Genomic DNA, 115,343 nt, shown 5'->3' with positions numbered 1-115,343 from the left:
GACCAACACGGTGCACCAACTGCGGCCAGCTTATTAGCCGATGTAACCGCACATGCGATTCGTCAGGTTTTACAGACCGAATCAGTTGCCAAATCAAAATCCTGCGATCTATATGGCACCTACCATTTGGTCGCAGGTGGAAGCACCACGTGGCATGGTTATGCGCAAAGCGTTGTTGAGCAGGCAAAATCTGCGGGCGTAGCGGTTAAAGCCGCACAAATTCTGCCTATCCCGACTAAAGCCTACCCCTTGCCCGCAGCAAGGCCTGCAAATTCGCAGCTAAGTACAGAAAAGCTACAAGCCGCATTTGGGCTTTGTCTGCCGGATTGGCAGACTGGAGTTATGCAGGTCATGGCTCTGCTGAGCAACAAATAGTACAGCCTTAGCGCCTGCAAAATGCAGGCCACTAAAGTGTGAAATAACAGATTGTTTAGCGGTGCAACCGCCAGATAAAGACAAGCGAGATCAAGATGACAGCTTCTAATCCCTCCGCATCAAGCCGCAAAGGCATTATCCTGGCAGGTGGCAGCGGTACACGCCTTTATCCTGCCACACTGGCAGTCAGTAAGCAGTTGTTGCCTATCTACGATAAGCCAATGATCTATTACCCACTCTGTACCTTGCTGCTGGCGGGGATTAAAGAGATTCTGATTATCTCCACCCCGCAGGACACCCCGCGCTTTGAGCAATTGCTTGGCGATGGCAGCCAGTGGGGCATTCAGTTGCAATATGCCGTGCAAGCTTCACCAGATGGCCTTGCTCAAGCCTTTATCATTGGTGAAGAATTTATTGGCAAAGATAATTGCGCCCTGGTGCTGGGTGACAATATCTATTACGGACACGATTTTGCCGGCTTACTGCAAGCTGCTTCAGCTAAAACCAGCGGTGCCAGCGTATTCGCCTATCGTGTTACAGATCCTGAGCGCTACGGTGTAGTAGAGTTTGATGAGCAGGGAAATGCCGTCAGCCTTGAAGAAAAACCAGTAAGACCCAAATCAAACTATGCCGTAACAGGTCTTTATTTCTACGACAACCGCGTAGTAGAAATTGCCAAAGCCATTAAACCGTCCCCTCGGGGGGAGCTGGAAATCACAGATGTGAATGCCGCTTACTTAGCCTTGGGCGAGCTGGACGTACAAACCATGGGCCGTGGCTACGCCTGGCTGGATACCGGCACCCATGAGTCATTGCTGGAAGCCAGCCAGTTTATCCAGACCATTGAATCGCGCCAGGGCTTAAAAGTATGCTGCCCTGAAGAAATCGCCTATCGCTCTGGCTGGATTGATGCCTCTCAAATAGAAAAACTGGCCCAGCCTTTAAAGAAAAACGCTTATGGCCAGTACTTATTGAACATGCTAAAAGACAAAACATTCTGATGATTTTTTTTAGCAAGCGTGCTTTACTTGCCAGCCGCTTGTACTGATCGCTTTTTTATCGATAAAGAAAATCATTCTTACATAGGAATAAAAGCCGAAAGGGGCTACGCCCACCTTTGGCTCGAAAAGTGCAATATGAAAATCATTGATACCGAAATTAGCGACGTAAAGATTATCGAGCCGAAAGTCTTCGGAGACGAGCGCGGCTTCTTTTATGAAAGCTTTAACCACGCCAAATTTGAAGCAGCAATCGGCCGCAAAGTGGAATTTGTGCAAGACAACCACTCCCGCTCCGTAAAAGGGGTATTGCGTGGTTTGCATTATCAAATTCAACACCCGCAGGGCAAACTTGTGCGCTGTACGGTGGGCGAGGTCTACGATGTGGCGGTAGATATTCGCAAATCCTCACCAACTTTTGGGCAGTGGATAGGGGCTACGCTAAGCGCTGAAAATAAACGCCAAATGTGGATTCCAGAAGGCTTTGCCCATGGTTTTGTTGTCGTTTCTGATGTGGCAGAGTTCTTGTATAAAACGACAGATTATTGGTTTCCGGAATTTGAGCGATCAATGTTATGGAATGATCCGGAGCTTAATATTGATTGGCCTTATTCAGATCAAGTGCAATTATCTGCCAAAGATAAATCAGCTAAGGTATTGGCTGAAGCAGAATATTTTAATAATCATAGTGTGGTGATGGAATGAAAGCAGTTATTTTAGCGGGTGGTTTAGGTACTCGAATTAGCGAAGAAACATCAACACGCCCCAAACCAATGGTTGAAATTGGTGGTAAGCCAATTCTATGGCATATCATGAAAATTTATTCTCATTATGGGATTAATGATTTCGTGATTTGCTGTGGCTACAAAGGCTATGTCATTAAAGAATATTTTGCGAATTATTTTTTGCATACCTCTGATGTTACTTTTGATATGAGCAACAACACCATGGAAGTGCATCATCGCTATGCAGAACCATGGAAGGTAACCTTGGTAGACACAGGTGAAAGCACCCTTACTGGTGGCCGTTTGGCGCGGGTTAAAGACTATGTGAAAGATGAAGAAGCATTTTGCTTTACCTATGGTGATGGAGTAAGCAATGTTGATATTGCCCGGCTGATTGATTTTCATAAAGAGCAGGGGGTGGATGCTACATTAACAGCAACTTATCCGCCAGGCCGCTTTGGGGCCCTGGATATTCAATCCAATAAAGTGCTTAATTTTAAAGAAAAGCCTAAAGGTGATGGTGGCATGATTAATGGCGGCTTTTTTGTGTTGTCTCCAAAAGTCATCGATTTAATTAGCGGTGATCAATGTACTTGGGAGCGCGAGCCATTAGAAATTTTGGCAGAAAAAGGTCAGCTAGCAGCATTCCCGCACGATGGTTTCTGGCAGCCTATGGATACCCTCAGAGATAAAGTTTATCTGGAAGAGCTGTGGGAATCGGGTAAGGCTCCTTGGAAAGTTTGGTAAAGGCCACGTGATGAATAAAGCATTTTGGCAGGGAAAAAAGGTTTTCCTCACTGGGCACACCGGTTTTAAAGGCAGCTGGCTATCTTTATGGCTGCAGCAGCTGGGTGCAGAGGTGACGGGCTTTGCGCTTGCGCCAACTACTTCCCCAAGCCTGTTTGAAGAGGCTAATGTTGCTGCAGGCATGAAATCAATTATTGGCGATATTCGGGATTTTGCTGCGGTGCAAGCCGCACTCAAGAAATCCGCTGCTGAAATTGTGATTCATATGGCAGCCCAGCCCCTGGTGAGATATTCCTATGCCAATCCTATTGAAACTTATGCCACCAATGTAATGGGCACAGTACATTTACTGGAGGCAATTCGCCAGACTGAGGGTATTAAAGCGGTGGTCAATGTGACCAGCGATAAATGCTATGAAAATCAGGAATGGGTATGGGGCTACCGGGAAAATGAGCCCATGGGCGGGCATGACCCATATAGCAACAGCAAAGGCTGCTCTGAGTTAGTTACTCGCGCCTATCGTGATTCCTATTTTGGCTCACAGCAAGGGGTGGCATTAGCATCTGGCCGCGCAGGTAATGTGATTGGTGGTGGGGATTGGGCGGGGGATAGGTTAATCCCTGATATGATTCGCGCCATTGAAAACAACACCGAGGTTGTGATCCGCAGCCCGCATTCAATTCGTCCGTGGCAGCATGTTTTAGAGCCTTTGAGCGGTTATTTAACTTTGGCCGAGCAGCTCTATACCCAAGGCCAGGCAGTTGCAGGCGGTTGGAATTTTGGCCCTCACGATCATGATGCCAAGCCGGTAGGCTGGATTATCGAGCAGCTAACTGGCATCTGGGGGGATGGTGCGGCTTATCGCATTGATACCTCTGCGGCAACCTTGCATGAAGCACATTATTTAAAGCTGGACTGCTCTAAGGCGCATATGCAGTTGAATTGGCAGCCCAGATGGTCTTTAAGCCACACCTTGCAAAAAATCTGCGAGTGGCACAAGACGCAATTGCAAGGAGCTGATATGCAGCAGATGACCTTGCAACAAATTAAAGAATATGAAAACAGTTTATTTTCTGTTTAATAAAAACTAACACCATTAAGTATTGGAATAAATCGTGGAAAAATCTCAAGAAATTCGTTTGCAAATTGCTAAGTTGGTAGAAGAATTTGCTGCTATTACACTAGCCCCGCGTGAATTTACCGCAGGTACTTCGGTTGTTCCACCATCGGGCAAAGTATTGGATGCGGCTGAGCTTAAAAATATGGTCGAAGCATCTCTGGATGGCTGGCTGACTACAGGTCGTTTTAACGATGCTTTTGAACAGCGCCTTAGCGAATATCTGGGGGTTAAATATGTATTAACCACTAACTCCGGATCATCTGCTAATTTGCTGGCTTTTTCGGCGCTTACTTCGCACAAATTAGGCGCGCGTGCTATTCAGCCCGGTGATGAAGTAATCGGCGTAGCCGCAGGCTTTCCGACTTCAGTGAACCCAATTTTACAATTTGGGGCTGTGCCCGTATTTGTAGATGTGGATATCCCAACCTACAATATTGACCCGGCTAAAATTGAAGCGGCAATTAGCCCAAAAACTAAAGCCATTATGTTAGCCCATACTTTGGGTAACCCATACAATTTGGAAGTGATTCGTGAGATTTGTACCCGCCATAAACTGTGGTTAATTGAAGATTGTTGTGATGCGCTTGGCACCACTTACAATGGTCAATTAGTAGGCACTTTTGGTGATATTAGCACACTGAGCTTTTACCCTGCCCACCATATCACCATGGGTGAAGGCGGCGCGGTATTTACCAATAATTATGAATTAAAACAAATTATTGAATCATTCCGTGATTGGGGACGTGATTGCTATTGCGGGCCAGGTAAAGACAATACCTGTAATAAACGTTTTTGCCAGAAACTGGGCAATTTGCCAGAAGGCTACGATCATAAATACACCTATTCACATCTGGGCTACAACTTAAAAATCAGCGATATGCAAGCCGCGTGTGCCCTCGCACAAATGGATAAATTAGAAGGCTTTATTGCTGCACGCCAGGCTAATTTTGAATACCTGAAAGAAAAATTAGCAACATGTGCAGAGTTTCTTATTCTGCCAGAAGCTACAGCAAACAGCACGCCATCATGGTTTGGTTTCCCAATTACTATTCGTGAAGAGGCCGGCATCAATCGTGTCGATTTACTGAATTACCTGGACCAAAACAAAATTGGCACACGCTTATTATTTGCCGGTAATTTAACCCGCCAGCCATATATGATTGGCCGAAATTTCCGTATTAGTGGCGAATTAACCAATACCGATCGTGTCATGCACAATACTTTCTGGATCGGTGTTTACCCCGGCCTAACTACAGAAATGCTTGATTTTGTAGTTGAGAAAATTGAGACATTTGTTGGTGTGAATTTCTAAGTCCACTATGAAAATTTTATTGACAGGTGCCACTGGCTATCTTGGCAGCAAACTGGTTCATGCATTCCTGCAAGATGGCCATCAGGTGGCCGTCTTGAAAAGACCTGCATCACGCCTGGATCGCTTACAGGATATTGCTGATCAAATCACTATGTTTGATATTGAGCCGGATAATATGTCTGCCCCCTTTCTGGAAATGGAAGGGGCAGATGTTGTTATTCATGTGGCAACTTGTTATGGAAGAAACGGTGAAAGTGATACTGATATCTTTCAGGCCAATACCCTGTTTCCACTGCAACTATTGCAGGCTGCGGCAGATTTTAAAGTCAGAGCATTTATTAATACAGACAGCGCACTAAATGCAGATGTTAATGCTTATGCATTATCTAAGAGCCAGTTTTCTGCTTGGGGTAAGAAATTTGCTAATAGCGGCCTAATTGATTTTTATAATATTCGCCTAGAGCATTTTTATGGCCCAGCAGACGATGACAGCAAATTTGTATCCTGGTTATTTAAGCAATGTAATCAAAATACACCGGAGATCGAGCTGACTTCTGGTTTGCAGCAGCGTAATTTTATTTATATCGATGATGTGGTTTCAGCCTATCAGCAGTTAGTTAATAAGTGCATGGATCTTGATTCTGGCTGGTACGAAGCAGCTCTTGGCAGTGGTGAAATGATCCGCATCAGGGATCTGGTAGAAATGATTCATGCCATTACCGGGTCATCTTCTCGCTTAATGTTTGGTAAAAAAGCGGATCGTGTAAATGAGGTACAGCCTGCCTGCCCTGAACTGGCATTTTTTAACCAGCTGGGCTGGAATTGCACAACGAATTTAATCACAGGATTAAAAAAGATCAAGGAAAGTACCAAATGAAGTTATTGATTACAGGTGGATGTGGTTTTCTGGGTAGCAATTTAGCTTCTGATGCGCTTGCCCGTGGTGATGAGCTGGTTATCTTTGATAATCTTTACCGCAATGGCTCTCGTGATAATTTGCTTTGGCTGCAGGGGCAGGGTGATTTTGTCTTTGAACATGGAGATATACGTAATTACAACGATATTAGTCGCATTATTCAAAATTTTAAACCCGATGTGATTTTTCATTTGGCAGGGCAAGTGGCAATGACCACTTCGATTGCTAATTCACGGATGGATTTTGAGATTAATGTTCTTGGTTCATATAACTTACTCGAAGCAGTCAGAAGTTTCTCGGCAGATGCTATTGTCGTTTATTCTTCAACTAATAAAGTTTATGGTGATTTAGAGCAGTTTACTTATAAAGAATCTGAGACTCGATTTGAATGTATTGAAAAACCAAATGGTTTTGATGAAAAAACGCCACTTGAATTCCATTCTCCATATGGATGCTCAAAAGGTGCCGCTGACCAATATATGCTTGATTACGCACGGATTTTTGGTCTGAAAACGGTCGTATTCCGCCATTCATCAATGTATGGTGGCAGGCAGTTTGCTACTTATGATCAGGGCTGGATTGGTTGGTTTTGTCAAAAAGCTGTTGAAACAAGTAAGGGAATTGCTAAAGAGCCATTTACTATTTCAGGTTCAGGTAAACAAGTTCGCGATGTTTTACATGCTGATGATATGAAGCGTCTTTATATGGCAGCCGTAACCCATATTGATAAGGCAAAAGGACAGGCATTTAATATTGGGGGAGGGATTGCAAATAGTCTTTCTTTATTAGAGTTATTTTCAATACTTGAAAAAGAATGTGCAGTGGAATTGAAGTATAAACAACTACCTGTAAGAGAAAGTGATCAGCGGGTATTTGTGGCTGAAATAAAAAAAGCAGAACAATTACTTCAGTGGCGGCCAATGGTTTCTGCTCAAGAAGGTGTTAAACGGATGGTTCAGTGGGTACGTGAAGCATAATGGTAAACGATGTATCCCAAGAACGAACAAGGAATTACTTTGTTCAAATTAAGGGGACGGTTATATTTAAGGGGGTAGCGATGTTGTCGTCGTTTTTTGCTATTCCTTTAATGATACGTTATTTGGGGCAAGTACAATTTGGCGTTTGGTCAACATTACTTACTGTCATGTCATGGATTGTTTTCTTTGATCTAGGGGTTGGGAACGGATTAAGAAATAAAGTCACTGAGGCATTAGCAAAAAGCGATCGAGTACTTGCTGCAGGCTATATATCCTCTGGATATACACTTATTGGTATAATTGCTTTTTTTATCTATTTGCTTATCTTTTTTGCATCATTTTTTATTTCTTGGCAGTCAGTATTTAATGTAACGTCTGTTTCGGAGCATATCTTACGAGCCACAATACAAATTGCAGCCTTATTTGTTGTCTTTAACTTTTGGCTGGGTTTGATAGCCGCGTTACTTAGCGCAGTGCAAAGAACATCGCTGGTTTCTTTTGGCCAGTTGATTTCAAGTTTATTGGCACTTTTATTTATTGGTATTCTTTTGTATAAAGCTGAAGGCAATATCAGTTATCTCGCATTATCTTATGGATTATCACTTGTTTCTGCAAACTTAATTTTGAGTGTTATCTTTTTTAAAGATAATGCTGATTTCCGCCCCTCTTTTTTGTTGAAGCGCGAACATGTTCATCCTTTACTTTCAATTGGGATGAAGTTTTTTTTAATTCAGCTTGCAGTTCTTGTTATCTTTACTACAGATAAAATGCTGATTACTCAATTATTCGGCCCTCAATATGTTACTCAGTATGAAGTAGTCTTCAAGCTTTTTAGTATTATTACATTTTTTCATACTTTAATTTCAGCTCCGCTATGGTCTGCATATACCGACGCTTATCATCGCGGTGACATGAAATGGGTGAAAAATATGTTGAAAAAACAAGTCTATGTATATCTTGCGATTGTCGCTGCAGTGATTGTTGCTGTTATATTGGCTCAGTCTATAATTAAAGTGTGGATCGGCGGTGAATTTGTTGTTTCGTTGCCATTGGTCATTACAATGGGGGGCTTTATTCTGATATCAACCTGGAATAATATATTTGCTATGTTTTTAAATGGCATTGAGGCTATCCAGGTTCAACTTTATACTGCAGTTCTTGCTATGTTCTTAAATATACCAATTGCTTTAATTCTCGTGAAGTATTTTGGATTCGGCTTAAGTGGAGTTGTGATCGGTACTTGTATTAGTTTATCAATCGCAAGCGTAGTTCTTCCTATTCAGGTGTTGGGAATTCTTCGTGGGAAAATGAAAAAGGTTAATGGATGAATTCTCTGAGAAAAAAGGATAAAGTTAGTATACTAATTCCAGTTTTTAACCGGGAGACTTATATAGCAGAGTGTATTCAGTCTGCACTATTTCAAACTTACACAGATTTTGAAGTGGTTATTGTTGATAATGCAAGTACAGATCAGACATGGGCAATATGTCAAAAGTTTGCCGAAAGGGATCATCGGGTAAGAATATTTCGTAATGAAGAAAATGTCGGCCCTGTACGAAACTGGATACGCTGTGTCGAAGAGGCAACAGGCGAATATAGTAAAATATTATTTAGTGATGATTGTTTGGCGCCAGAATGCATTAGTGAAATGCTCCCTGCGTTAGAAAACAGGGACGTTGCTTTTGTTTACTGTTCTGCACTTGTTGGGGAAAGTAAGGAGTCAGCATGTGTTGAGTATAATAGTGGAAAATCAACTCTACTTTCTTTTTCTCAATATTTAAATTTATTATTGCAATTTAAAGCCCCCGTCAGCCCTGGAGCAATATTAATACGCGCGGTTGATTTAATAAATAACTTGCATACGAATTTTCCTACGGCTACACCTCGACCATTCGATCGGCATGGGGCAGGGCCTGATGTCATGATTTCGCTGCTAACGGCAGAAAAATATAAGGCTGTTGCGTACATAGGAAAGCCTTTGGTTTATTTCAGGGCTCATTCAGGCTCTTTTTCAATTGGACATTTAAAGCTGCAGGTAATGGAGGGGTATTTATCTGCAATCAGTTTTTTCTTAAAGAAAAAATGCAGCCAAAACGTCTGGAGCAAATACTTAACATATAGTTGGTTGTTACGGATTAGACAAAGGAAAAAGTGGTTAAACCCCGTGGCATTTTTAAAAGAATACGAAGGGAATGGATCTATTTTAGAGTTGGTATTAATGGCGTATCAGTCTATTTGTATTATTTCAAGTAAATTCATTTTTAAACGTTTTAATTTATTGAAATGAATGTTGGAGTTGGTTATATATGGTTAAGAAAGCTCTCATTACAGGTATTACTGGCCAAGACGGTTCCTACCTCGCTGAATTTTTATTAGAAAAAGGCTATGAAGTCCATGGCATTAAGCGCCGTGCATCGTCTTTTAATACTCAACGTGTTGATCATATTTATCAAGATCCACATATTGAGAATAGCAATTTCAAACTACATTATGGCGATTTAACAGATTCATCTAATTTAACCCGCATTTTAAAAGAAGTGCAGCCGGATGAGGTTTACAACCTAGCCGCTCAATCCCACGTGGCCGTAAGTTTTGAGGCTCCCGAATATACTGCTGACGTTGTTGCAATGGGAACTTTGCGTCTACTGGAAGCGATTCGTTTTCTGGGTATGGAAAAGAAAACGCGTTTTTATCAAGCATCTACATCTGAGTTGTTTGGTTTAGTGCAAGAAATTCCACAGAAAGAAACAACGCCATTTCACCCCCGTAGCCCTTATGCTGTAGCAAAAATGTATGCATATTGGATTGTGGTGAATTATCGCGAAGCTTATGGCATGTATGCTTGTAACGGCATCTTGTTTAATCATGAAAGCCCGCGTCGTGGTGAAACTTTTGTTACACGTAAAATTACTCGTGGCTTAGCGAATATTGCTCAAGGGCTTGAGAAGTGCTTGTTTATGGGCAATATCGATTCTTTACGTGATTGGGGCCATGCCCGTGACTACGTTAAAATGCAATGGATGATGTTGCAAAATGATGTGGCTGATGATTTTGTAATTGCAACTGGTGTGCAATACAGTGTTCGAGAGTTTATTACTCTTGCAGCTGCTGAGCTTGGCCTAACTTTAGCATTTGAAGGTAAAGGTGCAGAGGAAAAAGCCGTAGTTGTTAAAATTGAAGGCGATAAGGCTCCGGCATTAAAAGTGGGTGATATTATTATGCAAGTCGACCCACGCTATTTCCGCCCAGCAGAAGTTGAAACATTATTGGGCGATCCAAACAAAGCTAAAGAGAAATTAGGCTGGGTGCCAGAAACCACATTGCAAGAAATGGTTCAAGAAATGGTTGAGTATGATTTGGTACAAGCCCGTCAGCATGCATTACTAAAAACACATGGTTACTCGGTTGCTGTTTCAACTGAACAATAAAAATAAAACCGGGCACAGTGTGCCCGGTTTTTTTCTCTATTAAATTGAATAAATAAAATGTCCTATATTCTGCTTGAACATAAAATCTATATTGCGGGTCACCGAGGAATGGTTGGTTCTGCAATTCTTCGTGAACTAAATAAGCAGGGGCTGACAAATATTGTAACCCGTACTCATGCTGAATTAGATCTAACTAATCAGGCTGCAGTGAATGCATTCTTTGCAGAAGAAAAGCCAGATTTTGTATTTTTGGCCGCTGCAAAAGTCGGCGGTATTCATGCAAACAATGTCTATCGCGGTGATTTTATTTATCAAAATTTAATGATACAAAATAACGTAATCCATGCTGCTTATCAGCATGGCGTTAATCGGCTGATGTTTTTAGGCTCTAGCTGTATTTATCCTAAAGATTGTCCGCAGCCAATTAAAGAGGAGTATTTATTAACAGGCCCTTTAGAGCAGACTAATCAGCCTTACGCCTTAGCTAAAATTGCCGGTATTGAAATGTGTTGGAGCTATAACCGCCAGTATGGCACTCAATATATTGCTGTGATGCCAACCAATCTTTATGGCCCGGGGGACAATTACCACCCTGAAAATAGCCATGTCATTCCAGCGCTTATTCGTAAAGCCCATGATGCAAAGATAAGTGGTGTTAAAGAGATGGTTGTTTGGGGAAGTGGTACTCCTCAGCGTGAATTTCTTTATTGCGAGGATATGGCTGAGGCTTGTGTTCATTTATTAAACTTACCTGATGCTGAATATAGAAAGCAATTAAATGATCAACATCCGCCGCTGGTAAATATTGGCACGGGTGAGGATATGACGATTAGAGAATTAGCTATAATTATATGTGACGTTGTTGGGTTTAAAGGTGAGTTAGTTTTTGATGCGAGTAAGCCAGATGGTACGATGAAGAAACTTCTGGACGTGTCAAAATTAAGTAATATGGGATGGCGTTCAACCACTGATTTTAGACGTGGGTTGTTAAACGCATATAATTCAGCATTTTAGTGTTTTTATACCCATTCATGTAAATAAGGTTAATTGTTAGATGGTCAATAATAAAGAGCAGCCTTTGGTTTCGGTAATTACCGTTGTTTATAATGACGAAGCCAATATTGAAAAAACAATGAAGTGTATTAAAAACCAGACGTATAAAAATATTGAATATATTGTTATTGATGGTGGATCTAAAGATAGGACGGTCGAGTTAATAAGAAAAAATGAAGCATTAGTTAGTTATTGGGTTTCTGAGCCGGACAATGGAATTGGAGATGCTTGGAATAAGGGGGTTGCCAAAGCTTCAGGAGACTACATTTGCATTTTAAATTGTGGCGATCTCTATGAGAGTGCATTTATTGAAAAGAACGTAAGTAATTTACGTCGTGACCAGCTCGATATTTTATATGGAAAAACATACTTAACAGCAAATAATAAAGTATCTTATATTGTTGATGATGTTTTTAATGAAAGTGACATAGTAAATGGTTTTCATTTTATGCATACTAGCTGTTTTACAACGAAAGCAGTATATGATTTAGTCGGCTGCTTTGATCAAAATATATCAATTGCCGTTGATACAGATTGGTTATTGAGAGCGTTAAAATTAAAAGTAAACTTTATGAAGGTTAATACAGAAAATTACATGGAGTTAGGTGGAGTAAGTGACAGAAAGTGGAAGGAGGCAAGTTTGCAATATTTATCTTGCTTAGTCCGGCATGGCTTTATTAAAGAATCTGAATTGACACTTAATAAGTTACTTATTACGGTTAAGAATATATATCGTGTATCTGGTTTGGTAAGTCTGAAAAGAAAAATTAAAAATTTGATTTAATTGAACGGGCTGACGTATGAGAAGTTATATAAAATTGAATTTCATATATATAATTATATGGGTTGTAAATGTTTTATTAAAATATATTCCAACGTTTATCCTAAGGCGATGGTTGTTGATTTTCTTTGGAGCACAAGTAACTACTTCAGCGAGCATACATCGAAATGTTAGAGTATTCTCTAGAGGTAGGTTACATATTGGATCAGGAAGTGTTGTTAATAATGGATGTTATTTAGATAATCGGTCTGGAATACATATTGGTGATAACGTCTCTATTGCCCATGACGTAAAAATATACACAATGGGGCATGATATTAATTCAAGCTCTTTTGCTGCTATAGGTGCACCTGTGAGAATTAATAATTATGCGGTTATATTTTCTAACGTATTAATTATGCCTGGTGTAACTATTGGTGAGGGGGCTGTTATTTATGCTGGAGCTGTTGTTAGTAGGGATATTCCTCGCTTAGGTGTTGCGGCAGGTAATCCAGCCAGAGTTATTAAGTACAGATCCGAAGATTGTTTGGTTTACAAATTAAAATATGATTTTTGGCAAGCGCCATAATAAATTAACAATTTTAATAAATAGGTTTTATTTTGAGAAAATTATTCATTTCATGCGCGCCATTGTTTCCTACTAATTCTGGTTATAAACAGTCTGTGCTTGGTCGTATTTACGAAGCAAAATTAGAAGGGCATGAAGTATTTGTGATCGGATTGAGTAATGAGTCAGCTGTTGATGAGCAAAATAGTCTGCCATATTTTATTGAAAATGATAGTGTCGTCGATTTAAGAAATACCTATGCTAGATCATGGTTTTTTGAATTATCTAATTTAATTTCATTAAAGCCAAGATATGCTTCATTGTTTGGAGTGAAACAGTTTAAGCAGAAGGTAAGTGCAATCATTGATGAGTTCAATCCTGAAGAAATTATTGCTGAATCACTTTGGGCTATTGAAGCTGTTCCTAGTGCTTCGTTAAGTAAAACAACGTTAGTTTCGCATGATGTCGTAAGTGAATTTTTATCTGAGATGCAGGGGACAACCAAAGATTGGAAGCGTAAGTTTTTATTTTGGTTGGATAGGTGTAAATTACCATTTTATGAAAAAAAGATCTTTAATCAAAGAATTAAAGGGTACTTATTTTTGACAATAGAGGATATGAATTGGTATAGAGGAAGATTCGAATTAGATAAAGTGAATGTTACATCGAATCATCTTTTTGTTAATCCAGTAATTCGTAATGTTAACTTTGAGGTGCCATTTTTATTGTTCCCTGGTAGCGTCGAGTTTTCGCAAAATAAGCAGGCATTAACGTGGTATGTTGAGCAAGTACTTCCTTTATTATGCGAGGCAGGAACCAGCCCATTAAAGGTTATTGTTACTGGAAAAGTTAGTTCTAAGAACGAGCAGTTTTTTTCTGGATATCAGAATATTTCATTTTCAAATGAAATTAGTAGGGATGAGTTAGACCAACTTTACGCAAGCTGCCTATGTGTTTTATCGCCAATCATTTCAGGAACTGGGATTAAAATTAAAATTCTTGAGGCTACACAAAGGGGTATACCTGTGGTGGCGACCAAAATGTCTTCTAAAGGCATTTTTTCTGAGAATTGCTTTGTTGCAGACGATAATACACCGGAGCAATTTGCAAAAGTTTTATATGCATGTATATCTAAACAATACATGCATGAGGTCCAATAAATGCTTTGGCTTTTTTTTGTGCCATTTATATATTTATGTGTATTAGCTTGCCTCGTAAATTTAGATAAGAAGTATACGAATTTTTACCTTGCCCTTATTTTTCTGCTACTATCTTTTTTTGCAGGTTTAAGGAGCGTAGACGCAGATTATGCTGTGTACGCAGATATTTTTAATGAAATACCTTATATAAATACTTTTTCGTTATCTACCACAACAGATATTCATGGAGAGATTGGCTTTTTATTTTTTGGCTCTATTGTTAAAAGCTTAGGCCTAGGGTTTGAGTCATTTGTCTTTCTATGTGCTTTAGTTTCTGTTTCTTTAGTTGTTTTATCTGCTAAAAAATTAAGTTATAACCCTGTGCTTTCTCTGCTTTTTTACTTTAGCCACGTTTTCTTATTAAGGGAAATGATTCAGATTAGAGCTGCTTTGGCGGTTGCTATTGTTTTATTTTCTTTTTCAATATCAATTTCCGTGTGGAAAAGGGTTGTATTTATTTTATTTTCAACTTTGTTTCATAGCGGGGCTATTATTATTATTCCATTTTATCTCTTGTTAAGAAAGACGGTGTTTAAATGGGATGTATTTTTATTAATCTTTGGTGTCTCTTTACTTGCAAGTAATGTTGGAGTAGCTAAACCTCTGATTCACCTTTTGACAAATGTTGGTTTATTACCACAAGCTGTTGCAAATTATGTTGAATGGGATTTGTATAATTATCATTTGTCTACATTTACAAATCCTGTGGTATGGAAAGCGGTTATTGTTTTATATTTTTTGAGGAATTTTGATCGAACCCAGCTTGGTGATTCTTTGTATGTGATTCGTAATATCTATGCTAGTGGCCTCATTTTTATGTTGCTATTTAGTGATTTTGCCATTATTGCAGGAAGAATTTCAACATTTCTATTTTTTGGGGAAATTATGTTGATTTCCTGGGCGTTCCTGTATAAAAATAGAAAATTTTCAGCAGTTTTGTTAGTTGTATTGCTGTCATTAATGCAGTTAACTTTAAATTTGTATGTTAATGAGTCTCATCAGGGCTATCAGCTTATTTTGTTGAAAGGATGATCTGTGATAAAAGTCGGGGTGGTTGTTTCTGCGCTGGAGAACAGAGGTCCCGTGAATGTTATTCGCGCTCAATTCTCTTGTAAGCACAGCGATGTGTCTTTTTTTGTTTTTTGTTTGTCGAATAAAATTGATAAAAATATTGTTGATGAATTTTTGGAGTTTGGGGTTAAGGTTATTATTCTCGATGGTGAGAGTTTAATAACTAAGGCTTATTCATTGAGGCAGTATATTAATAAAATGGGAGTTAATATAATTCACTCTCACGGCACTCCAGCTGATTTATGCTCGGCATTTAGCTTTAGTAAAGTTAAAAAATTTACTACCGTACATAACTGTTTGCTGGCAGATTTTATACCTTTGTTTGGGCCTCTTAAAGGCGGGTTGGTTTTTATATTACAAATGATTGCGTTTGCTTTTATTAAAAATAGAGTTGCTTGCTCAAAGTCCGTTGGAAATGTTCTTGATAGTTGGCATATTAAAAATACTGTTATCTCAAATGGCGTTAATCAGAAAGTCTATACTTCTGCTAGCCCTGAAGAAAAAATTTTAATCAAGAGTAAGTATCATATTAAGAATAGTGGCTTAGTTTATTTGTATTGTGGTAGCTTTATTAGACGGAAAAATGTTGACTTTTTATTAAGAAGTGTTCAGTTGAACGAAAATGATGTTTTTATCTTTGTTGGGGATGGCCCTTTATTAAATGAGTGCAAAAAAATTGTATTAAATGATGCGAGATATGTTTTTTTGGGTCAACTTGATTCATGTTTGGATTTATATAAAGTTGCTGATTATTTTGCCTCAGCATCCTTCTCTGAGGGACTTCCTTTGGCTGTAATGGAGGCTTATTCTTGTGGTGCCAAATTGATATTAAGTGATATACCGCCACATAAGGAAATTTTAGAGATGGCATCAAAAGGTTCCGTTGCTATATTTTCAAATGATGTGCTTATTAAATTAAATGTTAGCAACCTTTTTTTAGATAACCATGTTGTTCTTAATTCTTGTGTGTTCTCAGCTGCTGAAATGTCGAAAAAATATAGTGATTTATATTTAAGAGCTTGATTTATATAGTAGGATTAATAAATTGCATAAAAAAACACATGGTTTCACTAATAATCTTCCTCGTTTTGCTGTTTTGTTGGCTTCCTTTAATGGGATGAAGTACATTGAAAATCAAATTGATTCAATTGTTAAGCAGGTATGTGTCGATGTAACAATTTTTGTTAGTGATGATTTTTCGATAGATGGAACTTGGGAGTGGTTACAAAATAACCGGTCACAAAATATAAAATTGCTGTCACGAACTACAAAGTTTGGAAGTGCTGGTGCTAATTTTTTTAGATTGATTAATGATGTTTCATTAGAAAAATTCGATTATGTAGCTTTTTGTGATCAGGATGATATTTGGTTTGAAGACAAGTTGATACGTGCAGTAAATGCAATTGAAGAGTATAGCTGCAATGCATATTCTAGTAATGTAACGGCTTTTTGGCCTGATGGAAATGAAGTATTAATTAATAAAGCCCAGCCTCTAAAGAAATGGGATTATTTCTTTGAGGCAGCAGGGCCTGGATGTACATATGTTCTCCAATCTAATGTAGTTAAGATGTTAGCTCAAGCAATCAATAAAAACTTAGCGGCAGTAAAAAGAATTGAACTTCATGATTGGCTTATCTATGCTTGGATACGTAGTCATAACTTGAAATGGTTTATTGACCCTGTGCCGAGTATGAATTATAGGCAGCACTCTAATAATGTTGTTGGTGTAAATAACGGGGTTGCAGCTGCAAAAGTAAGGCTTGCAAAAATGTTAAATGGTTGGTATTCAAAGCAAATTTTATTAATTGCATCTGTTATTGATATGGCTGATTCCCAACCCGCTTGTTGGATTCGTAATCCAACTTTTATGAATAAAATTAAATTATTAAAAAGTACCTCATCATGTAGACGACGATTTCGTGATCAATTAGCTTTTTTAGTATATGTTATTGCTCTTTAGAGTTTGAAATTTTTAAATCGTTCTCACTAGGTCCCCCATGCTCTATCTCATCCTCGCATTCCTCACCTCTGTCATCGTCACCATGCTCGTGATCCGTTTTGATCACTTGCATAGCCATATCTCAGGTGACCATGATTTAGGTGGGGTGCAGAAGTTTCATGCGCATTCTGTGCCGCGGATTGGTGGGCTTTCTATCATGATGGGGATGCTGGCGGTTTTATTGGCTGGGGCGGTTAAGGAAACACAGTGGTTTACGCAATTTGCTTTGCTGATTGTGGCTAGTTTACCTGCTTTTTTAGGTGGATTAATTGAGGATTTGACTAAAAAGGTAGGGGTGTTAATGCGGCTGGGCTTAACCATGCTGGCGGCATTATTAGGGTATTTTCTATTGGGCGCGGGAATTGTTCGTTTAGATGTGCCTTATATTGATCTGATTATGCAGTTTACTGTTGTTTCATTGTTTTTTACCATGTTTGCAGTGGCGGGCGTGGCAAATGCTTTTAATATTATTGATGGTTTTAATGGCCTGTCTGCCGTTGTGGCGATGATGATTTTTGCTGGTCTGGGCTATGTTTCTTTTGCTTTAAATGACTGGTTTTTAGTGATTGCCAATATGGGCATGATTGGCGCCTGTCTTGGGTTTTTGCTCTGGAATTACCCACGGGGTTTAATCTTTTTGGGGGATGGCGGGGCGTATTTTGTTGGCTTTATGATTGCTGAGTTGTCAGTGTTGTTAATGGCACGGCATCCTAATGTTTCTATCTGGTTTCCATTTTTGCTCTGTATTTATCCGGTATTTGAAACGCTGTTCACTATTTATCGTCGTAAATTTGTGAAGGGTGTTTCACCTGGCCTGCCGGATGGTATTCATTTGCATACGCTGATTTATAAACGTGTAGTGCGTTTGCAATTGGGTGAGGATGTGGCGCGGTATAAGGTGCAACGCAATGCTTTAACGGCACCTTATTTATGGGCTCTATCATCTTTTGCAGCTATTCCAGCCGTTGTTTTTTGGGAAAGTCCATATATATTATTAGGTTTTGTTTTGTTGTTTATTGCCAGTTATATTTTGCTGTATAAAATGATTGTTAATTTTAAAATCCCACAATGGATGGTCATTAACAAAGACAGCTAGTATAGCAAGCTTGATATTGGAAGGGGAGGGGAAGGCAAGATGCTTTCCTCTTTGGTTTTTATTACGTGCATACCTTTTGTAATTTCTTTTTTGTAGTTTTTAGCCAAGCTTTGCCAGCATAGTTCGTTTTTTATATATTCAGCAGTCTTTCTTGTTATTTGATCTAATTTTATATCTTCTATATTTAGTGTATTTTTTATTGTTTCAGTCAAATTTGTTGTTTTTATATAATGCACCCCCGCCTCAAATCTCGTTCCCCTCACGCCAAATTCTGTACTGATAATTGGCAGGCCGGCTGCTGCATATTCAATTAGTTTTAAATTGGATCCGGATCCATTTAGCATTGGGTTTAATGCAGTCGAGGCAATTTTAAGCCAGAGTTGTTTTTCTGCCTGGCTTACCACTCCTAAAAATCTTACATTTTCCGGGATGTTTTTTTTCTTAAAAGCATCTGCTACGCTGCCCAGAATAATATATTGCAGCGATAAATCCTGCTCTGCGGCGATCAGTATTTGCTCTGCTGCTTCTATATTAGGGCCGTGATTGCTGCCCATAAAAAGCGATATATTATTTTTGGGCTCCAGCCCCATTTGTATGCGTATTTCTTTGCGGCCAGCCTGGTCCAGGTACTTAATATTTTGGGTGTCAGCGCCATTGGCAATGATGCTGAACTGATGATCAGGGATTTGATACAGGGCTTGCATACGCAGGCTGTCTTCATTGCTGCAGCAAATTATATGCTGTGCGCCTATGGCGCATTGGGATTCTAATTCTTTGATTTTTTGCGCTTCATTAGGGTGCTGCTGATATATTTGCGCTTTAAGGTCGGCTTCTACATTATGTGCTTCATAGAGCCATTGCTTCACGCCAGCCTGTATCATTGCCGGATATGCATAAGGATGGCTGCAGATCACAAGGCTAGCCCATGGGGCACGGCGTTTAATCTCGGCTTGCCATTCTGGTAATAACTCAGGATGTGCGGCGGCCAGCCAATCAACGCAGGATATATTTAATCTTTTTTCTTCAGTGCTTAATTTCTTTCTAAACTCATCACCTACCGGTATTAAGACTTCAACAAAGTGCTCATTTAAGTTTCTGCTTTTAATGACTTTGGTATTGAAGTCTAAATTAAGTATTTCTACCGAATAGCCAAGCATTGATAGCTCTGAATACAGATGATAAAGCCTTGCCTGCCCGCCACTGACAACGGGATAGATGGGGTAGGTATTCAGTACCAATATTCTGGGCTGATATTGTGTGTTTTTATTTAAAAGCTCTTTTACTAATGCAGGCCAGTTTATATCTTTTACAGTGTTATATGCTTGCTGGCCAAGCTGATAGCTAAGTGAAGGATTATCGCAGAGTTGTTTAATTGCTTTTGCTATCTCATCACAGTCTGGTTTTATAATAAAGCCATTTTCCATGTGCCTGATTAATTCTGTGGCACCTCCGCTATCTGTGCAGCTTAATACCGCTTTGCCTGCAATCATGGCCTCATAGCTGATCAGGCCAAAGTCTTCGTGCTCGGGAATAAAAGGCACAAAAAGTGCATTGGCATATTCTTGTGCTAATTGCTGCTCGGATATATGCCCAAGCAGGGTAATTGCAGCATCGGGGGGGATCAGTTTTTGTAATTCATTGCTTTGTGGGCCTGTGCCTGCAATTCTTAAAGGCGTTTTAACTCCTGATTTGCAATAGGCTTTAATCAGCAGATCAATTCGCTTGGGTGCATCAAGGCGGCTGGCGGTAAAAATGGCTGGTGGGATGTGCGCATCGGCTATGACACCAGCCTGGGGCAATGAGCTTGGATGGTAAAGCACATCAGGTTTAATACCTTCAGGAAAATATTCTTTGCGATTAGCAACTTCATTGGCAATCGCTGTATAGCGAAGAATTTGTCCGGGAGCCAAGGCGACAGCATCAAAAAAATGAATAATCGCACGTAACAGCGGGCCGGGCAGAGCAATATCTTGCAGGCTTAGTATTTGTAATTCTTTGATGCGTTTTAATTCTGCAAAGCATTCGGCAAGATGGGTTCTGCTTGGTTTATTTATACTTAGCAGTTGGCATAGAGCAGGTAATTTTTGTGCTAAATGGTCAATATTTTTTGTTAAATGTGCGGGATAAGTATCGTATAAACCGCGCAGTGTATGCTGCATAAATAGAATATGCCGGGGGTGGGAAACCATCCATGCCGGGTATTTAGTGCTGATGACTAAATCAAAATGATTCAGATCCAGCTCAGCAAAGTTCTGATAGCTTTGAATAATGGCCCAAAAGTCATGCTCCGGGCTGGGCAATTTAATCAGCTCTGCCGTTATGTTTTCCTGCTGGTTTAATGTCAGCCACAGGCCTTTCCAGATGTTTTCTGCGCCGCCCCAAATAAAGGGTACTCCGCTGGGTGCAATAATCACAACTTTCAATTAGGTCTCCAATAATTGGCTGACTACCTTATCCCAGCTTATTCCAAATTTGGGCCATGCTGCTTTTGCTGCCTTGCCCATTTCTTCTGCTTTATTGGGATATTGGCTGATCCAGTTTAATACTGTGGCAATGCTTTCGGGTGAGGGCGGAATAATCCAACCTGTATGCTCATGCTCAATAAATTCTAAAGGGCCGCCTGAATCTGTACAACTGATAACCGGCTTGCCGGAGAGCATGGCTTCGTGGGTGATATAGCCATAGTCTTCATCAAATGGAGCAAAGAAAACAGCACTACAGTGGGCGTAATAGGCTATTTTTTGTGCTTCACTGATTGCTCCCAGCATTCTTACTCTTTCATTTAAACCCAGCTGATTAATTAATTGTTTTAACGATTCTGATTGCCCGCCAGCACCTGCAATCACAACAGGTAAAGATTTGGGAGCCAGTGCAAGTGCTTTGATTAATAAATCCTGGCGCTTTAGTGTTTCAATCCGGCTAGGGCAAAAAATATAGCCCAGATTTTCAGCCGGATGAAAAGCCTGATATGCGGGCGGAGGATGGTAAAGAGCGCTGGCATTTAAATCATTATATTGATAAAGCCGCTCTGCCACGCGTTTGGAATTAGCAAAAAGCTGGTGGCATTGTTTTAACGATTCCTGATCAAACTGCCCGATTGCATATTTAAAAGGCGCTGAAGCGGTTTTGTTTTCTTCATATAACTCATATACGGCCCTGTGCTGATGCATAATCCAGGCGGTGTGCTTATTATGCTGTATGCCATAACATGGAAATTGCAGGCTGATCAGCCGGTCAATCCGGTAGCCATTGGGCTGATTTAAATCTAATTTTTTGCACCACTGCATTAAATCCAGAATGGATTGTTCTGGAGTAAAGGTAAAAGGCAGCCTGAGTATTTCTACATGGCAGCCTGCTGCAACTAATGCATTTGCTGTGCCCTGGATATGGTAATCAGCACCGCCATGCAAAAACGGGGTTATATTTGCAGCAAGCATTACACGCATTGAATACTCCTTGCAGCTGATTTAATTTGATTTCACTCTGTATTCCATTTGCTTATCGTTTTGCGATCAGTGCGTAATCCTGGGGGCCACAAAGATGCCCGTTAACACGTTCTGTTAATAAATCATGGCCAGGTACTTTGGCTGATTCAGGATAAGGGTTTAATCTTAAAATCTCACAATCTTTAAAACCATGATATTCAGCCAGAAATTGCAGGCTGCTTGGGGTAACAGGGTTTTTGTGGCTGAAGTCATGGTAGAAGGTGTGGCTGCCTACCAGTGCGTTTTCTGGATTGGGTGTTTCTAAAATCAAAAGACCACCGGGCAGCAGTGCACGATATGATTCTTTTATCAGCTTAAATAAAATATCAAAAGGCAGATGTTCAACCACGTGAAATGAACTGATTGCCCCTAGTGATTGCTCCGGCAGGCTGCATAAATAATCCAGTGCATCAGCATGAACTACGCTCAGCCCCATATCCCGGCAATGGCGTATCATTTCTTCGCTCTGATCTACTCCCTGCGCTTTTAAGCCTTTATGGCTAATCAGATTAATCCACTCCCCTCTGCCCATCCCAATATCCAACAGGGGAGCCTGGCTGGTTTTAAGAAATGGTTCTACATAGGGAATATATTTTTCCAGCTTTGCTTTAATTTCATCTTCTGGCCCTCTGAATTTTGATTCAAATGCCAGGTAATATGCATCAATAGCGGGGTCTGCAGCCAGTGTGAGTGGGGTAATTATTTGAGCTGTGGCAGGTTTATCTGCTGCATTACTGCTTTTTAAATGCTGCAGCATCTGCTCTTGTATATAAAGCATGGCCTGGCTGTTGCTGCTGTTTGTATTGGCCATGATTGCAATTTTTTCAGCACTATTAGCCAATGATTTTTGAGCAAGTTCAGTATTTCGGTCTAATGCTTCTTGTATGAGATGGGTATTTTTTTCCTGCTGCTGATGAATATAATCAATTTTTTCAGTCAGTTCATGGCTGATTGTGAAAAGCTGCTGATTAATAAAATCTGAATAATGAGCAAATCGCTGCTCAAGCTGTTGGCTGCTATGGGCCCTGATATCATCGCTGCTTATTGCCAGCTGCTGGCTCAGGTTAATCTGTTGGGTTTTTAGTGTGGATAAAATAACTGCTTGCCGCATTTCAAAATCATAGCTGTGTTTTGCAAGAAATGCGTTTTGTTGAATTTTATTTGAATTTATACTGCTTAATCTAATAAACGTATCATGGATTCGCCCAATTAATCCTGCGCCGCGCTTACCACTCCATATGGATAGTATTTTATTCTCTAATGCAATAAAGTAGCGGTCTATTTTATTTATTTTAATAGAATAATTTGAATGTATTGATTCGGTACTGGATAACAATTGCAAAGCAAATTTTCTAAGGCTTAAGCGGCCTGATGAAAGTAATTCATAATAATGGCCTGCGCCATCCTGATCAGGGGCCCGGCCTAAAATAGCCTGATACGAGAAAAAAATAAATAAATTGGGATTACGAATAGAGATAAGCTCTCTGAATGACTGGGGAAGCCAGAGCAGCTGACTGGATGCTGCTGTGGGTTCTATTTTATAAACAACAGGTGCTGCGGCCTGATTCAGAGCATAAGATTGAACACAGGCAATAATATCGTCTAATGTTTTCATATTAACTCACAGTATTGGGTATCAAGCCGAACAACACCTGCAAATACATGCTCAGAAATGACTGTAATTGTGGCAGCATGATCCCACCAATCATAGTTATCAGATAAATGATGGTAAGAGGAGTGCAATGCCACACTAATATTATAGCTGCCCGCAGCAAGCCTGAAATCTGGCAATTCAAAGACTACCTGATATTGGCCGCCCTGTACAAATGGCGGGGTTTTTTGTAATAAATAGGTGTTTGATCCAAATACTTCATTACCGACCCGGTCTTTAATTAAAAATCCAATAGTCAGATCGCTTATTTTTTCTAATACTTTATAGCTGACAATGATTTTTACCGGGCTGCCAGATAGCACAACTTGGGCGGCTTCATTGTGATGAAACACTTCAACAGCTATTAATTTTGCTTCGCCACTGCCAGAGCGTACGCCTTCATTAAGGCTTATTTTATTATTAGCGGTATTAGCAATCAGTGCATTATAGTAATCCAGAATTGCGGCGGGATGATCATCCGAAAGCATGATGCCCTGATCAATTAAGATAGCTCTGTCGCATAATGTTTTAACGGCTAGCGGATCATGAGAAACAAAAAGTAATGATGTGCCCTGTGCTTGAAAGTCTTTTATTCTGTCAAAGCATTTATGCTGAAAATAGGCGTCTCCTACTGACAGGGCTTCATCTACAATCAATATTTCTGGCCTGATGGCCGTTGCCACGCTAAAGGCCAGCCGCATTTGCATTCCGCTGGAATACTTTTTTAATTGCACGTCGATATATTCTCTCAGCTCAGAGAAATTAATAATTTCTTCAATTCTGTCATCTATTTCATGCCGGCTCATGCCAAGTAATTGGCCCGAAATATATACATTTTCTCTGCCGCTTAATTCTTCATGAAAGCCAATGCCAAGCTCTAAAAGTGCACCAATCCGGCCATTAACTGTTATCTCACCTTCGGTAGGGCGTAATGTCTGGCAGATCAGCTTTAATAACGTACTTTTTCCTGAGCCATTTCGGCCAACAATGGCGACAGACTCGCCGGGTTCAATTGAAAAAGAGATGTTATTCAGCGCCCATTTCTGCAGGCAATGGCTATCCATACCAAATAATGCAGCCAGTTTTTGAAGGCGGGAGGAGTACATTCGAAAACACTTGGACAGATTTTCTACTTTAATCAGCGCCATAATTACAGGTCATCCATTATTTTTTGAATATTTTTAGCATAAAAAATATAAAAAATTAAAAATAGCGCAATAGATAAAAGCAGGGCATTGAGTAACCAATTCCAGGCAAGCGGCCAATCCAGCACAACTTGCTGGCCCAGCTGGGATACCCAATAAACGGGGTTTAGGTAAATATATTGAGCCGCCCACTGGGGCAATATCTGTGGCGCGTAAACAATGGGTGTGGCCCAAAATAAAATCTGCATAAAGGCATCTACAAATTGCCCAACATCTCTGAAATAAGCATGGGCAAGCGCCAGTAAGCCAGCAATACTGAATGAAAAAAGGCTAATAACCAATATTTGTAATAAATATACGGCCAATATTTGAAAGCTAAATAAGTTTAAAGTGATTAAAAATATAAAATAAAAACCCGCTAAAACCAGACTGTTGACTAAGGCTATCGTGACGACTGAAATAAGTGGGATAATTTTTGATATATTGTTTTTTCTGAGCAAGCCAGCATTTTCTACAAGAAATAATTTTCCTCTGCCCACGATTTCTGCAAAGTATTGCCACACCAGCATGCCGCTGGTCAGGTACATGGTATAGGCATAATGGCTGTTCACTCCTGGTAATCTTGATTTCATTAAGTCTGCAAATACCAAACTGTAGGTGAGGATCATTAAAATGGGGGCAAAAAAAAGCCAGAATATACCAAGCACAGATCCACTGTATCTTGATTTAATCTCACGGCTGACCATGGCATGCAAAAGCCAGCGCCCTGCAAATATTCTTTTAATGATTTCCAAAAAAGAATCCCCAAAGATGGATTAACAGGATAGAAGAAATAATCCCTGAGGTATTGGCTAATTGATCATAGACACAACATTTTCTGCCTGCTAATGGCTGAATGACTTCGATGCTTCCTCCCATAATGAACAGCAATATAAAAATATTTATGCTGCTGATATAAGGAGTTAATAAAGAGCTCAGAATAAAATAGGCAAAAAAGTGGATAACTTTATCATTTTGTATGGGGATATATTTCTGCAGATTATAAAAAGACCCTGCAATAATAAGCAGAACAGTACTTGCAATCAGCAGGCAGATTAATAATGATTGGTCCATACATCCCTATAAGTGCTTAATGTTCTGGATGCACATCTGTCCCATGTAAAATAACTCGATCTGATTAAACCCTCGGTAATATGATCACAGGCGCATTCGGGTGATAAGGCAAGGTTGGTCATATGCTCGGCGAGACCCTCTATATCACCATTATTAAAATAGAAAGGGGCTAAGCCGCCAATTTCACCAATCGCACCTCCTGCCGTTGTAATGACAGGTGTGCCTGTGCTCATGGCTTCTAATACGGGCAAACCAAACCCTTCATAAGCAGATGGATAAACCATACACCGTGCCCCGGCTAATATCGCAGGCAGATCTTTTTCTGGTACATATTGCAGCCAGCGCACATTTTTGCTGTGCTTTATCCGGTCTAAAATTTCTTCGCATTTCCATCCAACACCTCCGACAATAATGAGGGGGAGCGATGTTTTTTTATTTTGCACCAGCATTTGATATGCAGTAAGTAAATCTTCTATTTTTTTTCTTGGCTCGATTGTGCCCAAAAATAAAAAATATTCTTTACTGGGTAAATGATATTTATCCAGAATGTTTATATTATATGATTCAGTAGAAAATTTGCTGTGGTCTACGCCGTTATAGGTAATATGCAATTTATGACTTACTTCCGGCATCCAGTGTATCAGTTCTTTTTTTACTGATTTTGAGACAACAAAAATTGCATCTGCTTTTTCTAAAGTGAGCGGTAAATGTTCACTTAAAAAGCGGACTCTTTCAATGGGATGCCATTCCGGGTTAATAATATGGGATAAATCATGTACTGTTACCAAGTAGGGGTATTGCAGTACGGTAGGAATATAATTGGGCTCATGATAAATATAGTTTTTTGCTTTAATGGTGTGAGCGCCGCGATTGGCGTGATATTTTTTCCTGAGATACGATTTAAGCGCGGGGAAGCGATTAACCATATTCCTTATTTTGGAAAGCAAAAATTCATTGTTTGTTTTCTTACTTACACGGCCAAACTGGTAGTAATCAAGATCAATATCTGTTTCAAACTGCTGCATTGCTCTGGACAAGCTGGTTGCATAGCGGCCTATTCCCGTTAATGGGGGGATCATTCCTTGTGCGGAAAACAGTATATTCATCTTGTCCATTTTTATCTTTATATATAGATGATGTTCGATTCAGATGGATAATGATTTAATTTGCACTTTCTTTTTGCTGTATTTGTCTTGCGCTCAGTGCGGGTTCATTATTAAAAAGGGCATCAATCCGTTCTGCTCCATATATAGCCGCTTTGTTTTTTTCGAGTGCAGGAATTTTCTCTGTGTACATACTGATTGTTTTTTTTACCATTTTTTCAGCCGTAAGCTCTTGTTCAAACCGATGCCGTGCGTAAAGTGCCATTTTGTTTCTCAGTACATCGTCTCCACATAATTTATTAATTGCATTTGCTAGTGCCACCGGGTCTGATGGGGGGACAAGCAGGCCTGATTTTTCGTGCTCATTGACCCATGAAACACCTGAACCTGAAATGTCGCAGGAAACAACAGGCTTAGAAAAGCTCATTGCTTCAACCTGCACGATGCCATAGGCTTCGGAGCGGTAAACAGAGGGCAGGCAGAATATATCGCAAGCTGCATAATATGATGCTAATTGCTGATCGGCGATTGTGCCTAATATTTTTATTTTATATTCCAAGCCCAGTTTTTTAATCAGATTACTGAATGTCTCTACCCCCGGCCCGCCAATCAGAACCACAATATCATTGTTGGTATATTTACACGCTTCTATCAGATAGCTGATTCCCTTATATGCTGCTGACCGGCCAATAGATAAAACAATTTTTTTGTTTTTATGCTCTGTACGTATTTTATTCACTAAATCGGAGGATACATTTTTAATTCTGTCTGCTACACCAATAGGGATAATTGATACCTTTTCCATATTTGGGGAAAGCCATTTAGATGAATCAGCATATTGTTGTGATGTTGCAACAATGCCATCTGCGCGTTTTATCAGCCAGCGCAGCCATGGTGCATAAAGCTTCAGCATATGTTTTTGTTTAACAATATCGCTGTGCCAGTGCAGGTAAACCTTACAATCCGGCCTGATCAGCCAAATAGCCAGGTTGGCCATTGGATTGGGTAAATGGATATGTATTGCATCGTATTGATGGATGCATTTATTTAACTCACTGATCAGCTTTAGCGAGATGGATGTTGAATTAATAACCGCCAATGTACCTGCTCTGATCACCTGATAGCCAGAGTTAATTAAATCAACTTTTGTTTCTGTTCCCTTATTGCTACACAGTACATCTGTTTTAACACCTTGGTTGTTCAAACCTTCGACTAAGTCAAAGGTCACAGTTTCTATTCCGCCGTACTCCGGGGGGTAGAATTTTCCAAGATGAATTATTTTCATAAATATAGCTCTTATAAGGTTGTTATTTTATTAAAGCTGCTATTTGTATTCTGTATTTGAATGGGCATGCAGAAGGGTGGTTTCTTACAAATGATGGCTCATGGCTGGGTCTTGTTGTATTGGCCTGTTGATGGCGTGGCAGAATATTTTGTTTTTTTATACTAGTAATTGAATTTAATAATTACAAGAAAATTTCCGCAGCTGTTTTCTGCGTTTTCTGTTTTTTTCTGCGTCTTTGTTTATTTTTCTTAAATTCTGATTTTGCTTAGTATTTGTTTTATAAGGTTTTTATGGCGGATAGTTAATAATCAGCATTTGGCGCTTATTGGCCGGGCTTACTGGATTATTCTGTGGTGATTTTGCCCTGCACAATGTGTTGTAAGCGCTCTGGCTCACGCACAATCAGCGTTTTTCTGTCTTTTTCTGCAATACCGGTATTCAGCAGCTGGCCAATTGCCCGGGAAACGGTTTCCCTGCTGCAATTGGTCATGCCGGCAAGTGATTGCTGAGGCGGAAGCTCAATAATTTTTAAATTACCCGGCAGTGTGCGTATCAGTGTGGTGAGCACCGTGCAAATCCGCTGATAGGGGTTTTGAATACTGAGCATGGCGCGGTTTTGCGATGAAAGCCGGACAAGATAGGCCAGTTTTTTCATTAAACGCTCGGCCAGAATGGGGTGAGAATAGATCAGCTGCAGCGCAGTATGCCGGCTCATTACCATCAGCTCGGCATCGCCAATAGAGACCACGCTGGTAGAGCGTGAACCACCATCTATCACGGCAAGCTCACCAAAGTATTCGCCTTCGTTAATGATATAGATGCACAGCTCTCTGCCATCTTCGGTTACATCAATAACTTGCAGCCGGCCTTTGATCAAAAAGAACAGTTCATCACCCAGAGAGCCTTTGGTTATCACTTGCTGGTTGCGTACTGCTGTCCTAAGCTGAGAGTCGGATGCGATGGACGCTAAAATACTTTCCGGAATTCCAGAGAAAAACTCTAAAGAATAAATGGGATGACGTGTCATAAGCATTTCCCGATGATGATTGGCCTGAGGAGGGAAAATCATGCTGAAGCGAATCGATCAATATATTTTTGTTTTAGCTGTTTTTTTGCTGGCACCGCATAGTGTTCTAGCACAAGAATCGGCAAATATGGGGACTGTTGTTGCAATTATTGGACAACCGATTCTGCACCGTGATGGCCAGGTGAGCGTAATTGCTAAGGGCGATGCGCTGCGCGAAGGTGACGAGCTGCATACCGCGGAGCAAACCAGCTTGTATTTACGCACCTTTGATAAAGGTTTTATTGCTGTGCGGCCCAATAGTGTTTTGTTTATCGAGAAATACCATGCGGGCAGCCAGGGATCGCAGTTTAAGCTGCAGCTTAAATCAGGGCTGATGCGCTCTGTTACCGGGCAGGAAGTACAAAAAGATAAAGATAAATATCGCTTAAATACACCTGTTGCGGCCATTGGCTTACGTGGTACAGATTTTGTGGTGTTTACGGATGACCATGCCACGCAGGTGGCGGTGCAAAAAGGTGGAGTGGTGATTGAGCCTTTTTCTAAAGTTTGCAGTGTAGAAATGGGCGGGCCTTGTCAGGGGGCGAATTCTCGTGAGTTATTTGCCTCAACGGCCCATATGCTGGAAGTGATTCGTGGCCAGGCGGTGCCGGTGCAAAAGGACTCATCCCCCGTGCTGCAAAAAGAGTTACGGAATGAATTACCTAAGGACGTATCAAAAGAAGCACCCAAAGATGCGCCTAAAGTGGCCGGGCTGGGTGCCGAGCAAACTCAGATAAATACGGCCGATTTAAGTAATGCCAGGGTGGTTGCAAATAGTAATAGTGTTATTGATGGCTCTTTAGCCACCAAACCTGGGGTGATCAAGCCTGTTGAAACCCCGCCTTCGCCCACGCCTGCCCCTTTGCCCGAAGTACCTGTTCCACCTGTGGTTGTGGTGCCCACAGAGCCTTTGCCGCCAGCCGTAATTGAGCCCACTATCCACTGGGGGCGCTGGCAGACACTGGCCAGCCTTCCGGCCACGGCTAATTTTAGTGATGTTTATAAAGAAGGGCAGGAAGTTGTCAGCGCGGGGATTTACTATGTGATGTCCCGTGATAAAAGTGATGTCCGTTATGGGCCTGAGCTGGGAGCGGTTAATTTTCAAATGGCAAAACATGATGGCATTATTGTGAATACGCTCAGCAATGCTGTTTCTGCTACTACGGCGAAAGAGTCTTCATTACAAATCAATTTTGCAGCACAAAGTTTTAATACTCATTTATTGCTAAGTGCTGCCGGCAGAGATATACCGCTTAATGTAAAAGGAGCCATCGAGTCTAATGGTCTTTTTCTTAATGGTGCGGTGAGCGAGGCGCAATTGCGTGGTATTGTTTCTGGTAAAGATGCGGGCGAGGCTGCTTATGTTTATTATCTTCCCACTGGCAATAATGAAGTATTGAGCGGCGGGACTTATTGGCTGCGTAAAAAGTAAATGACTCAAATTTGATTTGTTCTTTATGAAATGACAGGCTGTTTTTTTCAGCCTGTCCGTACGTATTTCATTGTGTTCATGTTGTTTTTTAAATTAATAATAAAAATTGGGTATTAGCCGCTTAAACGTGGTTTCTTGTTTTACTCCTTTTATACATTGCCCCGTCCGTATTTTAACGACTGTTTTATCGGCGCTGCATGATCAATCTCAAATCTATTTGGCAAAAGCTTCATTTAATCTGGCTGGGCCGGGTTTTATTTTTTGTGCTCAGCACTTTGCTGGTTATTTGGGTGGCTATGCCGCGCGGCCATGCCTATCCTTTTCCCTTTGATCTTTTAGACCGCCTGCACGACCAGTTAATTAAACAAAGATTAATTGCTTATCCGGAAAAGCGAATTGTGCTGGTGGATATTGATGAGGCTTCGCTTGCTCAATATGGTCGCTGGCCATGGTCCAGGCAGCAAATGGCGCAATTACTGCAGCAATTAAATCAGCATTACAAGGTGGCGCATATTGGCCTTGATATGATTTTCCCTGAAAGCAGTGATTTATCAGGCGATCAGCAGATCGCACAATTAGCGGCTTCCGGGCAGCTGACTTTAGCGCAGACTTTTGGTTTTGACCGCAGCCAGAGTATGCAGGTTGGGCAGCTGAGCGCGGCTATGCCATGGGCTGATATTCCTGCCTCTCAGGCTTTTGGTTTTTTGGCGAATCATCCTAAGCTTGCCGCGCAAGCGCCCTGTGTCGGGCATATTGCGATTACTGCCGATCCTGATGGCGTGGTGCGGCATCAAAGCATGCTGGTGAAGTATCAGGCAAAGCTTTATCCCGCATTTGCACCGGTTCTATTGCGTTGCTGGCTGGGGCAACAGGGGCCTTTGCAGGCCAGCAAGGGCAAAATTGAATGGCTGGAAGGCTTATCGGGCCAGCAGATAGTGGCTGAGGATGGGATGGCGGCGATTCCTTTTCTGCGCCGTACAGAGGCTTATATTGCGATACCTGCCAGCGATATTCTGGCAGGCAGGGCCGATGTGGCGCTGCTGCGCAACCGGCTGGTAATTGTGGGCTCAAGCGCTTTGGGCCTGGGGGATTATGTGGCGACAATCCTGGGAGGCCGCACTCCGGGCATGTTGCTGCATGCGCAATGGTTATCTAAGGCGCTGGATCAGCTGGAGCAGAATAAGCCCGTCGTGGCGATTGGTTTTGCGGCCATTATGTTGGTTTGGGCTGTGTTATTACTGGGCGTTGTTTTACTGCACAGGCGAAATAATGCTTTACGCCTTGCATGGGGATTTTTTGTACTGATGGTTTGGCTATTGTGGCTGGGGAATACCCGGCAGGAGGTGGGGGCTAACACTCTGGCCCCGCTGCTGGGGGGCGTGGTGCTTCTTATTCTGGAGGGAGGGCTGGAGTGGTGGTATGCTCAGCTGGGCAGGCGCCAGCTTTATCTGGCTTTTCATCAGTATGTGCCCCCCGCAATTATTGATCAGCTGATTGGCAATAACAGTCAGGCGATTATGTTGCCCCACCGGGCTGAAATCACCTGTCTCTTTGCTGATCTGCAGGGCTACACGGGGATTGCTGAAAGGCTGCCGCCTGAAGAGCTGGCAGATTACACCCGTCATGCCCTGATGCTGCTGACTCAGGCCGTATTAGATCAGCAGGGCACTTTGGATAAATATATGGGGGACGCCTTGTTTGCATTCTGGGGCGCCCCTGTTGTGCAGGAAGACCATGCTAACCGGGCGCTGAATGCCGCTATGGCAATGCAGCAGGCGGTGGATAAGCATAATCAAAGTGCTGCACCGGATAAGCAGATTAAAGTGCATATTGGGATTCAGACAGGTCTTGTGGTGGTGGGCGATATGGGCACACCGTTTCGCAGCACTTATACCGCGATTGGCGACGCGGTGAATGTGAGTGCCCGTTTGCAAAATCTGGCTAGTTTGCACAATGAAAAAATACTGGTAGGGGAGGATACTGAGCGGCAGCTGCTGTATTCACCCTTGCAGCTCTATGGCTCGGTATCGCTAAAAGGGCGCCGGGGTGTGCAGCAGGTTTATCGCCTGCCTTAGTTTTTCATGCAGCCTGCAGCAGACTAACTTGCTGTTTCATATATGCAATCATTTTCTTACACGTAATCTTGTTGCTATAAGCGAAATCAAGCAAGCAAATTTCTAGATTTGTGATTCTGAGCATATACAATCAAGGTATGCGACTCTTTCCCTTTGTATTGATTGCCTTGTTGCAAGTGGCTTATCTGCCTGTGGCCCATGCCCAGGCGGGTGATGAGCTGTACCAGCAGGCTATTGATGATATTGCACAGCTGCAGTGGCAGGAGGCGAGCTGGCTGTTAGAAGAAGTGCTGCAGCTCAACCCCAATCATCAGGGGGCGAAAGTTGATTTAATGCTGGCCTATTGTCAGCTGGAAGACTTTAGCCGGGCAGGTGCTTTACAGCAGCAATTACGTGCTTTGCCGGTATTGCCGCAGGCTATCAGTGATCTGATCAGACAAAAAACAGAGCAAGGCTGCACTGAAAAAACACAGTGGCAGTGGCAGGTGCAAAGCTGGATCGCCAGTGACAGCAATTTAGATCAGGGCAGCTCCAAGCGTTGGCTGGAAGTGACATTGCCAGATGGGGTATTTAATCTGGAAGTGGATCAAAGCAGCCTGCCCAGATCTGGCTGGCTGGCCGGGCTTGAAGTGCAGGCAATGGCTACTCCGCCCGGAGGGAGCCAATGGGCATTGCATGCCGGAGCCGTGCAAAGCTGGCCGCAAAGTGGCCAGAGCATGCGCTGGTTTGGCGGATTCTGGCAGCCGCAGGCCCGCAGTGACTGGGGAGTGGGCGTGCAGCAATTCTGGCTGCAGAGCGAGCCTTATCAGAGCAGTATTTTGCTTGAATACCGTGGCCTGCCATCGGTTGCCCGCATTGAATCTTTACTGCGTTTGCGAGCGCAATTTGTGGATATCGATCCGCGCTATCAAAGCCTGCATAGTGAATGGCGCGGTCAGCATATCAGCCAGTGGCGGGGGCTTTGGCTGGATAATCGTGCCCAGCTGGGGTTTGAGTTTTCTCCGCAGCGCCCGGGGGGGAATCAATACAGCGGCGAGCTGAGCAGCAGGCTGGTTTATCCCTTTGGGCTGCATAGCTTAGAGCTGCAGTTGCGCGCCAGAATCGCCCATGATCAGGATGGCTACAGCCCGCTGCTGGAATACAACCAGGCAAGGCAAAGTGTGCAAAGTCAGGCGGCTTTTGCCTATCAGTGGCAGAGTCTGTGGCTGGGAAAATGGCGGCTGGAATACCAGTATCAGGAGCAAAACGACAGATTGCCGCTGTTTTCATGGCAAAAGAAAATGATTTCTTTGTCTTATAAACAGGATTTTTAAAAGCGGGTGAAACCCTTTAATTTATTTAACCCTATTCCAGGGTTTCACTCGCTTCTGCAGATAGGCTGAGGCCCGTTCCTGCTAAGCCGCCGCCAGCGCCTGCTCCAGGTCATCCAGAATATCGTCGATATGCTCGATACCAATCGACAATCTCACCATATCTTCGCTCACCCCGGCTTTGGCCAATTCCTCAGGTGTAAGCTGGCGGTGAGTGGTGCTGGCTGGGTGGCAAGCCAGTGATTTGGCGTCGCCGATATTCACGAGGCGGGTAATCAGTTGCAGTGCATCCTGGAAACGCGCTCCCGCTGCAGCGCCGCCTTTTACACCAAAGGTCAACAGGCCGGAAGCCTTACCGCCAAAGTATTTTTGCACCAAAGCATGCGATGGATGATTGGGCAGGCCTGCGTAATTCACCCACTCTACTTTGCTATGGCCCTGCAGGAATTGCGCCACTTTCAGGGCGTTTTCTACGTGCCTGTCCATGCGCAGCGCCAGAGTTTCCAGGCCTTGCAGAATCAAAAAGCTATTAAACGGGGAAATCGCCGCGCCCATATTCCTGAGCGGCACGGTGCGGGCACGGCCGATAAAGGCAGCAAGCCCCAAGGCCTCGGTGTAAACCACGCCGTGATAGCTGATTTCCGGCTCGTTCAGGCGATTAAAGCGTTGCTTGTGATCTGCCCACGGGAATTTTCCGCTGTCGACAATAATGCCGCCAATGCTGTTGCCGTGGCCGCCGATATATTTGGTCAGCGAATGCACCACAATATCTGCGCCATGCTCAAAGGGGCGGGTGAGATATGGCGTAGGAACGGTATTGTCCACAATTAGCGGCACGCCGCCTGCATGGGCCACTGCGGCAAAGGCGGCAAAATCGACCACATTGCCCAGCGGGTTACCGATGGATTCGCAATAAATAGCCTTGGTACGCTCATTAATCAGCGCAGCAGCAGATTGCGGATCATTTGCATCAACAAACTGCACGGTGATGCCATATTGCGGCAGGGTATGGGCAAAGAGATTATAAGTGCCGCCATAAAGCGCTGAGGTAGCAATAATATTATCGCCTGCTTCGGCAATGGTCAGAATGGCGTAGGTAATGGCGGCTTGCCCTGAAGCCAGTGCCAGCGCGCCAATGCCGCCTTCCAGCGCTGCAATACGTTGCTCTAATACGTCGGAAGTGGGGTTCATAATCCGCGTATAGATATTGCCTTTCACTTTTAAATCAAATAAATCCGCACCATGCTGTGTGTCGTCAAAAGCGTAGCTGGTGGTCTGGTAAATCGGCACCGCAACTGATTTGGTAGTGGGATCAATTTCATAACCAGCGTGCAGAGCAAGCGTATCAAACTTCATACAAAGCCTCCGGGGGATGGAAAGTTCGTTGGAAACTTTAGCATTTTTATTTAGACCAAAAACCAATTTTTATTATTTTCTTTAGACTAAATTAAGCTATAGATAGCGAGCTTGCGCTTTAAATATTAACGTTGCTGTCAATCTTTAATGGGTTGTTTGTAATTAATGTTAAAGCTCACCCAATAACCAGGAGCTTGCAAAAGCAAAGTATTCGCGCAGCCATGCGTTATAGCGAATGGCCAGCGGGGTGGGGGCCGATGCAAAATCTACAATGGGAAACCCTTGTTTTCTGGCAATTTTGGATGCGCGTAAAGTGTGAAAATCATTGGTGATAATGAGCACGGGCCCGGCTGCTTTTTCTTTCAGCAGGCGATAGCTGAACAACAGGTTTTCTTCTGTGCTGGTGCTCTGGTTTTCTTGCATGATGCGCTGCCGGGCAATGCCGCGTGCCAGCAGATAGCGCTGCATGGCATCGGCTTCACTGATTTCCTCGCTGAAACCCTGGCCGCCAGAAACCACAATCTGAGCCTTGGGATATTGCGCCGCATAAATCAGGGCAGTATCCAGGCGGGCACGCAGCATGGGGCTGGGTTGGGTTCCATCGAGGCCTGAGCCCAGCACAATCAGTGTTGAGGGCAGGTTTTGGATGCGATCTGGTATGGCCAGTGTGCAGAAAAAAGCCAGCAAAGAGATCAGCCATAGCGCCGCTAATAATTTAAACCAGGGCCATAACCGCTGCCGGTAGCGCTTTGTGGTCAGCCAGCGCTGCCACCCGGCGTGCTGCAGGCTGTAGCTCAATAAACCCAAACCCAGAATGGCAGGGAAAACAGTACCTGCATTAAATTTAGCCACGCTAAACAATGCCAGCGCATCAATGAGCAAGATACTGCCAGTAAGTATTTGTAATCGTGCCAGCCATTTATTTTGCATTCTGAGGCTTACTCAGGCGATAAAGGCAGTGTTCTTGCAGGGGATGGCCCTCTGCCACTTGGGGGTGCATAAAGGTTTGGGGATCACGCTGCATACCCAGCTTTTGCATCAGGCTCTGTGAGCGCAGATTAGGCAGGGCGGTGAAGGACACAATCTCATCCAGTTGCAGGGCATTAAAGCCAAAATCTAAAGCGGCCCTTGCCGCCTCGCCAGCATAACCTTGGCCCCAATAATCAAAAGCCAGCCGCCAGCCTATTTCTACACAGGGTGAAAACGGCAGCCCGGGAATCGGAATATGCAGGCCGGTAAAGCCAATAAATTGCTGCGTTTCCTTCAGCTCCAGCGCCCAAAACCCCCATCCTCTTTCCGTAATGAGATCTGCAATCCGCTCTTGAAGCGCCAGGCTGGCCGCTGCATCGACAGGGCCGAGCAGATATTCCATCACCCTCGGGTCGCTGCTCATTTGAGCAAAAGTTTCAGTATCTGACGCCTGCCATTGGCGTAAGCGCAGGCGCTTGGTGGTGAGTTCAATGATTTTGGGCATGGGCACTTTTTGAAATGAGTTTTGCAGGGCGTGAAATACAGTAAGCGTTGCACAGCGTTTTGTCAGCCGTTATTTTTCCATAAAAAAACCGGCCTTCACAGGCCGGTTTTTACTTGGGCTGTGCAGCGATCAGCCAACAAATTTACGAGCATTACGGAACATGCGCATCCATGCGCCATCTTCCGCCCAATCGCTTGGGTGCCATGAGTTTTGCAAGGTGCGGAATACGCGTTCCGGGTGCGGCATCATGATGCTGAAGCGGCCATCAGCGGTGGTGACACCAGCAATCCCCTGCGGGCTGCCGTTTGGATTAGCCGGGTAGGCTTCGGTGGTTTTACCATGGCTGTCTACATAACGCATGGCCACCAGCGCCTTGCTGATATCGCCCTGCTGGCTGAAGTTGGCAAAGCCTTCGCCATGCGATACCACCACAGGCATACGGCTGCCGGCCATTTCGCTGAAGAACAGCGATGGGGATTTTGTCAGCTCAGCCATCACCAGGCGTGCTTCAAACTGCTCGCTCTGATTACGGGTGAATTTAGGCCAGTGCGCAGCGCCAGGGATAATACCGGAGAGATTCGCCATCATCTGGCAGCCGTTACACACACCCAAACCAAAGGTATCTGAGCGGCCAAAGAAGGCTTCAAATTGTGCGCGGGCTGCAGCATTAAACAGAATCGATTTTGCCCAGCCTTCGCCCGCACCCAGTACATCGCCGTAGCTGAAGCCACCGCAAGCGGCTAAGCCCTGGAAGCCTGCCAGTTGCACACGGCCAGAAATCACATCGCTCATGTGTACGTCTACGGCCGTAAAGCCTGCACGGGTAAATGCGGCAGCCATTTCTACATGACCGTTAACGCCTTGCTCACGCAGCACGGCGATCTTTGGACGAATGCCGCTGCCGATAAATGGCGCTGCAATATCTTCGTTCTGATCAAAGCTCAGCTTGGCGAATAAGCCTTTTTCCTGCTTATCGCTGAGGCGTGCGTATTCTGCATCGGCACCGGCAGGATTATCCCGCAGGCGCTGAATACGCCAGCTGGTTTCCGACCATGCTTTATGCAGATCAACACGCGATTCTTCCAGAACCAGGCGGTTTCGCGCCTTGATTTTGAGCTTGTCGTCGTGGTTGGTACTGCCGATCACGTGCAGCTCAGAGCGAATATCCACATTAGCAAATGCGGCAATCACAGCAGCAGTATCAGAGCGCTTCACTTGCAATACTGCGCCCAGCTCTTCGTTAAACAGCACGCCCATTACGCGGGCATTGGCTTCACGAACAACATCTTCGGCGGTGAATTCATTTTGCTGGCGCTGACGGCGACGGCGCTCAATACACAGCTCGTCTACTTCCAGCGTTACACCAACGTGGCTGGCAAACATCATTTCAGCAATCGTGGCAAACAAACCGCCATCTGATCTGTCGTGGTAGGCCAGCAATTTGCCTTCGGCATTCAGCTGTTGCACGGTGCTGAAGAATGACTTCAGGTGCGGCACATTCACGATATCCGGTGCGCTATTACCAACCTGCTTATAAACTTGCGCCAGGGCAGAGCCACCGAGGCGGCACTTGCCATCGCCCAAGTCGATCAGGATCAGATCAGAATCAACATTGGTCTGCAGCTCTGGCGTCAGTGTTTTGCGTACATCGGTCACCGGAGCAAAGGCAGAAATCACTAAGGAAAGCGGTGCGACTACTTGTTTCGCTTTGCCTGCCTCATCCCAGACGGTCTTCATTGATAATGAATCTTTACCCACCGGAATCGATACGCCCAGCTCGCGGCACAGCTCTAAGCCGACAGCTTGCACGGTGTCATACAGATTAGCATCTTCGCCAGCATGGCCAGCGGGGGCCATCCAGTTTGCAGACAGTTTTACATCAGACAGCTGACGAATCGGTGCAGCGGCAATATTGGTCAGAGCCTCACCGACGGCCATGCGGCCGGAAGCCGGGCCGGAAATCAGCGCCAGCGGTGTGCGCTCACCCATTGCCATGGCTTCGCCTAAATAGCTATCGTAAGCCATCGCGGTAACGGCTACATCGGCCACCGGTACTTGCCACGGGCCAACCATCTGATCGCGTGCGGTAAAGCCGCCCACGGTGCGATCGCCAATATTAATCAGGAAAGATTTATCTGCAACCGATGGCAAACGTAATACACGGTAAGCGGCTTCTTTCAGCTCTATGTCAGAAGCGTCAAAAGCAGTCAGCTCTGGTGTAATGCGGCTCACATCGCGTGTCATTTTTGGTGGTTTGCCGAGTAAGACATTCATCGGCATATCGACAGGCTTGTTATCGAAATGATCGTCAGCCAGCACCAGTTGTTTTTCATCGGTAACACGGCCAACCACGGCAAACGGGCAGCGCTCACGTTCGCAAATCGCTTCAAAGGCCAGCAAGTCTTTAGGATCGATCGCCAGTACATAGCGCTCCTGGCTCTCGTTAGACCAGATTTCCTTAGGCGCCATGCCTTTTTCTTCGATATTCACTTTGCGCAGATTAAACACCGCGCCCTGGCCTGCATCGTTCACCAGCTCAGGGAAGGCATTGGAAATACCACCCGCGCCCACATCGTGAATCGACAGGACCGGGTTATTTGCACCCAGCTGCCAGCAGCGGTCGATCACTTCCTGCGCACGGCGCTGGATTTCCGGGTTGCCGCGTTGTACGGAATCGAAATCCAGATTGGCTGCATTGTCGCCAGTCGCCATCGAGCTGGCCGCGCTGCCGCCCATACCAATCAGCATGCCGGGGCCGCCGATCTGGATGAGGAGCGAGCCATCCGGCAGGCCACTTTTCTTTACGTGCAGGGCGCTGATATTGCCCAAACCACCGGCAATCATAATGGGCTTATGGTAGCCACGGCGCTCGCCGTTCAGGTCTTCTTCAAAGGTACGGAAGTAACCACAGATATTCGGGCGGCCAAATTCATTATTAAATGCAGCAGCGCCAATCGGGCCTTCGATCATGATATCCAGCGCGCTGGCAATGCGATCCGGCTTGCCGTAAGGCTGCGCTTCCCAAGGCTGTTCGGCTCCCGGGATATTTAAGTTAGATACAGTAAAGCCAGCCAGGCCCGCTTTAGGCTTGGAGCCACGGCCGGTTGCGCCTTCATCGCGAATCTCACCACCCGAGCCGGTTGCGGCACCGGCAAACGGGGAAATCGCGGTTGGGTGGTTGTGCGTTTCCACTTTCATCAGAATATGGGTTTGCTCTGCGCTGAATGAGTATTCTGCGCTGCCTGCCTGCGGATAAAAGCGGCCAATTTCTGCGCCTTCAATCACCGAGGAGTTATCTGAATAAGCCACGACCGTGCCCGCTGGTGCGGCTTTATGTGTTTCGCGGATCATGCCAAACAGGCTGTAATCTTGTTTTTCGCCATTGATAATAAAATCGGCGTTAAAAATCTTGTGGCGGCAGTGCTCAGAGTTAGCCTGGGCAAACATGGTGAGCTCAACATCGCTTGGGTTGCGGCCCAGCTTGTTGAAGTTTTCTACCAGGTAATCAATTTCATCGTCGCTGAGCGCCAGGCCAAATTCGCTATTGGCTTTAAGCAGAGCGGCTTTGCCACCACCGAGAATATCCACAGTCAGCAAAGGCTGAGGCTCAAAGTGGCGGAATAACTCACGGCCAGCTTCTAAGCTGCTGAAAACTTCTTCAGTCATTCTGTCGTGGATTAATGGCAACAGAATATTTTGTTCTGCTGCAGACAATGGGCTGCCGTCTTCCTTGCTGGCGTAAATTACAACGCCGCGCTCGATACGGGCGATTTTGCCAAGGCCACAGTGTTGGGCAATATCGGTGGCTTTAGATGACCATGGAGAAATGGTCCCCAGGCGCGGCAAGACCATCATCAGGCTGCCGGTGGCCAGCTCAGGCTGAGCAGGTTCGCCATAGTGCAGAATCTTGCTGAGGATCGTGTTTTCGTCCTGCGTAAGCCCGGCGCTCGTTTCGGCAAAGTGCCAATACTCAGCGTAAATTTGCGCAGAAATACCTTTCACAGCCAGAGCGGCGGTCAGTTTTTCGACCCGGAAAGATGAAAGCGCGGTACCGCCGCGCAATTGGAGAACGTCAGCCATGTCTTTGATCTTTGATAGGAAAGCCTCGGGAAGTCGCAATGATACCCAAAAACGACTCATTTCGCCTCGAATATCGGCAAAGTGATCTAACTATATGGGATTTTTAGCAGGCTAGACTGACTTGCGAAAGGTGTTTTCTTGGTTTTGCTTACTGTTTGTTTGGTTGAATATTTTTATATGCTTAATTTTTGGTTAATGCTTTATTGCGGAATATATTTCTAGTAATGATCCAGTCCCAACTTTAGTCACTGATCTTGACTGGCTGTTCTTAGTGGCTTTGTGCTGAAAAGTTCATGGTGCTGGGTATGTGGCGCTGCCTTGCTTCGCCCCAAACGGCAGCCAATGCAGCCGTGGGAGTAAGAATGAATCAGTTGATGTGTCTGTATAAATAAAAATCCCCTGCAGAGTCAGGCTGACTCTGCAGGGGATGGGCTCATCTGGTTTTTAATTAGAATGAGTATTTAACGCCTAATTGGTAGAAGCTGCCACGCGCTGTATACAGTGGTGCAAAGCCTGGTGCCGAATAGGTTCCAGAGGCAACATTTGAGTATGGAGGCATACGGTCAAATACGTTTTTCACCGCAGCATCGATTCTCAAGTTTTTGATGCCGGTGTAAGCCAGAGTCAGATCCACTTCAGTATGACTGGCAATACGGTTAGCTTCCGGATCGTAGTTTTCTTTATCATCCGGGCTTGCATTAACATCCTGGAAGCTGGCTGTAGTACGTACACCCACACCACCGCTCCAACCGCCTTTTTCTACATCGAAGCGGAAAGTGTTACGCCATTGTGGTTCGCCATAGGTATCAACCCAGTCTTCCATTGAACCTGTATCGTTCGATTTTTTGAGCGACAAGTAATAACTATTGTTATTGCTAAAGGTGAATGTAGCCAGTGAAGTTGGGAACCGCAGCTTCATATCGGTATCAATACCGATATTTTCTTGTTTATTACGGTTTTTCTTCTTCTGGGTCATCATCCAGCCATACTCAGCACTTGGTGCAATTTGACCTGCCTGAAGTGCCTCGAGGTAAGTTTGATCAGAAATAACATCGTCTTTCTTGATCATCCACCAGTCAACTGAGCCGCTGAATGGACCTGCTTCACCAACCACGCCCAGATTGATAGATTGGCCTTTTTCTGGTTTTAAATCAGGGTTGCTGCTGGTAGTGCGTTGACCATTAACGCCGTTTTTCTTGCAGTCAGCCAAATCTGTAGCGCTCAGATTTGGCAGGTAGTCACATTCTGAACCTGAGAAGGTATGTGCGCCTTGCGATGGGCCTTGATACAGGTCCTGCAGGGTTGGCATGCGGAAGCTTTCTGAATAGGAAGCGCGAACCATCAGGTTTGAAATTGGCTGGAAACGTGCAGCAAAGCGCGGTGAAAACTTGGAATTACCACCTTGATAGCTGTCATAACGTAAGGCCGCTTGCAGTTCTAATGACTTCAGAACAGGGACAATCACCTCACCGAACACGGCTTTACCACTGCGTGATCCTTCAGTTACCACCTGCTTGATCGAACCATAAACCTGGTCATTTTGCTGCAAATAATCAGGAATATCAGTTAGTTTTTCATGTGTGAAGCTTGTGCCAAGCGCAAACACAACCGCGCCGCCACCCAGAGTCAGACCTGTTTCACCACTTACTTTGGCATCAAAATACGCTTGTTCAAGCTTTGCTTCGCGCTGTGAAACAATCTTCAGGCTATCAATAACCGCTTGATTATTGTTGCTTGAAGTCGGATCAATGAGTTGATTAGCCAGCGCATCAAAGAATTTGCCTTTGTGTACACCGCTGTCTCTATTGTTGTTGGTGCTTACGCCGTAACCGCCTGCGATGCTCCAGTCAAAATCAAAGATTTGGCCATCTGCACCCAACACGATATTGCTGAGTTTGTTTTCTTTTTCGGAAATGCGCAGCCCCGGCTGCATAAAGCGACCGTTAAAATAAACCTGTTTTGCCGGGTCGGTTGTTACATTGCCTTCTTTATCAATCATCTGACCATTTTTGTAGTAAGGCATACCACCTGGAGCAGGATGCGCTTCAAAATGATCATTGCTCTCTGCATATAAGTACTGAGCATAGACTTGGGTTTTTTCGTTTACTTTAACCCGCCCAAGCATCATCAGGTTTTTACGGTCTGCACCTGTGCTTAATGTCAGTACGTCCTGGTTAAAGTCATAAGAGCACTGGCCGTTGCTCTTAATTAGGTCAGCAGGACAGCCAGGAGCGACCTGTGTCCATTTCTTATTGATTTGAACGTTGCCATATGGAGAGTAGCTGCTGCGCAAATCAGAGCCGCCAAAACGTCTGTAGTCAGCAGTCTTTGAAATATCCCGGTCTTTAGTGAAAATTGGATCGCGAGTTAGTACGTCAAATGAGCCAAAGAAATTAAAGCCATCTTCTTCCAGATCACCAAAACCGCCTGTAATACCTGCAGTTTTCTCGGTGCCGTCACCACGGCTGGATTGGCCAATCGAGCTGCGAATCTCACCGCCCTGATAATTTTTCTTGGTGATAAAGTTCACCACACCAGCCACTGCATCAGCACCATAAATAGCTGAGCCACCATCTTTCAGGATGTCTACACGCTCAATGGCTGACATTGGCAAGGCATTAATATCGAAAGACTGTCCGCCAGACATCGCGTGCTTTGGTAAGCGGCGCCCATCCAGAAGAATTAAGGTATCGCCACTGTCTAAACCACGCATGCTGATAAAAGCACTGCCTGATGCAGAGGGGTAGTTTGATTTTTGCTCATAAGAGTCATCAAAATCGAGACTGGCTACGTTCTTCACGACTTCTTGAACTGTAGTGGCTGCCGTTTTTTCCAGCGCTTTTTTGTTTACTGTTTCAACTGCAGCTGCACCTTCTTTTTGAACGCGCTTGATGCTTGAGCCTGTTACTTCAACACGCTGAACTTTGTTGGGGGTGTCTTCAGCCGCCGCAATTGATACATAGCTGATACTGGCAATCGCTAAGGTTAGTGCTTTTAAAGGGAATTTCATCTCTGTGTATCCTCGGGTAGAGCTTTGATTTTTGATTTCTTGCCGCTGTAAGTAAGCGTGTAGCCCGATCGTAACAATTACCTCGTAAATATTCCCGTTTAAAACAGTAAGTCATCTTATTTGTTGCGTGCTTATGACACTTGCTGCAATGAATCACCTTTCACTGGGTGCGGAGGTGGCCTCTGTTTTGTCTTTGAGAGCTGCCGGGGCGATGAGGCTTTCTCAAACTCCGCAATACAAGCAAAGCCCCCGGCTGGTTTACATGATTGATTGCTTCTACACTCGGGTTGCTCTTTAGAGCGTGGTGTTTTCATATAAAAACGAGAAGGGAAGACAAGATGACGCAGCCAGCGGGTGCACAATTACAGTTGAAGTGGGAATGCCTGACTAACCATTACGAGGGCGATCACTTTTTAGCCGAGCTGACAATTACTAATCTGTCGGATGTTGCTTTAAGCGGGCAGGACTGGGCTATTTATTTCAATACCTGCCGCAAGATTAAGCCTGAAACAGTGCAAGGTGGCGTGGTCATGGAGCATGTAAACGGCGACGTTTCACGCTTTATTCCTGCAGCGGATTTTGCGGGCCTGCCTGCGGGTGCTTCGATGGTGGTTCGTTACCAGGGAATCTTCTGGGTGATTAACGAAACCGATGCGCCGCTGGGCTTTTATATCGTTTACGGCAATGCGGTGGCCGACGCCATTGGTGATCCACAGATCGTGCCATTCAGCCGTCCGGAGCAATGTAATCGTAATTTAGCTGATGCCGTGCCTTTGATGACGCCAGCATTGCGTTTTACTGAAAACCAGGCTCTCACGCTATTGCCTGCCGATGCAGTAGGCAAAATCACGCCAACACCAACAGAGGCGCGCTGGGATGCGGGCCAGTATCTGATTACGTCTGCCACCTTGATTGTGCATGGTGAAGCGCTGGCTAAAGAGGCTGCCTTTTTGCGTGCTGCTTTGCGCGATGTATCGGGTGTGGAATTACAGAGAGCCAGCCGTGGTGCTGGCATCACTTTGCAACTTGGCAAGGTGGATATGGCCGGCAGCGGTGCACCGCTGGAGGCTTACAGCCTGGAAATAAGTGCTGCTGGAGTTGTGATTACGGGTGCAAGTGCGGCAGGGGTAATGAATGGGATTCAATCGCTGCGTCAGCTTTTACCAGTAGATAGCTACCTTAATCCGCAGCCTGGCCTGGCCGTGCCTTTCGGTTATGTGATTGATGCACCGCGTTTTGCCTATCGCGGTATGCATCTGGATGTAGGTCGAAATTTTTCCAGCAAGGAAACGGTCTTACGGCTTTTGGATTGCATGGCTTTATACAAGCTGAATAAATTTCACTTCCATTTAACCGACGATGAAGGCTGGCGTTTAGAGATTCCCTCTTTGCCAGAGCTGACTGAGATCGGTGCTTTGCGTGGTTTTAGTGAAAATGAAAAACACAGCCTCTTGCCAAGTTTTGGTTCGGGCGCGGTGGTGCAGGGCTCGGCCGGAACTGGTTTTTATAGCCGTGCAGATTTTATTGAAATCTTGCAATTTGCTACAGCCCGCCATGTTGAGGTGATCCCTGAAATCGACGTGCCAGGCCACGCCCGCGCCGCGATCAAGGCGATGGAATTACGCTATGAGCGTTTAAAAGCGGCCGGCAATCTGGCTGGGGCAGAGGAATATCTGCTGAGCGATTTTAATGACCAGTCCAAATATGAATCGGTGCAGCTGTGGCACGACAATGTGATGTGTATTGGCCAGGAATCTTGCTATCGCTTTATTGAAACAGTTTTGGTGGATATGAAGGCGATGTTTGCCGAAGCAGGCGCACCCCTGACCACTATGCATACCGGTGGTGATGAAGTGCCGCATGGTGCATGGGAAGGCTCGCCCATTTGTCAGGCCTTTATGCAAGAGCAGGGCATTACTTCGATTCAGGGTTTACAAAATTATTTCCTTGCGCGTTATCGCACCCTGCTGCAAAAGCACAATCTGGTGTTTGGCGGCTGGGAAGAAATCGCTCTGTCTAAGCAAGATGGCAAGCATGGACCAAACCCGGAATTTGTAGACGCCAAATTCCAGCCCTATGTCTGGAATAATGTCTGGGGCTGGGGGCAGGAGGATTTTGCCTATCAGCTGGCTAATGCAGGCTATCAGGTGGTGCTCTCAAACGTAACCAATCTGTATTTCGATTTGTCCTACGCAAAAGATCCGCAAGAGCCGGGCTATTACTGGGGTGGCTTTATTGAAACGCGCGGCGCTTATGAATTCTGCCCGCTGGATATTTACACCACTGCTACGGTGAATTTATTTGGCCAGCCACTGGATGCAGACAGCCTTGCCAAAATGCAGCGTTTAACGGCAGAGGGCACTAAAAATGTGCTGGGTATGCAGGGCCAGCTTTGGGGCGAAAATGCACGCAGCCAGGAGCGGGTTGAATACCTTGCCATGCCACGGGTGATTGCACTGGCCGAGCGTGCCTGGGCGGCCGATCCGGGCTGGACTAAGATCAGCGATAAAGCTGAACGGGCAGCAAAAATGGATGCAGACTGGAATCAGTTTGCAAACCGCCTGGGGCAGCGCGATATGCCGCGTCTGGATGGTTTTGCCGGTGGCTACGGCTACCGGATTCCTTTGCCGGGCGTGCAGCGTGTGGATGGCCAGGTTGCGCTGAATGTATCCGCGCCGGGTTTGGCGCTGCGCTATACCCTGGATGGCAGTGAGCCCAATGCGCAATCGGCACTTTATACCGGCCCGTTTGCAGCTGAAGGTATCGTCAAAGCCGCCAGCTTCAGCCGTACAGGGCGTAAGAGCAAGACCGTAGTGGCTTAAAGTGTTTTTTCGCAGGGCGTGCAACGATCCCGCATGCCCTGCGAAGCTATGTGCTTATTTCGCCAGCGCCGCCTTCAGCAATTCTTCAATTTGCTGAACAATTGCCGCTTCCTTCTCTGCATCATATTGCTTAATCGCAGGCGTATGGATATGGCCAACAGGGATTTTTGCCCCCAACTGATCGCGCAGGCGCAGGCTGCGGTAGGAAATCTCATTGGATAAATAACCACCGCCAGAGCCTTCTACCGATACTTCATTGGCTAATGCGGCCAGATTTTTCGGGCAATACTCTTTTTGCCGCAGAGTGCTGATGGTGCAGTTATCGTGCACAATAAACGGGGCTTGTACGGTAAGCATATTTTTAATGGGCAGGCTGAATTCTACAAATTCTGCACCAGGCAAAATCTTGCCCTTTAGCAGAGGCTGCACAGGATTTGTCAGCGTTCCACCTGTTTTAATATTTAGATTATCCGGAAAATCAGCCGAGCGGCGTTTGCCCGGATAGCGCTCTAAATCAAAATCTTTGCGCCCCATGCTGACGGTGACGATTAAATCGACAGGGTTTTTAATGTAGGGCGTAAGCAGGTCTTCAACAAAGCCCGCATCAAAATCGGCAAAACGAACGGGGGCAATGGCCGTTTCGATTTGTGCCCGCTGGCCATTTACTTCAATAAATTTGCCATCCAGCAGCAGTGCTGCCAGCCCGGATGGGTTACTTTGATTAATGTTTCTGTCCAGCAGAAAAGGATCAAAGCCTGTAAGCAGGATGCGTTTTACCCCTTGGGTGTAGCGGATATCCTGAATGCCCCGGCTGTTTTGCTCAAACAGGGCCAGCCAGCTGTTTCTTAGGGCGGCATCGGCATCAAAGCCTAATTTGCTATCGCGGATTTGTTGGGTAATAGCAAGGCGTGCCCAGTAGAGCGGCCGGTCATCCGTGGTTTGTCGTGCTTGCTGGCGGGCAGTATTCCATAGCGTCTGCCCGGTGCTGATTAATAAGGCTTCCACTTCCGTACTATTTTTTGCCGCAACTAAGCTTGTGCTTAATTTGCTGATTTGTGTGTCAAAAGGGGCCAGTAAATGTGGCATTGCGGCTTTGGCAGCCTCAGATCGGTTTTCTTCCACACTGGCTGCAAAACTGGATGCACTAAAAATCAGACTAAGGCAGAGGCAGACCGCTTTTAATGTCATATAGATATTTTCCGTTAGGTTGCTGGAGTATTAAGTGCGAAAGCATAAGCCGATGTGTTTTACAGCAGGCATAAAAAAACGTCTGAGCCTGCATACTGTTGTATGTAAGCGCCAGACGTTTTTATGTATCAGTATGCTGATGCAGACCTTGAGTACCAGTCAGCATCAGCATACTGAATGTGGTAATTAAGCTGCTAAGCGTGCTGCAACTACATCCCAGTCAACCAGCTTCCAGAAGCCTGTCAGGTAGTTAGGGCGGCTGTTACGGTAGTCGATGTAGTAAGCGTGCTCCCAAACATCACAGGTCAGCAGCGCAGTGTCAGCTGTTGTCAGTGGTGTTGCCGCTGCTGATGTGTTTACGATATCGAGCGAGCCATCTGCTTTCTTAACCAGCCATGTCCAGCCAGAGCCAAAGTTGCCGGCAGCGGATGCATTGAATGCTTCCTGGAACTTAGCAAACGAGCCCCATTTTGCATCAATTGCAGCAGCAAGCGCACCAGCAGGGGCGCGGTCTGCAGCTTCTGCATTAGGCTTAAAGCCCAGCCAGAAGAAAGTGTGGTTCCAAACTTGGGCCGCGTTATTAAACAGGCCGCCAGCAGGGGCTTTTTTAACGATTTCTTCAAGCGACAAAGATTCGTTATCTGTGCCTTTGATTAAATTGTTTAAATTAGTAATGTAGGTCTGGTGATGCTTGCCATAGTGATATGACAATGTTTCAGCAGACATAAATGGTGCTAATGCATCTTGAGCGTAAGGTAATTCTGGCAGCTTATGTTCCATCGTGATCTCCGGTTGGGTATGTTTTTAGGCGCGAAACAGCTCAGTAAAATATTGGGACTATGCCGTCTTTTTTCAAGCACTGCGCAGGATGTTAAATAGTGCCGGTATTTTGCCAGCTTTCTGGCAAATTAAGTCGTTAATCTGTTCCAAATTGTCGCTAAGTCGTGCTGCTTACGTTATGTTTGCAATAATGAAAATATTAGCGCGAGACGATCCACGTTTTGGGGCTGGCGGCTGCCTGTGGTATCTTTCGCCGTCTGCAAAAGTTGTCGGCAAGACCGGCTTCGGGAATATAAAAATGACTATCCTCGCACTTATTATTGCATTGGCACTGGAGCAGTTCCGGCCATTATCAAACCGCAATCTGTTTACGCTGGCTTTTGTACGCCTTGCTAATCAACTGGAGCGTGGTTTAAACGCAGGTGAGTTTCGTAATGGTATGGGGGCCTGGCTGCTACTGGTATTGCCACTCCTGGTTGTATCGTTTGTGGTTTATCTGTTGCTATGCCGCGTTAATGTCGGCTTTGCTCTGCTTTGGGATGTGGCCATCCTGTATCTGACCATGGGCTTTCGTCAGTTTAGTCATGCTTTTTCGGGGATTTCAAAAGCCTTGCAGGCAGAGGATTTGGAGACTGCCCGTGCATTGCTGGCAGACTGGAGCGGGCAGCATACGTCTGAAATGAGCGCAGATGAAGTCTCAAGAATGGCTATCGAGCAAGGCCTTGCGGATTCTTATCGCTATGTATTCGGCACTTTATTCTGGTTTGTGGTGCTGGCCTGGTTTGCTGGCCCGGCTGGTGCGCTGCTTTATCGTTCAGCCAGTTTGCTTGCGCAAAAATGGGGCCGCAGTTCGGGTGCATTCGGGCGTTTCTCGGTGCTGATTTTAGAGCTGCTTGATTATCTGCCTGTGCGCCTTACGGCTGCCAGCTTTGCAATTATGGGCAATTTTGAAGATGCGGTGTATTGCTGGCGCACTCAGGCACAAAGCTGGACAGATTATATCGATGGCATTTTGTTATCGAGTGGCGCAGGTGCCATAGGCGTGCGCCTTGGCGATACCCTGCATCAGGACCACACAGTGAAATTTCGCCCGGAGCTGGGTGTGGGCGAGGCTGCAACCCCTGATTATCTTGCGAGCGCTGTAGGTTTGATCTGGCGTACGGCAATTTTATGGATTGCACTGGTATTACTCTTTAGTCTTGGCTCGTGGCTGGGGCGTGTTTAATACGTTGTGTTTGATTTTTTTATTTGACTCATTTAAAAGCGGAAATTCGTCCGCAAACTGAGGAATTTTCCTGTGCCCAGTATCCGAATCGATCAAACCGATCTTCGCGTAAATAATATCTTCTGTGTTGCCCGCAATTATCTTGCTCATGCTGCAGAAATGGGCGCAAGCATCGGCAGCGAGCCTGTGGTCTTTATTAAGCCTAACTCGGCTATTTTACAATCTGGGCAGGCGATGCAATTGCCTTCATGGTCTAAAGATGTGCATCACGAAGCAGAGCTGGTGGTGGCCATTGGCAGGGGTGGCAAAAATATCAGCAAGGATAACGCGCTGGAGCATGTGGCAGGTTATGCGCTGGGCTTGGATTTAACCGCAAGGGATGTGCAGGCAGAAGCCAAACGGGCAGGTATGCCATGGACTTTATCTAAAGGCTTTGACGGAGCCGCAGTGCTGACGCAGTTTGTGCCGGCCAGCGTCATTCGCAATCCATTTGAATTAGAGTTCACTTTAGAAATTAATGGCAAGAGCAAGCAGCAGGCTGATACGCGATTAATGGCGTTTGATGTGGCGACCCTGATCTCATGGATTTCCAGCCGGTTTACGCTGCAGGCCGGAGATTTAATTTATACCGGTACGCCAGAAGGGGTGGGGCAGCTTCATTCGGGTGATCAGCTCAAGCTGACGCTGGGTGATTTGATCGAAGAGAAGTTTGTAGTGGCCTGATGGTATTGTAAGCAAGACAAGCGGTGTGCAAAAAAACCTTTTGCACACCGCTTTCAATTTAAACTGCGGGTAAGCTGGATAAATCCCAGCGGGGCTGCACGGCATAGCTGCCTGCCGGTGTGGCAAATTTCAGCCGCTGCGCACCGGCAAAGGCAATCATCGCGCCATTGTCGGTACATAATTCAAGTGGCGGGTAAAAGACTTCAAAGCGGCGTTTTTTGGCTGCAGCATCAAGGCCGGCACGCAGCTGTTTATTTGCACCCACGCCGCCGGCAATCACCAAGCGGTTCATTCCGGTTTGCTTCAGTGCTGCAAGGCACTTTTTACTGAGCACTTCTACCACGGCCTCTTGAAATGCAGCGCAAATATCAGCTTGCGTTTGCGGATCAAGCTCGTCCTGCTTGCTTGCCAGTTGCAGTACCGCCGTTTTTAAGCCGCTGAAGCTAAAGTCTAGGTTGCCAGAATGCAGCATAGGGCGTGGAAGATTAAAACGCTTCGCGTCACCCTGCTCAGCCAGTTTGGAGAGGGCCGGGCCACCGGGGTAGCCCAGGCCTAATAATTTGGCAGATTTATCAAATGCTTCGCCAGCTGCATCATCAACCGTTTCCCCCAAGATTTCGTACTGACCAATGCCACGCACAGCCATAAGCTGCGTGTGTCCTCCGGAAACCAGCAAGGCGATAAACGGAAACTGAGGAGCAGGATCGGCCAGGAGCGGAGAAAGCAAATGCCCTTCCAGGTGGTGTACAGCAACCACAGGTTTGCCCAGTGAAAAAGCAAGGGCATTGGCGACCGAAGCGCCCACCAGCAGCGCACCCGCCAGCCCCGGGCCTGCTGTGTAGGCTACTGCGTCAATATCTGCCAGTGTTTTGCCTGCTTCAGTCAGGCAGGCCGAGGTAAGAGGAAGGGCCCGGCGGATATGATCACGTGAGGCCAGCTCGGGTACAACGCCGCCATATTCGGTGTGCATGGCAATTTGCGAGTGGATTTGATGCGCAAGCAAACCCGCATCTGTGTCGTATAACGCAATGCCGGTTTCGTCACAAGAAGATTCAATGCCTAATACCAGCATGCCGATACTCTATAAAAAAGGGAGGTAATGCGCTATATTAGCGGGCTGTTGCAGATCTATAAAGCACTGATACTCGATCACCCTTTGACAGGTGACAATAGTTTATGGATAATGCTACGCCTTGATTGATGTAAACGATTCGGTCTTTCAGATCATCGTAAAACAGGATTGCTCGATGCCTAACGTACGCGTAAAAGAAAATGAACCGTTTGAAGTTGCGATGCGTCGCTTCAAGCGTGCTGTTGAAAAAACTGGCCTGCTGACAGACCTTCGCTCACGCGAATTCTACGAAAAGCCAACGGCTGAACGTAAACGCAAACAAGCTGCTGCTGTAAAGCGTCAGCACAAGCGTCTGCGTAGCCAAACACTGCCACCAAAACTCTACTAAGAGTTTTTGTAGCAGCGCATGCCGGAAGGTCGCCTAGAGCGGCCTTTTAGCATTTCTACTCAATTGATCGTTGCAGAGTTAATACTCATTCCGCCAGTTTCTGAAAGTAGTTGAGCCGTTTTTAAACTGCGGCTGAAATTATTTTTGGATGGTGCGCCCGGAGTATTATCGTGCGGTGATCTGCTTCAATCACAGGGAATGACCATGACTCTCAGACTGCAAATCCAGAACGATATGAAAACCGCAATGAAGGCAAAAGAGGCTGATCGCCTTGGTACGATTCGTCTTTTGCTGGCTGCAATTAAACAGCGCGAAGTGGATGAGCGAATTGAGCTGGATGATGCTGCGGTCACTGCTGTGATTGAAAAAATGCTCAAGCAGCGCAAAGACAGTATTCAGCAGTTTGAAGCAGCAAATCGCCAGGATCTCGCGGATAAAGAAAAGCTGGAAGTGGCTGTGCTGGCGGCATACATGCCTCAGCAGTGCTCTCCTGAAGAAGTGGCTGCAGCCGTAAACGCTGCAATTACTGCCCATGGCAAAACGCCTGCGGCAATGGGCAAGATTATGGCTGAGTTAAAAGCTGCTTTGTCTGGCCGTGCAGATATGAGCGAAGTTTCTAAATTGGTGAAAGCAGGAATGGCGGCTTAATCCATTGCATTAACGGGCAGGTGTAATTTTTTACACCTGCTTGTATCGATTTATTCAGACCATCTTTTAAGGCAGAAAACAGCACAAGATGGCAAAAATACCTGACGATTTTATTCAAGATCTCCTTAATCGCGTCGATATTGTCGACGTTGTTGAGCGCTATCTGCCGCTTAAAAAAGCGGGTCAGAATTACAGTGCTTGTTGTCCTTTTCATAAAGAAAAATCACCCTCGTTTACGGTAAGCCAGACCAAGCAGTTTTATCACTGTTTTGGCTGTGGCGCGCACGGTTCGGCGGTGGGGTTTGTGATGGAGCATCAGGGAATGAGTTTTCCCGATGCAGTGCGGATGCTGGCCGAATCGGTGGGCATGCAGGTGCCCGTCAGCGATGCGCCAATGAGCGAAAAAGCCAAGGCAGCACCGGGTATTTATGACGTTCTGAAAACGGCCATGAATTATTACCGGGCGCAGCTTAAAACAGCGCCTGCGGCCATCGAATATTTGAAAAGCCGGGGCGTTGAAGGCAGAACTGCCGCTCGTTTTGGTCTGGGTTTTGCACCAAGTGCAGGGCAGTCACTGAAAACCGTGTTTGCCGATTATGATAAAAACCCGGTGATTAAAGAAGCTGGCCTCGTGGCAGAAGAAGAGAATACCCTCAGGCGCTACGATCGGTTTCGCTCACGGGTGTTATTTCCCATTTTGAATCAGCGCAGCCAGGTGATTGGTTTTGGCGGCCGGATTATGGGCAATGGTGCGCCCAAGTACTTGAATTCACCAGAAACGCCCGTATTTGAGAAGGGTAAAGAGCTATATGGTTTACCACAGGCCAGAGCCGCGATACGTGATCGCGGCCGTGTGCTGGTGGTTGAGGGCTATATGGATGTGGTGATGCTGAATCAGCATGGTGTGGAATACGCCGTTGCCTCCTTGGGAACCGCCTGTACACCAGAGCATATCCGTAAATTACTGAAGCTGGCTGACGAAGTTTATTTTTGTTTTGATGGCGATAAAGCGGGTAAAAAAGCCGCATGGCGGGCGCTGGAAAATAGTTTGGAGCAGCTGGTCGATGGTAAAAAATTAGCATTCTTATTTTTGCCCGCCGAGCATGATCCGGATTCATACGTACAGGAATTTGGTCAGGCGCAGTTTGAAAATGCTCTCTTGCAAGATTCAGTGCCGCTTGCGCAGTTTTTGCTGAAAGAGTTATCAGCGCAGGTTGAGTTGGAAAGTGAAGAAGGCAGGGCTAAATTAATTTCCTTAGCTGCCCCTATGCTTAGCCAGGTAAAGGCGCCGGCTTTTGGCATGATGATCAGAAAGCGCCTTGCGGAGCTGTCCCGCCTGGAAATGAGCGAATTAAGCACCGTTTTGGATGGCAGCCCTGTAAGATCTGTGCCCGAATATGTGCCAAGTGAAAATTATCAGGCAGATATTGTCCCCGAATCCTGGCAGGAAAACCAGGCATGGTCGAATGAGTGGCAGCCTGGTCCGCAGCAAAGCAAGCAGTATGCCCGGCAAGAGAGCCGCCCGGCATGGAAGCCAAACTGGCAGCCAAAAGGTAAATGGAAGGGGCGCGGCGACGAACGGATGCCCGCTCATCTGATGCCAAGACCTGCACCCAGAGCCGCACCGACCGGGCCTGTGCATAAATTAATTCAACTGGTCTTAGCGCACCCGGATCTGGTACGCCGCACTGAGCCAGTATGGTTATCGTGGCCAGAGACCGATGCAATGGGTCTGGCGCAAGAATTGCTTCAAAAGATTTGCAAATATCCGGATTTATCCAGTTTGCAAGTCGTTGAATCATGGCAGGGCATGTTTGACTACGATGTATTACATCGTTTGCTTATTTCTGGCGGGGAGTATTTTGATAAAGCCTCAGAGGCTGAGCTGGATGAGCAACTGGCTGCTACTTTAAAAGCAGTGGAAGTCAGTGTGATTCGCCCTATGATGCAAGAGCGGTTTTATGCTCTGACCTATAAGCAAGCAAATGGTGGACTAACGGAGGCAGAAAAACTGGAATTTGCAGCACTCGTATCCCGCCGGTAATCATTATTGGCAACAAAATGTAGCGATTGCTGTCTTAAATAACCTGCGTTTACAACGTAAACGAGGACTATGGTGGCTTATTGTCACAGCAGAATCGGCATTGTTGTTGGCTGGTGAGATGCGGTGGATTTACTTATGCCGAAGAATTGTCACAAATTTGTGATACAATCTACGGTTTTCCCGAACATACCTGAACTCGAGAGTCATGGCGGCAGATCAAGAAATCGACAACGACGACCAAGCGCGGACTGATTTCCGTGAGGTCAATCGGCCATCTGCTGAGCAGAAGGCCGACCCCGAACAACGTAAAGCGAAGTTTAAAACGCTGATCGTGCTCGGTAAAGAGCGCGGCTATCTAACCTACGCCGAGATCAACGACCACCTGCCAGATGACATGCTGGATGCCGAGCAAATCGAAGGCATCATCAGCATGATCAGCAATATGGGCATCCAGGTGTACGACGAAGCGCCGGACGCAGAAGATCTGCTTATGTCCGATGCAGCGCCGTCTGTGCCAGATGAAGATGCTGCTGAAGAAGCTGAAGCTGCGCTGTCTTCCGTTGATGCTGAATTTGGTCGTACTACCGATCCAGTGCGCATGTATATGCGTGAAATGGGTACGGTAGAGCTCTTAACCCGTGAAGGCGAAATTGAAATCGCCAAACGGATTGAGGACGGTCTTAAGCACATGATCCAGGCGATCTCTGCCTGCCCGACTACCGTAGCCTATATTCTGGGCCTGGTAGAAAAAGGCCTCGCTGATGAGATTCGTATTGATGATGTGATTGATGGCTTTATCGATCCTAACGCTGACGAAAACACCCCACCGCCAATCGAAGTGATTGAAGCGGAAGCAGAGGATGCAGACGATGCGGTAGACGAGGAAGATGGCGAAGAAGATGACGGCAGTGCAGCCGCTAAAGCCAACCTTGAGCTGTTAAAAGTTCAGGTGCGTGAGCATTTCGACATCGTGCGTGAGCACTTTGACAAAATGATCAAGGCGCTGGCTAAAGAAGGCGCGCATGGCAAAGGTTATCTGGAACATCAGCAAGCTATTGCTGGCATTTTCCTGATTACCCGTTTCTCGGCCCGTCAGGTTGAATCGCTATGCGATCAGCTGCGTGGCATGGTGGATGAAATCCGCAGCTGCGAGCGTGAAATCATGGACATTTGTACTGTCCGGGTAAAAATGCCGCGCGACCACTTTATCAAAACTTTCCCGGGCCGTGAAACAGATACGGCATGGGTAGTGGATGAGATCAACTACGGTCATAAATACTCCGCTATTTTGGCGCGCTACCAGCACGCCATTATGGAAAAGCAACAAACTCTGGCTCAGTTGCAAGTTAACGCAATGATTCAGATTAAGGACCTTAAGGAAATCAACCGTCAGATGTCGACGGGCGAAGCCAAGGCCCGCCGCGCCAAGCGCGAAATGATCGAAGCTAACTTGCGTCTGGTTATTTCAATTGCTAAGAAATACACCAATCGTGGTTTGCAGTTCCTTGACCTGATTCAGGAAGGTAATATCGGCCTGATGAAAGCGGTAGATAAGTTTGAATATCGCCGTGGTTACAAGTTTTCGACTTACGCCACATGGTGGATTCGCCAAGCGATTACCCGTTCGATTGCCGATCAGGCCCGTACCATTCGTATTCCGGTACACATGATCGAAACAATCAACAAGATGAACCGTATTCAACGGCAAATCTTGCAGGAAACCGGTATTGAGCCGACTCCTGACGAGCTCGCTGATAAAATGGAAATGCCGGAAGACAAAATCCGCAAAATCCTCAAGATCGCCAAAGAACCGATCTCGATGGAAACGCCGATTGGTGACGACGACGATTCTCATTTGGGTGATTTCATCGAAGACTCAAACAATCTGGCTCCTGCTGAAGCCGCTATCTACGCAGGCTTGCGTGAAGCGACTAAGGAAGTGCTGGATACCCTGACACCACGTGAAGCCAAAGTACTGCGTATGCGCTTTGGTATTGATATGAATACCGATCACACGCTGGAAGAAGTGGGTAAGCAGTTTGATGTGACACGTGAGCGTATTCGTCAGATTGAAGCCAAGGCTTTACGTAAGCTTCGCCACCCGACTCGTTCAGAAAGACTGAAAAGTTTTGTTGAAAGTCAGGCCAGTGAAGGTTAATATAGCGCCTCTTATGGGCCTGTAGCTCAGTTGGTTAGAGCAGAGGACTCATAATCCTTTGGTCCTCGGTTCAAGTCCGAGCAGGCCCACCAAAAAAATCAACGGCTTACGCATTTATGCGTAGGCCGTTTGGTTTTGCGGATTACAAAAAATACATTTTAAGCGCAGTAACAATCCACAAAACCCGTATTACAGCCCTTGCACATCTCCTTGCCGCAGCCAGAAGTGTTGTTTCGCGCAAATAGCCTGCCTTAGTTTCACGCAAATTTCTCCCGCTTAACCCAACGATAAAACCAAACTGAAGGCTGAATAAGCCAGCGTTATGGTGGCGCTCTTTCATGCTTTGGCTGCCCGCTTGAAATGACCTGCAGCATCATCAGCGCTGTGTGCTTATGCCAGCTGGCACGCTTGTTTCTTACCTTCCGCCTTTAAGCTTGTACTCATCCTTGCTACGTCTGCTCTGGCGGCACAGACAAGGATCTGGGGCCCTGTAACCACTCAGCAGATTACAGACAAGCACAGATGGTCAGCAGCAGGCTGTTTGTGCGCCATTCTGCTGCACTGCTCCTTGCTGTGCAGAGCTTATCTGAAGCTTGTTTTGCAAGCGTCTTGTGAGACTGCAGCTGGCTTATATCCGGCAGTTATTCATTGATTGCCAGCCCGGATATTTTTAAGCTGCATCCTGTGGGTTTACGCAACAAAAACACGCCTGAGCAGTATTAATATATAAGAATTTTGTAATATTAAGCAACAATGCAGTAAGTTCAAAATAAAGGTAAACTCCTCCTCATGACATGTAGAAAATTTGTCATATAAGCTTGCAGTAGGAAGTTTGAAATACAAATCAGGTATCTTCTTAGCCGTAAAAGCTCAATAAGTAAGGATTTTGTGATGTGGTTTCGCGTTTGCCTGCTGGGTTTGTGTTCTTTGGATTATGCACAAGCTGCTTATGGGCCAGAAGACACATTAAAATTAAATGCCAATTTGGCCTCTCAGTTTGATAGTAATTTGTTTAAGCTGGATGAAAATTCAGAAAACACACAAACCAGAAAAAATGGGCATAAAGCAGACCTGAATGTAGAAACAAAAGTAAGCGGCCGTTTGGATTTAAAGCTTTCGCGTCAGTTATTGCATGTAAATGCTGACGTTAGCCAGATTAATTATCATCATTTCAGCGAGCTTAATCACCAGGAGTGGAATGCCGGCCTGGCATGGGATTGGTTTATAGGCAGTCGTTTCAGCGGACAGCTTAGTGCAACAACAGCAAGCAAAATGTCCTCTTTTGAAGATAATCTTTTTGCGGGCGAAGGAAATAGTGCGCTGGATATGCAGCGCCAGAATAGCCTTGCATGGCAAGGCGTGTTGCAATTAAAAAGCACAATTGCAATTATTGCATCTGCGGGGATCAGTACCGAAGAGCATGATTTAAAAAAATATATAGATGCCAAAAATAATACGGCAAGTTTAGGTCTGCGTTATCAGACAGCGAAGGGTAATTATATTTCGATCCGGCATGGCTGGCGAAAATACACCTATGATATTGATTTACCTTTCAGGGCTGGTTTTACCGAGCAAACCAGCTCAATTGATCTGGGTTATTCCCCAGGTTATAAGCTGATGCTCAGCACCTCAGTGGGGCTGAGCCGCTGGGTCTCTGCGTTTAACGATCAAAGCCAGAATACGCCGCAATGGGATCTTGGGCTGACATGGCAAGCTACAGATAAAACAACTTTAAAACTGGGCTATGGGCAAAGTTTTTCAGAATTTACCAGCGGTGCCGGACGTAATTTAGATCAGCATTTTAATGCCAATGCAAAATGGCTGATGACAGATAAGGTGGACTGGAATATTGAAGCCAACCGGCGTGAGCGCAGTTTTGAAGTGGCCAGTGGCAATGTACAGAAAAATGAAAATACCAACAGCTTACGTCTTGGATTAAATTATAAAGCGCTGCAACCTTTAAGCATTTCGGGCTATGCTCAGGCAGAGCAAAGAAACAGTGAAGTGATCAATAGTAATTATAAAGACTACCAGTTAGGCCTGAATGTGAGGTTTGATTATTGAACAGCGATAAAAAATAAGTAGCGCTTCACTGAAAAATACAATTTTTTTGTGAAAAGAAGCGTTTTTTTGCGCATCATTTATGCTTTAAAACTGGCATGTATTTGAAACTATTTGCCTCCAGAGGCTTTGAATATTTTGAATGATTCAGTAAAAAATATCGATCAATATATGGATAAAAATACTTTAGAAGCAAGTCTTGTTTCTGCGCCCAGTTTGCTTGCGGATCGTTTTCGTGAATTTTCTAATGCAGCGCCTTTTATTAGTTTTTTTAAGCTTTTTATTGACCCAATTATTGTTGTAGCATCACTATACATACTGTCTGTCCCTTTTAATGTGGCGATGGATGGTTATGAGTTTGTTCTTGCAACACTGTCTTTTTTACTCACGGCCTTATTACTGGATGGTATGTTTTTATTTATGCCGGGGTATTCAAGATCCTGGCTGGGTCTCGGGCGGTTTATTACCGAGTGGCTGGCCGTTGTTGTCGCTTTGGTTCTTATCGGAAGGATTTCGGGGTTTATAGATTATTATTATCCGCCATTTATTATTACCTGGTTTATTGTTTCGCCACTTGTGTTAATACTGGTTCATGTGGCGATACGGGTTTATGTATTAAGGGTAGATTCGGGCGAAAATGCAGAACGCAGCAAAGTAGTTGTAGTTGGAATTAATCAGCCCAGCCAGATTCTGGTTAAAAATATTTATGATGAGCCATTTTTAAAAATGGATTTCATGGGATATTTTGATGACAGGGCAACCAGCCGTTTACCAAAAAGTGCTGCTCAGCACTTAAAAGGCTGCCTTGATATGCTTCCAAGGTATATTAAAGAGCATGGAATAAAAAAAATATTTATTTCTTTGCCGATGAGCTCTCAGCCCAGAGTACTTGAGTTAATTGATGAATTAAAAGACAGTACTGCATCAATATATTTTATTCCGGATTTATTTGTTTTCGATTTAATTAATGCCAGGTTTGATAACGTGGCAGGAATGCCTATTGTTGCCATTTGCGAGAGCCCGTTTATGGGGCTGAATGGGGTAATAAAAAGAATCAGCGATATTATATTGTCACTGCTTATTTTATCCGTGATCTGGCCTGTTTTGTTTATGATTGCTATCGCTGTAAAACTAACTTCAGCTGGTCCTGTATTTTTTAAGCAGCGCCGTTATGGTGAGAATGGCGACAGCGTGCTTGTTTATAAATTCCGGTCCATGACTGTAATGGAAGATGGCGATCAGGTTGTTCAGGCCACCAAAAACGACCAGCGCTTAACGCCAATTGGCAGTTTTCTACGTAAATCGTCATTAGACGAGTTGCCGCAGTTTATTAATGTATTGCAGGGAAAAATGAGCATCGTTGGCCCGCGGCCGCATGCTAATGCTCATAATGAGCAATACAGAAAACTGATCAAAGGTTATATGATCCGCCATAAAGTAAAGCCTGGCATTACTGGCTGGGCACAGGTGAATGGTTTCAGAGGGGAGACAGATACCCTGGAAAAAATGCAAAACAGAATTAAATATGATTTAGACTACCTGCGTAATTGGTCTGTCTGGCTGGATTTAAAAATCATTATATTAACGGTTGCTGTTATTTTCCGTGACAGAAACGCATATTAAAATTCATCTCACAATAATTCTTAGGGGATTCACCGTGTTTAAAACAAAAATGAAACCACTGGCTTTAACGATTGCGGCTGTAGCATTATTGGCAGGATGTGGTGATAAAGAGGAAAAGAAATCCCCAAGCCAGGTCTTGGCAACCGTTAATAAAACAGAAATTACAGTGCATCAGTTAAATACATTGCTGGGGCGTGTGCAGGCAGCAACACCGGCAATGAAACAGCAGATGCTTGATCAGCTGATTGATCAGGAATTACTGGTGCAAAAAGCCACCGAGCTTAAATTAGACAGAGAGCCTAATGTTTTGCAATCTATAGAATCAGCAAAACGCCAGATTCTTGCTCAGGCCGCGGCAGAGCGTGTATTGGGTAAGCCAGAGGCTTTAAAACCGGCTGATATTGATAAATTTTATAATGATAATCCTGCCCTTTTTGCAGAGCGCAAAAACTACGAATTTATTGTATTCAGCGTAGATAAAAAATCATATAACGAAGATTTAACCAGGCAGCTGGATAAGGCGGGTAATGCACAGCAGGTTAAAAGTATTTTTACCTCTGCACAGATTAAGTTCAGTGAAAACGAAGTAAAACGGACCGCAGAGCAATTGCCTCTTACTTTATTGCCAAAATTTTCAGCGATGAAAACAGGCGATATCATCACAATGCCGGAAGGCGATAAAGTTGTTTTGCTCTTATTAAAAGAAAGCATTTTAGCTCCGGTGCCTAAAGAGAACGCATCACCTTTGATTCAGCGCTATTTGCAAAATGATAAAGTGCAAACCGACGCTAAAATTAAAATTAAAGCATTGCGCGATGCTGCAAAAATTGAATACACACAAAAATTTGCAGAGCAGGCACCCGGCGCGAGCAGCCCTGCCGCAGCAGCTGATGATGGCATCAAAGCGGGATTGAAAGGACTTAAATAATGAAAGTTACCCGAGTAATTGTCTTTGTCTGGGGTTTATTCATCAGTTTTTTTGCAATGGCCGCGCCTAATGCAGAGTACCGCCTTGGGCCGGGTGATATTGTAAAAATAAGTATCTATGATCACCCCGATTTAAGTACTGAATTGCAGCTTAATGATAAGGGAGCTGTTTCATTTCCTTTATTAGGCGATATCAAGCTTTTAGGCTTGCAGTACACAGAGGCAGAGGCTCTTATTGCGGGTAATTTAAAAAAAGGCGGATTTGTAAATAACCCTAATGTTAGCGTAATGATTTCTCAATACCGCAGCCAGCGAATAGCGGTGATTGGTGAGGTGAATCGGGCCGGCCGCTATGCACTTGAAGGTGCGACTGGCCTCGTTGATTTAATTGCGATTGCAGGGGGGCTGAATTCAAATGCCGGCGATACCATCGTGATTTTGCGCGGATCAGACCGGATTGAATATAGCTTAAGCCAGTCGATGAAATCATCTGATGAAACAAAGCGCAATATGGCGGTGGCTAATGGCGATGTTATTTATGTGCCGCGCGCTCAGCAATTTTATATCTATGGTGAGGTTAATCGCCCTGGTGCATTTCGCATGGAGCCTAAAATGACAGTCATGCAGGGGCTGGCTCTGGCTGGCGGATTTAATCCCCGTGCATCACAGCGTAATTTAGAAATTCACCGGGTGGATCAATTTGGTGCAATGACTACGATAGAAGCAAAACTGACAGATTTTTTGCAGGAAAATGACACAATTTTCGTTCAGGAAAGTCTTTTTTAATGAAACAGCTCTTCGCAATTTTAAAATCGCCACCGATTACTGGCCAGGGTAAATGGCGTGAATTCAAAAGCAAATATGTACTTATTATTAAAGAGCTTAATTTAATATGACACTTGAACAATTTATCAATATTTTGCGAGCCAGAAAAATAACAGGTATCAGCATATTCTTCGCTATTATTTTGGCCACTCTGGTCATTAGTTTTCTATTACCGAAGCAATATACTTCAGATGCCGCGCTGGCCGTGGATGTTAAAGCAACAGACCCTGTTACTGGCCAGCAGGTTGCAGGCTTTTTAGCGCCTAGTTTTATGGCAACGCAAGTTGAAATGATTGCCAGTCAGAATGGTGCGCTTAAAGTTGTGGATGCTTTGGGACTGGCCAAATTGCCAGAAGCACAGGCTCAATTTATGGAGGCCACCAAAGGCAGGGGGGATATTCGTAATTGGTTTGCCGAGTCTTTATTAAAAGGTTTAGAAGTAAAGCCCAGCCGTGAAAGTAATGTGATTAATTTATCTTACACAGCAACTGATCCCCAATTTGCAGCCGCTTTGGCTAATGCTTTTACTCAGGCCTATATCAGGACTACGGTCGATATTAAAATGGCATCTGCTCAGCAAAATAATATTTTCTTTCAAGAGCAGTTAAAAACATTGCAGGCTAATTTAGAAAAAACGCAGCAAAAATTATCTGAGTATCAGCAAGAAAAAGGCATTGTAGCGACGGATGAGCGGCTCGATATTGAAATGCAGCGCTTAAATGAAATATCCAGCCAGCTGGTTGGTGCGCAAGCACAAACTTTTGATGCACAAGCACGCGCCCGTGGCGGGCAGACGGCCCCTGATGTATTAAATAACCCTCTGATTTTGCAATTAAAAGGCCAGCTTTCTGCACAGGAAGCAAAGTTAAAAGAACTGGCTGTTAAGAATGGCCCTAATCATCCGCATTACCGGCAGGCTTTAGCAGAAGTCACCGCAACGCAGAATCAGCTGAATGAATTAATGCTGCAATATTCAGGCGGATTAAGCGGTGTGGCGGGGAATTCTCAATCACGGCAAGCTGCTTTAAATCAGGCGATGAAAGCGCAAAAAGAGCGGGTGCTGGAGCTTAAATCAGGCCGCGCCAATATCGATGTATTGCAACGCAATGTGGATAACGCTCAGCGCAGCTACGACCAGGCACTGCAGCGCTTTAGCCAGACCATGCTGGAAAGCCGCGCGGATCAAAGTAATATCACCATTTTGAAATCGGCAATTGCCCCACTCACTCATTCAAAGCCACGAACTTCATTGAATATGCTGCTGGCAGTTTTTGTAGGTGCATTACTTGCTGTGGCATCAATATTAGTGCTTGAATTTTTAAACAGAAGAATACGCACTAAAGTTGATATTGAAAGCTATTTAGGCCTGCATGTATTGGCAGAGCTGGGCAAGGAAGATGCAAAAAAATTATTCGGTAATCAATACCAGGGTAAAAGAAGAGCAACTGCAGGAGATGCCGCATGATAGCTGCTCAGGTTGAAAAAACAAATTCAAGCAGTAATATTGGAAAACTACTATTAGATAACGGCAAGCTGGATAGCGCCCAGGCTGAGAAAGTTCTTCTTTTGCAAAAAGAAGAAGGAATACGTTTTGGGGAGGCCGCAATTCGTTTAGGTTATATCAGCGAAGCCGATATTCAGCAGGTTTTGGCCTTACAATTTTCATATCCATATTTGCAAAAAGGGCAATCAAAGCTGAGCCCCAGCCTTGTTGCCGCATATGATCCTTTTGATAAAATTGTTGAAGAAGTACGCTGTTTGCGCAGCCAGATTTTATTACGCTGGATCAGCCTTGGGCATAAAAGTGTTTTAATTGCATCATGCGATGAAGTCGCTGGCGAATTAATTGCAAATTTAGCCATTGTTTTTTCGCAATTAGGTGAAAAGACATTACTGGTTGATGCAAATTTACGTCAGCCGCATCAGCATGATTTATTTGGTCTGCAAAACCGTCAGGGCTTTAGTGAAGTTTTGGCAGGGCGCGTGCCTATTCAAACGGCTATTCAGCATGTTGAGGGCTTATTGGATTTAAGCGTATTAACTGCAGGAACTAAAGCACCTAATCCCCAGGAGTTATTATCAAAAGGGGATATGGGGGAGTTTACGGCCGAATTAGAATCTATTTATGATGTGATTTTATATGATGCGCCACCCAGCGCAAAAGCTGCCGATGTGCAATTGCTGGCCGCAAGAACAAAAGGCGTTATTTTAGTGGCAGTACGTCATAAAACATCACTTAAAGATTTAGCTCAGTTGCGTGATCAGTGTGAAATGGCGGGTGCCGAGGTGTTAGGCTGCGTTTTATTAGGATCATAAAAGATGAGTTCTTTGCTTGCCCGCTATATTCCGGAATCAATTGTGCAATTTATCCGGCTGAATTATTTGCTTATCTTAGGTTTTTCTATTCTTTGCATACCTACTATCGCAGATTTAAGTCAGGATTTATGGCAAACCCCCGAGCAGGGGCATGGCCCATTTATTCTGGCGATTATTCTGTGGCTTTTCTATAAGACCAATACAGAAGGCCAGCCAGCAGAGGTGCGAAGCAATAATATTGCGGGTGCCATTATATTTTTTGCGGGGGCTTTGTCTTATATTCTCGGCCGGTCACAGGAAATCTGGTTGTTTGAGGTTGGGGCCTTTATTCCCATGCTCTGCGGGCTGATTTTACTTATATCCGGAAGTGCCGCTTTAAAAAAATATTTTTTTGCTATTTCATTTATTGTTTTTTTAATTCCACTACCAGGCGTAGTGGTTGATGCATTAACCAGCGGGCTCAAAAGCCAGGTATCGCACTGGGCAGAGGTTTTGCTTTATGCGGCCAATTATCCGGTTGCCCGCTCAGGGGTCATGCTGGTGGTAGGGCAATACCAGCTGTTAGTTGCAGATGCATGCTCGGGCATGAATTCTTTATTCAGCCTGTTTGCACTGGGCTTGTTATATATCCACATTGGCGGATATGGTTTTAGCTGGCGCGGTATTGTGCTGTTTTTATGTGTTGTGCCGATTGCATTTATAGCCAATGTAATTCGTGTGATGATTTTAATATTGGTGACGTATCATTTTGGCGATGCGGCAGGCCAGGGCTTTATACATAGCTTTGCAGGTATGGTGGTTTTTGCGGTTGCTCTGATTGCTTTTTTTATAACAGATTTTTTACTAGGGCTGATCTTCGTTAAAAAGGCCGCAAAATAATGGTAAACAAAAGAATTATCCTTTTTATCCTGATGGGTTTAACTGCACTCTTTACGTATATAGTTACCCCCAGAATTGTGATGGCGGATATTCATCATATTGATTTAGAGAAAATGATTCCGCTCAGCTTTGATGGATGGAAAAAAGAAGATGCAGCCGTTGCACTGGTGCAGGCACCTGATGTTGAAGCGGCTTTAAGTAAACTGTATTCAAATTTATTAATGCGCACCTATGTAAACAGCAAGGGCGAGCGGATGATGCTCTCAATTGCCTATGGCCCGGATCAGAGAGATAACGGCGGCAGACAGGTCCACAGGCCTGAAGTTTGTTATCCCGCTCAGGGTTTTAATATTTCACAAAATAAAGAGGCTGTTTTTAGCTCGCAATATGGTGATATTCCTGTCCGGCATTTAATTGCCAGGCAGAACCAGAGGGTAGAGCCCATCACCTACTGGCTGACAGTTGGATTAAAAGCGGTAAACAATACAACCAGCTTTAAATTGAATCAATTATCCTATGGGGTTAAGGGCTATATCCCTGATGGTATGCTCATTCGTGTTTCAAGTATTGATGAAAACGTCGATGATGCATATAAAAAGCAGGAAGTCTTCTTGAAGAGTTTTGGTGCAGCAATCTCTGAAAAGAATAGAAAAAATTTTGGATTTAATTGAAATATACTGACTGGGATTTTCTTGATGGCTCAAAAAAAAGTTGCACTGATTACAGGCGTTACCGGCCAGGATGGTTCTTATCTTGCTGAGTTTCTTTTAGAAAAAGGCTATGAAGTACATGGTATTAAACGCCGCGCTTCGTCGTTTAATACCCAGCGCGTTGATCATATTTACCAGGATCCGCACCATGGCAATAACAGCTTTAAATTGCACTACGGTGATTTAAGCGATTCATCTAATTTAACCCGCATTCTGCAGGAAGTGCAGCCGGATGAGGTTTATAACCTTGGCGCGCAATCGCATGTGGCAGTGAGCTTTGAATCGCCTGAATATACGGCTGACGTGGATGCAATGGGTACATTGCGCCTGTTAGAAGCTATTCGCTTTTTAGGCCTGGAAAAGAAAACCCGTTTTTATCAGGCATCTACTTCAGAGCTGTATGGATTAGTGCAAGAGACTCCGCAAAAAGAAACGACGCCATTTCATCCGCGCAGCCCCTATGCCGTGGCAAAGATGTATGCCTATTGGATTGTGGTGAATTATCGCGAAGCCTACGGTATGTATGCATGTAATGGTATTTTGTTTAATCATGAAAGCCCGCGCCGTGGCGAAACATTCGTAACACGCAAAATTACCCGTGGTCTCGCTAATATCGCCCAGGGATTAGAAAAATGCCTGTTTATGGGCAATATTGATTCTCTGCGTGATTGGGGCCATGCCCGTGATTACGTCAAAATGCAGTGGATGATGTTGCAGCAGGACACGCCGGATGATTTTGTGATTGCCACAGGTGTGCAATACAGCGTACGCGATTTTATTCGCATGGCGGCAGCTGAGCTGGGAATGACGCTTTCTTTTGAGGGAAATGGCGTTGATGAAAAAGCCATTATTGCCAGTATTGAAGGCGATAAAGCACCGGCTTTAAAAGTGGGCGATATCATTATGCAAGTAGACCCGCGCTATTTCCGCCCGGCAGAGGTTGAAACACTCTTGGGTGATCCGACAAAAGCCAAAGAAAAATTAGGCTGGACGCCAGAAACAACCTTGCCGGAATTGGTTAAAGAAATGGTCGCTCATGATTTAGTGCAGGCACGCCAGCACGCTCTGCTTAAAACACATGGCTATTCTGTAGCAGTTTCTACAGAGCAGTAAAATTAATCCGGGCGATTATGTCCGGCCTTTCACCCTGATAAATTGAATAAATAAAATGTCATATATTTCACCTGAACATAAAATCTATATTGCCGGCCATCGTGGCATGGTGGGCTCTGCTATTGTGCGTGAATTAAATAAGCAGGGGCTGAGCAATATTGTTACACGCACGCATGCAGAATTAGACCTCACCAATCAGGCTGCAGTTGACGCATTTTTTGCAGCAGAAAAACCTGATTTTGTATTTTTAGCTGCAGCAAAAGTAGGCGGTATTCACGCTAATAATGTTTATCGTGGCGATTTTATTTATCAAAATTTAATGATACAAAATAATGTGATCCATGCTGCTTATCAGCATGGCGTTAACCGCCTGATGTTTTTGGGCTCCAGCTGCATTTACCCTAAAGATTGCCCGCAACCGATTAAAGAAGAATATCTCTTGACGGGGCCTTTAGAGCAAACAAATCAACCCTATGCCTTGGCTAAAATTGCTGGTATTGAAATGTGCTGGAGCTACAACCGCCAGTATGGCACCCAATATCTGGCCGTTATGCCGACCAATCTTTATGGCCCGGGGGACAATTACCACCCGGAAAACAGCCATGTGATTCCTGCCCTTATTCGTAAAGCACACGAAGCGAAAGAAAGTGGCGCAAAAGAAATGATGGTATGGGGCAGCGGTACACCGCGCCGGGAATTTTTATATTGCGAAGACATGGCTGAAGCCTGTGTATATTTACTGAATTTGCCCGATGCTGAATATAAAAATCAATTAAATGATCAGCACCCGCCCCTGATAAATATTGGCACGGGTGAAGATATGACCATTCGTGAATTAGCCACCACGATTTGTGATGTGGTGGGCTTTAAGGGCGAGTTGGTATTTGATGCAAGTAAGCCTGATGGCACGATGCGTAAATTGCAGGATGTAAGCCGCTTAAATGGCATGGGCTGGAAAGATAAAATGAAATTTAAGCAAGGCTTAGCCATTGCTTACCAAGAGTTTATGAACAGATCAGGCATTTAGTACTTTAAAGGTAGATTTAATGTCTGATTTAAATAAAGTAAAGCTGGGAATGAGCTGGGGGACCGCTTCGACCGTTGCAGTGGCAGGCTTTCAAATTATATTTATGGCTGTTTTAGCCAGATTAATTGATCCTGCCGCATTTGGATTAGTTGCTCTTGCAAATATAGGCTTGAGGTTTTTAAGCTATTTTGCTCAGCTGGGTATTGGCCCGGCTATTATTCAGCGCCAGGAAATTGACGATAAAGATATTGCTGCAGCGCTTTATGTTTCATTGAGTGTAGCTTTGTTTTTTTCTTTATTGGCCATGCTTCTGGCGCCATTATTTTCATCATTCTTTGCCATGCCAAAATTAACTCTGGTATTGCAATGCCTTGCTTTAAATTTTATTGTGGCTGGTTTTTCTGTCGTTGCGCAAAGTTTGCTGCGAAGAGAAACCCGGTTTAAAGCGATATCGATTATCGATGCGGTGTCTTATATTGTATCGTATGGTGTGGTTGGCTTATCAATGGCCTGTCTGGGTATGGGCGTGTGGTCTTTAGTTGCTGCAGTCAGCACACAAATTTGGATGAGTGCCATTTTATCTTATGTGCTGACCCGGCACCCAGTTATCCGAGCGATCGATTTTGAGCGTTGCAAAAGTTTTTTACTTTTTGGTTCAAAGTATTCTCTGATTGGTTTTGTAGAGTTTTTTTCTTTGAATTCAGATTCACTTTTAGTGGGTAAATTGCTGGGCGACTCTATTGCCGGACAATATAACCGTGGCCAGCTTATTGCACATCTGCCGGTGCAGAATGTCGTCAATATTTATTCAAAAATAATGTTTCCAATTATGTCAAGGGCCAGAAATGCCGGGGCAGATATTGCTGATTATTTTTTATTAAGTATTCTGGCCGTCGGAATTTATGCGTTTCCTGTAGGTTTCTTTATATCTGTTTTTTCCAGTGATATTGTATTTATTCTGCTTGGGAAAAACTGGCAATATGCCGGAATGGTGACGGCATGGTTTAGTTGCATTGTCGGCTTTGTATATTTAAATCAGATTTGCGGCATGACTCTGGATTCATTAAGTGAAATAAATGTAAAGATGAAAATACAAATGTCGATGTTTGTGTTTTTACTGCTTATGTTTCTGCTGCTGTATCCTCAGTTTGGTCTGCAGGGTTTAATCGCTTCATTTTTTACCACAGAAGCAATCAGGTTTTTTATTTTTACGCGCGTTCTGCAGCCCAGATTAAAGATTAAAGCATCATTAAACCTGCGCTTAACCTGCTATATTGCTGCAGTTTCATTATTTTGTGGCGCTTTTTCATTCTTTATAAAATCGCTTCTTTCAGAAGGCTTTACGCCATTAATCAGGGTGCTGATTGCTGGTTCGGGGTTTGTGCTGGTGTATCTTCTTTCATTGTTCATCTTTATATCATTGATAAAAAATATGCCATGTATCCTGCTTGCCAGGAGCAAAGTCAAATTCTTAAACCGGTTTATATAGGAAATGGCTATGCATATAGGCATTGTGGGTCCTATATCTTTTGCAGATATTGCTTATTTGCTGCCTGATGCAAGTGAGCAGGCAGCAAAAGAAATGCAGGGCTCTTCCCTGCTGATCAGCCTGATTGATGAGCTGCTTAATCTGGGATATCAGGTTTCTGCCTTTACAACGGAGCCAGGTTTAGATCCAAATGCTGCAGAGTTTGTACTGACAAAGCATGGGCAATTTTCTTTATACCAGGTTCCTTTACGCCGTAAAGGATTCAGATCAGATCGCGGATTACATGGGCGAATGCTGGATTTATTTGCGCTGGAGCGCCGTTGCCTGCTTAAAGCTATTCAGGCCAGCGGTGTGGATATTTTGCATGCTCACTGGACATATGAATTTGCATGGGCGGCACAAAATTCAAATATTCCGGTGCTGATTACTTGCCATGATGCGCCATGGCAAATTTTAAGATTAATGCCTGATCTGTACCGGCTTGGACGATTGCTGATGGCCCACCGTGTTTTAATGCGGGCAAAATATCTTTCAGCTGTTTCTCCATATATTGTGGAAAAAATCAGCTGGATGCATCGTGCAAGCATTGCTGTTATTCCAAACCCATTGCCTGCAGATTTGTTTACGGCGGCTGCCGCAGAAAAAACAGAAATAGTCATCGGCATGATTATTAATAACTGGTCCAGGCTAAAAAATGCGGCCGCAGGAATGGCTGCATTATCAGCGCTTAAAAAAATACGGCCAGATATCGCTATGCATTTATACGGGCCTGGAATGGGGCAGGGAGAAGCCGCCTGGCAATGGGCTGAGCAACATGATTGCCTTGATTCATTTCACTTTTTTGGTGCCCAGCCATATCAGGCCATTAAAGATGCAATTAAAAACTTTACGATTTTACTGCACCCATCACTAGAAGAATCTTTTGGTATGACTTTAGCTGAAGCAATGGCCGTTGGCGTGCCTGTTGTTGCCGGAAAAAATAGCGGGGCAGTGCCTTGGGTTGTTGAAGAGGCCGGCATATTAGCGGATGTGCAAAGTGTGGATGAAATATTAAAGGCACTTAACTATTTATTAAGTGATAAAGAAAAATACCAGTATTGTGCTGATGCAGGGCTGAGAAGGGCAAAGAATTATTTTTCAGTGCAGGCAGTAACAAAACAGTATATAGAGCAATATAAAAAGATAGTGGCCTTTAAATGAAAAATAAACGTGTTCTGCATATTCTCAATGAGCTAAAGCCTTCTGGCGCAGAAACAATGCTCTTGCATGCCGCCCCCTATTGGGCTGATTTGGGCATTGAATGCGACATTCTGGCCACAGGTGAAAATATTGGCAGCTATGCTCCACAATTAAAAAATGCAGGCTACGGTGTTTTTCATATCCATAATAATAAGCGGCCCGGCTTTTTTTTAAAACTGAATCAATTTGTTCGTGATGGAAAGTATGATGTGATTCATCAGCATGCAGAAGGCGCAAGTTATTGGACAATACTTTCGCTATTGACGCTGAAAAAGAAAATAATAAGAACAGTGCACAGTAATTTTATATTTGATGGATTATTACTTCTTAAAAGAAAATTTCAGCGGAAGCACTTAAGCCAGCTAGGCGTTCAGTTTGTGTCAATTTCTGACAGCGTTGCTAAAAATGAGTTTCAGCGATTCGGAATTGAAACGAAGCTGATTTATAATTGGGCCGCTTTAGATTATTTTAAAGTACCCTCGGTACAGGAAAAAAACCTTGCCCGTGCAGCATTTGGCCTGGATGATGATGATATTGTAATGGTCAGTGTCGGTAATTGTGCATATGCAAAAAATCATGAAGCAGTTTTACATGCAATCGCCAGATTATCGTTTGATAAATTAAAATATCTTCATATTGGTCATGAAGCTGAAGACGGAAATGAAAAATTTCTGACAGAAAAACTGGGAATTAATAAAAAAGTGATATTTGCAGGCAGGCAGGACCCTTTAACCGCATTGCACGCTGCTGATTTTTATGTGATGCCCTCCAGGTTTGAAGGGTTTGGAATCGCTGCATTAGAAGCGCTTTCAACTAATTTGCCGTCAGTTTTTAGTGATTGCCCTGGCTTGTCGGATTTTAAATCATTTTTTCCTGATTTGTTATATACAGACGCCTATGCTGAAAACTTACATATTGTGATTGATAAATTTATTAATAACAGAGATATGTATAAATTAAGTGCAGCTGCTTATCATGATATAGCTGCAAAGCACTTTTCTGTAGAAAAAGGGGTTTCAGCTTACTCGGCTCTCTATAAAGCCGTGTAATCGTCTGTTTTATTGAAGTGTATCTTACATAAATGCAGGTGGTCTGATGAAGTATATTTTATTTGCTATCTGTTTATATTTTTTTCAGTCAGCCAGTTTCGCTGGTGCTGAGATGAAAATGTTGCTTGTTCAGGATGCCGAAAGCAAAAATATGAGCATTCCGGCTTGTAATTTTGAGTATCACCAGGAGTGCTCTGTTTATTTTAATGATTTAGATAAATTAATTTCAAATCCATATTTTTTTGAAATGATTATTAAAGAAAATGCTTCGGTTAATATTGAGTTCAGTGAAGGTATTTACCGTTTAAATAAAGCATTAAATATTGTCTGGCCGGCAAAATCTGAGGCTAATTCTTTATCGATTACTGCCTCTGGAAATGTAGTTATTTCTGGCGCACAAAAAATATCAAAATTTTACCCTGTTGATACCCGTGCTGATTCACGCTTCCAAGCCGGGATGGATAAAAAAGTTTTTGCGGCTGTGGTTAAAAATATATTGCCAAATACAGCCCCTGTCCGGGAGAAAGGTTTTGGTTGGCCAACCCGGCCTGTAACAACTGAGCTGTTTATTGATAATAAGCCAATGACACTTGCCCGCTGGCCTGATAAGGGGTTTTCAAAAACTATCCGCTCGCGTCTTATTCCTGCAGCGGATAAAACTCATTTTTCAATTGAGGGGCAAAGACTTTCAAGATGGCTAAAAGAGCCGCTTATGAATGTTTTTGCATACTGGCAATATGACTGGGCGTCTGAAACTTTACCTGTCAAAAAAATTGATATTGTAAACGGCATGATAGAGCTTGGCGGAAAAGGGGCTCTGTATGGAATTATTGGCGGGCAAAGAGTTTTTGTAGAAAATGCAATTTATGAACTGGATAATTACAGCGAATGGTATTTAACCGCAGATACTGGTGTTATTTATTTTATTCCTCCTGAAAATGCCAATCTGGAAAATGTTGAAGTTTCAGTTGCAGAAAATTTATTTACAATTACTAATTCTGGTTTTGTCAGTGTAACAGGTATTAATTTTGAAAAATCAAGGGGCGATGCGGTGGTGTGCGAAGCTTGCTCGCAAGTTATTTTTGACCGGACAACAACCAAATTAACGGGTAATACGGCTTTTGTTTTCAGAAATTCTGTTAAATCGGGTTTGATTAATTCCAAAATTAATGACACAGGAGAAGGTGCTGTGTCTTTGGGGGGGGGGAATCGTCAGACTTTAGAGGCAGGTGGTAATTTTGTTAAAAGCTCGCAGATCAAAAATTTTAACCGTTTTGGGCAATCTTATCGTTATGCGGTATCTCTGGGGGGGGTTGGGCAAATTGTATCTGCCAACTCTATTTCTGAAGGATCGCATTCTGCAATTTTCTTTCTTGGTAATGATCATCTGATCGAGAATAACTATATTTCTGATGTAGTTCTGGATACCAGTGATGCTGGTGCTATTTATACCGGGCAGGATTTAACTTCCAGAGGGACAATCATCAGCAATAATTTTTTCACCCGTATTGGCCCGGTGAATAAGCAGTTTGAGGTAAAAGGGGTATATTTAGATGATCTTGTCAGTGGAATATTTGTTGTAAAAAATACTTTTTTAAATGTTCCACAAGCTGTTTTTATTGGCGGTGGCCGCGACAATATCGTAGAGGATAATTTATTTATCAATAGTGCCCCTCCAATTCATCTGGATGCAAGGGGGCTGGGCAGTAAGCCTACGGCTGAGCAATTAAGGACACTGACTGCAGTCCCTTATAATCAGTCCCCTTATACTGAGCGATATGTTAATTTAAAAAATATATTGCAAGATGAGTTTGGCAAGCCAAAGTATAATGTTGCTAATAGAAATATTGTGCTTGGTTTTGCTAATGCAGATATTTCCCCTGATGCACGCTCAGGTATTGTTATGAGTGAATTTTACAGAGAGAGCGATGTTGTTTTTTTAAATAACAGTATTCTTCAAAACAACAATCCGCTGGATTATATTTTGTCTCCTGTATCTCCTGCTATTAAGAAGGGTTTTTATCAGGGCGACCTCACTTTAATTCCAGGCACATACTGACTCTTTACGTTGAATTTATTGAGATAAATAATGAGTGTTGATGTTATTGCAGTGCTTACCTCTTTTAACAGAAAAGAAAAAACAATTAATTCTTTAGCATTTTTTGAGCGCGCAGCAAAAGCGGCAGGGCTGACATACAGTGCAGTTTTGGTGGATGATGCAAGTACCGATGGCACGGCTCAGGCGATTGAGCAATCCTATAGCTGGGTCAGAGTTATTCGGGGCAGTGGAAATTTATACTGGTGCCGTGGTATGGCTTTAGCCGTCACAGAGGCGGTAAAAGAAGAATTTGAGCATATTTTGTGGCTAAATGATGATACTGATTTAAATGAAAATGCTTTAAAAGTAATGTGTAGTGCAGGTATTGAATTAAAAAATAAATATGGTAACAGTGGAATCATCGTCGGCTGTACAACTTCAGATGGAAGTGATGTTTCATATGGCGGTTTGAAAAGTATCAGCTCATTCAGAAAATTTTCATATCAGAGAGTCTACCAGGAGCACGCATCAATAGAATGCGATGCAATGAATGGCAATGCCGTTTTAATTGCCAGAGCAGATGTGCAAAAAATTGGTAATTTAGATATTAAATATGAGCATGCAATGGGCGATATTGATTATGCTTTAACGGCTAAAAAGCTGGGAATAAAGATTTTTACTGCCCCTGAAATTGTAGGGATATGCGGCCAAAATTCGGATAAGGGCACATCTAAAGACGCATCACTGGGGCTGCTGACACGCTGGGATAAGATGTTAAGCCGGAAAGAGCTGCCTCCAAAATCATGGCTTCATTTTACATTTAAGCATGGCGGTATATTAGCTCCTCTTTATTTTATATGGCCGTATATCAAATTCTGGGGGCAGATTTTTAAATCTTCACCTAAATAAACTGAGTGCTTGTGATTAATCTGTGCAGGGTTTGGAAGGCGGTTAATGGAATTTCTTATAAATAAATGGAAACATTTAAAAACAACTGAAATATTAAATGTAACTGTGATGTTTTTTTCAGTTTTGTTTTTCTATTATTTTTCCCCTTTCTTGTCTGTTTTAGCGGCGTTGTTTTTTTTATCGCTGGTGTTTGAAAGTGATAAGGTCAGAATTTCTATTCTGATATTTATTTTTCTTTCTTTTTATTCAATGATCATCTTTTTTAAACCTGTTTCAGGTGACTGGAATTGGTATACGCAACATTACCGTGCCCTGCTGTCGATCGATTTTTTATCTTATTATGGCCATGCTTACGGGCCTTTTACTATTAAATATACTGAGCCTGTATACTATTTTTTGTCATTTGTTTTATCGAGAGCCAGCGGGGCTAATGTCACTGCATTGGCCCTGGTGATATCAACAATTTTTTATAGTGTGTTTACTTTTTCATTATTTAAATTAAGCAAATACTTCTCTGTTATTTCCTGGCAGCAAAATATTGTAGTGATTGCCGCTGTTCTGCTGAGTGTTACGCCCAGTCTGGTTTTGCACCTTGTTCGCCAGGAAATGGCTTCAGTATTATTGTTTTGTGGCATGGTTTTATTACTGACCAGCAATAAACGTTCTGCAATATTTTTTTTAGTTCTTTCCGTATTCACGCATCAGTCAGCTGCTATTGTATTGGGCATTTTCTCATTGTCTTATTTATTATCCAGGGTTCCATTCAGGAGCAGCTGGCTTTTTGCATTTGTTGTTTCTCTCTTAATGGGCTTGTTTTATGTAAAGTCCGGCTATTTTATCAGCGAGGATAATGCGGGTAAGGGCGATGGTACGGTTAACCCGCTGGTTTATCTCTATGATGCAATTTTATTATTCTCATTCTTATTTTCTGTATACTCGATTAAACTGCAGTCAGTTGTAAAAAGTATTTTTTATATTTTTGTTGCATCTTATATGGGGTTTTTGCTGGGGGTTTCTCCTGAGCCTTTGCCTTTGCTGCGAATGTATTTTTATGTTGAGTGGTTTCGTGCTTTTTTTATTGTCGTTGTGTTAAGCCGTATGGTGTCGTTTATTTATTTTAATGCCCTTTCTGTTTTTATTTTATTACTGGGCGGTTTTTATACTAATTACAGAATTTCATCCTCTGACCTGGGGTTTCCTTTAACTATTTATTCTTTTGTTAACAGGTCCATTCAATCCTGGATGTTTCTTTTTTGATTCTTTGCTTTGTGCGGGGGGCTTTATGTTGTTTTTAACATCCTGGGATGATGGTCATCCCTCAGACCTGCGCCTTGCGGATATGCTGTGTAAATATAATTTAAAGGGTACATTTTTTGTACCGGCTTCCAATAAAGAAGGCCGTGAAGTTTTAGCAAAAGAGCAGCTAAGGCGGCTGAATCAGAATTTTGAAATTGGCGGCCATACGCTTACGCATTGCTATTTAAATGGTTTGGCTGCTGATGTTTTAAAACATGAAATTTGTGCCGGTAAAGCAGCGATTGAAGATGATCTGGGGCATGCCATTAATGGTTTTTGCTATCCGGGTGGCGTTTTTGATTCGCGTACGATTCATGCTGTGAAGGCTGCTGGTTTTGACTATGCCAGAACGGTTGAAAATTTGTGTTTTGATTTAGGCAAATCAGCCTGGCTTATGCCGACTAGTTTCCAGTTTTATCCGCACAGTGCATTTGTATTGGCTAAAAACGCAATAAAATATCCGCGTATATCAAAATTAAATATTGTCAGGATGCGCTGGAGAGAGAAAGAGTTTATGCGTTTTATGGATGCACAGCTTGCTGCCGCTCATCATCATTCTTCTGTTTTTCATCTGTGGGGGCATAGCTGGGAGCTGGATGAGTATGATTTATGGGGCAAACTTGAGTCTTTTTTTAAGCTGACAGAGCATTATCCTATTCAGGCTTTAACTTTATTTGAAGCTCATCAGCTAAAAAGTTAGTGTTTAATCAGCATTATTCATCTTTGCTTTTTCACCATAAAATCATGACAAATAAAAATTTTAATAATGATTTTCCAACGGTCCTCTTTGTACAGAGGCGCTTGCCACACTATCGCGTCCCATTTTTTGAAGCATTAAGGCTTGAGCTATTAAGCAGGGGCTGCAATTTACGTGTACTGCATGGTTTGCCGAATCAGGAAGAGCTGCTTAAGAATGATTCAGGTGTTTTGGCCTGGGCAGAGTCTTTACCTAATCACTATTTTTTGGGTGGAAAAATATGCTGGCAGCCATTTCATCACCAGTTAAATGGGGCTGATTTAGTTATTTGCAGCCATGAAAACAAGCTGGTTTTTAATCTTTTATTTCAGTATTTTTATACGAAAATAAAGTTTGCTTTGCTGGGCCATGGCGCTAATTTGCAAGGAAATGCAAATAGCTTGCGGGAAAAATTTAAACGCCGTGCGGCAAAAAAAGCAGACTGGTGGTTTGCATATACATCGATGAGCCGGCCGCTTATTACCGGGTTTGGCTTTCCTGAAGATAGAATTACCATTATCAATAACTCGATTGATACCCATAAGCTTACTCAGCATATTAATGCGATTGATGATATTCAATCCATAAAAAAAAGATTAGGGCTGTATGGCAGCAGGACAGGTGTTTTTATGGGGTCTTTTTACCATGAAAAGCGCATTGATTTTCTATTGGACGCCCTGGTTTTAATTAAAAAAGAAATTGAAGATTTTGAAATGATTATTGCTGGCGATGGTGTTCAGCGGCATTTAGTTGAAGCCTTTTGTGTCCAATATCCATGGGCAAAATATGTGGGTTTGATGAAAGAGGAGGCAAAAGCTGAAATTTTGGCTGTGGCCGATGTAATGCTGAATCCTGGTTTAATTGGTTTAAGTATTTTAGATTCGTTTGTAGGTGCTGCTCCGGTATTAACCACCGATTGTGGTCTGCATAGCCCTGAATTTGTTTATCTTAATCATGGGGTAAATGGCATTGTTGCCATTAATTCACTGCCAGACTACGTGGGGGCTGTGGTTGATTTGTTGCGCGACAGTAATAAATTAACGGCAATGAAAGCTGCTTGTGTGCAAAGCTCCAGAGAATTTAGTGTAGAGAATATGGCAAAAAACTTTGCTGATGGAATCATGAATTGTCTGCACAAACCGGTTTACAGGAAATTGGATTAATGTTGCGTATTTTGCTTGTTCATAATTCTTATCAGCAAAGAGGAGGGGAGGATTCAGTTGTTGAAAATGAGCTTGCTTTGCTGAGGTCATATGGGCATCAGGCAGAGCTTTATTCCCGGCATAATGATGAATTATCCGGGTTAAGCCGGCTTTCTATTTTTCAACAGGCTGTTTGGTCCGGTAAAACCTACTGCGAATTAAATATTTTACTGCAGCGTTTTAAGCCTGATGTGATTCATGTTCATAACACTTTGTCTTTAATTTCGCCTTCATTGTATTGGGTTGCCGCTAAATTCAAAATTCCCGTAGTGCAAACTCTGCATAACTTCCGTTTATTATGCCCGCAGGCTATGTTTTTACGTAAGGGAAATATCTGTGAGCGCTGTATTGGACGTAATACCTGGCGTAGTGTTATTCACCGTTGTTATCGTTCTTCTTTTTCTCAGTCTGCTGTTGTTTCAGGAATGCTTCATTTGCATCGTGGCATTGGAACATATAAGAAAAATGTAAGCCGTTATATTGCTTTGAATTCATTTTGCAAAAATAAATTTATTGAAGGTGGTTTACCTGCTGAAAAAATACGTGTTAAACCGAATTTTATACCGGACATAAACCCTGCTGCTGTTAAGCGTAATGGATTTTTATTTGTTGGTCGTCTTTCGCCTGAAAAAGGGCTGCATGTTTTAGCCGGCGCTTTTTATCATCAGTTGCATGGCCAGTTAAGTGTAGCTGGCGGAGGGGAAGATTCGTATCTGCTGGCAAAGTATCCGGCGATTAAGCAGCTTGGCATTTTATCCGCCGGGGCTGTTCGCTCTGAAATGCAAAGAAGCATTGCTCTGATTTTGCCAAGCATTTGGTACGAGAATATGCCCATGACTCTGATTGAGGCTTATATGAATGGCCTGCCTGTGATTGCAAGCAGAATTGGTGCTTTGGCAGAGCTGGTCGAAGAGGGGGTGACGGGGCTGTTATTTAATGTTGGTGATTCTGCTGATTTAGCAAAAAAAATGCAGTGGGCAGCTGATCACCCTGATTTGATGCTGGAAATGGGAAACAACGCCAGAAAGAAATACCTGAGTTCTTATAGTGCTGAAGTAAATATTAATTTGCTTCTTGGCATATACAAAGAAGCCATTGCAGACATGAAATCCAGGCATTTACTGCTTCCTGTCTGATATTTTCTAAGAAAATAGGTTTTTTCAGCTAAAATATTGTGTATTAAATGATATTTATATTAATGAAATGCTCTGATGTTATGTTTGATTTTTTTTGCGAGAACGAATGAGAAAGATTTTGATTGTGCATAATATTTATCAGCAAAAAGGAGGTGAAGACTCGGTCGTTGCCAATGAAGCTGCATTGCTCAGAAAATTTGGCAACCAGGTTGAAGTCTATTTACGCCATAATGATGATATTGTTGGGCAATCAAAAATGAGCCTTCTTTCTCAGGCTGTTTATTCCAAAAAATCTTATTCGGATATTAGCGCTAAGATTAAAGAATTTAAGCCTGATATTGTTCATGTTCATAATACTCTTCCTCTGGTTTCTCCTTCTGTTTTTTGGGCGGCGCATCATTCAAAAGTTGCGGTCGTTCAGACTTTGCATAATTTCCGTTTGTTTTGTCCTCAGGCTACTTTTTTACGTAAGGGCAAAATTTGTGAAGATTGTTTAGGAAAAATCCCATGGCGTGGCATTTTGCATCGCTGTTACAGGCAATCATTCACTCAGACGGCTGCGCTGACTGGTGTACTGCTTGCTCATCGTGCGCTGGGCACCTATCGGAAAAAAGTGGATGCATTTATTGCTTTGAATCATTTTAGTAAAACTAAATATATTCAGGGTGGTATGCGTGCGGATAATATTTTTATTAAGCCTAATTTTGCAGAAGACTGGGGATTAACGGCTAAGCCTCGCGATGGTTTTTTATATGTTGGCAGGCTTTCTGTTGAGAAAGGAGCCAGGATTTTTGCCAGTGCTTTTAATCCTGACCAGCATGGTTTTTTAAATATTGTGGGCGATGGCGACGAGCGGATTTATTTAGAAAATATAAATCATCTTTCTTTATTGGGCGCATTATCTCAGCAGGATGTCAGGCTGCTGATGCAATCGTGCCTGGCCTTGGTTTTGCCCAGTATTTGTTATGAAAATATGCCTATGACTCTTGTTGAGGCCTATTCAAGCGGCCTGCCTGTTATTGCCAGCCGCCTTGGATCTCTTTGTCATTTAGTTGAGGATGGGGTAACTGGGTTGTTGTTTAATGCGGGTGATGCCAGTGATCTGGCAGAAAAGATGAGCTGGGCAAAAGCTCACCCTGATGCTATGGCTAAAATGGGACGTAATGCACGCGCAAGGTATTTAGCTGAATATACGCCTGAAAAAAATTATGAAATATTGATGAATATCTATGACGAGGCGTTACTTTCATGTCAGAAGTAGAAATAAATTTTACGTTTGCCAGAAAAACGGTGTCTGTGCTTGGTGCATTTATTGATGTGATTGATTGGGATCTTGCATTACATAAAATTAAAGTTTGGGGCAATAAGCGTGACTCCAGGTATATTTGCATATGCAATGCGCATTCTGTGGTGACGGCAAGCAGCGATATTGATTTTTGTAATGTTATTAAAAATGCGGATATGGCAACATCGGACGGAGCACCGGTTGCCTGGTTAATGAGAAAATTAGGTTACACTCAGCAGCAAAGGATTAACGGTCCTGATTTAATGTGGAAATATTGTGCCGAGGCCAATAAGTCTGCTGACTGGCCTTCTGTTTATTTGTATGGTTCGCGTGAAGAGACTTTAAGCGCTTTGCAGCTGCGATTGACAGAGCAATTTCCTCATTTAAAAATTGCAGGGACTTATTCTCCTCCTTTTCGTGCGTTATTTCCTCAGGAAGAAGTCAATATAATCAAAGAGATTAATGATTCCGGAGCGGGTGTTGTCTGGGTTAGTTTAGGTTGCCCCAAGCAAGAGAAGTGGATGGCCGCGCAGCGTGGAAAAGTGATGGGCGTGATGATTGGCGTGGGGGCCGCTTTTGATTACCACGCGGGGACGGTTGTTCGTGCGCCCCTGTGGATGCAAAATTCAGGTTTAGAATGGCTGCATCGCCTGTGCACAGAGCCGCGGCGCTTGTGGAAACGTTATTTAGTAACAAATACCCTTTTTATTGTTAAAGCGATTGGGCAGCTGATTCATAAAGATTATTAATTGTGGGAGTGTTTTTATAATGAAAATTACCGTTATTGGTTCGGGTTATGTGGGTTTGGTTACAGGAACATGTCTGGCTGAGTATGGCAACGACGTAGTGTGTTTGGATGTGGATGCAAATAAGATTCGGATTTTGCAGGAAGGCGGGGTGCCGATTTTTGAGCCGGGCCTTGAGGAAATGATTAAGCGCAATGTGTCAGCAGGGCGTTTGCGTTTTACCACCGATATTAAAGAATCGGTAGACCACGGTACGATTCAGTTTATTGCTGTTGGTACGCCGCCGGATGAAGATGGCTCGGCAGATTTAAAATATGTAGTGGCCGCAGCGCGGAGCATTGGCCGTTATATGAATGGCTATAAGGTGATTGTGGATAAATCTACCGTGCCGGTTGGGACGGGAGATAAAGTGCGTGCGGCCATTTATGATGAGCTGCAGCAGCGCGGTGAGCAGACCAGTTTTGCGATTGTATCTAATCCGGAGTTTTTGAAAGAAGGCGCTGCGATTGAAGACTTTATGCGCCCAGATCGTATTGTGATTGGTACTGATGATGATACTGCTAAAGATTTAATGAGCTCTTTATACGCGCCATTTGTGCGTAATCATGATCGTATTTTATTTATGGATGTGCGCTCGGCTGAAATGACCAAATATGCAGCCAATGCCATGCTGGCCACGCGTATTTCATTTATGAATGAATTAGCTAATTTATCCGAGGTGATGGGAGCTGATATCGAGCTGGTGCGTAAAGGGATCGGTTCTGATCCGCGCATTGGTTACCACTTTTTATACCCCGGTGTAGGTTACGGCGGTTCTTGTTTTCCTAAAGATGTGCAGGCTTTGCAGCGCACGGCAGAAGAGCACGGCATCAGCCTGAAAGTATTGGATGCGGTAGAGAAAGCCAATCTGGCGCAAAAATCGGTGCTGGTTGATAAAATTGTGAAGCGTTTTGGCAATGATCTTCAAGGCAAGCATTTTGCTTTATGGGGCCTTGCTTTTAAGCCAAATACCGATGATATGCGCGATGCGCCAAGCCGGGTGATTATTGAGTATTTGCTGAATCATGGTGCAACAGTGGCAGCGCATGATCCTGTGTCTATTCATGAAGCGCAGCGTGTGATGCCTGACTGGAAAGGATTAAGCTACGGGGACAGCCCAATGGCAGTATTACCTGGTGCTGATGCCTTAGTGATTGTGACAGAATGGAAAGCGTTCCGCAGCCCTGATTTTACTGAAGTTAAGGCCCAGCTAAAAAACTCATTGGTTTTTGATGGCCGGAATTTATTTGATCCAAAGCGTATGCAAAAAGAAGGCTTTGAGTATTACCCGATTGGCCGTCAGCAAGTAACAATTTAAACTGGCCTTAGTGAAGCCCAATAAAGATTGAGTACAGTTTTATTGGGCTTTTATTTGTCATCATTCTTTGGATCTGCGAAAATAATCCCCGCTGTTATTTAGAATACTCTTTATTAGAGAATACTGTTCAATATAATTTTTCTATTCATTGTTTAATAAAAACAGATATGTATTTTTCGTAATATCACATGTTTTTCAGACAGCTCAATTAAATTTTATGGATCGTTCATGTCAATAACTCCGGTAATTCTTTGTGGTGGGTCGGGTAGTCGTATGTGGCCGCTGTCCCGTGGCGGTTATCCTAAGCAGTTTTTAAAATTGCACGGTGATCAAAGCCTGTTGCAGCAAACTGCAACACGCTTGCAAGGAATGCCGGATGTTGTGGCACCTCTGCTGATCAGTAATCAGGAGCATCGCTTTCTGGTGGCCGAGCAATTGCGTGCCGTGGGCATGGGCGATTCGCGCGTGGTTTTAGAGCCTATGGGCCGTAATACGGCGCCTGCAGTCGCCGCAGCTGCATTGATTGCGCTGGAAGACGATCTGGATGCCATGCTGCTGGTTTTGCCATCGGATCATGTGATTCAGTTTGGCGATGTGTTTCAGGCCCTGGTGGCGCAGGCCGCAACAGTGGCGGCTACGGGCAAACTGGTTACTTTCGGGATTACGCCCACTGAGCCGCAAACCGGTTACGGTTATATCCGCCGTGGTGATCGCTTATCTGGGGATGCCTTTGCCGTTGCTGCCTTTGTAGAAAAACCAAATCTTGAGCGTGCTGCGCAGTTTTTAGCTTCGGGTGATTACTACTGGAACAGCGGCATGTTTATGTTTCGCGCCGATGCCTATGTGCGTGAAATGGCGGCTTATCAGCCTGCAATGCTGGCTGCGGTGCAGTCAGCTGTCACTAAAGGCGTACGCGATTTAGACTTCTTGCGCTTAGATAGCGATGCCTTTGCGGCGTGTGAGTCAGATTCCATCGATTACGCGGTAATGGAAAAAACCGCCCATGCGGCAGTCATTGCCGCAGCAGGCCTGGGTTGGAGCGATATTGGCTCCTGGTCGGCATTGCGTGATGTGACGCCGCAAGATGAAGCGGGTAACAGCGTGCTTGGCGATGTAATGCTGGACCGTGTAAGCGGCTGCTATATCCGCAGCGAAACCCGCATGGTTGCGGCGATCGGGGTGCAGGATCTGGTGATTGTGGAAACCGCCGATGCGGTGCTGGTGGCGCATAAAGACCAGGTTCAGGATGTGAAGAAAATTGTGGAGCGTTTAAATAAAGCAGGCCGCAGCGAATCAGTTACGCATCGCCGCGTGTACCGCCCATGGGGCAGCTACGAAGGCATCGATGCCGGCTCGCGCTTCCAGGTGAAGCGGATTGTGGTGAATCCGGGCGCATCGCTTAGCCTGCAAATGCATTACCACCGTGCCGAGCACTGGATCGTGGTGAAGGGTACGGCCAGGGTGGTGAATGGGGATCAGGAGATTCTCTTGTCAGAAAACCAATCAACGTATATCCCTTTAGGCACAACTCACCGCCTGGAAAACCCGGGCAAGATGCCGCTGGAGCTGATCGAAGTGCAGTCTGGCTCCTATTTGGGTGAAGACGATATCGTGCGTTTTGAAGATGTATATGGCCGCAGCAAATAAGCCTGAAGCGGCCAGCCTGCTGCCGTTTGCTGATTTTTTGCAGGTGGTGGAGCGTGCGCCGCTGATTTCGATTGATCTGGTGGTGTATAACGCCACCGGGCAAGCGCTGCTGGGCTGGCGTAATAATCAGCCCGCCTGTGATCACTGGTTTGTGCCGGGTGGGCGGGTGCAAAAAAATGAAACGCTGGATGCGGCTTTTTTGCGCCTGACACAGGCCGAGCTGGGCGTGGCGCTGGCCCGCTCTGCTGGCGAGTGGCTGGGTGTTTATGAGCATTTTTATGACAGCAACGCCGGTCGGGCAGAGGGCTTTGGCACGCACTACGTTGTGCTTGCTTATAAGCTGCAGCTGAGCGAATCCGATATGGCTCTGCCGCTGGGTGAGCAGCATGCCCGCTACCGCTGGGCTACTCAGGATGAAATTATCCATGACCCCACTGTGCATCTGCATTCCCGCGCATATTTCGAGTAAAACAATGACAAAATTAAGCTGTTTTAAAGCCTACGATATCCGTGGCCAGTTGGGCACCGAGCTGAATGCCGATATCGCTTATCGCATTGGCCGTGCCTATGGCCAGTTGCTTAAACCTCAGCGCATGGCGCTTGGGGGGGATGTGCGCCTGACCAGCGAAGAATTAAAGCTGGCACTGGCTAATGGTCTGATGGACGCAGGCTGCGATGTGATCGATCTGGGTATGACCGGCACCGAGGAAGTTTACTTCGCGGCGTTTCATTTAGATGTGGATGGTGGTATCGAAGTCACCGCCAGCCATAATCCGCTGGATTACAACGGCATGAAGCTGGTGAAACGCGGTGCAGTGCCGATTAGCGGTGACACTGGCCTGCGTGATATTCAAAGCTTGGCCGAATCAGCCGACTTTGCCCCGGTTGGTCAGCGCGGCAGTATCAGCTCGCTTTCTATCCTGGATGCTTATATTGAGCATCTCTTGGGATATGTGGATTTATCCGCCCTGCGCCCTTTAAAAATTGTTTTAAACGCGGGCAATGGTGCGGCTGGCCATGTGGTGGATGCGCTGGAGGCTAAATTTAAAGCGGCAGCAGTGCCGGTTGAATTGATTAAAGTGCATAACCAGCCTGATGGTACTTTCCCACACGGTATTCCTAACCCGCTGCTGCCAGAAAACCGCGCCGATACCGCCAATGCGGTGATTGCGAACGGCGCTGATTTAGGGATTGCATGGGATGGCGATTTTGATCGTTGTTTCCTGTTTGACGAGCGTGGTGATTTTATCGAGGGTTATTACATTGTTGGCCTGCTGGCGGAAGCTTTCTTGCAAAAGAATCCGGGCCAGAAAATCATCCATGATCCGCGTTTAACCTGGAATACCGTGGATGTGGTGCAAGCTGCGGGCGGGGTGGCGATTCAAAGCAAAACTGGCCACGCTTTTATTAAAGAGCGCATGCGCCTGGAAGACGCGGTGTATGGCGGCGAAATGAGCGCCCATCATTACTTCCGTGATTTTGCCTATTGCGACAGCGGTATGATTCCGTGGCTGCTGGTGATCGAGCTGATGAGCCGCCGCGAGCAAAAATTGTCCGCCATGGTTGAGCAGCGCATTGCGGCTTACCCGTCTTCAGGCGAGATTAACCGCAAGCTGACGGACGCTAAAGCTGCGATTGCTCGTGTTCGTGCTGTCTATGAAGGCGATGCTTTAATCGTTGATCTTACCGATGGCATCAGCATGGAATATGCTGATTGGCGTTTTAATCTGCGTTCAAGCAATACCGAGCCGGTAGTGCGCTTAAATGTAGAATCGCGTGCGGATATGGCTTTAATGCAAAAGCATACTGAGGCGATTTTGCAGCTGTTAGACGCATAAAGATGCATTTGAATCAGAAAAACGCCTCAGATGAGGCGTTTTTCTTGGGGTGAATCAAATTCACTTGGCGGCCTGAGAATTCAGCACAGCATCTAAACTAGCCTGAAAATAGCTCATCGCCTCAGCGGCTAATTCCGGCTCTGCGGTAATGCTGAATTCAATATGCGGCTCAGGGTGAAGCTCGTTGCCATAAGAGGGCAGGCTGCTGAAGCCAACTTGCGGGTAACGCGTGGTAAATGCCTGCATCACGCCAATCAGCTCGCCTTCGCGGGCATTCAGCAATACGATAGATAGCGTGGCCTCAGGTGCCTCGTCGCTATAGTGCTGATCGAGTATCCAGTCGAGCATAGGCCACGCCATGCTGGGAAAACCTGGCACCAGGTAATGATGCTGCAAAAAGCAGCCAGCCACTTGATTAACCGGATTGGGGATCAGCCCGCTGCCCGTTGGCAAATACGCCATTTGAATGCGGTGCGGGTAAGCCGCTTCGGCAAAGCGGGTCGTAATGAGCTCAGCGGCCTCCGGGTGCAAGCTCAGCGGCAACCCGAGTGCCTTGGCAAATGCCTGGCGGGTGTGATCATCTGGCGTTGCGCCTATGCCACCACAAGAAATGACATGCTGGCCTGCACTGAGGCTGCGTTTAAAGGCTTCGGTGAGCACGGCACTATCGTCGGGTAAGTAGGAGGCTGCGGCGACTTTATGGCCTCTTTTCTTCAGCGTTTCTAAAATATGGGCAAAATGCTTATCCTGGCGACGCCCGGAAAGAATTTCGTCACCAATAATAAACAGATGAAATGCAGCCATAACGCGCCTCTCTTTGTGAGCTTTAATGCAGGGCTGAATTGATTCAGGCTTTTTGATTCAGGTGCATCAGCAGAGTATGTATCCGAACTGCGATTGTCCGGTATGTTTTTTGAATTTTATCATCACAATCATTGGTTTTATATCCTTACGGCATATTGAACTTGTGCAGGTTTTATCTGCCCAAATGGGTACTGGACAAATTAATACTTTGATCCGCTCAGATCCCTTGTTTATGATCAATCTTTTCTGCCTTCCTAATTCAAAATGTCCATCTATCCCAGCCCTTCATTTGAACAAAAAATTTGCCCGCCCGAAGAATTAACCGCAAGGCTGGCCAGCCTGCCGCGCCCTTTGGTTTTTACTAATGGCTGTTTTGATATTTTGCACCGTGGCCATGTGACTTGCCTGGCGCAGGCGCGTGCTTTGGGAGCGGGTTTGGTGGTGGCGATTAATACCGATGCTTCGGTCAAGCGCCTTGGCAAGGGGGAAGACAGGCCGGTGAATCATACTGAGCAGCGTGCCGCGGTGCTGGCTGCGCTGGAATGCGTGAGTCTTGTAACATGGTTTGATGCCGATACCCCGCTGGATGTCATTCTGGCCATACGTCCTGATGTGCTGGTGAAAGGCGGTGATTGGGCGCCTGAGCATATTGTGGGCAGCAAGCAGGTTCTGGAATGGGGCGGCAGCGTGCATTCTATTCCTTTCTTATTTGCGACCTCCACCACCGAAACAATTAAGCGGATTCGTCAAAGCCTATGAGCACACGCAATAATTTATTAATTGATTTTGTGAATGAGCTGGGTGATCAGGGCTATTTGCATCCGCAGTTTTTTGCCCAGCTGGGTATGTTGTTATTTGCGCTGGCATTTGCATGGTGGGTGAATCGCACCGTAAAGCGCAGAGTGAATCCAGATCAGAACAGCTGGCACTGGCGTATGGGAGGAGAGGGATTACTGCGGGCGTTTTTTCCTTTAAATGCATATTTATTAGTGATTTTATCGGGCGTTATTCTTAAAGTCTGGTTTGTGCCGCCCTTTAAGCTGATAGCTCTGGCGAGCGTGCTCCTGCTGGCCATGGCCAATATTCGTATCCTTGTTTATGTGATCCGCCGTGTTTTTGATGGCGCATCATGGGTGATGCGCTGGGAGAAATATATCTCCGGATCGATCTGGTTTATTTATGCCCTGCATGTATTGGGTATTTCGCCAGAAGTCGCTGAAATGCTCGACAGCATCAGCCTGCCGGTGGGCAAAGCACATATCTCGGTATTAACCATCGGGCAGGGCCTGTTGTCTGTTGCCGCAACCCTGCTGATTGCGATGTGGATGGGCCGGGAGTTAGAGCGGCGACTGATGTCCAGCCAGATGATGGATATGAATGTCCGTGTGGTGCTGTCAAAGATATCCAGCGTGCTGTTGCTGATTTTTGCCATTGTGATTGCCCTGCCACTCGTGGGGATTGATTTAACGGTGCTGTCTGTTTTTGGTGGTGCGGTGGGTGTGGGCCTGGGTTTTGGCTTGCAGAAAATTGCATCTAATTATTTATCGGGCTTTATTATTTTGCTCGATCGCTCAATCAAAATTGGCGATTTGGTACAGATTGATAATCGCCTTGGCACCATTAGCAGCATTACGGCACGTTATGTGGTTTTAAAATCTGCGGATGGCACAGAAGCCCTGGTGCCTAATGACACGCTGATTACCTCCACGGTGGTCAATCAATCGTATAACGATAAATCGATCTGGACTTCACTGCCTGTTCAAGTGGCATATGGTACAGATTTAGATTTTGTATTGGATTTACTCCGCTCCGTGACCGAAGGCGAGGCGCGAATCTTAAGCACGCCAGCGCCCGGCGCCTTTGTCTCGGCCTTTGCGGATAGTGGTATTAATCTGGTATTGGGCTTTTGGCTGGCCGATCCTGAAAATGGTCAGCTTTCTTTGCGATCTGGACTAAATCTAAAGATATGGCGCTTGTTTCAAGAGCACAATATTGAGATCCCTTACCCCCGGCGTGAAGTTACCGTGCTGAATTCGACGGCATTAAAGCCGCCACTTGATGCTGCCTGACCGGCAAGTCTTGCGTAGAATCCGTGCTTACAAAAAATAAAACAGGCTGCTGGCCTGTGTGGAGATAAGAAAATGAACTGGCTTAATGGGCTGATCGACCTGCCTTGGTGGGCTTATATATTGGTGGCTTTGGTATTGACGCATATTACGATTGCATCAGTAACCATTTTTTTGCACCGGCATCAGGCGCACCGTGCGCTGGATTTACACCCGATTGCCAGTCATTTTTTTCGCTTCTGGCTTTGGTTAACCACAGGGCAGATCACCAAGGAATGGGCGTCAATTCACCGTAAACACCATGCCAAATGTGAGACGGCAGAAGACCCGCACAGCCCGCAAATTTACGGCATTAAAAAAGTATTTTGGGAAGGCTACGAGCTGTACCGTGCCGAAGCTGCAAATAAAGAAACCATGCAAAAGTATGGCCATGGCACGCCCGATGATTTTTTAGAGCGCCATCTGTATGGCAAACACAATACGCTTGGCCCTGTGCTGATGCTGCTGATCGATCTTTGCCTGTTTGGCGTTAATGGCATCTGGATTTGGGCCATGCAAATGATCTGGATTCCCCTGACTGCTGCCGGCATTATTAATGGTATTGGTCACTACTGGGGCTATCGCAATTTTGAATGCGAAGATGCATCAACCAATATTGTTCCATGGGGAATTATTATTGGCGGTGAAGAATTGCATAATAATCACCATACCTTTGGCACATCGGCCAAGCTGTCTTATAAATGGTTTGAATTTGATATTGGCTGGATGTATATCCGCAGCCTGCAGATTTTTGGCCTGGCAAAGGTGCGTAAAATTGCGCCTAAAATGACTTTATCTGCAGCGGCAAAACGTGAATTAGACGAAGCCTCTTTACAAGCGATTATTGCAAACCGCTATGCGATTGCTGCCAATTATGCGCGAACCTTAAAAGGCACGGTAGGCGAAGAAGTAGAACGCATGCGCCATAGCGCCAGATTGCCGCAGATTGATTTTGATCCGGTACGGCAAATGAAAATCTGGCTTAAGCAGGATGCCAAAGACACGCCTGAGCAGGATCAGAAAATCCTGGCGAAGGTGCTGGCAGAAAGCACTGTGCTGGAGCAAATTTATCAGATGCGCCAGGAGTTAACACGTTTGTGGGAGCGCTCTGCCTTATCCCGTCCGGAGCTGGTGAAACTGCTGCAGGACTGGTGTAACCGAGCCGAAGCCAGCGGTATTGCCGCATTGCAAGACTTCTCTTTCCGGCTGCGCACCGTGGTTTAATCATATAAAAAGGCGAACGAGGGTTCGCCTTTTTTGTGTTTTCTATATACTTGAAAAAAGATTTACAGACTCAGAGAAAGTGCAAAGAACACAGCGCACGCAGAAAGAAAATAAAGAAATTCATTGCCACAGAATGCTGCTTACATAATTATAAACCCTGCAAATTTTTCAAAAAAATTTCTATATTCATTCTTTTTTTCTCCGGGTGCTTTGTGTTCTGATTGATCTCTGTGCCTGCATATTTTTTTAAGCTTTTTTTAAATTTAAAGGGAGTTCTAAATGTCTTCAATTCAGCGTTATCACGTCGGCCCGCGTTTATCTGAAATTGTGGTGCACAATAATACGGTTTATCTGGCCGGGCAAATTGCGGAAAATCTGGAAGCTGACGCAAAAAGCCAAACCGTTGAAGTATTGGGCTTTATTGATAAATTATTAGGTGAAATTGGCTCTGATAAACAAAAGATTCTTTCAGTCACAATTTATCTGGCGGATATGGCCGATTACGATGCAATGAATATCGCATGGTCTGAATGGGTGCCTGCCGGTCATACCCCTTGCCGCGCAACGGTAGAGGCTCGTCTGGCTGATCCGCGTTATAAAGTAGAAATGTCGGTGATTGCTGCTTTGTAAGCAGGGCGGTCTATGCCGCCTGGCGATGGGCAGGGTTGAGTGCAGATGAGGACGCTATGAAACATATTTTATTGGGCTATATCGCGGGCTGGACGGATTGGTCTGGCTTGCCGCTGGAGCGCGATGCCGCAAGGCTGACGCATATTTGCTATGCCTTTGCCAATATTCAGGATGGCGAAGTAGTGCTGTTTACGGAGCAAAGTAAAGATCAAAGCCAGCCACGTGCGGTGGAGGGGATTGCTCATTTACGCGGTCTGCGCTCCAGGCATCCTCATCTTAAATTACTGATTTCAATTGGTGGCTGGGGGGCAGAAGGCTTCTCGGACGCGGCTTTAACGGCCAGCTCGCGCGAGCAGTTTGTGGCCTCTGCAATTCGCTTTATGCATCTGCATGGTTTTGATGGCATTGATCTGGATTGGGAATATCCGGCCAGTGATATGGCGGGGATTAAGGCAAGGCCGGAAGATAAGCACAATTTTACGCTGCTGCTGGCCGAGCTGCGCCGCCAGCTGAATGCAGAATCCAAAGCGCATGGCGATTCTTATTTGCTGACTATCGCTGCCGGTGCGGGCCAGTATTATCTTGATGGTGTAGAGATGCCCGCAGTGGCTGAGCTTTGCGATTTTGTTAATTTAATGACTTACGATTTTTATAATGGCTGGGCGACTCGCGCTGGCCATCACAGCAATTTGTTTAATACCCCGGCAGACCCGGAAGGCGATAGCTGCGCTAAATCAGTGGCCTTACTGACGGCCAATGGTCTGCCAGCCCATAAGCTGGTTTTAGGCTGTGCATTTTATGGCCGCAGCCTGATTGCCCCTGCTTTGGGTGAGGCGGGGCTTGCAAAGAGTAATGGCAGCGCCAGCTATAGCCAGATTGTGCACGAGCTGATTCCGGCGGGTGCGGTAAAACACTGGGATGATGATGCTAAAGCACCCTGGCTGATGGCTGGGGAGCGCTTTGTCAGCTATGAAGACGAAACCTCTGTTGCTCACAAAATGGCTTTTGTGAAGCAACACGGCCTGGCAGGCGCTTTCTTTTGGGAGTACTCAGAAGACAGAGATGGCGTGCTGATGGATGCGCTGTGGGAAGGTTTGCAGTATGAGTAGGGCGGTCACAAGGCCGTGGCCGGATTCATCAACTTAAGCCACGGCATTAACCGGTATTTTTCAGGGGGCACAAGTTCGCGCCCCCCTGAGTTATTACTTAAACAAACTGCCTATCCGCTGTTCTGCGGACAAAATGTACTTTTGGCCATTGTCTTGCAGGGCTTTGCCGTCAAAGTGATCAATGCGGTAGATCGTGCCAAAAGAGAAAGTAGGTGCGGCAACACCGGCTCCACCCACTACTTCTGCCCCGCGGCGTACATTGTCGGCCATCCATGAGGTTAAACGCAGGTGGTAAGGATTACGTTGCACTTCGCCCACGTGGCAAGCCAGCGCAGCGATCAGATCAGCGGTGTCAGCAATATTCGTTTCAATCAGCGCATTCGGTGTGGCCATTGCACGCCAGAATTCAGATTGCACCACAAAGCAGGCATGGCCCAGCCTGGCCAGAGCATCCAGCAAGAGGAAATGCGTGCCGATATGCGCGGCGTGGCCGTCGTTGTCGTTAGGCACAACGCATACTGTGGGCTGGTATTGTTTGATTAGTGCGGCGATGACATCTACTTTTTCTGCCCATGCGGCAGGATCGCTTTCGCGGGTCTTCGGGTTGACCGCCATCAGGCCGCCGGGAATTGTTTCCTGTAATTCAAAACCAAGTACCTGACAGGCACGATCCAGCTCGGCCAGACGTTCTGGCTGGCGTGGCAAATTAGAGCCCAGTGTGACGGCCACATTGATTACGCGGTAGCCATCTTCGCGCGCCAGGCGCAGGGGTAAAGCACCAATAATGCATTCATCATCGGGGTGGGGCGCAAAAACCATGGCCACGGGAGAGGAGGTTTGCGCTTGCTTTGCCGCAATCGTCAGGCCATCTAAGGTCGTAAACAATGGTGCATCTTGTTTTTGTAACAGGGCGTCGTGGGCCTTAACCAGCTCGATATACGGATTGCTCATTGGCGTCTTCTCCAAGTCTTTTCGTTAAGTGAAATTACTTACGCAGTATATGCTTTTGCGTTAAGCGAGGGGAGGGGCCTGCCTTGATCTGGATCGTGATCAGGCGGGCTTTTAGCGCAGATATCCGCGCTGCCTCTCTCCGCTTGCTCATATTTTTTATAAAGCAGCTAATAATTTGCCGTGCACACCGCCAAAACCGCCGTTACTCATAATCAGAATATGGTCACCTGCTTGCGCGGCCAGACGCACTGCTTCAATTAAGAGACTGAGATCATCAAAGCTTTGCGCTTTAGTGCCCAGAGATGCAAGGGCTTCGCTGCTGCTCCAGCCAAGATTGGCGCCATAGCAGAAAATCAGGTCAGCACCTTGCAGGCTGCCCGGCAGTGCTTCTTTCATGCTGCCCAGCTTCATGGTGTTGGATCGTGGCTCCAGTACAGCCAGAATGCGGGCATTGCCGACTTTTTTGCGTAAGCCCGCCACAGTTGTGGCAATGGCAGTAGGGTGGTGAGCAAAGTCGTCGTAAACCGTAATGCCCTTGCAATGGCCTTTGATCTCCATGCGGCGCTTCACGTTTTTAAATTCCGCAAGTGCTGCAATAGCCACGGCAGGGCTTACGCCCACATGGCGGGCTGCTGCTATCGCGGCCAGCGCATTCATTTGATTGTGCTCACCTATCAGATCCCAGTGCAATTCACCCTGAGGCTGATCACCAAGCAGTACTTCAAAGCCATCGTCAAAGCAACGGCCCGCACGCCAGCCGGATGCACCGCCAAAGTATTCCACCTCACTCCAGCAGCCTTTATCGAGGACTCGTTTTAAGCTGTCTTCCTTGCCATTCACCAGCAGCCGCCCAAGGCCCGGCACGGTGCGTACCAAATGGTGAAACTGGGTTTCAATGGCGGCCAGATCCGCAAAAATATCGGCGTGATCAAATTCAAGATTATTCAGCACGGCAGTGCGCGGGCGGTAATGCACAAATTTGCTGCGCTTATCAAAGAAAGCGGTATCGTATTCGTCGGCTTCAAGTACAAAAAAAGGAGAGGTGGACGCGCTGTCCTGGCGTGGTATGCCTGGAGCACGGGCGGAGATGCCAAAGTTTTCCGGAATGCCGCCAATTAAAAAGCCTGGCGCTAAACCTGCGTATTCTAAAATCCACGCCAGCATCGAGCTGGTACTGGTTTTGCCGTGAGTTCCTGCAACGCAGAGCACCCATTTATCGCGCAGCAGATTGTCGCCCAGCCATTGCGGGCCTGATGTATATGGCAGGCCGCGGTTCAGGATTTCTTCCATTAAAGGATTGCCGCGCGTAACCACATTGCCGATCACATACAGATCTGCACCTAAAGACAGCTGGTCTGAATCCCAGCCTTCGATCAGCTCAATTCCAAGTGCTTTCAGCTGAGTAGACATTGGGGGGTAAACATTGGCGTCGCAGCCGGTTACTGTATGGCCTGCTGTACGGGCAAGTGCAGCAATGCCACCCATAAATGTGCCGCAAATTCCGAGAATATGAATATGCATATCGGTTTAAATTCCTAGGGTAATAAGGGTATTGTCATAGATTCATCGCTCGTGTTTGCGTACAATCGTTCTTCTAAACTATTGTGTAATGGCTTTGTGTCACTTATGTCTAATGTAACTGTATCAGCGTCTGTCAATCCGGTGGAAATTGCCCGGATTGCACTTAAAAAGCTTTCGGAACGTGGATTAGCGCCAACACCTGAAAATTACACCAAATTTTACAACGCCATTGCCACGATTAAATCGCCCGATGCCAAAACATCGAACGAAACCTTACAAGCATGGCAGTTGCTTTACAAGGTGGAAGATATCCTTGGCGATATGGGCGAAACCACGGGGCAGTTATTAAGCGCTTTAGCTGGTGGTAACGAGGCCATGACCGCCAGTTTAGACCAGCTGCAAGATACAAGACGTGCACATTTAGAACAGAGTGTCAGCCCTGATGATACGCACAGCAAGCTGGAAACCCTGCTCAATACCATCATTAATTCTACGTCTGAAATGCATTCATCCGTAACCGCATCGAAAACCGATTTGCTGGCTATCCGTGATTCTGTGCGCAGTATCGAAGAAAACCTGGCCATTAACCGGCAGATTTTAGAGCAAGATGCGCTGACAGGGGCAATGAATCGCCAGGGGTTTGATAATCGTTTAGTACGTGAAGCCAAGCTTGCCCAGCGGCACGGCCATAAATTATCGGTGGTGCTGTTTGATCTGGATGATTTCAAATTAGTGAATGATCGTTTTGGCCATGCCGTGGGCGACAACGTGCTGGTTCATATTGCCGGTCTCGCAAAATCAGTTTTAAGAGAGTCAGATATTCTTGTGCGTTATGGTGGTGAAGAATTTTTGATTTTGCTGGCCGAAACCGATATTCATGGTGCGCGCTATGTGCTTGAGCGTTTGCAGCAGGTGGCCCGCCGCAATCCATTTATGTATAAACAGCAGCGCCTGGATGTGACGTTTTCAACCGGGATTGCCATGTTGCGCGGTGATGAAAATGGCCGCGCACTCGTGCTGCGCGCCGATGAAGCGCTGTATATCGCTAAACGCAATGGCCGGGGCCTGATTGAGCTGGCCCAATAAGAGGCTGCGCTCAGCTAAAAATTGAAACCCGGTTTCTGCCATTATGCTTTGAGGCATAGAGTGCCAAATCGGCGTATTCAAGCAGTTTTTTAGAGCTTTCAGTGTGATTCGGGTAAACCGCGATACCTGCAGAAAAAGTGATTTTTAAAGCACTGTTTTGATGGCGGATGGTGATTTTAGAAAAATCTTCACGGTATTTATCAATTTTAATTTGGGCGTTTTCGGCTGAAGCGCCCATCATCAGAATTAAAAACTCCTCTCCCCCAAGGCGGCAAACAATATCGCTGGTTCGGGCCTGAGCGCTTAAAAAGCGGGCCAGGCATTTCAGTGCTTCATCCCCAGCCGGGTGGCCATAAGTATCATTAACTGTTTTAAAGTGATCGATATCAATCATCACCGCGCTGAGCGGCATCTGATTCCGTGTGGCCTGGGCCAGCATAATATCTAAAGTTTCTGCCAGATAACGGCGGTTGTATAAGCCGGTCAGCGGATCTCTTAAAGCGGCTTCCAGTAGTTTTTCCTGCAAAGAAACGATTTCTTCCAGCTTGTTTTCCAGCTTTAGTTTGGCTTCTTGCAAGGCATCAAAAGTGTGTTTTCTCTGGGTGATGTCTTCATAAGCCCCCACAATCCCAATGACAGAGCCATCGCTTTCCAGCAGCGGTACATGGTTCAGGCTGATATGGGTGAGCTTGCCATCGTGAGTGGTAATGGCTCCTTCCTGATTAAGCAGGCTTTGCCCGGTACGGATCACCGTCTGGGCGAAGGCTTGCAGGGCATTGGCGCGCTCGGGCATCAGGTCAAAGTCTGTTCTGCCGATGATCTCCTCTGATGAGCTGACTCCATTGTCATTGGCAAAATGCCTGTTACAGCCAATATAGCGGGAATCGGGGTCTTTCCAGAAAACACGGATGGGGATGGCATCGAGCACCGCATTCAGCAAGCGCTGGGATTTCTCCGCATCCTGTTCTTTTTGTTCTAATTCTTCAGTAAAGGCCAAGAGCTCATGATGCATTTTATTCTGAGCAATATGGGCACGCACCCTTGCGCGCAAAATGGCACGGCTGATGGGCTTATTAACATAATCCACCGCACCCGCTGCAAAGCCCCGCTCTTCATCTGCTGTGCTTAATAAAGCAGTAACAAATATCAGGGGAATTTTCGCTGTATCCGGGTTGGATTTGAGTTGTGCACATACGGAGTAGCCATCCAGCTCCGGCATAATGACATCAAGCAGGATTAAATCCGGCAGATATTCTTTTGCCAGTTTTAATGCAGTGTGGCCATTGCTGGCGGTGAGCAGCTGGTACTCATCCTCAAGACAAGAAGAGAGGATGGCAATACTGTCTGGCATATCATCGACGATTAACACGATCGGCTTAGGTCTGGCAGTAGGTTTACTCATGGCCGGGCTCTTGATGTGTGTTTGCTGACAATAACAGTTCGCTTGCGTTCTGGTTTTATGCTCCGGATGACGGCTTGCTCCATATACAAGCCGTCATCAGAGAAATGTGGCTTGTGTTTACTTAATTTAAGCCACGTTTGGCAAGCAGGGGAGCTACCTCTGCCGGACGGCCACGAAATGCCAGCCATGCACTGGCCGGATCGATAGAATTGCCCACGCTGTAAATCGTGCGGTACAGGCGCTCTGCCGTTGCCGGATCGAAAGGGTTGCCCGTTTCTGCAAAAGCATTAAAAGCATCTGCTTCTAAGACTTCGGCCCACATATATACGTAATAGCCTGCCGCATAACCATCGCTCGAAAACAGATGCCCGAAATGGGGCAGGCGGTGGTTAATTCCTGCAGCTATGGGCAGGCCGATTTTTTCCAGCGTGGCTGCTTCAAAAGCACTGATATCCTGCACTTTTTCAGTTAAATCTAAATGGATTTGTAAATCAAGCAGGGCAGAGCCCAGATAGCGCACAGTTTCAAAACCCTGATTAAAAAAGCGTGCATTTTTGATTTTGGCAAGCAGGGTATCTGGAATCGCTTCGCCGGTTTTAATATGCAAGGCATGCTTTTTGAGCACTTCGTCCTGTTCGGCCCAGTTTTCAAAGAGTTGAGAAGGCAGCTCTACATAATCCCGTGCCACAGCCGGTCCTGCCAGCAGGCTGTATTCAACATCTGACAGCAGCCCGTGCAAACCATGGCCAAATTCGTGGAATAAAGTGCGCACATCGTCAAAAGACAACAGCGTAGCCTGCCCTGCCGGGGCTTTAGAGAAATTATTATTGTTGATCACAATGGGCACAATGCGCTTGCCTTCACTGCGGCTCTGGCTGCGAAACTCATGCATCCACGCCCCGCCTTGCTTGCTGGTGCGAGAGAAATTGTCGCCAATAAAGAGGCCGATCACCTCGCCCTCGCGGCAGACTTCCCAAAGCCGTGCATCGGGGTGATATAGCGGCAGATCACAGCGCTCTTTAAAGCTCAGGCCAAACAGGCGATGCGCGCAATCAAAAGCGGCGGCAATCATATTTTCCAGAGCAAAGTAAGGTTTGATTTCGGCGTCATCTAAATCAAATCGCGCCAGGCGTTGCTGCTCGGCCAGATAAAACCAATCCCATGGCTCGATATCCAGCGGCTCGCCCAGCTCTGCGGCCAGGGTTTGCAAGTCAGCTTGCTCTTCGTGCACGCGTTCCAGTGCAGGTGCCCACACTTTTTGCAGTAAATCCATTGCCGCTTGTGGCGTGCCTGCCATGCGGTCATTTAAGGCGTAATCTGCAAAATTGGCATAACCCAGCAATTGGGCCTGCTCTTGCCGCAGCGCCAGAATTTGCGGGACGATGAGGCGGTTATCTGTTTTACCTGCGTGTGCACCGCGGCTTTTCCATGCTTTGTGCGCGATTTCGCGTAAATCCCTGCGGCTGGAATAAGTCAGAAATGGCACAACGGAAGAGCGGCTGAGTGTTATAACGCAACCTTCTGTGCCACGGTCTGCCGCTGCCTGTTTTGCGGATTCTCTGATGGAGTCCGGCAGGCCGGCCAAATCATTTTCATCATGAAGCTGCAGGCGATATTCCGCCTCATCGCTGCGTACATTTTGCGAAAATTGTGTGCAGAGTGTGGCCAGAGCGGCCACGATATCTGAAAATCGCTGCTTTGATTCACCTGTCAGCTCAGCGCCATTTCTTACAAAATTTAAGTGAATACGTTCTAAGAGCCGCAGCTTTTCTGTGCTTAAGCCCAAATCTTTGCGTTGCTGATAAAGGGCATTAATACGTGTAAAAACGCCTTCCTGCTGATAAACCATATTATGGTGGGCAGCAAGTTGCGGTGCGAGTGTGAGCTGGATTGCTTCCAGCTCCGGGCTTGTTTCTGAAGCCGTCAGGTTTTCAAACAGGGCATTGATGCGCGCAAGTAATGAGCCGGCAAGGGCAAAGCACTCTGCACTATTAGCAAAATCAGGCAGGCTGGTTTGTTCGGCAATTGCATTTAATTCGGCGCGATGTTGCGCCATCGCAAAAGCAAAAGCAGGGGGAAAATGCCCGGGCAGAATTTGATCAAATGGTGGCAGGCCAAAAGGGCTTTGCCATTCTTGCAATAAAGGATTGTGCTCTGTGTGCATGATTGACGCCTGAGACTTTAGAATGTTTATTTTATTGCATTGGCATAGTGCTGGCTATTGGTGAAACCAATACTAAACATTTAATGCTAAATTTTTATTTAATCATTGCTCAGTTAAAAACGTATTTTAAGAAAATTGTCATATTTTACTGAAAAAGCGTGGTATTAATCTGAACGTGTTTGAGGTGAAGATGGCGTGACTCATGCCACTGCTATGATTGAAAATCAGCCCCAAACCCGGTATTTGTGAATAATTTGAAAATTTTTCAAATTGAATATTGCAGCAGAGTGCTATAAACAGCGTCGATGTTTTCATCACTAATTCAGAAAATGATGATGTAATAAAATGATGGCTGGCATGAGTAAGGTCAAAAAATAAGTGGCGATGCTGTGAGTGATTTACAGATTACGTCGTAATGCAAAAATAGCTTAGGAGAAAGCGTTGGAGAATAATCAGCTATTACACACTTCTGTTGTTTTACTGGCAGCAGCGGTGATTGCAGTTCCGGTATTTAAGCGTTTTAATCTGGGGTCAATCCTCGGCTATTTAGTGGCCGGGGTGATTGTGGGGCCATATTTTTTGGGGTTTATTGAAGACCCTGTTGCTGTGCTGGACTTTGCAGAAATAGGCGTGGTGCTTTTGCTATTTGTTTTGGGATTAGAATTAAATCCAAAATCACTCTGGCAGATGCGTAAAAAAATCATTGGCCTGGGCGGCGCTCAATTATTGCTTTGCGGTCTGGCGCTTGCTGGTTTATCCGTCGTTTCTTTAAGCCTTGAGTTTAAAGCATCGCTGATGGTTGGCGTAACGCTGGCTTTATCTTCTACGGCATTTGCTGTTCAGCTGTTAAAAGAGCGCAGCATGCTTAATCAGCCAATTGGCCGGATTGGTTTTGCCATTTTGCTGATGCAGGATTTGGCGGTTATTCCCGTATTACTGAGTTTACAAGCGATGGCTCCCGATCCAGGCGGCCATATTGTGCCATGGTGGCTGGGTTTGCTTGCCGTAGTGATTACACTGTTTATTGGTACTTATTTGCTCAGCCCGCTGCTTAAAATTGTGGCGAAGTATGGTAATTCAGAAGTAATGACTGCGGCAGCATTACTGATTGTATTAGGCGCTGCTTTAGGTTTTGATTATGCCGGCTTATCCATGGCCATGGGGGCGTTTATTGCCGGGATTATGCTGGCTAATTCCAGCTTCAGGCATCAGCTTGAGGCGGATATTGAGCCATTTAAAGGCTTATTATTAGGTTTGTTTTTTATTACTATCGGCACCAGCATCAATTTAAAAATGCTGCTGGCAGATCCGTGGTTTTTATTGGCAGGCGCATTATTGCTGCTTCTGGTAAAAAGCTCGGTCATTGCGGCTTTAATTGCGGGTACTACAGGGCAGTCAAAATTAAATAGTTTCAGGCTGGGGCTGATGCTGGCACAGGGGGGTGAATTTGCTTTTGTGGTGATGGCACAGGCTTTATCTTTGCATATTCTGGATAAGCAGATCACAGAAGAAATCACCATTGTGGTGGGTTTATCAATGGCCTTAAATGCGCCCCTGCTTATGATATTTGAGCGTTTAATTCAGCGCAAAGGCAAAGAAAAAACGGTTGATTACAGTAATGTTAAATTTGACAGCAATAAAGTCATCATTGCCGGGTTCGGCAGGTTTGGCCAGGCAACCGGGCGTTTGCTGTCGGCAAAAGGAATGCAATTTACCGCGCTGGATAAAGACCCTGAGCATATCGAGTTTTTAAAGAAAGTAGGGCATAAAATTTATTTTGGCGATGCAACCCGCCATGATTTACTCAGAAAGGCGGGGGCAAAGCAGGCCTCTGTATTATTAATTGCCATTGATAATATCAGCGATTCCCTGCATTTGGCGCAAATGGCAAAGCGCAAGTTTCCGCATCTGCGTATTATTGCGCGGGCACATAATCGTACCCATGCTTTATCTTTAATGGATTTAGATGTGGATGTGGTGATTCGTGAAGTATGGGAAAGCAGCTTAACGGCTGCTGAGCATACTTTATTGGCGCTTGGATATTCACCTGCCCATGCAGAGCGAATGATTGATATTTTTCAGCGCCACGATGAAGCATCATTATTAGAGCAATTAGAGCATAAAGATGATATGGAAGCATTAATTGCCCTGGCTAAAGAAAACCGCCAGCAAATGAGTGATTTATTTGTGGCAGACAGAAATGTCTATGCCGCAGAAGAAAAGAAAGTGATTGATTAATGAATAAAATAATTCGCTGGGATATCTTTTGCCGTGTGGTTGATAATTACGGCGATATTGGTGTGTGCTGGCGCCTGGCACGGCAATTGTCGCGTGAATATGGTTTAACAGTAAGGCTGTGGGCAGACGATTTAATCAGCTTTCAGCGAATTCAGGCAGATATTTGTACTGATTTGCCTGTGCAGGTGTGTGCTGACGTGGAGGTACGGCACTGGTGTGAGCCTTTACCCTGTGTGGAGCCTGCCGATGTGGTGATTGAGGCTTTTGCCTGTGATTTGCCTGCAAGCTATATTGCCGCCATGAAAGCTGATCGGCGTGAGCGGGTTTGGCTGAATCTGGAATATCTCTCTGCAGAGGATTGGGTGACGGGCTGTCACGGCCTGCCTTCTCCTGCTCAGGGCCTGCCTAAATTCTTTTTCTTTCCCGGTTTTGTGGATGGCACAGGCGGCTTACTGGGTGAGCAGGCTCAGCTTAGTGCCAAAGCAGCATGGTCGCAGGCGGACAGCGATGCGTATTTGGGGCAATGGCAGGCTGTACAGGCCCATAGTATTAAGGTGTCTCTCTTTGCCTATGCCAATCAGGGGCTGGCTGATTTATTAAGCTGCTGGCAGCAATCAGACCGCCCTGTGCAGGTGTTTATGCCTGAGGGCCTGTTGCTGCCTGTGGCCGAAGCCGCCTTAGGGCAGGCGTTGCCGGTGGGCACCACGATTTGCCTTGGTGCGCTCAGCCTGTCTGTGCTGCCGATGCAATCACAGGATGATTACGACCGGCTGCTTTGGAGCTGCGATCTTAATTTTGTACGGGGTGAAGATTCATTTGTGCGTGCGCAGTGGGCCGCTTTACCCCTGATCTGGCATATTTATCCTCAGGATGATGATGCGCATCGTGCCAAACTGGATGCATTTTTGGCACTTTATCTGGCCGCTTGTCCCGGTAAATCTGCACAGGCATTCAATGATTTTTGGCAGGCATGGAACCACGGAGGAGATCTCAAAGCCGCATGGCATAAGCTTTTTCCCGAGATATCTGCCTTAAAGCGCCATGCTGTGGCATGGCAGAAAAATTTGATTAAACGCGGGGATCTCGCCACTAATCTGGTCAGATTCGTAAATAGCAAGGTAAAATGGCGAGTTAAATTTTAACCATCACTTAAGCTCTAGGTAAACACCGCAATGGCAATCAAAACCGCACAAGAAGTTCGCGTTGGTAACGTAATCATGGTTGATGCTCAACCTTGGGTCGTTCAAAAAACCGAATACAGCAAATCTGGCCGTAACTCTTCTGTTGTAAAGATGAAAGCAAAAAGCTTGCTGGGTACATCTTCTTCAGAAAACGTTTACAAAGCTGACGAAAAATTTGAAGTAGTTACATTAGATCGCAAAGAATGTACTTATTCTTACTTTGCTGATCCTATGTATGTATTTATGGATGCTGAGTTTAACCAGTACGAAATCGAAAAAGACAATCTGGGTGATTCCCTGAACTTTATCGAAGACGGCATGGAAGATCAGTGCGAAGTGACTTTCTACGAAGGTAAAGCGATTTCTGTTGAAATGCCTACCACCATCGTACGTGAAGTGGTTTACACCGAGCCAGCAGTTCGTGGCGATACTTCAGGCAAGGTAATGAAGCCAGCCCGCCTCTCCAATGGTTACGAATTGCCAGTTGCTGCATTTATTGAAATCGGTGACAAAATCGAAATCGATACACGCTTCAACGAATTCAAAAAACGCGCTTAATCGCCGTTTAGAATCAAAAAAAGCCACCTTGCAGAAGGTGGCTTTTTTTATTTAAACCCAAATTTTAAAACACGGAGGACACAGAGAACACGGAGTTTTACGGAGAAAAGAAACAGAGAATTCAAATGGTTATTGTTTTTTTCCGTGTATCTCCGTGTCCTCCTTAACTTTGTGGTTCAAGACCTGGGTTTTAGAGGCTTACTTCAACATTTTCCACAAAAAGCTGTATTCCAGCGCAGTCATATCGGCTTTCTGGCTGTTGTCTGCCGCGCCTGCATGGCCGCCTTCCATGTTTTCATAGTACCAAACCGATTTAACGCCCTCGCTTTGCATCTTTGCCATCATTTTACGTGCGTGCCCTGGGTGGACACGGTCGTCGCGGGTGGAGGTGGTAAAGAGGATGTTCGGGTATTGCGTTTTGGCCCTGATATTGTGATACGGTGAGTATTTGCTGATGTAATCCCACTCAGCGGGCACATCCGGATTGCCATATTCGCCCATCCATGAAGCCCCTGCCAGCAGCTGATTAAAGCGGCGCATATCCAGGAGCGGCACCTGGCAAACCACGGCGCCAAATAAATCCGGGCGTTGGGTCATCATTACCCCCATCAGCAGCCCGCCATTGCTGCCGCCCATAATGCCGAGCTTTTTCGGCTGGGTGATTTTCTTAGCAATCAGGTCTGTCGCCACAGCGATAAAATCATCATAGGCTTTCTGGCGGTTTTCTTTCAGCGCAGCCTGATGCCAGCGCGGGCCAAATTCACCGCCACCACGGATATTGGCCAGCACATACACGCCGCCTTTTTCCAGCCAGGCTTTACCTGCACCAGCCGAATAATACGGCGTGAGGCTGACTTCAAAGCCGCCATAGCCATAGAGCAGCGTGGGGGTATTGGCATCGGTTTTTAAGTTTTTAGGCTTAACGATAAAGTAGGGAATGCGCGTGCCATCTTTAGAAACGGCTTCGTTTTGCGCGATTTCCATGCTGCTGGCGTCAAAGAAGGCAGGGCGTTGTTTAAGCAGCTCCCGCTCATCTGTGCCTGCATGGGCCAGATAGAGCGAATCCGGGGTAAGGAAATCGGCGTGGGTGAAGAAGTAATCATCCAAGGCATCCGGATCAATCGCCGTCGCTCCGATCGTGCCAAAAGCAGGGGCATTAATGGCGCGTTGCGACCATTTTCCTTCTTTAAAGCGCCATTCTGTCAGGCGGCCTTTTACATTATCGAGCGCTTCAACAATCAGGAAGTTTTTGGTGGCGGTGGTGCCATTCAGTGCGGTGGTTGGGCTGGGGTTAAAGAGCTGAGTAAATTGGCGCTCACCTGCCTGGAATTTCTCAAAATCGCTGGCGATCAGGCTGCCGCTGGGCCAGGTTTTGCCGCCGATAGTCCATGCGGATTTAAGTGTGATCAGGATTTGCGGACCAAAGAAGCTGATATTGGCATCATCCGGCACGGCAATGCGGCTGAGTTTTTCACCGCTGCGCAAATAGGTTTCATTGGTATAAAAGGTAACGCCACGGCGGATAATCTCGCGGCGGTAGCCTGCATCTTCGGCCACCATGGCAGAAACAGAAATATCTGTTTTTTGCCCTTCAAAAATAGTTTTAGCGGCGCTGAGCGGCGTGCCGCGCTGCCAAAGCTTAACAATGCGCGGATAGCCCGAATCAGTCTGGCTGTCTTTGCCAAAATCGCTGGCCACAAACACGCTATCCTTACCTTGCCAGCTGACATCTGATTTAGCTTCAGGCAGGCTAAAGCCATCTTTTACAAAGGATTTTTTATTTAAATCGAATTCACGCACTTCCACCGCATCGGCACCGCCACGGGAAAGGCTGATTAAGCATCTGTCGTATTGTGGATAGCGGCAGTCTGCGCCTTTATAAACCCAATTGGCGTTTTCAGCTTTGGCCAATGCATCTAAATCTAATACGGTTTCCCAATCTGGATTCGCTGTTTTATAGCTGGCCAGGGTAGTGCGCCGCCAAATACCACGCTGATGATCGCCATCGCGCCAGAAATTATAAAAATAGCCGCCCATTTTATTCACATAGGCGATGCGCTCTTTTGAATTAAGGATATCCAAAACATCATTTTTTAGCGGGGCAAAACCGGCTTCTTTTTCTAACATTCCATGGCTAATGGCATTTTGCGCCTTTACCCAATCTAATGATTTTTTACCCGCTACATCTTCAAGCCATTCAAATTGATCGCTGGCGGCATGGGCCAGCAGGCTGGCGCTGGCCAGTGCCATTGAAAGTAATACTTTTTGCATATTCTTCCTTGCTGAAATCAATGATTAAACAGATGGGCAGGCGAACATTTGCACATATGCCATATGGGTCGGAAAATATAGCATATTTGCCTGAGGCAGGAGGGGATTAAGCAATAAGTGTGATGGTGGCGGTGCCTGTCAGCTTAAGGGGAATTTGTAGCTTGGGTTAGCAGTCTGTGTGCGGGGGGGCCCCGCTTAGCGATATATCGGGTAACCCAATATTTTTTTCCGCATAAACGTTGGGTTACACTGATTTTTCCGCTAAAAATCAGCGAACCCAACCTGCGAAGGCATTTTTTTCCACGCGCGAGTATAAAGATGCGCATGCCTGCAGAACTTTGAATTCATTGAGTGATTAACCGGCATCAATTCCCAAATACCTGATCTTTCAGCATTTTCAGTTGATCGCGTAATTGGGCTGCTTTTTCAAATTCCAGGTTTTTAGCGGCTTCGATCATTTCTTTTTCGAGGCGTTTTAATTCTTTGGCCAGGGATTTTTCGTCAAACTCATTGAGCATTTTTTGCCGCTTCATTTCTAACCTGGCGGCTACGGCGGCTTCTTCGTTATATACGCCGTCGATAATATCCTTGATGCGTTTGACTACGCTGCGCGGCGTAATGCCATTGGCCTGATTAAATGCGGTTTGTTTGGCGCGGCGGCGTTCGGTTTCATCGATGGCCTTTTTCATCGAATTGGTGATTCGATCGGCGTAGAGAATCGCTTTACCATTTAAATTACGCGCGGCGCGGCCAATAGTCTGGATTAAGCTGCGCTCTGATCTTAAAAAGCCTTCTTTATCTGCGTCTAAAATCGCCACCAGGGAAACCTCCGGGATATCCAGGCCTTCGCGCAATAAGTTAATCCCGATCAGCACATCAAATACGCCAAGGCGCAAATCGCGCAGGATTTCGACGCGCTCTACGGTATCAATATCCGAGTGCAAATAGCGCACTTTTACCCCGTGCTCGTTCAGATAATCTGTCAGCTGCTCGCTCATGCGTTTGGTCAGCGTGGTTACCAGCACCCGCTCGCCCTGCTCGGTGCGCAGTTTGATTTCAGAGAGCAAATCATCCACCTGCGTGCCCACAGGCCGCACTTCAATAATCGGGTCTACCAGGCCCGTCGGGCGCACCACTTGCTCCACAATCTGCCCCTGATGCCTGGCCTCGTAATCTGCAGGCGTGGCGGAGACAAACACCGTTTGCGGCATCAGCTGCTCAAATTCTTCAAATTTCAGCGGCCGGTTGTCCAGCGCGGAGGGCATGCGGAAACCATAATCGACCAAATTTTCTTTGCGTGATCGGTCGCCCTTATACATCGCGCCAATTTGCGGAATGGTGACGTGGCTTTCGTCGATAATCATGATCGAATTAGGCGGCATATAGTTGATCAGCGTCGGCGGGGCCGAGCCTGCCGGCTTGCCGGAGAAATGCCGCGAGTAGTTTTCAATGCCCTTACAAAAGCCCATTTCGATCAGCATTTCTAAATCAAAACGGGTGCGCTGCTCCAGCCGTTGCGCTTCGACTAATTTGTGTTCTTTGTAATAAAACGCCAGCCGGTCAGTCAGCTCGGCCTTAATGGTTTCGATGGCTTCCAGCACTTTTTCACGCGGGGTAACGTAATGGCTGCTGGGGAAAACCGTAAAGCGGCCCACGCGCTGTTTGATATGGCCTGTAAGCGGGTCGAATAATTGCAGCGTTTCTAATTCATCATCAAATAAATTCACCCGCAGTGCTAATTCGGCGGATTCGGCGGGGAAGATATCGATCACATCGCCGCGCACCCTGAAACAACCACGGCTGAAATCGGTGTCGTTTCTATCGTATTGCATGGCGGTGAGGCGTTTGATCATATCGCGCTGGGCAACGCGCTCGCCTTCTTTCAGGTGCAAAATCATCTGGTGGTAAGAGCTGGGATCGCCAATCCCGTAAATCGCGCTGACAGTGGCCACAATAATACAATCGGGCCGCTCTAAAATTGCCTTGGTGGCAGAGAGCCGCATCTGCTCGATATGCTCATTAATCGCCGAGTCTTTCTCGATAAATAAATCGCGGCTGGGCACATAGGCTTCGGGCTGGTAGTAATCGTAGTAAGACACAAAGTATTCAACCGCATTTTGCGGAAAGAATTCACGCATCTCCGAGTAAAGCTGCGCCGCCAGTGTCTTATTCGGTGCCATCAAAATAGCTGGCCGCCCTGACTGGGCAATCACATTGGCCATCGTATAAGTCTTACCCGAGCCTGTTACCCCAAGCAGGGTCTGATACTGCAAACCATCATCCAGCCCTTCAAGCAACTGAGCAATGGCCGTTGGCTGATCGCCAGCAGGCGGAAATGGCTGAAACAGGCGATAGGGGCTGCCGGGGTAATCGACAAACATGGGCAAGATCCTGTGTTGACGAGGCGAAGTAGGCTTATTCTACCCAATAGAACGCTCGTCCGCTTTAATGGTTTTTGGGGGGGAGTGGTTTGTTGGCCGTGCAAGTAATGGAGGCGAATAGGGGCCGTGCCTGGATGTATGTAATTTGGTATTCAGGTTGTGATGTAAATGCAGTTGTTTCTTTTAGTAACTTTTATTTAATGTGTAACTTATGTCAAGTTAATGTAATGTTTTGCGTAAATTATAGCTGCTGAATTTTGTTACCAGGCTTTGTGCTTATTTGTTCCATAAACGGGCTCTTCATATTGTGGGGCAAGTATGGCAATTTTTTATGAGGAAGTCCCCATGAAGACTACGGATCTTGTTTATGAAGCTAAGTTCAGAAGAGCAACTGAAGTTCTGGATTCCACTGGAATATGGAAGTCTAACTACCTGCCGCCAGCTACTAGGTTACTTCGGCGTATTGGTTTTAGTGTTCGGCCACCGCATTTCGTAAGTTTTGCAAATACGGCTATTTCTTGTGCGGCATATTTCAGTGCGGTGTGGGGGCTATCAATGTGGCTGCTCGTTTGGTCCAGTCAGGGTATTTATTGGGGGGATGTAGTCACTAGAGCTATGTTGGCGGGCATGTTTTTTGGTGTTGCAATGGCTGCTTACTATGCTTATGGCCGTATGAAGTACAAGCTGCCATCTTGGGAAAACTTGCTGCATAGTGATAATGAAGCCTGAATTTTAGCTTGCTAAAGTAGCTTGGGCTAAGGCGTATTGTCTAATCTTTGTATTTACGGAGATGCGCCGGGCAGATAAAACATGCACAAGTAACTTGCTATCGTGCTTACTCCTTAGCTTCACTTTATGATCAGAATCCGCAGAGAGTTAAATATGAATTCAAAATACGCAGGGCAGTGTCTTTGTGGCGAAATCCACTATTCAGCTGATGTTGAACCATTATTTGCTGGTAACTGTCACTGCAAAGACTGCCAAAGAAGCTCGGGTAGTGCTTATATCCCAGCAATGCTTTTCCCCGAAAAAAATGTGTTTGTTTCTGGCGAGGCAAAATATTTTGAGTCAATGGCGGATAGCGGAGGTACGCATAAAAGAGGTTTCTGCCCGAATTGTGGCGCTCAATTGTTCGCAAAGTTCAGCAATCTTCCCGGTATGCTGGGCATAAAAGCTGGCACCTTAAACGATGCATCGCACTACGTGCCCAAGTTAGATTTCTATGTGGCAGGAGCCGCAACCTGGGATTTTATGGATCCTCAACTTCCCAAAAAACAAGGTTCCCCTCAAGGATAAAGGGCATTCTCATAACAAGGTGCTTAATGGGGCTGCACGGTAGATTGGGCTAAAGCTTTATCAGCCCAACAGTTTATTTAGAGATATGCGTTGAGCAGATAAATCATGTCCAAGCTACTTGCTAACTACATCGTTTTTTTATTAGCAAACAGCGAAAAACATACTAACCACGCTCTTCGTATAGGGCTTAAAGTCCCCTTGAAACACGCCGAAGCGAGGAACAAGCGGGCGGGGTTTCGGCGAGGATGTTTGAGCGAGCGAAGCGAGTGAGTCCCGCAGCCGCCGCTCGATTGTCCGCAGATGAGGGGTTTTCGTGTTTCGTGGGGCGGCCTTCTTTGGCTTCGTTTCTTGGCCGTTCAAGAAAGGAAGGCCCCCGCGGTGGCGACCGCTCCAAAATCAACGTGCCGAAGGCACTAAAAAGGTCTTTTTGATTTTGTTTAGCGCCTGTGGGGTGCTTACTCACGAGCGATACTGAAAAATACGCTGCTTGCGCCCACCCCTCAAAACCATTCCCCTTATGCCCTGGCATTCTTCCGTGAAACCCCCTGTTCCCCGCTCCCTTTGTACTTCAAGGCCCAGCTTTTTTTACATGGCTGAATCATTGCGTTAAGGTGTCGCCATTGTTGAATCACGCACAGAAGTACACCCAATGATAAATACCCCCCATTACTGCGAACTGAATGCCCAGCACCGCGCTGCGGCGGCTGCCCATGTGCGCGATATTGTCAGCGTGGCGATTGGTCATCGCAGCGATGAAGCGGCTTTGATTGTTTACGATGTTGAATGCCCTTTGGCGCAGGTGTTGGCGGATAGCTATCAGCTGGCTTTGCCAAGCGCGCAGGTGATTGAAATCAGCAGCGTGGATAATGATGCGGTGATGGCGGCGTTTCATGCTCAGCCTGCCGGGGCTTTGGTGGTGTTGATTCAGTCGACGCATTTTCGCCTCGATGCCTATCGTTTGCGGGTGCAGTTGTTTAATCAAGAGTTAAAAGTGATCGAGCATGTGCATCTGGCGCGCATGGTGGCGGATGAAGCGCCTTTGTATATTGAAGCGTTGGCTTACGATGCTGAATATTATCGCGGCACGGGCGCGGCCTTGCAGGCGCGGATCAATGCGGCGCCGCACGCGCGCATCACCAGCGGCGAGGGCCAGGTGCTGACCTATGCCGGCCCGCTGGAGGGCGCAAAGCTGAATGTGGGCGATTACCGCCAGATGAAGCATATTGGCGGGCAGTTTCCGATTGGCGAAGTGTTTACTGAAGCGCGTGATTTAACGCAGCTGAGCGGCCGCGCCGATATTTTTGTGTTTGGCGATACCAGCTTTCATTGCAATTTTCCGGCTCTGCCGATCACTCTGATTGTTGAGCAGGGCTGTGTGGTTGGGGTAGAAAACAGCACGCCGTATTTTGATGAAGTGCTGGCTAAAATCCGTGCAGTGGAAGGCGAGGTGTGGGTGCGTGAGCTGGGCCTGGGCCTGAATCGTGCATTCAGCCGCGAGCGCACCGTAAGCGATATCGGTACTTTTGAGCGGCTGTGCGGCGTTCATTTATCGCTGGGCGCCAAGCACGGCAGCTATAACAAACCGCAATTTAAACGCAAAGACACGCGTTTTCATATCGACGTATTTGTCGCCACTACCGGTGTGTATTTCGGCGATGAAAACGTTTATATCGATGGGCAATGGCGGGTGTGATCGAAATTAAAGGGATAAATCTTGCTAGTTGCAGATTTTAATTTTTAGAAACACTCGGTATCTTTAATAAAAAAGCCGCCATAGCTGATATGGTGGCTTTTTATTTTTTAAATCCAATTGGTCCAATCTTACTGTAATTGCGTATTAGCAATTAAACAGCCACATTGAAGTGAGCGGTGTGCACAAAACGAATGCTTAGTTTTTAGTGAATAGATTGAGTGCAAGCTATTTTATTTTTGGATTTATTCTGAGCCATATTCTCAGTAATCTGCGTATTTCATTGTTAAAAAAAAGCCCCGGCTATAGCCGGGGCATCAAAAGCTGCCGTGACGCAGTATTTTTTATGGCTGTTACAGTGCGCTGTGGCGCAGTTGTTCCAGGATTGCAGGGTTTTCCAGTGTGGAAATATCCTGGGTAATTTCTTCACCCTTGGCGATATTTCTGAGCAGGCGGCGCATGATTTTGCCGGAGCGTGTTTTAGGCAGATTGTCGCCAAAGCGGATTTCATCCGGCTGAGCAATTTTGCCGATCTCGTGAGCTACCCATTCGCGCAGCTGTTTGGCTACCGCTTTACCTGCCTCGCCTTCAGGGCGATCACCCTTGAGCACCACAAAGGCAACGACTGATTCGCCCTTGATATCGTGCGGCTTACCTACCACTGCGGCTTCTGCAACCAGCGGGTTGGCAGCCAGAGCCGATTCAATTTCCATGGTGCCAAGGCGGTGGCCGGATACATTCAGCACGTCGTCGATGCGGCCCATAATCCAGATATAGCCGTGCTCGTCGTAATGCGCCGAATCACCAGCCAGGTAAAACTTGCCGTTAAATTCTTCCGGGAAGTAGGTGCTCTTAAAGCGTGCGGCATCGTTATAAATGGTGCGTACCAAAGATGGGAACGGGCGGGTAATTACCAAGGACCCACCTTTGCCCGGCTCTACCGGCGCGCCGGATTCATCCACAATCGCCGTCATAATGCCTGGCAGCGGCAGGGTGCAAGAACCCGGTTTGGTTGCCACTGCGCCTGGCAGTGGAGCCACCATATTGGAGCCGGTTTCGGTCTGCCACCAGGTATCTACAATCGGGCAACGGCCGCCACCGATGACCTCGTGATACCACATCCATGCATCAGGATTAATCGGCTCACCCACTGTGCCCAAGAGGCGCAGGCTGGATAGATCATATTGCTTAGGCAACTCGCCACCCAGTTTAATCAGCGAGCGGATTGCGGTTGGTGCGGTGTAAAAGGTGGTGACCTGGTGTTTTTCAATCATCGCCCAGAAGCGGCCAGCATCCGGATAGGTGGGCACGCCTTCAAACACCACTTGCGTGGCACCAATGCCCAGCGGGCCGTAGGCAATATAGCTGTGGCCGGTAATCCAGCCCACATCGGCCGTGCACCAGTACACATCGTCTTCTTTGTAATCGAACACCCATTTCATGGATACTTGCGTGCCAAGGAAGTAGCCCGCGCTGGAATGCTGAATGCCCTTAGGCTTACCTGTTGAGCCGGAGGTATAGAGCACAAACAGCGGATCTTCGGCGTTCATCCATTCTGGCTCGCATACATCAGGCAGGCCTTTAACCAGCTGATGCCACCAGACATTATTGCTTTCGCTCCAGTGATCCGGCTTGGTGCCGGTGCGCTGGAACACAATCACTTTTTCGACAGATTCGCAGTTGCCAATGCCCAGCGCTTCGTCTGTCATGGCTTTCAGTGGCGTGGCTTTGCCGCCGCGTACCGATTCATTGGCGGTAATCACAATCTTGGCCGCAGCATCCTGGATGCGATCACGCAGCGCGCCCGCAGAGAAGCCGCCGAATACCACCGAGTGAATTGCACCGATACGGGCGCAGGCTTGCATGGCGATAATTGCTTCAACGGTGTGCGGCATGTAGATCACCACGCGGTCACCCTTGACCACGCCAAGGCTCTTCAGCCCATTGGCAAACTGGCAAACGCGGTGATACAGCTCGCGGTAAGTTACGCGGGAGACTGAGCCATCGTCTGCTTCAAAAATAATCGCTACTTTATTCGCTTTGCTTTCAAGATGACGGTCGAGGCAGTTGTAGGACACATTCATTTCACCGTCTTCAAACCACTTGAAAAACGGCGCATTGGATTCGTCCAATACCTTGGTAAAAGGCTTGCGCCAGCTGACTAACTCGCGGCCCAAATCGCCCCAAAAGCCTTGATAATCGCTATTAGCTTTCTCGCAAAGGGTGTGATAGCCCTCCATGCCGGATACATTTGCTTTAGTACGGAAATCGTCAGAAGGTGGAAACAGACGGGTTTCCTTAAGTACGGAATCAATGCTGCTCATTTAGGCTTCCTTCTTGCAGAGATAGTCAGATAAATCGGATCAGCACCAATGTATCAGCGGGGGCTGCTGTAAAGCTAATTGTGTTTTTTGATGGGGTGAATCAGAAAGGCTGATATGAGGGTTTTACGCTGCGGGTATCTTCAACTTCAGTGGGGGGTAAAGCGGGCCCCGAGATTGAAGATGTTTAAGCACAAAAGATAGATACCCCCTCTGGAGGGGAGTTTAGCTGTTTTATTAACCGGACATTTTATGCGGAAAGCTGCATATGCAAAATAGGAAAAGGGTTGCTCATACTATCAAGAGCAGATCGATTGATTGTTTTAAAACCCATATGCTCATAAAAAATAATTGCCTGGGTGTTTTGCTCATTCACATCCACTTTGCTCGCTTGATGATGAGTGATGGCATCATTTAAAAGCATACTGCCAATTCCCAGGCCTCTGTGCTCGGGGGCGATAAATAACATTTCTATATTGCCCTCGCTCAAGCCAATAAAACCGGTTATTTTTTCCTGATTATCTTTCGCGCATTGCAATGAGACTGCGGGAAAGAAATCGCTCAGCATTTTAGATTTATAAAATTGAATATCGTCTTCAGATAAAAAATCATGCGTAGCTCTGACTGAGGACTCCCAAATTTTTAATAGTTCTGGGTATTCATTAGGGATGGCTGTGGTTATTTGCATCGTTATTGTTTCCATAAGTAAATAGAATCTTTGCCATCGCCATTGAGTGATTTATCTTGTTCAACCATGATATAGCGGGTTTTACCTTCGGCAATCAGCTTAAAGGCTTGCAAGCGGGTGCTATGGCCAAGGATTACCAAACCTGTTTGCATTTGTTGAAAATCAGCAGGGGAATACACCAGGCTTACACCCGGGCTATTGGGGGAATTAAATGTTGTGCGCGTCATATTCCCTTGGGCATCAAAGCTTAAATGCTCAATTTGGCTGTCATCCTGGCAATCGCTCACGCTGGTTTCAAAGCGTTGCCCGGCCAGCTCGATAGCCGAGCTCACTTTGGTGGCATTGGCGGCGATTAAAACATAGCTGCCTTTTTTATCTTTAACGCCTCCCAGCCCAGGCTCGCAAAGCATGGCGGCAAAGGGCAGGTGTGGGTTTTCCGGCAGGTGATACACCGCACTGCCGCCGCTTAAGCCATTACCCCAGCTGTATTGGCCGTTAGCATCATAGCTAAAGCTGCCTTTGGGAATAATAGGGCTGCTGATGCCTGCACCCGCATCGCCAAGCTTTGCATAGATCGCCTGCGTATCGCTGGCTGCATAGTGCCAGGCCAGATATTCGCTGCTGCTAAGGGGGACGGGTGTTGCCGGATCGCTGCCACCGCCGCCACAAGCTGATAAGGCGAATGTAAAAAGGCAGATTGCGGATTTCATATGATTAATTCTTAGTGAATGCGGGTGAAAATTCAGAATTTAATAATCCATAAATTAAATCATTGTGCCATTGTTGATTTAATTTAAAGTTATTTCTGATTCTGCCTTCTTGTATAAATCCAACCCGCTCTAATAAGCTGGCTGAGGCGATATTTCCTTCTGTTACTGTGGCTTTTATTTTGTGAAATAAGCAATCATTAAAAGCAAATTGCAATATGGCTTGTAAAGATTCTTTGCCATAGCCTTTGCCCTGCTCATTGGGGTGCAATAAAAAACCAACTTCAGCCTGCTGATATGGCTCCCACTCGGGCATAAAGCCAGTTATCCCAATGGGTGTATTGCGGTGTTTATCAATCATTACCAGGCACAGCCAGTGCGAGCTGTGTTTGGTCCATGCGGGCAGACGGCTGTTAAATTTTTCATTGATTGCATCGGCAGATAAAGGATCACTTACATATCGCATGACATCCGGGTGTTGTTGGAGCTGGTTAAAAAAGCCTCTGTCTGCTTCGGTAAGAGGTTTAAGGATTAATCTTGCTGTTTCTAAACAGATGCTCATTTTATGGCCTGTTATTTTTTAATTCATGG

At 45.4% G+C, this 115,343-nt stretch carries 95 protein-coding genes and 1 tRNA gene (2 of these 96 running past the window's edge); 67 read left to right on the top strand and 29 right to left on the bottom strand.

Translation table 11 applies throughout. The annotated features are described in order from the left end of the window. From rfbD to HA050_RS07560, 19 genes are all read left to right on the top strand, one after another. A protein-coding gene (rfbD, locus tag HA050_RS07650) for a dTDP-4-dehydrorhamnose reductase (RefSeq protein WP_166824173.1) crosses the window boundary here: on the top strand, positions 1-375 show its 3' end. Its footprint begins 552 nt before the window's first position; 375 of the gene's 927 nt are visible here — the last part of the coding sequence; its start codon lies off the left edge, out of view; it ends in the stop codon at positions 373-375. Between the two features lie 95 nt (positions 376-470). After that, positions 471-1,376 carry a glucose-1-phosphate thymidylyltransferase RfbA gene (gene rfbA / locus HA050_RS07645; protein WP_166824170.1) on the top strand — a complete coding sequence of 302 codons (906 nt, stop codon included), beginning with the start codon at positions 471-473 and terminating at the stop codon, positions 1,374-1,376. Positions 1,377-1,511: 135 nt separating this feature from the next. Beyond that, a complete protein-coding gene (gene rfbC, locus HA050_RS07640; protein WP_166824167.1) occupies positions 1,512-2,078 on the top strand; it encodes a dTDP-4-dehydrorhamnose 3,5-epimerase in 567 nt (188 codons plus the stop codon). After that, positions 2,075-2,845, top strand: a complete 771-nt coding sequence (gene rfbF, locus HA050_RS07635; protein WP_166824164.1) for a glucose-1-phosphate cytidylyltransferase — start codon at positions 2,075-2,077, stop codon at positions 2,843-2,845. Before rfbC ends, rfbF begins: the two co-directional genes overlap by 4 nt. 10 nt (positions 2,846-2,855) lie before the next feature. Then, entirely contained in the window at positions 2,856-3,926 is a 1,071-nt protein-coding gene (rfbG, locus tag HA050_RS07630; protein WP_166824161.1) for a CDP-glucose 4,6-dehydratase, read from the top strand. 34 nt (positions 3,927-3,960) lie between these two features. Beyond that, complete coding sequence (rfbH, locus tag HA050_RS07625; protein ID WP_166824158.1) at positions 3,961-5,277, top strand: lipopolysaccharide biosynthesis protein RfbH; 1,317 nt, start codon at positions 3,961-3,963, stop codon at positions 5,275-5,277. A 7-nt stretch (positions 5,278-5,284) separates the two neighbouring features. Continuing rightward, on the top strand, positions 5,285-6,154 hold the full coding sequence (locus tag HA050_RS07620) for an NAD-dependent epimerase/dehydratase family protein (RefSeq protein WP_166824156.1): 870 nt from the start codon (positions 5,285-5,287) through the stop codon (positions 6,152-6,154). After that, complete coding sequence (locus tag HA050_RS07615; protein ID WP_166824154.1) at positions 6,151-7,170, top strand: GDP-mannose 4,6-dehydratase; 1,020 nt, start codon at positions 6,151-6,153, stop codon at positions 7,168-7,170. Before HA050_RS07620 ends, HA050_RS07615 begins: the two co-directional genes overlap by 4 nt. Then, the gene (locus HA050_RS07610; RefSeq protein ID WP_166824151.1) at positions 7,170-8,498 is read left to right on the top strand and encodes a lipopolysaccharide biosynthesis protein; all 1,329 of its coding nucleotides are present in this window, start codon (positions 7,170-7,172) and stop codon (positions 8,496-8,498) included. Before HA050_RS07615 ends, HA050_RS07610 begins: the two co-directional genes overlap by 1 nt. Then, a complete protein-coding gene (locus HA050_RS07605) occupies positions 8,495-9,457 on the top strand; it encodes a glycosyltransferase family 2 protein (RefSeq protein WP_166824148.1) in 963 nt (320 codons plus the stop codon). The genes HA050_RS07610 and HA050_RS07605 overlap by 4 nt, the downstream gene beginning before the upstream one ends. 19 nt (positions 9,458-9,476) lie before the next feature. Continuing rightward, a complete protein-coding gene (gene gmd / locus HA050_RS07600; protein ID WP_166824145.1) occupies positions 9,477-10,598 on the top strand; it encodes a GDP-mannose 4,6-dehydratase in 1,122 nt (373 codons plus the stop codon). A 57-nt stretch (positions 10,599-10,655) separates the two neighbouring features. Then, the gene (locus HA050_RS07595; RefSeq protein ID WP_277344375.1) at positions 10,656-11,612 is read left to right on the top strand and encodes a GDP-L-fucose synthase family protein; all 957 of its coding nucleotides are present in this window, start codon (positions 10,656-10,658) and stop codon (positions 11,610-11,612) included. A 40-nt stretch (positions 11,613-11,652) separates the two neighbouring features. Beyond that, the gene (locus tag HA050_RS07590) at positions 11,653-12,435 is read left to right on the top strand and encodes a glycosyltransferase family 2 protein (RefSeq protein ID WP_166824142.1); all 783 of its coding nucleotides are present in this window, start codon (positions 11,653-11,655) and stop codon (positions 12,433-12,435) included. A 16-nt stretch (positions 12,436-12,451) separates the two neighbouring features. Then, a complete protein-coding gene (locus HA050_RS07585) occupies positions 12,452-13,000 on the top strand; it encodes an acyltransferase (RefSeq protein WP_166824139.1) in 549 nt (182 codons plus the stop codon). A gap of 62 nt (positions 13,001-13,062) precedes the next feature. Further along, positions 13,063-14,139: a glycosyltransferase family 4 protein gene (locus HA050_RS07580; RefSeq protein WP_166824136.1), complete on the top strand. Its 1,077-nt coding sequence runs from the start codon at positions 13,063-13,065 to the stop codon at positions 14,137-14,139. After that, on the top strand, positions 14,140-15,210 hold the full coding sequence (locus tag HA050_RS07575) for an EpsG family protein (RefSeq protein ID WP_166824133.1): 1,071 nt from the start codon (positions 14,140-14,142) through the stop codon (positions 15,208-15,210). 51 nt (positions 15,211-15,261) lie between these two features. After that, positions 15,262-16,272: a glycosyltransferase family 4 protein gene (locus HA050_RS07570; protein WP_166824130.1), complete on the top strand. Its 1,011-nt coding sequence runs from the start codon at positions 15,262-15,264 to the stop codon at positions 16,270-16,272. A gap of 22 nt (positions 16,273-16,294) precedes the next feature. Further along, complete coding sequence (locus HA050_RS07565) at positions 16,295-17,209, top strand: glycosyltransferase (RefSeq protein ID WP_166824127.1); 915 nt, start codon at positions 16,295-16,297, stop codon at positions 17,207-17,209. Positions 17,210-17,246: 37 nt separating this feature from the next. Then, complete coding sequence (locus HA050_RS07560) at positions 17,247-18,344, top strand: MraY family glycosyltransferase (RefSeq protein WP_166824124.1); 1,098 nt, start codon at positions 17,247-17,249, stop codon at positions 18,342-18,344. Here the strand turns inward: HA050_RS07560 and HA050_RS07555 are convergent. The 9 genes from HA050_RS07555 to HA050_RS07515 form a co-directional block, all read right to left on the bottom strand. Further along, positions 18,341-20,758, bottom strand: coding sequence for a glycosyltransferase family 4 protein (locus HA050_RS07555; RefSeq protein ID WP_308418896.1), 2,418 nt, complete (start codon positions 20,756-20,758; stop codon positions 18,341-18,343). The genes HA050_RS07560 and HA050_RS07555 overlap by 4 nt on opposite strands. Positions 20,759-20,767: 9 nt before the next feature. Then, positions 20,768-21,790, bottom strand: coding sequence for a glycosyltransferase family 4 protein (locus HA050_RS07550; protein WP_166824119.1), 1,023 nt, complete (start codon positions 21,788-21,790; stop codon positions 20,768-20,770). A gap of 52 nt (positions 21,791-21,842) precedes the next feature. Beyond that, positions 21,843-23,444, bottom strand: coding sequence for a methyltransferase domain-containing protein (locus HA050_RS07545; protein ID WP_166824117.1), 1,602 nt, complete (start codon positions 23,442-23,444; stop codon positions 21,843-21,845). After that, entirely contained in the window at positions 23,441-24,586 is a 1,146-nt protein-coding gene (locus HA050_RS07540; protein ID WP_166824115.1) for an ABC transporter ATP-binding protein, read from the bottom strand. The genes HA050_RS07545 and HA050_RS07540 overlap by 4 nt, the downstream gene beginning before the upstream one ends. A 44-nt stretch (positions 24,587-24,630) precedes the next feature. Then, positions 24,631-25,419 (bottom strand): ABC transporter permease, encoded by a 789-nt coding sequence (locus HA050_RS07535; protein WP_166824113.1) that lies wholly within the window; start codon positions 25,417-25,419, stop codon positions 24,631-24,633. Next, complete coding sequence (locus HA050_RS07530; RefSeq protein ID WP_166824111.1) at positions 25,406-25,738, bottom strand: VanZ family protein; 333 nt, start codon at positions 25,736-25,738, stop codon at positions 25,406-25,408. Before HA050_RS07530 ends, HA050_RS07535 begins: the two co-directional genes overlap by 14 nt. Further along, complete coding sequence (locus HA050_RS07525) at positions 25,720-26,853, bottom strand: glycosyltransferase family 4 protein (RefSeq protein ID WP_166824109.1); 1,134 nt, start codon at positions 26,851-26,853, stop codon at positions 25,720-25,722. Before HA050_RS07525 ends, HA050_RS07530 begins: the two co-directional genes overlap by 19 nt. A gap of 46 nt (positions 26,854-26,899) precedes the next feature. Further along, positions 26,900-28,126, bottom strand: a complete 1,227-nt coding sequence (locus tag HA050_RS07520; protein ID WP_166824107.1) for a glycosyltransferase — start codon at positions 28,124-28,126, stop codon at positions 26,900-26,902. 343 nt (positions 28,127-28,469) lie between these two features. After that, positions 28,470-29,153, bottom strand: a complete 684-nt coding sequence (locus HA050_RS07515) for a Crp/Fnr family transcriptional regulator (protein ID WP_166824105.1) — start codon at positions 29,151-29,153, stop codon at positions 28,470-28,472. A gap of 40 nt (positions 29,154-29,193) precedes the next feature. Here HA050_RS07515 and HA050_RS07510 point away from each other — a divergent pair, with 40 nt between their 5' ends. The 3 genes from HA050_RS07510 to HA050_RS07500 all read left to right on the top strand — a co-directional run bounded on the left by HA050_RS07510 (position 29,194) and on the right by HA050_RS07500 (position 34,012). After that, a complete protein-coding gene (locus HA050_RS07510) occupies positions 29,194-30,624 on the top strand; it encodes a FecR family protein (RefSeq protein ID WP_166824102.1) in 1,431 nt (476 codons plus the stop codon). Between the two features lie 197 nt (positions 30,625-30,821). After that, on the top strand, positions 30,822-32,699 hold the full coding sequence (locus tag HA050_RS07505) for a CHASE2 domain-containing protein (RefSeq protein WP_166824099.1): 1,878 nt from the start codon (positions 30,822-30,824) through the stop codon (positions 32,697-32,699). Between the two features lie 137 nt (positions 32,700-32,836). Then, entirely contained in the window at positions 32,837-34,012 is a 1,176-nt protein-coding gene (locus HA050_RS07500; protein WP_166824096.1) for an outer membrane protein assembly factor BamD, read from the top strand. 81 nt (positions 34,013-34,093) lie between these two features. On the opposite strand, the gene HA050_RS07495 is transcribed toward HA050_RS07500, so the two are convergent. The 5 genes from HA050_RS07495 to HA050_RS07475 form a co-directional block, all read right to left on the bottom strand. Next, on the bottom strand, positions 34,094-35,365 hold the full coding sequence (locus tag HA050_RS07495; protein WP_166824094.1) for an O-acetylhomoserine aminocarboxypropyltransferase/cysteine synthase family protein: 1,272 nt from the start codon (positions 35,363-35,365) through the stop codon (positions 34,094-34,096). Between the two features lie 168 nt (positions 35,366-35,533). Then, the gene (locus HA050_RS07490) at positions 35,534-36,295 is read right to left on the bottom strand and encodes a YdcF family protein (RefSeq protein ID WP_166824092.1); all 762 of its coding nucleotides are present in this window, start codon (positions 36,293-36,295) and stop codon (positions 35,534-35,536) included. Continuing rightward, on the bottom strand, positions 36,285-36,839 hold the full coding sequence (locus tag HA050_RS07485; protein WP_166824090.1) for a GNAT family N-acetyltransferase: 555 nt from the start codon (positions 36,837-36,839) through the stop codon (positions 36,285-36,287). Before HA050_RS07485 ends, HA050_RS07490 begins: the two co-directional genes overlap by 11 nt. Positions 36,840-36,968: 129 nt before the next feature. Continuing rightward, positions 36,969-40,919 carry a phosphoribosylformylglycinamidine synthase gene (gene purL, locus HA050_RS07480; RefSeq protein ID WP_166824088.1) on the bottom strand — a complete coding sequence of 1,317 codons (3,951 nt, stop codon included), beginning with the start codon at positions 40,917-40,919 and terminating at the stop codon, positions 36,969-36,971. Between the two features lie 448 nt (positions 40,920-41,367). Then, positions 41,368-43,929, bottom strand: a complete 2,562-nt coding sequence (locus HA050_RS07475) for a TonB-dependent receptor plug domain-containing protein (RefSeq protein ID WP_166824086.1) — start codon at positions 43,927-43,929, stop codon at positions 41,368-41,370. 338 nt (positions 43,930-44,267) lie between these two features. Between HA050_RS07475 and HA050_RS07470 the strand changes: the two genes are divergently transcribed. Then, complete coding sequence (locus HA050_RS07470) at positions 44,268-46,751, top strand: family 20 glycosylhydrolase (protein ID WP_166824084.1); 2,484 nt, start codon at positions 44,268-44,270, stop codon at positions 46,749-46,751. Positions 46,752-46,805: 54 nt separating this feature from the next. Here the strand turns inward: HA050_RS07470 and HA050_RS07465 are convergent, their stop codons facing one another. Beyond that, positions 46,806-47,939 carry a pyroglutamyl-peptidase I gene (locus HA050_RS07465; protein ID WP_166824082.1) on the bottom strand — a complete coding sequence of 378 codons (1,134 nt, stop codon included), beginning with the start codon at positions 47,937-47,939 and terminating at the stop codon, positions 46,806-46,808. Between the two features lie 186 nt (positions 47,940-48,125). After that, positions 48,126-48,719, bottom strand: a complete 594-nt coding sequence (locus tag HA050_RS07460; RefSeq protein WP_046350433.1) for a superoxide dismutase — start codon at positions 48,717-48,719, stop codon at positions 48,126-48,128. 298 nt (positions 48,720-49,017) lie between these two features. Here HA050_RS07460 and HA050_RS07455 point away from each other — a divergent pair, with 298 nt between their 5' ends. Both HA050_RS07455 and HA050_RS07450 read left to right on the top strand, forming a co-directional pair. After that, entirely contained in the window at positions 49,018-49,944 is a 927-nt protein-coding gene (locus tag HA050_RS07455) for a CobD/CbiB family protein (RefSeq protein ID WP_166824080.1), read from the top strand. Between the two features lie 72 nt (positions 49,945-50,016). Then, positions 50,017-50,667, top strand: coding sequence for a fumarylacetoacetate hydrolase family protein (locus HA050_RS07450; protein ID WP_166824078.1), 651 nt, complete (start codon positions 50,017-50,019; stop codon positions 50,665-50,667). A 58-nt stretch (positions 50,668-50,725) separates the two neighbouring features. Here HA050_RS07450 and tsaD read toward each other — a convergent pair whose 3' ends face one another. Continuing rightward, complete coding sequence (gene tsaD, locus HA050_RS07445) at positions 50,726-51,739, bottom strand: tRNA (adenosine(37)-N6)-threonylcarbamoyltransferase complex transferase subunit TsaD (RefSeq protein WP_166824076.1); 1,014 nt, start codon at positions 51,737-51,739, stop codon at positions 50,726-50,728. 175 nt (positions 51,740-51,914) lie between these two features. On the opposite strand from tsaD, the gene rpsU reads away from it, so the two are divergent. The 30 genes from rpsU (at position 51,915) to cpsG (ending at position 86,425) form a co-directional block, all read left to right on the top strand. Continuing rightward, on the top strand, positions 51,915-52,127 hold the full coding sequence (gene rpsU, locus HA050_RS07440) for a 30S ribosomal protein S21 (RefSeq protein WP_046350429.1): 213 nt from the start codon (positions 51,915-51,917) through the stop codon (positions 52,125-52,127). A 204-nt stretch (positions 52,128-52,331) separates the two neighbouring features. After that, a complete protein-coding gene (locus HA050_RS07435) occupies positions 52,332-52,775 on the top strand; it encodes a GatB/YqeY domain-containing protein (protein ID WP_099399843.1) in 444 nt (147 codons plus the stop codon). Between the two features lie 88 nt (positions 52,776-52,863). Then, positions 52,864-54,819, top strand: coding sequence for a DNA primase (gene dnaG / locus HA050_RS07430; RefSeq protein ID WP_166824074.1), 1,956 nt, complete (start codon positions 52,864-52,866; stop codon positions 54,817-54,819). Positions 54,820-55,024: 205 nt separating this feature from the next. Beyond that, the gene (rpoD, locus tag HA050_RS07425; RefSeq protein WP_166824071.1) at positions 55,025-56,977 is read left to right on the top strand and encodes an RNA polymerase sigma factor RpoD; all 1,953 of its coding nucleotides are present in this window, start codon (positions 55,025-55,027) and stop codon (positions 56,975-56,977) included. Positions 56,978-56,992: 15 nt separating this feature from the next. Beyond that, positions 56,993-57,069: transfer RNA gene (locus HA050_RS07420), tRNA-Ile, on the top strand. A gap of 799 nt (positions 57,070-57,868) precedes the next feature. Beyond that, the gene (locus HA050_RS07415; RefSeq protein ID WP_166824069.1) at positions 57,869-59,041 is read left to right on the top strand and encodes an outer membrane beta-barrel protein; all 1,173 of its coding nucleotides are present in this window, start codon (positions 57,869-57,871) and stop codon (positions 59,039-59,041) included. 168 nt (positions 59,042-59,209) lie between these two features. Then, on the top strand, positions 59,210-60,661 hold the full coding sequence (locus tag HA050_RS07410) for an undecaprenyl-phosphate glucose phosphotransferase (RefSeq protein WP_166824067.1): 1,452 nt from the start codon (positions 59,210-59,212) through the stop codon (positions 60,659-60,661). A 34-nt stretch (positions 60,662-60,695) separates the two neighbouring features. Further along, entirely contained in the window at positions 60,696-61,589 is an 894-nt protein-coding gene (locus tag HA050_RS07405; RefSeq protein WP_166824065.1) for an EpsD family peptidyl-prolyl cis-trans isomerase, read from the top strand. Next, positions 61,589-62,374 carry an SLBB domain-containing protein gene (locus tag HA050_RS07400; RefSeq protein WP_166824063.1) on the top strand — a complete coding sequence of 262 codons (786 nt, stop codon included), beginning with the start codon at positions 61,589-61,591 and terminating at the stop codon, positions 62,372-62,374. Before HA050_RS07405 ends, HA050_RS07400 begins: the two co-directional genes overlap by 1 nt. A 106-nt stretch (positions 62,375-62,480) precedes the next feature. Continuing rightward, positions 62,481-63,878 carry a chain length determinant protein EpsF gene (epsF, locus tag HA050_RS07395; protein WP_166824061.1) on the top strand — a complete coding sequence of 466 codons (1,398 nt, stop codon included), beginning with the start codon at positions 62,481-62,483 and terminating at the stop codon, positions 63,876-63,878. After that, positions 63,875-64,729: a polysaccharide biosynthesis tyrosine autokinase gene (locus HA050_RS07390; RefSeq protein ID WP_166824059.1), complete on the top strand. Its 855-nt coding sequence runs from the start codon at positions 63,875-63,877 to the stop codon at positions 64,727-64,729. The genes epsF and HA050_RS07390 overlap by 4 nt, the downstream gene beginning before the upstream one ends. Before the next feature lie 3 nt (positions 64,730-64,732). Next, positions 64,733-65,608: an exosortase B gene (xrtB, locus tag HA050_RS07385; protein ID WP_166824057.1), complete on the top strand. Its 876-nt coding sequence runs from the start codon at positions 64,733-64,735 to the stop codon at positions 65,606-65,608. Next, positions 65,608-66,279 (top strand): exosortase-associated protein EpsI, B-type, encoded by a 672-nt coding sequence (epsI, locus tag HA050_RS07380; RefSeq protein WP_166824055.1) that lies wholly within the window; start codon positions 65,608-65,610, stop codon positions 66,277-66,279. The genes xrtB and epsI overlap by 1 nt, the downstream gene beginning before the upstream one ends. Positions 66,280-66,303: 24 nt before the next feature. After that, positions 66,304-67,431 (top strand): GDP-mannose 4,6-dehydratase, encoded by a 1,128-nt coding sequence (gene gmd, locus HA050_RS07375; protein ID WP_166824053.1) that lies wholly within the window; start codon positions 66,304-66,306, stop codon positions 67,429-67,431. A 55-nt stretch (positions 67,432-67,486) separates the two neighbouring features. Continuing rightward, positions 67,487-68,458, top strand: a complete 972-nt coding sequence (locus HA050_RS07370; RefSeq protein ID WP_166824051.1) for a GDP-L-fucose synthase family protein — start codon at positions 67,487-67,489, stop codon at positions 68,456-68,458. Positions 68,459-68,477: 19 nt separating this feature from the next. Continuing rightward, entirely contained in the window at positions 68,478-69,947 is a 1,470-nt protein-coding gene (locus HA050_RS07365; protein ID WP_166824049.1) for an oligosaccharide flippase family protein, read from the top strand. A 9-nt stretch (positions 69,948-69,956) separates the two neighbouring features. Beyond that, entirely contained in the window at positions 69,957-71,147 is a 1,191-nt protein-coding gene (locus HA050_RS07360; RefSeq protein WP_166824047.1) for a glycosyltransferase family 4 protein, read from the top strand. Beyond that, complete coding sequence (locus tag HA050_RS07355; RefSeq protein WP_166824045.1) at positions 71,144-72,235, top strand: glycosyltransferase; 1,092 nt, start codon at positions 71,144-71,146, stop codon at positions 72,233-72,235. Before HA050_RS07360 ends, HA050_RS07355 begins: the two co-directional genes overlap by 4 nt. Positions 72,236-72,281: 46 nt before the next feature. Further along, a complete protein-coding gene (locus HA050_RS07350; protein WP_166824043.1) occupies positions 72,282-74,294 on the top strand; it encodes a right-handed parallel beta-helix repeat-containing protein in 2,013 nt (670 codons plus the stop codon). Positions 74,295-74,324: 30 nt separating this feature from the next. Then, positions 74,325-75,182 carry a glycosyltransferase family 2 protein gene (locus HA050_RS07345; protein WP_166824041.1) on the top strand — a complete coding sequence of 286 codons (858 nt, stop codon included), beginning with the start codon at positions 74,325-74,327 and terminating at the stop codon, positions 75,180-75,182. 45 nt (positions 75,183-75,227) lie between these two features. Next, positions 75,228-76,439: an EpsG family protein gene (locus HA050_RS07340; RefSeq protein WP_166824038.1), complete on the top strand. Its 1,212-nt coding sequence runs from the start codon at positions 75,228-75,230 to the stop codon at positions 76,437-76,439. Between the two features lie 25 nt (positions 76,440-76,464). Further along, complete coding sequence (locus tag HA050_RS07335) at positions 76,465-77,178, top strand: polysaccharide deacetylase family protein (RefSeq protein WP_166824035.1); 714 nt, start codon at positions 76,465-76,467, stop codon at positions 77,176-77,178. Then, positions 77,178-78,377 carry a glycosyltransferase family 4 protein gene (locus HA050_RS22460; RefSeq protein WP_166824032.1) on the top strand — a complete coding sequence of 400 codons (1,200 nt, stop codon included), beginning with the start codon at positions 77,178-77,180 and terminating at the stop codon, positions 78,375-78,377. The genes HA050_RS07335 and HA050_RS22460 overlap by 1 nt, the downstream gene beginning before the upstream one ends. Continuing rightward, positions 78,377-79,552: a glycosyltransferase gene (locus HA050_RS07325; RefSeq protein WP_166824029.1), complete on the top strand. Its 1,176-nt coding sequence runs from the start codon at positions 78,377-78,379 to the stop codon at positions 79,550-79,552. Before HA050_RS22460 ends, HA050_RS07325 begins: the two co-directional genes overlap by 1 nt. Before the next feature lie 106 nt (positions 79,553-79,658). Beyond that, complete coding sequence (locus HA050_RS07320; protein WP_166824026.1) at positions 79,659-80,813, top strand: glycosyltransferase family 4 protein; 1,155 nt, start codon at positions 79,659-79,661, stop codon at positions 80,811-80,813. Then, positions 80,801-81,586: a WecB/TagA/CpsF family glycosyltransferase gene (locus HA050_RS07315; protein ID WP_166824023.1), complete on the top strand. Its 786-nt coding sequence runs from the start codon at positions 80,801-80,803 to the stop codon at positions 81,584-81,586. Before HA050_RS07320 ends, HA050_RS07315 begins: the two co-directional genes overlap by 13 nt. 19 nt (positions 81,587-81,605) lie before the next feature. Then, a complete protein-coding gene (locus HA050_RS07310) occupies positions 81,606-82,940 on the top strand; it encodes a UDP-glucose dehydrogenase family protein (protein WP_166824020.1) in 1,335 nt (444 codons plus the stop codon). A 228-nt stretch (positions 82,941-83,168) separates the two neighbouring features. Continuing rightward, complete coding sequence (locus tag HA050_RS07305) at positions 83,169-84,587, top strand: mannose-1-phosphate guanylyltransferase/mannose-6-phosphate isomerase (RefSeq protein ID WP_166824017.1); 1,419 nt, start codon at positions 83,169-83,171, stop codon at positions 84,585-84,587. Continuing rightward, positions 84,571-85,056 (top strand): GDP-mannose mannosyl hydrolase, encoded by a 486-nt coding sequence (locus tag HA050_RS07300; RefSeq protein WP_166824014.1) that lies wholly within the window; start codon positions 84,571-84,573, stop codon positions 85,054-85,056. The genes HA050_RS07305 and HA050_RS07300 overlap by 17 nt, the downstream gene beginning before the upstream one ends. 4 nt (positions 85,057-85,060) lie before the next feature. After that, positions 85,061-86,425 (top strand): phosphomannomutase CpsG, encoded by a 1,365-nt coding sequence (gene cpsG, locus HA050_RS07295; RefSeq protein WP_166824011.1) that lies wholly within the window; start codon positions 85,061-85,063, stop codon positions 86,423-86,425. Positions 86,426-86,485: 60 nt separating this feature from the next. Here cpsG and HA050_RS07290 read toward each other — a convergent pair whose 3' ends face one another. Further along, on the bottom strand, positions 86,486-87,229 hold the full coding sequence (locus HA050_RS07290; protein WP_166824008.1) for a competence/damage-inducible protein A: 744 nt from the start codon (positions 87,227-87,229) through the stop codon (positions 86,486-86,488). A gap of 264 nt (positions 87,230-87,493) precedes the next feature. Here HA050_RS07290 and rfaE2 point away from each other — a divergent pair, with 264 nt between their 5' ends. The 5 genes from rfaE2 to HA050_RS07265 all read left to right on the top strand — a co-directional run bounded on the left by rfaE2 (position 87,494) and on the right by HA050_RS07265 (position 92,297). Next, complete coding sequence (gene rfaE2 / locus HA050_RS07285; RefSeq protein WP_166824005.1) at positions 87,494-87,988, top strand: D-glycero-beta-D-manno-heptose 1-phosphate adenylyltransferase; 495 nt, start codon at positions 87,494-87,496, stop codon at positions 87,986-87,988. Beyond that, positions 87,985-89,298, top strand: a complete 1,314-nt coding sequence (locus HA050_RS07280) for a mechanosensitive ion channel family protein (protein ID WP_166824003.1) — start codon at positions 87,985-87,987, stop codon at positions 89,296-89,298. The genes rfaE2 and HA050_RS07280 overlap by 4 nt, the downstream gene beginning before the upstream one ends. Positions 89,299-89,370: 72 nt before the next feature. Then, entirely contained in the window at positions 89,371-90,558 is a 1,188-nt protein-coding gene (locus tag HA050_RS07275; RefSeq protein ID WP_166824000.1) for a DesA family fatty acid desaturase, read from the top strand. Between the two features lie 279 nt (positions 90,559-90,837). Beyond that, positions 90,838-91,188, top strand: a complete 351-nt coding sequence (locus HA050_RS07270) for a RidA family protein (RefSeq protein WP_099398337.1) — start codon at positions 90,838-90,840, stop codon at positions 91,186-91,188. Between the two features lie 56 nt (positions 91,189-91,244). Beyond that, complete coding sequence (locus HA050_RS07265) at positions 91,245-92,297, top strand: glycoside hydrolase family 18 protein (RefSeq protein WP_166823998.1); 1,053 nt, start codon at positions 91,245-91,247, stop codon at positions 92,295-92,297. A gap of 93 nt (positions 92,298-92,390) precedes the next feature. On the opposite strand, the gene HA050_RS07260 is transcribed toward HA050_RS07265, so the two are convergent. Beyond that, complete coding sequence (locus HA050_RS07260; RefSeq protein WP_166823995.1) at positions 92,391-93,248, bottom strand: PIG-L deacetylase family protein; 858 nt, start codon at positions 93,246-93,248, stop codon at positions 92,391-92,393. A gap of 156 nt (positions 93,249-93,404) precedes the next feature. Beyond that, on the bottom strand, positions 93,405-94,769 hold the full coding sequence (gene mpl / locus HA050_RS07255; RefSeq protein WP_166823993.1) for a UDP-N-acetylmuramate:L-alanyl-gamma-D-glutamyl-meso-diaminopimelate ligase: 1,365 nt from the start codon (positions 94,767-94,769) through the stop codon (positions 93,405-93,407). A 105-nt stretch (positions 94,770-94,874) separates the two neighbouring features. Here mpl and HA050_RS07250 point away from each other — a divergent pair, with 105 nt between their 5' ends. Next, positions 94,875-95,855 carry a GGDEF domain-containing protein gene (locus HA050_RS07250; RefSeq protein WP_166823991.1) on the top strand — a complete coding sequence of 327 codons (981 nt, stop codon included), beginning with the start codon at positions 94,875-94,877 and terminating at the stop codon, positions 95,853-95,855. 10 nt (positions 95,856-95,865) lie between these two features. Here the strand turns inward: HA050_RS07250 and HA050_RS07245 are convergent, their stop codons facing one another. Next, on the bottom strand, positions 95,866-97,257 hold the full coding sequence (locus HA050_RS07245) for a diguanylate cyclase (protein WP_166823988.1): 1,392 nt from the start codon (positions 97,255-97,257) through the stop codon (positions 95,866-95,868). 121 nt (positions 97,258-97,378) lie between these two features. After that, positions 97,379-99,421, bottom strand: coding sequence for a M3 family metallopeptidase (locus HA050_RS07240; protein ID WP_166823986.1), 2,043 nt, complete (start codon positions 99,419-99,421; stop codon positions 97,379-97,381). Between the two features lie 441 nt (positions 99,422-99,862). Between HA050_RS07240 and HA050_RS07235 the strand changes: the two genes are divergently transcribed. The 3 genes from HA050_RS07235 to efp are packed head-to-tail and all read left to right on the top strand — an operon-like array spanning position 99,863 to position 103,398. After that, positions 99,863-101,659: a monovalent cation:proton antiporter-2 (CPA2) family protein gene (locus HA050_RS07235; RefSeq protein WP_166823984.1), complete on the top strand. Its 1,797-nt coding sequence runs from the start codon at positions 99,863-99,865 to the stop codon at positions 101,657-101,659. Then, positions 101,659-102,801, top strand: a complete 1,143-nt coding sequence (gene earP / locus HA050_RS07230) for an elongation factor P maturation arginine rhamnosyltransferase EarP (RefSeq protein WP_166823981.1) — start codon at positions 101,659-101,661, stop codon at positions 102,799-102,801. The genes HA050_RS07235 and earP overlap by 1 nt, the downstream gene beginning before the upstream one ends. A 36-nt stretch (positions 102,802-102,837) precedes the next feature. After that, the gene (gene efp / locus HA050_RS07225) at positions 102,838-103,398 is read left to right on the top strand and encodes an elongation factor P (RefSeq protein ID WP_099398349.1); all 561 of its coding nucleotides are present in this window, start codon (positions 102,838-102,840) and stop codon (positions 103,396-103,398) included. Positions 103,399-103,596: 198 nt separating this feature from the next. Here efp and HA050_RS07220 read toward each other — a convergent pair whose 3' ends face one another. Together HA050_RS07220 and uvrB are read right to left on the bottom strand one after the other, a co-directional pair. Continuing rightward, positions 103,597-105,669, bottom strand: coding sequence for a prolyl oligopeptidase family serine peptidase (locus HA050_RS07220; protein ID WP_166823978.1), 2,073 nt, complete (start codon positions 105,667-105,669; stop codon positions 103,597-103,599). 365 nt (positions 105,670-106,034) lie between these two features. After that, positions 106,035-108,050 carry an excinuclease ABC subunit UvrB gene (uvrB, locus tag HA050_RS07215; RefSeq protein WP_166823975.1) on the bottom strand — a complete coding sequence of 672 codons (2,016 nt, stop codon included), beginning with the start codon at positions 108,048-108,050 and terminating at the stop codon, positions 106,035-106,037. A gap of 345 nt (positions 108,051-108,395) precedes the next feature. On the opposite strand from uvrB, the gene HA050_RS07210 reads away from it, so the two are divergent. From HA050_RS07210 to HA050_RS07200, 3 genes are all read left to right on the top strand, one after another. Then, entirely contained in the window at positions 108,396-108,779 is a 384-nt protein-coding gene (locus HA050_RS07210) for a DUF6404 family protein (protein WP_166823972.1), read from the top strand. A 153-nt stretch (positions 108,780-108,932) separates the two neighbouring features. Next, entirely contained in the window at positions 108,933-109,346 is a 414-nt protein-coding gene (locus HA050_RS07205) for a GFA family protein (RefSeq protein WP_166823969.1), read from the top strand. Between the two features lie 649 nt (positions 109,347-109,995). Beyond that, entirely contained in the window at positions 109,996-111,039 is a 1,044-nt protein-coding gene (locus tag HA050_RS07200; RefSeq protein ID WP_166823966.1) for a hypothetical protein, read from the top strand. 350 nt (positions 111,040-111,389) lie between these two features. Here HA050_RS07200 and acs read toward each other — a convergent pair whose 3' ends face one another. The 5 genes from acs to HA050_RS07175 form a co-directional block, all read right to left on the bottom strand. Then, positions 111,390-113,360, bottom strand: a complete 1,971-nt coding sequence (gene acs, locus HA050_RS07195; RefSeq protein ID WP_166823964.1) for an acetate--CoA ligase — start codon at positions 113,358-113,360, stop codon at positions 111,390-111,392. A gap of 247 nt (positions 113,361-113,607) precedes the next feature. Continuing rightward, positions 113,608-114,045, bottom strand: coding sequence for an acetyltransferase (locus HA050_RS07190; RefSeq protein WP_166823961.1), 438 nt, complete (start codon positions 114,043-114,045; stop codon positions 113,608-113,610). Positions 114,046-114,047: 2 nt separating this feature from the next. Further along, positions 114,048-114,755 carry a hypothetical protein gene (locus HA050_RS07185; RefSeq protein ID WP_166823958.1) on the bottom strand — a complete coding sequence of 236 codons (708 nt, stop codon included), beginning with the start codon at positions 114,753-114,755 and terminating at the stop codon, positions 114,048-114,050. Positions 114,756-114,759: 4 nt separating this feature from the next. Continuing rightward, positions 114,760-115,314: a GNAT family N-acetyltransferase gene (locus HA050_RS07180; protein ID WP_205836335.1), complete on the bottom strand. Its 555-nt coding sequence runs from the start codon at positions 115,312-115,314 to the stop codon at positions 114,760-114,762. Position 115,315: 1 nt separating this feature from the next. Continuing rightward, on the bottom strand, positions 115,316-115,343 hold the 3' portion of the coding sequence (locus HA050_RS07175) for a GNAT family N-acetyltransferase (protein WP_166823955.1). The gene runs 506 nt beyond the window's last position; only the last 28 of its 534 coding nucleotides appear in the window; its start codon lies off the right edge, out of view; the stop codon is at positions 115,316-115,318.

Origin of the sequence: Iodobacter violaceini, from assembly GCF_011601265.1 — a bacterium.
GTDB classification, from domain to species: domain Bacteria; phylum Pseudomonadota; class Gammaproteobacteria; order Burkholderiales; family Chitinibacteraceae; genus Iodobacter; species Iodobacter violaceini.
Note: the sequence above shows the minus strand (reverse complement) of the source record. Positions and strands in the feature narration are given on the sequence as shown.

Excerpts from the sequence above, each read along its gene's own strand:
- rfbA (WP_166824170.1), top strand. The coding sequence starts at position 471 with ATGACAGCTTCTAATCCCTCCGCATCAAGCCGCAAAGGCATTATCCTG.
- rfbC (WP_166824167.1), top strand. The coding sequence starts at position 1,512 with ATGAAAATCATTGATACCGAAATTAGCGACGTAAAGATTATCGAGCCG.
- rfbF (WP_166824164.1), top strand. The coding sequence starts at position 2,075 with ATGAAAGCAGTTATTTTAGCGGGTGGTTTAGGTACTCGAATTAGCGAA.
- rfbG (WP_166824161.1), top strand. The coding sequence starts at position 2,856 with ATGAATAAAGCATTTTGGCAGGGAAAAAAGGTTTTCCTCACTGGGCAC.
- HA050_RS07620 (WP_166824156.1), top strand. The coding sequence starts at position 5,285 with ATGAAAATTTTATTGACAGGTGCCACTGGCTATCTTGGCAGCAAACTG.
- HA050_RS07615 (WP_166824154.1), top strand. The coding sequence starts at position 6,151 with ATGAAGTTATTGATTACAGGTGGATGTGGTTTTCTGGGTAGCAATTTA.
- HA050_RS07610 (WP_166824151.1), top strand. The coding sequence starts at position 7,170 with ATGGTAAACGATGTATCCCAAGAACGAACAAGGAATTACTTTGTTCAA.
- HA050_RS07605 (WP_166824148.1), top strand. The coding sequence starts at position 8,495 with ATGAATTCTCTGAGAAAAAAGGATAAAGTTAGTATACTAATTCCAGTT.
- gmd (WP_166824145.1), top strand. The coding sequence starts at position 9,477 with ATGGTTAAGAAAGCTCTCATTACAGGTATTACTGGCCAAGACGGTTCC.
- HA050_RS07595 (WP_277344375.1), top strand. The coding sequence starts at position 10,656 with ATGTCCTATATTCTGCTTGAACATAAAATCTATATTGCGGGTCACCGA.
- HA050_RS07590 (WP_166824142.1), top strand. The coding sequence starts at position 11,653 with ATGGTCAATAATAAAGAGCAGCCTTTGGTTTCGGTAATTACCGTTGTT.
- HA050_RS07585 (WP_166824139.1), top strand. The coding sequence starts at position 12,452 with ATGAGAAGTTATATAAAATTGAATTTCATATATATAATTATATGGGTT.
- HA050_RS07575 (WP_166824133.1), top strand. The coding sequence starts at position 14,140 with ATGCTTTGGCTTTTTTTTGTGCCATTTATATATTTATGTGTATTAGCT.
- HA050_RS07560 (WP_166824124.1), top strand. The coding sequence starts at position 17,247 with ATGCTCTATCTCATCCTCGCATTCCTCACCTCTGTCATCGTCACCATG.
- HA050_RS07550 (WP_166824119.1), bottom strand. The coding sequence starts at position 21,790 with ATGCGTGTAATGCTTGCTGCAAATATAACCCCGTTTTTGCATGGCGGT.
- HA050_RS07545 (WP_166824117.1), bottom strand. The coding sequence starts at position 23,444 with ATGAAAACATTAGACGATATTATTGCCTGTGTTCAATCTTATGCTCTG.
- HA050_RS07540 (WP_166824115.1), bottom strand. The coding sequence starts at position 24,586 with ATGTACTCCTCCCGCCTTCAAAAACTGGCTGCATTATTTGGTATGGAT.
- HA050_RS07530 (WP_166824111.1), bottom strand. The coding sequence starts at position 25,738 with ATGGACCAATCATTATTAATCTGCCTGCTGATTGCAAGTACTGTTCTG.
- HA050_RS07525 (WP_166824109.1), bottom strand. The coding sequence starts at position 26,853 with ATGGACAAGATGAATATACTGTTTTCCGCACAAGGAATGATCCCCCCA.
- HA050_RS07520 (WP_166824107.1), bottom strand. The coding sequence starts at position 28,126 with ATGAAAATAATTCATCTTGGAAAATTCTACCCCCCGGAGTACGGCGGA.
- HA050_RS07515 (WP_166824105.1), bottom strand. The coding sequence starts at position 29,153 with ATGACACGTCATCCCATTTATTCTTTAGAGTTTTTCTCTGGAATTCCG.
- HA050_RS07510 (WP_166824102.1), top strand. The coding sequence starts at position 29,194 with ATGCTGAAGCGAATCGATCAATATATTTTTGTTTTAGCTGTTTTTTTG.
- HA050_RS07505 (WP_166824099.1), top strand. The coding sequence starts at position 30,822 with ATGATCAATCTCAAATCTATTTGGCAAAAGCTTCATTTAATCTGGCTG.
- HA050_RS07500 (WP_166824096.1), top strand. The coding sequence starts at position 32,837 with ATGCGACTCTTTCCCTTTGTATTGATTGCCTTGTTGCAAGTGGCTTAT.
- HA050_RS07495 (WP_166824094.1), bottom strand. The coding sequence starts at position 35,365 with ATGAAGTTTGATACGCTTGCTCTGCACGCTGGTTATGAAATTGATCCC.
- HA050_RS07490 (WP_166824092.1), bottom strand. The coding sequence starts at position 36,295 with ATGCAAAATAAATGGCTGGCACGATTACAAATACTTACTGGCAGTATC.
- HA050_RS07485 (WP_166824090.1), bottom strand. The coding sequence starts at position 36,839 with ATGCCCAAAATCATTGAACTCACCACCAAGCGCCTGCGCTTACGCCAA.
- purL (WP_166824088.1), bottom strand. The coding sequence starts at position 40,919 with ATGGCTGACGTTCTCCAATTGCGCGGCGGTACCGCGCTTTCATCTTTC.
- HA050_RS07475 (WP_166824086.1), bottom strand. The coding sequence starts at position 43,929 with ATGAAATTCCCTTTAAAAGCACTAACCTTAGCGATTGCCAGTATCAGC.
- HA050_RS07470 (WP_166824084.1), top strand. The coding sequence starts at position 44,268 with ATGACGCAGCCAGCGGGTGCACAATTACAGTTGAAGTGGGAATGCCTG.
- HA050_RS07465 (WP_166824082.1), bottom strand. The coding sequence starts at position 47,939 with ATGACATTAAAAGCGGTCTGCCTCTGCCTTAGTCTGATTTTTAGTGCA.
- HA050_RS07460 (WP_046350433.1), bottom strand. The coding sequence starts at position 48,719 with ATGGAACATAAGCTGCCAGAATTACCTTACGCTCAAGATGCATTAGCA.
- HA050_RS07455 (WP_166824080.1), top strand. The coding sequence starts at position 49,018 with ATGACTATCCTCGCACTTATTATTGCATTGGCACTGGAGCAGTTCCGG.
- tsaD (WP_166824076.1), bottom strand. The coding sequence starts at position 51,739 with ATGCTGGTATTAGGCATTGAATCTTCTTGTGACGAAACCGGCATTGCG.
- rpsU (WP_046350429.1), top strand. The coding sequence starts at position 51,915 with ATGCCTAACGTACGCGTAAAAGAAAATGAACCGTTTGAAGTTGCGATG.
- HA050_RS07435 (WP_099399843.1), top strand. The coding sequence starts at position 52,332 with ATGACTCTCAGACTGCAAATCCAGAACGATATGAAAACCGCAATGAAG.
- dnaG (WP_166824074.1), top strand. The coding sequence starts at position 52,864 with ATGGCAAAAATACCTGACGATTTTATTCAAGATCTCCTTAATCGCGTC.
- rpoD (WP_166824071.1), top strand. The coding sequence starts at position 55,025 with ATGGCGGCAGATCAAGAAATCGACAACGACGACCAAGCGCGGACTGAT.
- HA050_RS07415 (WP_166824069.1), top strand. The coding sequence starts at position 57,869 with ATGTGGTTTCGCGTTTGCCTGCTGGGTTTGTGTTCTTTGGATTATGCA.
- HA050_RS07410 (WP_166824067.1), top strand. The coding sequence starts at position 59,210 with ATGGATAAAAATACTTTAGAAGCAAGTCTTGTTTCTGCGCCCAGTTTG.
- HA050_RS07400 (WP_166824063.1), top strand. The coding sequence starts at position 61,589 with ATGAAAGTTACCCGAGTAATTGTCTTTGTCTGGGGTTTATTCATCAGT.
- epsF (WP_166824061.1), top strand. The coding sequence starts at position 62,481 with ATGACACTTGAACAATTTATCAATATTTTGCGAGCCAGAAAAATAACA.
- HA050_RS07390 (WP_166824059.1), top strand. The coding sequence starts at position 63,875 with ATGATAGCTGCTCAGGTTGAAAAAACAAATTCAAGCAGTAATATTGGA.
- xrtB (WP_166824057.1), top strand. The coding sequence starts at position 64,733 with ATGAGTTCTTTGCTTGCCCGCTATATTCCGGAATCAATTGTGCAATTT.
- epsI (WP_166824055.1), top strand. The coding sequence starts at position 65,608 with ATGGTAAACAAAAGAATTATCCTTTTTATCCTGATGGGTTTAACTGCA.
- gmd (WP_166824053.1), top strand. The coding sequence starts at position 66,304 with ATGGCTCAAAAAAAAGTTGCACTGATTACAGGCGTTACCGGCCAGGAT.
- HA050_RS07370 (WP_166824051.1), top strand. The coding sequence starts at position 67,487 with ATGTCATATATTTCACCTGAACATAAAATCTATATTGCCGGCCATCGT.
- HA050_RS07365 (WP_166824049.1), top strand. The coding sequence starts at position 68,478 with ATGTCTGATTTAAATAAAGTAAAGCTGGGAATGAGCTGGGGGACCGCT.
- HA050_RS07360 (WP_166824047.1), top strand. The coding sequence starts at position 69,957 with ATGCATATAGGCATTGTGGGTCCTATATCTTTTGCAGATATTGCTTAT.
- HA050_RS07355 (WP_166824045.1), top strand. The coding sequence starts at position 71,144 with ATGAAAAATAAACGTGTTCTGCATATTCTCAATGAGCTAAAGCCTTCT.
- HA050_RS07350 (WP_166824043.1), top strand. The coding sequence starts at position 72,282 with ATGAAGTATATTTTATTTGCTATCTGTTTATATTTTTTTCAGTCAGCC.
- HA050_RS07345 (WP_166824041.1), top strand. The coding sequence starts at position 74,325 with ATGAGTGTTGATGTTATTGCAGTGCTTACCTCTTTTAACAGAAAAGAA.
- HA050_RS07340 (WP_166824038.1), top strand. The coding sequence starts at position 75,228 with ATGGAATTTCTTATAAATAAATGGAAACATTTAAAAACAACTGAAATA.
- HA050_RS07335 (WP_166824035.1), top strand. The coding sequence starts at position 76,465 with ATGTTGTTTTTAACATCCTGGGATGATGGTCATCCCTCAGACCTGCGC.
- HA050_RS07325 (WP_166824029.1), top strand. The coding sequence starts at position 78,377 with ATGTTGCGTATTTTGCTTGTTCATAATTCTTATCAGCAAAGAGGAGGG.
- HA050_RS07320 (WP_166824026.1), top strand. The coding sequence starts at position 79,659 with ATGAGAAAGATTTTGATTGTGCATAATATTTATCAGCAAAAAGGAGGT.
- HA050_RS07315 (WP_166824023.1), top strand. The coding sequence starts at position 80,801 with ATGTCAGAAGTAGAAATAAATTTTACGTTTGCCAGAAAAACGGTGTCT.
- HA050_RS07310 (WP_166824020.1), top strand. The coding sequence starts at position 81,606 with ATGAAAATTACCGTTATTGGTTCGGGTTATGTGGGTTTGGTTACAGGA.
- HA050_RS07305 (WP_166824017.1), top strand. The coding sequence starts at position 83,169 with ATGTCAATAACTCCGGTAATTCTTTGTGGTGGGTCGGGTAGTCGTATG.
- HA050_RS07300 (WP_166824014.1), top strand. The coding sequence starts at position 84,571 with ATGGCCGCAGCAAATAAGCCTGAAGCGGCCAGCCTGCTGCCGTTTGCT.
- cpsG (WP_166824011.1), top strand. The coding sequence starts at position 85,061 with ATGACAAAATTAAGCTGTTTTAAAGCCTACGATATCCGTGGCCAGTTG.
- HA050_RS07290 (WP_166824008.1), bottom strand. The coding sequence starts at position 87,229 with ATGGCTGCATTTCATCTGTTTATTATTGGTGACGAAATTCTTTCCGGG.
- rfaE2 (WP_166824005.1), top strand. The coding sequence starts at position 87,494 with ATGTCCATCTATCCCAGCCCTTCATTTGAACAAAAAATTTGCCCGCCC.
- HA050_RS07280 (WP_166824003.1), top strand. The coding sequence starts at position 87,985 with ATGAGCACACGCAATAATTTATTAATTGATTTTGTGAATGAGCTGGGT.
- HA050_RS07275 (WP_166824000.1), top strand. The coding sequence starts at position 89,371 with ATGAACTGGCTTAATGGGCTGATCGACCTGCCTTGGTGGGCTTATATA.
- HA050_RS07270 (WP_099398337.1), top strand. The coding sequence starts at position 90,838 with ATGTCTTCAATTCAGCGTTATCACGTCGGCCCGCGTTTATCTGAAATT.
- HA050_RS07265 (WP_166823998.1), top strand. The coding sequence starts at position 91,245 with ATGAAACATATTTTATTGGGCTATATCGCGGGCTGGACGGATTGGTCT.
- HA050_RS07260 (WP_166823995.1), bottom strand. The coding sequence starts at position 93,248 with ATGAGCAATCCGTATATCGAGCTGGTTAAGGCCCACGACGCCCTGTTA.
- mpl (WP_166823993.1), bottom strand. The coding sequence starts at position 94,769 with ATGCATATTCATATTCTCGGAATTTGCGGCACATTTATGGGTGGCATT.
- HA050_RS07250 (WP_166823991.1), top strand. The coding sequence starts at position 94,875 with ATGTCTAATGTAACTGTATCAGCGTCTGTCAATCCGGTGGAAATTGCC.
- HA050_RS07245 (WP_166823988.1), bottom strand. The coding sequence starts at position 97,257 with ATGAGTAAACCTACTGCCAGACCTAAGCCGATCGTGTTAATCGTCGAT.
- HA050_RS07240 (WP_166823986.1), bottom strand. The coding sequence starts at position 99,421 with ATGCACACAGAGCACAATCCTTTATTGCAAGAATGGCAAAGCCCTTTT.
- earP (WP_166823981.1), top strand. The coding sequence starts at position 101,659 with ATGAATAAAATAATTCGCTGGGATATCTTTTGCCGTGTGGTTGATAAT.
- HA050_RS07220 (WP_166823978.1), bottom strand. The coding sequence starts at position 105,669 with ATGCAAAAAGTATTACTTTCAATGGCACTGGCCAGCGCCAGCCTGCTG.
- uvrB (WP_166823975.1), bottom strand. The coding sequence starts at position 108,050 with ATGTTTGTCGATTACCCCGGCAGCCCCTATCGCCTGTTTCAGCCATTT.
- HA050_RS07210 (WP_166823972.1), top strand. The coding sequence starts at position 108,396 with ATGAAGACTACGGATCTTGTTTATGAAGCTAAGTTCAGAAGAGCAACT.
- HA050_RS07205 (WP_166823969.1), top strand. The coding sequence starts at position 108,933 with ATGAATTCAAAATACGCAGGGCAGTGTCTTTGTGGCGAAATCCACTAT.
- HA050_RS07200 (WP_166823966.1), top strand. The coding sequence starts at position 109,996 with ATGATAAATACCCCCCATTACTGCGAACTGAATGCCCAGCACCGCGCT.
- acs (WP_166823964.1), bottom strand. The coding sequence starts at position 113,360 with ATGAGCAGCATTGATTCCGTACTTAAGGAAACCCGTCTGTTTCCACCT.
- HA050_RS07190 (WP_166823961.1), bottom strand. The coding sequence starts at position 114,045 with ATGCAAATAACCACAGCCATCCCTAATGAATACCCAGAACTATTAAAA.
- HA050_RS07185 (WP_166823958.1), bottom strand. The coding sequence starts at position 114,755 with ATGAAATCCGCAATCTGCCTTTTTACATTCGCCTTATCAGCTTGTGGC.
- HA050_RS07180 (WP_205836335.1), bottom strand. The coding sequence starts at position 115,314 with ATGAGCATCTGTTTAGAAACAGCAAGATTAATCCTTAAACCTCTTACC.